The 114,752-nt window shown below is 70.5% G+C and carries 100 protein-coding genes, 2 pseudogenes and 1 riboswitch (1 of these 103 cut by a window edge); of the genes and pseudogenes, 28 read left to right on the forward strand and 74 right to left on the reverse strand.

The window, feature by feature from the left end; translation table 11 throughout:
• Together ACZ7M3_RS08455 and ACZ7M3_RS08460 are read left to right on the forward strand one after the other, a co-directional pair.
• Positions 1-375, forward strand: the end of a protein-coding gene (locus tag ACZ7M3_RS08455; RefSeq protein ID WP_355302748.1) for an esterase/lipase family protein. It extends 498 nt beyond the left edge of the window; the window shows 375 of its 873 coding nt (coding positions 499-873); its start codon lies beyond the left edge, outside the window; the stop codon is at positions 373-375.
• A gap of 84 nt (positions 376-459) precedes the next feature.
• Positions 460-2,127, forward strand: coding sequence for a M23 family metallopeptidase (locus ACZ7M3_RS08460; RefSeq protein WP_472061750.1), 1,668 nt, complete (start codon positions 460-462; stop codon positions 2,125-2,127).
• A 127-nt stretch (positions 2,128-2,254) separates the two neighbouring features.
• Here ACZ7M3_RS08460 and pcrA read toward each other — a convergent pair whose 3' ends face one another.
• A complete protein-coding gene (gene pcrA / locus ACZ7M3_RS08465) occupies positions 2,255-4,807 on the reverse strand; it encodes a DNA helicase PcrA (RefSeq protein WP_472061752.1) in 2,553 nt (850 codons plus the stop codon).
• Positions 4,808-5,122: 315 nt separating this feature from the next.
• Positions 5,123-5,295, forward strand: a riboswitch (cyclic di-AMP (ydaO/yuaA leader).
• 7 nt (positions 5,296-5,302) lie between these two features.
• On the opposite strand from pcrA, the gene ACZ7M3_RS08470 reads away from it, so the two are divergent.
• Both ACZ7M3_RS08470 and ACZ7M3_RS08475 read left to right on the forward strand, forming a co-directional pair.
• The gene (locus tag ACZ7M3_RS08470) at positions 5,303-6,508 is read left to right on the forward strand and encodes a C40 family peptidase (protein ID WP_472061754.1); all 1,206 of its coding nucleotides are present in this window, start codon (positions 5,303-5,305) and stop codon (positions 6,506-6,508) included.
• A gap of 93 nt (positions 6,509-6,601) precedes the next feature.
• Complete coding sequence (locus ACZ7M3_RS08475) at positions 6,602-7,576, forward strand: tellurite resistance/C4-dicarboxylate transporter family protein (RefSeq protein ID WP_472061756.1); 975 nt, start codon at positions 6,602-6,604, stop codon at positions 7,574-7,576.
• 117 nt (positions 7,577-7,693) lie between these two features.
• On the opposite strand, the gene ACZ7M3_RS08480 is transcribed toward ACZ7M3_RS08475, so the two are convergent.
• Positions 7,694-8,047 carry a hypothetical protein gene (locus ACZ7M3_RS08480; protein ID WP_382114982.1) on the reverse strand — a complete coding sequence of 118 codons (354 nt, stop codon included), beginning with the start codon at positions 8,045-8,047 and terminating at the stop codon, positions 7,694-7,696.
• A 411-nt stretch (positions 8,048-8,458) separates the two neighbouring features.
• On the opposite strand from ACZ7M3_RS08480, the gene ACZ7M3_RS08485 reads away from it, so the two are divergent.
• Together ACZ7M3_RS08485 and ACZ7M3_RS08490 are read left to right on the forward strand one after the other, a co-directional pair.
• Entirely contained in the window at positions 8,459-9,532 is a 1,074-nt protein-coding gene (locus ACZ7M3_RS08485; RefSeq protein ID WP_472061758.1) for a C40 family peptidase, read from the forward strand.
• A 137-nt stretch (positions 9,533-9,669) separates the two neighbouring features.
• Positions 9,670-10,302 carry a hypothetical protein gene (locus tag ACZ7M3_RS08490; RefSeq protein WP_472061760.1) on the forward strand — a complete coding sequence of 211 codons (633 nt, stop codon included), beginning with the start codon at positions 9,670-9,672 and terminating at the stop codon, positions 10,300-10,302.
• Between the two features lie 22 nt (positions 10,303-10,324).
• Here ACZ7M3_RS08490 and ACZ7M3_RS08495 read toward each other — a convergent pair whose 3' ends face one another.
• A complete protein-coding gene (locus tag ACZ7M3_RS08495) occupies positions 10,325-11,182 on the reverse strand; it encodes a LuxR C-terminal-related transcriptional regulator (RefSeq protein WP_472061762.1) in 858 nt (285 codons plus the stop codon).
• Positions 11,179-12,468, reverse strand: a complete 1,290-nt coding sequence (locus ACZ7M3_RS08500; protein ID WP_225900432.1) for an ATP-binding protein — start codon at positions 12,466-12,468, stop codon at positions 11,179-11,181. Before ACZ7M3_RS08500 ends, ACZ7M3_RS08495 begins: the two co-directional genes overlap by 4 nt.
• Before the next feature lie 178 nt (positions 12,469-12,646).
• Here ACZ7M3_RS08500 and ACZ7M3_RS08505 point away from each other — a divergent pair, with 178 nt between their 5' ends.
• Both ACZ7M3_RS08505 and ACZ7M3_RS08510 read left to right on the forward strand, forming a co-directional pair.
• Positions 12,647-14,113: a PspC domain-containing protein gene (locus ACZ7M3_RS08505; protein WP_472061764.1), complete on the forward strand. Its 1,467-nt coding sequence runs from the start codon at positions 12,647-12,649 to the stop codon at positions 14,111-14,113.
• Entirely contained in the window at positions 14,100-14,324 is a 225-nt protein-coding gene (locus ACZ7M3_RS08510; protein WP_095853042.1) for a hypothetical protein, read from the forward strand. Before ACZ7M3_RS08505 ends, ACZ7M3_RS08510 begins: the two co-directional genes overlap by 14 nt.
• 134 nt (positions 14,325-14,458) lie before the next feature.
• Here ACZ7M3_RS08510 and ACZ7M3_RS08515 read toward each other — a convergent pair whose 3' ends face one another.
• Positions 14,459-14,995, reverse strand: a complete 537-nt coding sequence (locus ACZ7M3_RS08515; protein WP_355621233.1) for a DoxX family protein — start codon at positions 14,993-14,995, stop codon at positions 14,459-14,461.
• 237 nt (positions 14,996-15,232) lie between these two features.
• Positions 15,233-16,537, reverse strand: coding sequence for a hypothetical protein (locus ACZ7M3_RS08520; RefSeq protein WP_472061767.1), 1,305 nt, complete (start codon positions 16,535-16,537; stop codon positions 15,233-15,235).
• A 164-nt stretch (positions 16,538-16,701) separates the two neighbouring features.
• Here ACZ7M3_RS08520 and ACZ7M3_RS08525 point away from each other — a divergent pair, with 164 nt between their 5' ends.
• Complete coding sequence (locus ACZ7M3_RS08525; RefSeq protein WP_472061769.1) at positions 16,702-17,607, forward strand: DUF4429 domain-containing protein; 906 nt, start codon at positions 16,702-16,704, stop codon at positions 17,605-17,607.
• A 17-nt stretch (positions 17,608-17,624) separates the two neighbouring features.
• On the opposite strand, the gene ACZ7M3_RS08530 is transcribed toward ACZ7M3_RS08525, so the two are convergent.
• Entirely contained in the window at positions 17,625-18,419 is a 795-nt protein-coding gene (locus ACZ7M3_RS08530) for a class II aldolase/adducin family protein (RefSeq protein WP_472061770.1), read from the reverse strand.
• Positions 18,420-18,609: 190 nt separating this feature from the next.
• Here ACZ7M3_RS08530 and ACZ7M3_RS08535 point away from each other — a divergent pair, with 190 nt between their 5' ends.
• Positions 18,610-19,128, forward strand: coding sequence for a pyridoxamine 5'-phosphate oxidase family protein (locus tag ACZ7M3_RS08535; RefSeq protein ID WP_472061772.1), 519 nt, complete (start codon positions 18,610-18,612; stop codon positions 19,126-19,128).
• 9 nt (positions 19,129-19,137) lie between these two features.
• Here ACZ7M3_RS08535 and guaA read toward each other — a convergent pair whose 3' ends face one another.
• The gene (gene guaA, locus ACZ7M3_RS08540) at positions 19,138-20,718 is read right to left on the reverse strand and encodes a glutamine-hydrolyzing GMP synthase (RefSeq protein WP_351314769.1); all 1,581 of its coding nucleotides are present in this window, start codon (positions 20,716-20,718) and stop codon (positions 19,138-19,140) included.
• A 510-nt stretch (positions 20,719-21,228) separates the two neighbouring features.
• Here guaA and ACZ7M3_RS08545 point away from each other — a divergent pair.
• Positions 21,229-21,552 (forward strand): chorismate mutase, encoded by a 324-nt coding sequence (locus tag ACZ7M3_RS08545; protein ID WP_282459373.1) that lies wholly within the window; start codon positions 21,229-21,231, stop codon positions 21,550-21,552.
• 471 nt (positions 21,553-22,023) lie between these two features.
• Here the strand turns inward: ACZ7M3_RS08545 and ACZ7M3_RS08550 are convergent, their stop codons facing one another.
• Positions 22,024-23,253 carry a hypothetical protein gene (locus ACZ7M3_RS08550; protein WP_472061774.1) on the reverse strand — a complete coding sequence of 410 codons (1,230 nt, stop codon included), beginning with the start codon at positions 23,251-23,253 and terminating at the stop codon, positions 22,024-22,026.
• Positions 23,254-23,476: 223 nt separating this feature from the next.
• Between ACZ7M3_RS08550 and ACZ7M3_RS08555 the strand changes: the two genes are divergently transcribed.
• Entirely contained in the window at positions 23,477-24,451 is a 975-nt protein-coding gene (locus tag ACZ7M3_RS08555) for an LAETG motif-containing sortase-dependent surface protein (protein ID WP_472061776.1), read from the forward strand.
• 97 nt (positions 24,452-24,548) lie between these two features.
• On the opposite strand, the gene ACZ7M3_RS08560 is transcribed toward ACZ7M3_RS08555, so the two are convergent.
• From ACZ7M3_RS08560 to ACZ7M3_RS08595, 8 genes are all read right to left on the reverse strand, one after another.
• On the reverse strand, positions 24,549-26,354 hold the full coding sequence (locus ACZ7M3_RS08560) for a GMC family oxidoreductase N-terminal domain-containing protein (RefSeq protein ID WP_472061778.1): 1,806 nt from the start codon (positions 26,352-26,354) through the stop codon (positions 24,549-24,551).
• 69 nt (positions 26,355-26,423) lie between these two features.
• Complete coding sequence (locus ACZ7M3_RS08565; protein WP_358731655.1) at positions 26,424-28,061, reverse strand: succinic semialdehyde dehydrogenase; 1,638 nt, start codon at positions 28,059-28,061, stop codon at positions 26,424-26,426.
• A gap of 154 nt (positions 28,062-28,215) precedes the next feature.
• A complete protein-coding gene (locus ACZ7M3_RS08570) occupies positions 28,216-28,812 on the reverse strand; it encodes a Uma2 family endonuclease (protein WP_472062196.1) in 597 nt (198 codons plus the stop codon).
• Positions 28,813-29,087: 275 nt separating this feature from the next.
• Positions 29,088-30,731, reverse strand: a complete 1,644-nt coding sequence (locus tag ACZ7M3_RS08575) for a serine/threonine-protein kinase (RefSeq protein WP_472061780.1) — start codon at positions 30,729-30,731, stop codon at positions 29,088-29,090.
• A gap of 103 nt (positions 30,732-30,834) precedes the next feature.
• The gene (locus tag ACZ7M3_RS08580) at positions 30,835-32,514 is read right to left on the reverse strand and encodes a serine/threonine-protein kinase (protein ID WP_472061782.1); all 1,680 of its coding nucleotides are present in this window, start codon (positions 32,512-32,514) and stop codon (positions 30,835-30,837) included.
• Between the two features lie 110 nt (positions 32,515-32,624).
• Positions 32,625-34,373, reverse strand: coding sequence for a serine/threonine-protein kinase (locus tag ACZ7M3_RS08585; RefSeq protein WP_472062198.1), 1,749 nt, complete (start codon positions 34,371-34,373; stop codon positions 32,625-32,627).
• Positions 34,374-34,537: 164 nt separating this feature from the next.
• A complete protein-coding gene (locus ACZ7M3_RS08590; RefSeq protein WP_472061784.1) occupies positions 34,538-37,390 on the reverse strand; it encodes a protein kinase domain-containing protein in 2,853 nt (950 codons plus the stop codon).
• A gap of 225 nt (positions 37,391-37,615) precedes the next feature.
• Positions 37,616-39,895: a serine/threonine-protein kinase gene (locus ACZ7M3_RS08595; RefSeq protein WP_472061786.1), complete on the reverse strand. Its 2,280-nt coding sequence runs from the start codon at positions 39,893-39,895 to the stop codon at positions 37,616-37,618.
• A 184-nt stretch (positions 39,896-40,079) separates the two neighbouring features.
• Here ACZ7M3_RS08595 and ACZ7M3_RS08600 point away from each other — a divergent pair, with 184 nt between their 5' ends.
• Complete coding sequence (locus ACZ7M3_RS08600; RefSeq protein WP_472061788.1) at positions 40,080-41,240, forward strand: serine hydrolase domain-containing protein; 1,161 nt, start codon at positions 40,080-40,082, stop codon at positions 41,238-41,240.
• A 112-nt stretch (positions 41,241-41,352) separates the two neighbouring features.
• On the opposite strand, the gene ACZ7M3_RS08605 is transcribed toward ACZ7M3_RS08600, so the two are convergent.
• Positions 41,353-43,059: a glycerol-3-phosphate dehydrogenase/oxidase gene (locus ACZ7M3_RS08605; RefSeq protein WP_095853057.1), complete on the reverse strand. Its 1,707-nt coding sequence runs from the start codon at positions 43,057-43,059 to the stop codon at positions 41,353-41,355.
• Positions 43,060-43,320: 261 nt separating this feature from the next.
• Between ACZ7M3_RS08605 and ACZ7M3_RS08610 the strand changes: the two genes are divergently transcribed.
• Positions 43,321-44,529, forward strand: coding sequence for a nucleotide sugar dehydrogenase (locus ACZ7M3_RS08610; protein ID WP_472061790.1), 1,209 nt, complete (start codon positions 43,321-43,323; stop codon positions 44,527-44,529).
• A gap of 123 nt (positions 44,530-44,652) precedes the next feature.
• On the forward strand, positions 44,653-45,255 hold the full coding sequence (locus ACZ7M3_RS08615) for a hypothetical protein (RefSeq protein WP_472061792.1): 603 nt from the start codon (positions 44,653-44,655) through the stop codon (positions 45,253-45,255).
• An 82-nt stretch (positions 45,256-45,337) separates the two neighbouring features.
• Here the strand turns inward: ACZ7M3_RS08615 and ACZ7M3_RS08620 are convergent, their stop codons facing one another.
• From ACZ7M3_RS08620 to ACZ7M3_RS08635, 4 genes are all read right to left on the reverse strand, one after another.
• Positions 45,338-46,462 carry a GuaB3 family IMP dehydrogenase-related protein gene (locus ACZ7M3_RS08620; RefSeq protein ID WP_067366955.1) on the reverse strand — a complete coding sequence of 375 codons (1,125 nt, stop codon included), beginning with the start codon at positions 46,460-46,462 and terminating at the stop codon, positions 45,338-45,340.
• 127 nt (positions 46,463-46,589) lie between these two features.
• Positions 46,590-48,095: an IMP dehydrogenase gene (gene guaB / locus ACZ7M3_RS08625; protein ID WP_060901470.1), complete on the reverse strand. Its 1,506-nt coding sequence runs from the start codon at positions 48,093-48,095 to the stop codon at positions 46,590-46,592.
• A 276-nt stretch (positions 48,096-48,371) separates the two neighbouring features.
• Positions 48,372-48,947: a sigma-70 family RNA polymerase sigma factor gene (locus tag ACZ7M3_RS08630; RefSeq protein WP_028805397.1), complete on the reverse strand. Its 576-nt coding sequence runs from the start codon at positions 48,945-48,947 to the stop codon at positions 48,372-48,374.
• 256 nt (positions 48,948-49,203) lie between these two features.
• Positions 49,204-49,815 carry a response regulator transcription factor gene (locus ACZ7M3_RS08635; protein WP_003948568.1) on the reverse strand — a complete coding sequence of 204 codons (612 nt, stop codon included), beginning with the start codon at positions 49,813-49,815 and terminating at the stop codon, positions 49,204-49,206.
• Between the two features lie 390 nt (positions 49,816-50,205).
• Here ACZ7M3_RS08635 and ACZ7M3_RS08640 point away from each other — a divergent pair, with 390 nt between their 5' ends.
• Positions 50,206-50,538, forward strand: coding sequence for a WhiB family transcriptional regulator (locus ACZ7M3_RS08640; RefSeq protein WP_060901471.1), 333 nt, complete (start codon positions 50,206-50,208; stop codon positions 50,536-50,538).
• Between the two features lie 107 nt (positions 50,539-50,645).
• Here ACZ7M3_RS08640 and ACZ7M3_RS08645 read toward each other — a convergent pair whose 3' ends face one another.
• The gene (locus tag ACZ7M3_RS08645) at positions 50,646-51,542 is read right to left on the reverse strand and encodes a LysR family transcriptional regulator (protein ID WP_452973869.1); all 897 of its coding nucleotides are present in this window, start codon (positions 51,540-51,542) and stop codon (positions 50,646-50,648) included.
• A 79-nt stretch (positions 51,543-51,621) separates the two neighbouring features.
• Here ACZ7M3_RS08645 and ACZ7M3_RS08650 point away from each other — a divergent pair, with 79 nt between their 5' ends.
• The 3 genes from ACZ7M3_RS08650 to ACZ7M3_RS08660 all read left to right on the forward strand — a co-directional run bounded on the left by ACZ7M3_RS08650 (position 51,622) and on the right by ACZ7M3_RS08660 (position 53,986).
• Positions 51,622-52,290, forward strand: a complete 669-nt coding sequence (locus ACZ7M3_RS08650; protein ID WP_472061796.1) for an MOSC domain-containing protein — start codon at positions 51,622-51,624, stop codon at positions 52,288-52,290.
• Positions 52,291-52,420: 130 nt separating this feature from the next.
• Positions 52,421-53,194 (forward strand): SDR family NAD(P)-dependent oxidoreductase, encoded by a 774-nt coding sequence (locus tag ACZ7M3_RS08655; protein ID WP_351302704.1) that lies wholly within the window; start codon positions 52,421-52,423, stop codon positions 53,192-53,194.
• 84 nt (positions 53,195-53,278) lie between these two features.
• Positions 53,279-53,986 carry an ester cyclase gene (locus ACZ7M3_RS08660; protein ID WP_393020738.1) on the forward strand — a complete coding sequence of 236 codons (708 nt, stop codon included), beginning with the start codon at positions 53,279-53,281 and terminating at the stop codon, positions 53,984-53,986.
• A 99-nt stretch (positions 53,987-54,085) separates the two neighbouring features.
• On the opposite strand, the gene groL is transcribed toward ACZ7M3_RS08660, so the two are convergent.
• From groL to ACZ7M3_RS08680, 4 genes are all read right to left on the reverse strand, one after another.
• The gene (gene groL, locus ACZ7M3_RS08665) at positions 54,086-55,714 is read right to left on the reverse strand and encodes a chaperonin GroEL (RefSeq protein ID WP_355302813.1); all 1,629 of its coding nucleotides are present in this window, start codon (positions 55,712-55,714) and stop codon (positions 54,086-54,088) included.
• 129 nt (positions 55,715-55,843) lie between these two features.
• On the reverse strand, positions 55,844-56,152 hold the full coding sequence (gene groES / locus ACZ7M3_RS08670) for a co-chaperone GroES (RefSeq protein WP_060901476.1): 309 nt from the start codon (positions 56,150-56,152) through the stop codon (positions 55,844-55,846).
• A gap of 237 nt (positions 56,153-56,389) precedes the next feature.
• The gene (locus ACZ7M3_RS08675) at positions 56,390-57,166 is read right to left on the reverse strand and encodes a polysaccharide deacetylase family protein (RefSeq protein WP_472061799.1); all 777 of its coding nucleotides are present in this window, start codon (positions 57,164-57,166) and stop codon (positions 56,390-56,392) included.
• On the reverse strand, positions 57,163-58,089 hold the full coding sequence (locus tag ACZ7M3_RS08680; RefSeq protein ID WP_472061801.1) for a polysaccharide deacetylase family protein: 927 nt from the start codon (positions 58,087-58,089) through the stop codon (positions 57,163-57,165). The genes ACZ7M3_RS08675 and ACZ7M3_RS08680 overlap by 4 nt, the downstream gene beginning before the upstream one ends.
• Before the next feature lie 110 nt (positions 58,090-58,199).
• Here ACZ7M3_RS08680 and ACZ7M3_RS08685 point away from each other — a divergent pair, with 110 nt between their 5' ends.
• Positions 58,200-59,387, forward strand: a complete 1,188-nt coding sequence (locus tag ACZ7M3_RS08685; RefSeq protein WP_355487701.1) for a class I SAM-dependent methyltransferase — start codon at positions 58,200-58,202, stop codon at positions 59,385-59,387.
• Here the strand turns inward: ACZ7M3_RS08685 and ACZ7M3_RS08690 are convergent.
• The 4 genes from ACZ7M3_RS08690 to ACZ7M3_RS08705 form a co-directional block, all read right to left on the reverse strand.
• Entirely contained in the window at positions 59,384-60,700 is a 1,317-nt protein-coding gene (locus ACZ7M3_RS08690; protein ID WP_472061803.1) for an RNA polymerase sigma factor, read from the reverse strand. The genes ACZ7M3_RS08685 and ACZ7M3_RS08690 overlap by 4 nt on opposite strands.
• A 260-nt stretch (positions 60,701-60,960) precedes the next feature.
• Positions 60,961-61,317, reverse strand: coding sequence for a YciI family protein (locus ACZ7M3_RS08695; protein WP_060901481.1), 357 nt, complete (start codon positions 61,315-61,317; stop codon positions 60,961-60,963).
• Between the two features lie 142 nt (positions 61,318-61,459).
• Positions 61,460-62,038: a Uma2 family endonuclease gene (locus ACZ7M3_RS08700; protein ID WP_472061805.1), complete on the reverse strand. Its 579-nt coding sequence runs from the start codon at positions 62,036-62,038 to the stop codon at positions 61,460-61,462.
• A gap of 59 nt (positions 62,039-62,097) precedes the next feature.
• Positions 62,098-62,973 (reverse strand): hypothetical protein, encoded by an 876-nt coding sequence (locus tag ACZ7M3_RS08705; RefSeq protein ID WP_472061807.1) that lies wholly within the window; start codon positions 62,971-62,973, stop codon positions 62,098-62,100.
• A gap of 327 nt (positions 62,974-63,300) precedes the next feature.
• Between ACZ7M3_RS08705 and ACZ7M3_RS08710 the strand changes: the two genes are divergently transcribed.
• The gene (locus ACZ7M3_RS08710) at positions 63,301-63,906 is read left to right on the forward strand and encodes a class I SAM-dependent methyltransferase (RefSeq protein ID WP_472061809.1); all 606 of its coding nucleotides are present in this window, start codon (positions 63,301-63,303) and stop codon (positions 63,904-63,906) included.
• Here ACZ7M3_RS08710 and ACZ7M3_RS08715 read toward each other — a convergent pair.
• The 12 genes from ACZ7M3_RS08715 to tsaB all read right to left on the reverse strand — a co-directional run bounded on the left by ACZ7M3_RS08715 (position 63,899) and on the right by tsaB (position 77,182).
• A complete protein-coding gene (locus tag ACZ7M3_RS08715; RefSeq protein WP_472062199.1) occupies positions 63,899-64,894 on the reverse strand; it encodes an LCP family protein in 996 nt (331 codons plus the stop codon). The genes ACZ7M3_RS08710 and ACZ7M3_RS08715 overlap by 8 nt on opposite strands.
• Before the next feature lie 205 nt (positions 64,895-65,099).
• Positions 65,100-66,455 (reverse strand): glycoside hydrolase family 10 protein, encoded by a 1,356-nt coding sequence (locus ACZ7M3_RS08720; protein ID WP_472061811.1) that lies wholly within the window; start codon positions 66,453-66,455, stop codon positions 65,100-65,102.
• Positions 66,456-66,542: 87 nt separating this feature from the next.
• A complete protein-coding gene (locus ACZ7M3_RS08725) occupies positions 66,543-67,604 on the reverse strand; it encodes a LacI family DNA-binding transcriptional regulator (RefSeq protein WP_472061812.1) in 1,062 nt (353 codons plus the stop codon).
• 112 nt (positions 67,605-67,716) lie between these two features.
• Complete coding sequence (locus tag ACZ7M3_RS08730; protein WP_472061814.1) at positions 67,717-69,942, reverse strand: beta-xylosidase/alpha-l-arabinosidase; 2,226 nt, start codon at positions 69,940-69,942, stop codon at positions 67,717-67,719.
• A 43-nt stretch (positions 69,943-69,985) separates the two neighbouring features.
• Positions 69,986-70,750: a carbohydrate ABC transporter permease gene (locus tag ACZ7M3_RS08735; RefSeq protein WP_388533033.1), complete on the reverse strand. Its 765-nt coding sequence runs from the start codon at positions 70,748-70,750 to the stop codon at positions 69,986-69,988.
• 113 nt (positions 70,751-70,863) lie between these two features.
• The gene (locus ACZ7M3_RS08740; protein WP_472061816.1) at positions 70,864-71,880 is read right to left on the reverse strand and encodes a carbohydrate ABC transporter permease; all 1,017 of its coding nucleotides are present in this window, start codon (positions 71,878-71,880) and stop codon (positions 70,864-70,866) included.
• Positions 71,881-71,889: 9 nt separating this feature from the next.
• Complete coding sequence (locus ACZ7M3_RS08745) at positions 71,890-73,200, reverse strand: extracellular solute-binding protein (protein WP_472061818.1); 1,311 nt, start codon at positions 73,198-73,200, stop codon at positions 71,890-71,892.
• Positions 73,201-73,486: 286 nt separating this feature from the next.
• Positions 73,487-74,527, reverse strand: coding sequence for a LacI family DNA-binding transcriptional regulator (locus ACZ7M3_RS08750; protein ID WP_438948400.1), 1,041 nt, complete (start codon positions 74,525-74,527; stop codon positions 73,487-73,489).
• A gap of 100 nt (positions 74,528-74,627) precedes the next feature.
• On the reverse strand, positions 74,628-74,879 hold the full coding sequence (locus ACZ7M3_RS08755; RefSeq protein WP_472061820.1) for a hypothetical protein: 252 nt from the start codon (positions 74,877-74,879) through the stop codon (positions 74,628-74,630).
• Entirely contained in the window at positions 74,876-76,003 is a 1,128-nt protein-coding gene (gene tsaD, locus ACZ7M3_RS08760) for a tRNA (adenosine(37)-N6)-threonylcarbamoyltransferase complex transferase subunit TsaD (RefSeq protein ID WP_351302658.1), read from the reverse strand. Before tsaD ends, ACZ7M3_RS08755 begins: the two co-directional genes overlap by 4 nt.
• The gene (rimI, locus tag ACZ7M3_RS08765) at positions 75,996-76,502 is read right to left on the reverse strand and encodes a ribosomal protein S18-alanine N-acetyltransferase (protein WP_095857849.1); all 507 of its coding nucleotides are present in this window, start codon (positions 76,500-76,502) and stop codon (positions 75,996-75,998) included. Before rimI ends, tsaD begins: the two co-directional genes overlap by 8 nt.
• Positions 76,503-76,519: 17 nt before the next feature.
• Entirely contained in the window at positions 76,520-77,182 is a 663-nt protein-coding gene (tsaB, locus tag ACZ7M3_RS08770; RefSeq protein WP_351527718.1) for a tRNA (adenosine(37)-N6)-threonylcarbamoyltransferase complex dimerization subunit type 1 TsaB, read from the reverse strand.
• 122 nt (positions 77,183-77,304) lie between these two features.
• On the opposite strand from tsaB, the gene ACZ7M3_RS08775 reads away from it, so the two are divergent.
• Complete coding sequence (locus tag ACZ7M3_RS08775; RefSeq protein ID WP_472061822.1) at positions 77,305-77,856, forward strand: hypothetical protein; 552 nt, start codon at positions 77,305-77,307, stop codon at positions 77,854-77,856.
• A gap of 401 nt (positions 77,857-78,257) precedes the next feature.
• Here ACZ7M3_RS08775 and tsaE read toward each other — a convergent pair whose 3' ends face one another.
• The 13 genes from tsaE to ACZ7M3_RS08840 all read right to left on the reverse strand — a co-directional run bounded on the left by tsaE (position 78,258) and on the right by ACZ7M3_RS08840 (position 89,503).
• On the reverse strand, positions 78,258-78,791 hold the full coding sequence (gene tsaE, locus ACZ7M3_RS08780) for a tRNA (adenosine(37)-N6)-threonylcarbamoyltransferase complex ATPase subunit type 1 TsaE (protein WP_095853078.1): 534 nt from the start codon (positions 78,789-78,791) through the stop codon (positions 78,258-78,260).
• Positions 78,757-79,995, reverse strand: coding sequence for an alpha/beta fold hydrolase (locus tag ACZ7M3_RS08785; RefSeq protein WP_388532987.1), 1,239 nt, complete (start codon positions 79,993-79,995; stop codon positions 78,757-78,759). The genes tsaE and ACZ7M3_RS08785 overlap by 35 nt, the downstream gene beginning before the upstream one ends.
• A gap of 158 nt (positions 79,996-80,153) precedes the next feature.
• Positions 80,154-81,308, reverse strand: a complete 1,155-nt coding sequence (gene alr / locus ACZ7M3_RS08790) for an alanine racemase (RefSeq protein ID WP_472061824.1) — start codon at positions 81,306-81,308, stop codon at positions 80,154-80,156.
• 46 nt (positions 81,309-81,354) lie between these two features.
• On the reverse strand, positions 81,355-82,230 hold the full coding sequence (locus ACZ7M3_RS08795) for a L,D-transpeptidase family protein (protein ID WP_472061826.1): 876 nt from the start codon (positions 82,228-82,230) through the stop codon (positions 81,355-81,357).
• A gap of 273 nt (positions 82,231-82,503) precedes the next feature.
• Complete coding sequence (locus ACZ7M3_RS08800; RefSeq protein ID WP_472061828.1) at positions 82,504-83,943, reverse strand: NAD(P)H-hydrate dehydratase; 1,440 nt, start codon at positions 83,941-83,943, stop codon at positions 82,504-82,506.
• Between the two features lie 61 nt (positions 83,944-84,004).
• The gene (locus ACZ7M3_RS08805; RefSeq protein ID WP_388118558.1) at positions 84,005-84,376 is read right to left on the reverse strand and encodes a holo-ACP synthase; all 372 of its coding nucleotides are present in this window, start codon (positions 84,374-84,376) and stop codon (positions 84,005-84,007) included.
• 64 nt (positions 84,377-84,440) lie between these two features.
• Complete coding sequence (locus ACZ7M3_RS08810) at positions 84,441-85,694, reverse strand: CU044_5270 family protein (RefSeq protein ID WP_472061830.1); 1,254 nt, start codon at positions 85,692-85,694, stop codon at positions 84,441-84,443.
• Positions 85,691-86,305, reverse strand: a complete 615-nt coding sequence (locus ACZ7M3_RS08815; RefSeq protein WP_472061832.1) for an RNA polymerase sigma factor — start codon at positions 86,303-86,305, stop codon at positions 85,691-85,693. Before ACZ7M3_RS08815 ends, ACZ7M3_RS08810 begins: the two co-directional genes overlap by 4 nt.
• Positions 86,306-86,510: 205 nt before the next feature.
• Positions 86,511-87,002, reverse strand: coding sequence for a peptidylprolyl isomerase (locus ACZ7M3_RS08820; RefSeq protein WP_355314568.1), 492 nt, complete (start codon positions 87,000-87,002; stop codon positions 86,511-86,513).
• Positions 87,003-87,134: 132 nt separating this feature from the next.
• The gene (locus ACZ7M3_RS08825) at positions 87,135-87,332 is read right to left on the reverse strand and encodes a hypothetical protein (RefSeq protein WP_472061834.1); all 198 of its coding nucleotides are present in this window, start codon (positions 87,330-87,332) and stop codon (positions 87,135-87,137) included.
• Between the two features lie 80 nt (positions 87,333-87,412).
• Entirely contained in the window at positions 87,413-88,132 is a 720-nt protein-coding gene (locus ACZ7M3_RS08830) for a DUF4232 domain-containing protein (protein WP_472061836.1), read from the reverse strand.
• Positions 88,133-88,569: 437 nt separating this feature from the next.
• Positions 88,570-88,899 carry a hypothetical protein gene (locus ACZ7M3_RS08835; RefSeq protein WP_472061838.1) on the reverse strand — a complete coding sequence of 110 codons (330 nt, stop codon included), beginning with the start codon at positions 88,897-88,899 and terminating at the stop codon, positions 88,570-88,572.
• A gap of 190 nt (positions 88,900-89,089) precedes the next feature.
• Positions 89,090-89,503 (reverse strand): ATP-binding protein, encoded by a 414-nt coding sequence (locus tag ACZ7M3_RS08840; protein WP_472061839.1) that lies wholly within the window; start codon positions 89,501-89,503, stop codon positions 89,090-89,092.
• Between the two features lie 210 nt (positions 89,504-89,713).
• On the opposite strand from ACZ7M3_RS08840, the gene ACZ7M3_RS08845 reads away from it, so the two are divergent.
• The gene (locus ACZ7M3_RS08845) at positions 89,714-90,565 is read left to right on the forward strand and encodes a helix-turn-helix domain-containing protein (protein ID WP_472061841.1); all 852 of its coding nucleotides are present in this window, start codon (positions 89,714-89,716) and stop codon (positions 90,563-90,565) included.
• A gap of 3 nt (positions 90,566-90,568) precedes the next feature.
• Positions 90,569-90,790 carry a DUF397 domain-containing protein gene (locus ACZ7M3_RS08850; RefSeq protein ID WP_472061842.1) on the forward strand — a complete coding sequence of 74 codons (222 nt, stop codon included), beginning with the start codon at positions 90,569-90,571 and terminating at the stop codon, positions 90,788-90,790.
• Here ACZ7M3_RS08850 and glmS read toward each other — a convergent pair.
• A complete protein-coding gene (gene glmS / locus ACZ7M3_RS08855; RefSeq protein ID WP_267062607.1) occupies positions 90,751-92,598 on the reverse strand; it encodes a glutamine--fructose-6-phosphate transaminase (isomerizing) in 1,848 nt (615 codons plus the stop codon). The two genes, ACZ7M3_RS08850 and glmS, sit on opposite strands and share 40 nt — an antisense overlap.
• A gap of 198 nt (positions 92,599-92,796) precedes the next feature.
• On the opposite strand from glmS, the gene coaA reads away from it, so the two are divergent.
• Together coaA and ACZ7M3_RS08865 are read left to right on the forward strand one after the other, a co-directional pair.
• Positions 92,797-93,765 (forward strand): type I pantothenate kinase, encoded by a 969-nt coding sequence (gene coaA / locus ACZ7M3_RS08860; protein ID WP_355302866.1) that lies wholly within the window; start codon positions 92,797-92,799, stop codon positions 93,763-93,765.
• A 28-nt stretch (positions 93,766-93,793) separates the two neighbouring features.
• Positions 93,794-93,990 (forward strand): annotated as a pseudogene (locus tag ACZ7M3_RS08865) (DUF389 domain-containing protein); the annotation flags it as partial.
• A 106-nt stretch (positions 93,991-94,096) separates the two neighbouring features.
• Here the strand turns inward: ACZ7M3_RS08865 and glmM are convergent.
• The 3 genes from glmM to rplM all read right to left on the reverse strand — a co-directional run bounded on the left by glmM (position 94,097) and on the right by rplM (position 96,629).
• On the reverse strand, positions 94,097-95,455 hold the full coding sequence (gene glmM, locus ACZ7M3_RS08870; protein WP_355302868.1) for a phosphoglucosamine mutase: 1,359 nt from the start codon (positions 95,453-95,455) through the stop codon (positions 94,097-94,099).
• A 163-nt stretch (positions 95,456-95,618) separates the two neighbouring features.
• Entirely contained in the window at positions 95,619-96,140 is a 522-nt protein-coding gene (gene rpsI / locus ACZ7M3_RS08875; protein ID WP_060895271.1) for a 30S ribosomal protein S9, read from the reverse strand.
• A 45-nt stretch (positions 96,141-96,185) separates the two neighbouring features.
• Positions 96,186-96,629: a 50S ribosomal protein L13 gene (gene rplM, locus ACZ7M3_RS08880; protein ID WP_060895272.1), complete on the reverse strand. Its 444-nt coding sequence runs from the start codon at positions 96,627-96,629 to the stop codon at positions 96,186-96,188.
• A 472-nt stretch (positions 96,630-97,101) separates the two neighbouring features.
• On the opposite strand from rplM, the gene ACZ7M3_RS08885 reads away from it, so the two are divergent.
• A complete protein-coding gene (locus ACZ7M3_RS08885) occupies positions 97,102-97,983 on the forward strand; it encodes a hypothetical protein (RefSeq protein WP_472061845.1) in 882 nt (293 codons plus the stop codon).
• A 67-nt stretch (positions 97,984-98,050) separates the two neighbouring features.
• Here ACZ7M3_RS08885 and ACZ7M3_RS08890 read toward each other — a convergent pair whose 3' ends face one another.
• From ACZ7M3_RS08890 to ACZ7M3_RS08910, 5 genes are all read right to left on the reverse strand, one after another.
• Positions 98,051-98,803: a polyprenol monophosphomannose synthase gene (locus ACZ7M3_RS08890; RefSeq protein WP_355302872.1), complete on the reverse strand. Its 753-nt coding sequence runs from the start codon at positions 98,801-98,803 to the stop codon at positions 98,051-98,053.
• A gap of 88 nt (positions 98,804-98,891) precedes the next feature.
• Positions 98,892-100,535, reverse strand: a complete 1,644-nt coding sequence (locus ACZ7M3_RS08895) for a glycosyltransferase family 39 protein (RefSeq protein ID WP_472061847.1) — start codon at positions 100,533-100,535, stop codon at positions 98,892-98,894.
• Positions 100,532-102,298 (reverse strand): ArnT family glycosyltransferase, encoded by a 1,767-nt coding sequence (locus tag ACZ7M3_RS08900; protein WP_472061849.1) that lies wholly within the window; start codon positions 102,296-102,298, stop codon positions 100,532-100,534. Before ACZ7M3_RS08900 ends, ACZ7M3_RS08895 begins: the two co-directional genes overlap by 4 nt.
• Positions 102,295-103,320 (reverse strand): glycoside hydrolase family 26 protein, encoded by a 1,026-nt coding sequence (locus tag ACZ7M3_RS08905; protein ID WP_472061851.1) that lies wholly within the window; start codon positions 103,318-103,320, stop codon positions 102,295-102,297. Before ACZ7M3_RS08905 ends, ACZ7M3_RS08900 begins: the two co-directional genes overlap by 4 nt.
• Positions 103,320-104,906 (reverse strand): glycosyltransferase family 2 protein, encoded by a 1,587-nt coding sequence (locus tag ACZ7M3_RS08910; RefSeq protein WP_097225067.1) that lies wholly within the window; start codon positions 104,904-104,906, stop codon positions 103,320-103,322. Before ACZ7M3_RS08910 ends, ACZ7M3_RS08905 begins: the two co-directional genes overlap by 1 nt.
• Positions 104,907-105,203: 297 nt before the next feature.
• Between ACZ7M3_RS08910 and ACZ7M3_RS08915 the strand changes: the two genes are divergently transcribed.
• Positions 105,204-109,628, forward strand: a complete 4,425-nt coding sequence (locus tag ACZ7M3_RS08915; RefSeq protein WP_472061853.1) for an Ig-like domain-containing protein — start codon at positions 105,204-105,206, stop codon at positions 109,626-109,628.
• Positions 109,629-109,823: 195 nt separating this feature from the next.
• Here the strand turns inward: ACZ7M3_RS08915 and truA are convergent, their stop codons facing one another.
• The 9 genes and pseudogenes from truA to ACZ7M3_RS08960 form a co-directional block, all read right to left on the reverse strand.
• A complete protein-coding gene (gene truA, locus ACZ7M3_RS08920; protein WP_472061855.1) occupies positions 109,824-110,678 on the reverse strand; it encodes a tRNA pseudouridine(38-40) synthase TruA in 855 nt (284 codons plus the stop codon).
• A gap of 92 nt (positions 110,679-110,770) precedes the next feature.
• The gene (gene rplQ / locus ACZ7M3_RS08925; RefSeq protein ID WP_355302882.1) at positions 110,771-111,280 is read right to left on the reverse strand and encodes a 50S ribosomal protein L17; all 510 of its coding nucleotides are present in this window, start codon (positions 111,278-111,280) and stop codon (positions 110,771-110,773) included.
• Between the two features lie 178 nt (positions 111,281-111,458).
• Positions 111,459-112,481, reverse strand: coding sequence for a DNA-directed RNA polymerase subunit alpha (locus tag ACZ7M3_RS08930; RefSeq protein ID WP_003966937.1), 1,023 nt, complete (start codon positions 112,479-112,481; stop codon positions 111,459-111,461).
• 115 nt (positions 112,482-112,596) lie between these two features.
• Positions 112,597-113,001 (reverse strand): 30S ribosomal protein S11, encoded by a 405-nt coding sequence (gene rpsK / locus ACZ7M3_RS08935; protein ID WP_006376016.1) that lies wholly within the window; start codon positions 112,999-113,001, stop codon positions 112,597-112,599.
• Between the two features lie 64 nt (positions 113,002-113,065).
• Positions 113,066-113,446 carry a 30S ribosomal protein S13 gene (gene rpsM / locus ACZ7M3_RS08940; RefSeq protein ID WP_037626962.1) on the reverse strand — a complete coding sequence of 127 codons (381 nt, stop codon included), beginning with the start codon at positions 113,444-113,446 and terminating at the stop codon, positions 113,066-113,068.
• A gap of 211 nt (positions 113,447-113,657) precedes the next feature.
• Positions 113,658-113,771, reverse strand: coding sequence for a 50S ribosomal protein L36 (rpmJ, locus tag ACZ7M3_RS08945; protein WP_003998809.1), 114 nt, complete (start codon positions 113,769-113,771; stop codon positions 113,658-113,660).
• A 69-nt stretch (positions 113,772-113,840) separates the two neighbouring features.
• On the reverse strand, positions 113,841-114,062 hold the full coding sequence (gene infA, locus ACZ7M3_RS08950) for a translation initiation factor IF-1 (RefSeq protein ID WP_003948620.1): 222 nt from the start codon (positions 114,060-114,062) through the stop codon (positions 113,841-113,843).
• Between the two features lie 338 nt (positions 114,063-114,400).
• Complete coding sequence (locus ACZ7M3_RS08955) at positions 114,401-114,565, reverse strand: hypothetical protein (protein WP_472061858.1); 165 nt, start codon at positions 114,563-114,565, stop codon at positions 114,401-114,403.
• A 97-nt stretch (positions 114,566-114,662) separates the two neighbouring features.
• A pseudogene (locus ACZ7M3_RS08960) lies at positions 114,663-114,752 on the reverse strand (type I methionyl aminopeptidase); the annotation flags it as partial.

The following is a 114,752-nucleotide window of genomic DNA, read 5'->3' on the forward strand; positions in this document are numbered from 1 at the left end:
ACCCTGGTCACGCTCGGCACGCCGCACGCGGGCACGAAGGTCATTCCGCTGATGAACGCGCACCCGATCGTCCGTCAGATGCGTCCGGGTTCCGAAGTGATCGAGGAGCTGCGCAAGCCCGCGCCCGACTGCCGTACGCAGTTCGTGAGCTTCTGGAGCGACCTCGACCATCTGATGGACCCGCTGGAGACCGCCTCCATCGACCACCCGGACCTGCTCGCACAGAGCGTCCAAGTGAGCGGAATCGGACATCTCGCCCTGCCGGTCCACCCCGCGGTCGCCGCCGGGATACGACAGGCACTCGACTTCGAGGAGACACAGGCCCGCCCCGCCGCCGCGCCCGCCGCCGAAACCGGGGGTCTGACAGTGGCGTAACGCCCCCACAGAACACCCTCAACATCGAACGACAATCGAACGCCAGGCCAAAGCCGTGCCCGCCCTCCCCCGAAACACGGCCGAATGCCCGTTTCCCGAGTGGAGGAAACCTGCGGAAGATTGTCGCGCCCGCGTACCGCCGGGTACAGTCGCCGCACTGCTCTGCCAGCCCCTGTTGTCGAGGCGAAAGAGAAGTTGGTGAACGACCGTCACCCGTCGGGGACCGTAACGCCCCCGGCTCCGGCCTCCGATGCCGCCGCGGCGCCCTATGCGTCGTACGGTGGCCAGGAAGCCCAGTACGGCGACTTCACCTCGTACGACGGCTACGCCACCACCGGTACCTACGCGACCGGAAGCTTCGAGACCACGGGTTTCGAGACCTCGACCTTCGCGGCCGACCCTCTCTTCGGCGACATGTCGGGCGGCGACGGCACGGGTTCGTACGACGCCACGCAGTGGAGCACCGGCAGCCATCAGACGCCGCACTACGACCCGTACGCCGCACAGCACCAGGCCGCGTACGACACGGGTGCCTACGACACGACCGCCTGGGCGAGCGGATACCAGCAGCTCGCCGACATCCCCGCGCAGCACCCGGGCCCCGAAGGCACCGGCCAGTGGGACGCGGCCGCCTGGATCCAGGCCGAACAGACCGGCCAGACCCAGCAGTGGACCGCGCACACCCAGGAGACGGGCGCGTACGACGCCACGCAGTGGAACACCGCGGGCGAACACGACCCGTACGACGGCTACGAGCAGCACCAGCAGGCCGAGTCGTACGAGCAGCAGCTCGCCGCCGAGGCCTACGAGCATCAGCCGGTGTCCGAGTCCGACGTGGACGACCGGCCCTTCGACCAGCAGGCGACCGCGACCTTCGAGCAGGTGTCGTACGAGGAATCCGGCGCCGCGGAGGACGAGTTCGAGGACGCCGGTGACGCGCAGGACGCGCCGCTGCTGGAGGACATGGAAGAGGTCATTCCGGCCCCCCGTGCCGCGAACCGGTCCGCGTCCCGTTCCCGGCGGCGCAGCCCGGCGAAGCGTTCCGCCTTGCTGACCGTCGCGGTGCCCTCGGCCTGTGTGATGGGGGTCGCGGGGATCGCCGCCGCCTCCGTGGGCACCATCGGCGGGAACGACAGCAAGGACAACACGACCCTCAGCGCGTCCGACGGGACCGCGGTGAAGCCGTCGGCCGCCAACAACAAACTGGACACCCAGCTCCAGAGCCTCTCCGCGGGCGCGGACGACTTCGCCGACCGGGCCAGCCGGACGCAGGAACGTATCGACCTCAAGGCTCAGCAGGCCGCCGAGAAGCAGAAGGCGGCGGCGGAAGCGGCCCGCAAGGAGCGGCTGCGGCCGAAGTTCGTGCTCCCGGTCACGCAGAAGGGCCTCAGCGCCTACTTCGGCCAGGCCGGCATCAACTGGATGTCCGTGCACACGGGCATCGACTTCCCGGTGTCGTACGGCACGCCGGTGATGGCCGCGACCGACGGCACCGTACGGACGCAGTGGAACAGCGCGTACGGGAACATGGCGATCGTCACCGCGATGGACGGCACGGAGACCTGGTACTGCCACCTCTCCAGCTACAAGGTGCCGTCGGGGACGGTCGTGAAGGCCGGAGACCAGATCGCGTTCTCGGGGAACTCCGGCAACTCGACCGGTCCGCACCTGCACTTCGAGGTCCGCCCCGCGGGCGGCTCGGCGATCGACCCGCTGCCGTGGCTGCGCAGTCACGGCCTGGACCCGACGTGACCCACCGGGCCTGAGGCCCGCCGCAACCCACGAAGCCTCGGGCCCGACGTAACCCACCGGCCCCTCGCCCGGCGACGTGACCGAACACGCCGTCGCCGGGTTCCGAGCTGCCGCCCCGTCGAACGAACTACAGCTTCTCCACCGGTGCGTACCGCAGCAGCAACCGCTTCGGCTTCGCCTCGCCGAAGTCGACCGTCGCCTCCGCGTTCGCACCCGTCCCCTTCACACCGACCACGGTGCCCAGGCCGAACTGGTCGTGAGTGACCCGGTCACCGACCGCGAGCGAGACCACCGGCTTCTCGGAGACCCCGCGGCGCGTCGCGAAGCCGGAGGCGCCGGACGCCGTGGACCGCGAGCGCGAGGACGACAGCGAGGAGGACAGCGACGCGGCCACACCGGAGACGGGCCCCGAGGGCATGGGAGCGGTCGCGCCGGTGCGCTTCCACTCCAGGTGCGTCTCCGGGATCTCCTCCAGGAAGCGGGACGGCGGGTTGTACGAGGGCTGGCCCCAGGCACTGCGCATGGACGAACGGGTGAGGTACAACCGCTCCCGCGCGCGCGTGATGCCGACGTACGCGAGGCGCCGCTCCTCCTCCAGCTCCTTGACCTGTCCCAGCGCGCGCATGTGCGGGAAGACGCCGTCCTCCATGCCGGTGAGGAAGACGACCGGGAACTCCAGGCCCTTGGCGGTGTGGAGGGTCATCAGCGTGATGACGCCGTTGCCGTCCTCCTCGTCCGGGATCTGGTCGGAGTCGGCGACGAGCGCGACACGCTCCAGGAACGCGGAGAGCCCACCGGACGCCGCACCAGCAACCGCCGCACCCGCAGCCGTGCCCGCCCCCGTGCCTTCGCCCTCGCCCTCGCCGGTCTCCTGCTCGAACTCCAGGGCCACGGCGGCGAGCTCCTGAAGGTTCTCGATCCGGGTCTCGTCCTGCGGGTCGGTCGAGGCCTGCAGCTCGGCGAGATAGCCGGTGCGCTCGAGGACCGCCTCCAGGACGGTCGCCGGGCCCGCGCCGGATTCGACGATCGTACGGAGGTCCTCCATGAGCGTGTTGAACCGCTTCACGGCGTTCGTCGACCGCGCCGCCATCCCGTACGCCTCGTCGACGCGGCGCAGCGCCTGCGGGAAGCTGATCTTCTCGCGCTGCGAGAGCGCGTCGATCATGGCCTCGGCGCGCTCGCCGATGCCGCGCTTGGGAACGTTCAGAATGCGGCGCAGCGGGACCGAGTCCTCGGGGTTGGCCAGGACCCTGAGGTACGCGAGGACGTCCCGGACCTCCTTGCGCTCGTAGAAGCGGACGCCGCCGACGACCTTGTAGGGCAGGCCGACGCGGATGAAGATCTCTTCGAAGACACGGGACTGTGCGTTCGTCCGGTAGAAGACGGCGACGTCACCCGCCCTCGCCTCGCCCGCGTCGGTGAGACGGTCTATCTCCTCGGCGACGAACTGGGCCTCGTCGTGCTCGGTGTCGGCGACATAGCCGGTGATGTTCGAACCGGCGCCCGCGTTGGTCCACAGGTTCTTGGGACGGCGGGACTCGTTGCGCTCGATGACCGCGTTCGCGGCGGTCAGGATCGTCTGGGTGGAGCGGTAGTTCTGCTCCAGCAGGATCGTCGTCGCGTCCGGGTAGTCCTCCTCGAACTGGAGGATGTTGCGGATGGTCGCCCCGCGGAAGGCGTAGATCGACTGGTCGGCGTCGCCCACGACGCACAGCTCGGCGGGCCCGAGCTCGCCCTCGGTGGGCGGCGCGTCCTCGGGCCGGTCACCGGCGGCCGGGCCGACGAGCTCCCTGACCAGGGCGTACTGCGCGTGGTTCGTGTCCTGGTACTCGTCGACCAGGACGTGGCGGAAGCGGCGCCGGTAGTGCTCGGCGACGTCCGGGAAGGCGCGCAGCAGGTTGACCGTGGTCATGATCAGGTCGTCGAAGTCGAGCGCGTTGGCCTCGCGCAGCCGCGACTGGTACATCGCGTAGGCCTGGGCGAGGGTCTTCTCGAAACCGTCGGCGGCCTGGGCGGCGAAGTCCTCCTCGTCGATCAGCTCGTTCTTCAGGTTCGAGATCTTGGCGCTGAAGGACTTGGGCGGGAAGCGCTTGGGATCGAGATCCAGATCACGACAGACGAGCGCCATCAGGCGCTTGCTGTCGGCGGCGTCGTAGATCGAGAACGAGGAGGTGAAGCCGAGCTTCTTGCTCTCGCGGCGCAGGATCCGCACACACGCGCTGTGGAAGGTCATCACCCACATCGCGTTCGCGCGCGGGCCGACGAGCTGCTCGACGCGCTCCTTCATCTCGCCCGCAGCCTTGTTCGTGAAGGTGATCGCGAGGATCTGGCCGGGGTGGACATGGCGCTCGCCCAGCAGATGGGCGATGCGGTGGGTGAGCACCCGGGTCTTGCCGGAGCCCGCGCCGGCCACGATGAGCAGCGGGGAGCCGGAGTGCACCACGGCCGCGCGCTGGTTCTCGTTCAGCCCGTCCAGCAGGGCCGCCGGGTCCACGGCGGGGCGGGGCGCGCCGTCGCGGTAGTAGGCGTCCCGGCTCGCGGGCGCGTCGAAGCGGCCGCCGAACAGGTCGTCCGGAAGCGGCTCCGGCGCCCCGTCCTCGGGAGGCGGCGGGGGCTCTTCCTCGTGGGCCCCGGAAGGCTGGAGGTCCGCCAGAAAGCTGTCATCAAAGAGGCTGCTCATCGCTCTCCGAGTCTAGGCGGCCCCACTGACAACCCGCGGCCACCCTGGAAACCCGACCGGTTTTTCCGCGAGCGCGCATGATCCCTGTCCGTGACCGCGCACGATCTCTTTCCGACTCTCTCTCCACCGTGGACGCCGTCACCGTTCAGGATCGTTTCATTACGGTCAGCCACAGTCGGTCCCGATCAATGGCCTTCAGGATCAAGGTCACGAAAATGTATCGGGCATATCGCACATCAAACTTCACAGAACACTTATGAGTTGGCTAGCGTGCCGGGCAGGCCGCTCGACCCAACCGGCGAACACCGCCGGGCCGTGCGGCCTCCGCCGAGTCCGGTGCGCCCGCGTGGCAGCCGGAGCCGGGGACCCAACCGAACTTGGGGTGAATCGGTCCAACCGCCCAGTGGGGCAGGGACCGTAGGGCAAACCTTCCGGAAGCACCCGCCCGAACCCGACAGCTAACTCGGTAGGCGGATGACGGAAGGAGTCGCCACCTTGGCGTCGCATCGCAAGTGGAGTCCTACGGGTACGCGCATAGCGGGTATACGGACTCCCGCCCTCGCCACGGCGGCCCTCACCTCCGTGGCCCTGCTCTCCCAGACGGCGAACGCCGCGCCCTCGGCCGACTCCAAGCCGAGCATCGAAGAGGTGGAGAAGAAGGTCGACGACCTTTACCACCAGGCCGAGGCGGCGACCGAGAAGTACAACGCGACCAGGGAGAAGACCGCGCAGCAGCGCAAGCGCGTCGACTCCCTCCTCGACGACGTGGCCCAGCGCACCGAGAAGCTCAACACCGCGCGCGAGGAGCTGGGTTCGTTCGCCGCGGCGCAGTACCGCACCGGCGCCGCCGCCCCCGACACCGCGAGCCTCCTGCTGGCCGACAATCCGCAGGACTACTTCGATCAGACCCAGCTGATGAACCGTCTGACCACCCGCCAGAAGGCGGCCGTCGACGACTACGTCACCGAGCAGGCCGCCACCACCAAGAAGCGCGCGGAGGCCTCCGAGAGCCTGCAGACGCTCACCACGGCGCAGAGCGCGCTGAAGACGTCCAAGGCCGACGTGCAGCGCAAGCTCGCCGCGGCGCGCGACCTGCTCTCGAAACTGACCGCCGAGGAGAAGGCGCGGCTCGCGGCGATCGAGAAGAAGAAGCAAGAAGCGGCCGACCGCAAGGCGGCGGAGCTGGCCCAGCAGCAGGCCGCGGCGGAGAAGAAGGCCCAGGAGGCGGCCGCCCAGCAGCAGACGGGTTCCGGCACCTCCGGGACCTCCGGCACCTCCGGCGCCTCCGGGACCACTGGCTCCGCCGGCACCTCCGGGAGTTCGGCCACCGACTCCTCGTACACCGCCAAGGCCGACAAGGCCCTCGCCTTCGCCCGCACCCAGATCGGCAAGCCGTACGTCTGGGGCGCGACCGGGCCCGGCTCCTACGACTGCTCCGGCCTCACCCAGGCCTCCTGGAAGGCCGCCGGCGTCGAGCTCCCGCGTACCACCTGGGACCAGGTCAACGTGGGCACGACGGTCCCGCTCTCCGACATCAAGCCCGGTGACCTCGTCTTCTTCTACGACGACATCAGCCACGTCGGCCTCTACGTCGGCAACGGCATGATGATCCACGCCCCCAAGCCAGGCGCGTACGTCCGCGAGGAGTCGATCTTCTACGGCGGCGAGTCGATCATCCACAGCGTGGTGCGTCCGGCCTAATGCCTCGGCGCCCGGCACGCGCGTGGGGCTCATCGAGCTCCACGCGCGCGTGGCCCGCCGCCAACCCGCTCGAAGGTCCTTAGCATCGGGCCCATGTCAGCCATCTCCCCGCCCGGCACCCGGTGGACCGGCCTGCGCAGCTGGTGGGCGCAGAGTCCGCCGGGCGCCGGAGCCGCGATCCTGGCCACCGGCATCATCTCGATCGGGCTGGAGCAGACCGGCTACGAGATCCTGTCCCGGATCGCGCTGGCCCTGGCGGCCGTCGGCTGGCTCGGGCTCGCCGCGGCCTTCGTCGTACGGCTGCTGCGGGAGCGGGAGCGGTGGCTGACGGAGGCCGGTACACCGAGCGCGCTCACCGCGGTCGCGGCGACCACCGTGCTCGGCACGCGGCTGGTCACACTGGGGTGGGAGGTGCCGGCCGAGGCCCTGCTCGCCCTGGCGGCGGCGCTCTGGCCGGGGCTGCTCCTCCTGGTCGTACGGCAATGGCGGCCCCGTATGCCCGGAGCGGTGTTCCTCGGCTGTGTGGCCACGCAGGGGCTCGCGGTGCTGGGCGCGACGCTCGCCCCCGCGACGCACACGGACTGGCTCGCGCACACCGCGCTCGTGCTGTTCTGGCTGGGGCTCGTGCTCTACGCGGCGGCGCTGTTCTACTTCGACTACCGCGAGGTCGCCACGGGCGCCGGGGACCAGTGGGTCGCGGGCGGCGCGCTCGCCATCTCGGCGCTGGCGGGGTCGAAGCTGATCCTCGCGTACCAGGCGAACATCCACCTGTGGAACAACGACGACAACGGCGTGCTGCGCTGGGTGACCGAGGCGCTGCTCGTGCTCGTCCTCGGTTCGTACTGCGTGCTGGCCGTGGCGGAGGCCCTGTGGCCCCGGCCGCGCTACGACGTGCTGCGCTGGGCGACCGTGTTCCCGCTGGGGATGACGGCGGTGGCGGCGCTGTCGATCGCGGCCGCCATCGGCGTCGGTCGGCTCAAGGGGCTCGGGCAGGTGCTGCTGTGGATCTCGGTCGCGGCGTGGCTGGCGGTGGTGGCCGTAGCGGTCAGACGTCCACAGGAGCCGTAGCGGTCGGGGGTCCGCAGGAGCCGTAGCGGTCAGGGGTCCGCAGGAGCCGTAGCGGTCGGGCATCTGTAGCGCTGCCCGGAAGCGCCGTAGCCGTCCGTGGGGGCCTTCGGGGGGCCGTCAGGTCCAGAGCACCGCGATGAAGATGTTCGCGGTCGTGAGCAGCCCTACGAGCCCGAACAGGCCCTTGTCCACCTTCTCGTCGTCCCGCTTCACATAGACGAGTCCGAGGATCACGATCAGCAGGGCGAGCTTCACGCCGATCTTGATGGTGTTGACCGAGTGGTCGTCGGCCTGGTTGAGGCCGACGAGGACGACGCCCGTGACCAGCATGGTCAGCGCGCCGTGCAGCATGGCGGGGACGAACCGGGCGGTGCCCTGGCCCATCGCCTTCATCTGGGTGAGGAAACCGCCGAGGAGCGAGGCGATGCCGATGATGTGCAGGCCGACGAAGAGATGGATGAGTACGTCCATGGAGCCGGAGCCTAATCGGCGGCCCTGATCCCTCTTGTCACCGGCCCACCCCCTGTGGACCCGTACCACCTGGGAACCACCGATTGCCCAGGAACCGCCCCTTCGGTCATCACACCGCGTGAAGTCGACTGCGCCGGGCCGGGATCACGGTCAGATACGGTCGCCCCGCGATCCAGTGGCGCCACTTCCGTACTTGACGTCACCGGGACATCACTCTCAGGTTTAGCGTCCTCCACCAGGTGCCCGGCTCCCCACCGCCGCCCGGGCCAGGGGCGGCAGCCGGACACCACCGCCGAGAAAGGTCCGGCGGCGGCTCGCTCCCCCTGTGTGGGCCGCCGCCGGACGTGTCCCCGCTGACCGCGCTCGTCCCCGGCGGTCGTAGGCAAGTCCCCGGGAAGGATGTGGGCCCTCGTGGCAGCGCACCGAAAGCCCAGACAGCGCTCGCTCGGTGGAAACACGGCCCGCACAGCCGCGACCATCGCCCTCGCGGGCGCGGCCACGGCGACGGGCTTCGACGGGACGGGGCACGCGGACCCGCAGCTGTCGCCGGCACAGGTGAAGGCCAAGGTGGACAAGTTGTACGAGGAGGCGGAGGTCGCCACCCAGAAGTACGACGGCGCGAAGGACAAGGCCGACAAGGCCGAGCAGCGGCTGAACGCGCTGCGCGACGAGGCCGCGCGCAAGGAGGACCGGCTCAACACGGCGCGGGACGCGCTGGGTTCGATCGCCGCCGCGCAGTACCGCAGCGGAGGCCTGGACCCCGCGCTGCAACTCGCGCTCTCCGACGACCCCGACCGGTATCTGGAAGGGGCCGCGTTCGCCGAGCGGGCCGGCAGCCGGCAGGCGGAGGCCGTGGCCCGGGTGCGCAAGCAGCTGCGGGAGATCGAGCAGCTGCGCGGGGCCGCGCATGTCGAGCTGGCCTCGCTCAAGTCGCGCCAGGCGGAGCTGAAACGGGCGAAGAAGACGATCACCGGGAAGCTGGACACGGCGCGGCAGCTGCTGTCACGGCTCACCGACGAGCAGCGCGCGCAGCTCGGGGACCTGGGAGCGGCCGGAGGCGCCGGGCAGCGCGCCTCGCGCTCCGCCGCGCGGGACCTCGGCCCGATGCCGTCGCCCGGCTCCGTCGCGGCACCCAACTCGCGTGCGGCGGAGGCCATCGCGTACGCCTACGGGAAGCTCGGCAGCCCCTACGTCTGGGGCGCCACCGGGCCCGACGCCTTCGACTGCTCGGGCCTGGCCCAGGCCGCGTACCGCGCCGCGGGCATCTCGCTGCCGCGCACGACGTACGCGCAGATCAACGCGGGGAGCCGGGTCTCGCGGTCCGAACTCCGCCCCGGCGACCTGGTGTTCTTCTACTCGGGAATCAGCCATGTGGGCATCTACGTGGGAAACGGCCAGATGATCCACGCCCCGAACCCGTCGGCGCCCGTGCGGCTGGCGCCGGTCGACGAGATGCCGTTCGCGGGAGCCACCCGAGTGGCGTGAAAGACGCGGGGGCGACCGCGGTGTGGTGCGGACGGAGAAGTGGATCACGGTAGCGTCGGCGCGGACTCTGTTTCCGTCGTCATCGCTCCGTCGTCCTGTCGTCGCTCCGTCGTCGCTCCGTCGTCCGAGAGGTTCTGATGCCCGGCTCCCTGCTGCCGCCTCCGCCGCCGCCCGCGCACATCAGGACCTGGCCGGACCGCGCCGCGTTGCTGGCCGACCGGGGGCGGGCGCTGGAGGAGCTGCGCAGGCGCAGCCTCGGGGTGCACCGGGTGCTGCTGCTCTGGCTGCTGGCGCTCGCGGCGATCGTCGGCTGGGCGCTGCTGGTACTGCCGCTGCGACAACTCGAGCAGCGCGACCCCACCGGTTTCGTCCTGGGCCCGCTCTTCGCCCTGCTGGGCCTGGCCGCGCTCGCCCCGACCGTCGTCGCCGTCGCCCTCTCCGTCCGCCGGGACCATCACATACACCGACTGCTCGACGCCTGGTCCCAGTTGGACCGGCACCCCGCGACCGACTCCCGGCTGCGCTCCCCCGGCCTCAGCCTCTTCTGGCTGCTCTCCTCGCTCGGCGTCTGCGCGATCGGTGCCTGGACGTCCTTCACGGCGGCCGCGCGGGCCGAGCCCGGCCACCCCCTGTACAGCGATGTCGTCCAGGGCATGGGCATCGGCCTGATCCTGTGGCTGACCGGCCTCATCGGCATCGTGAAGGCCGTCCGTCACTACCGCTGGGCGCTACGGATACTGGGCCCTGCGCCCGACGCGGACCACCCGTAGGCAACCCTCTCGACGCGATCGGCTAGACCAGCCGACGCGCGGTGGCCCACCTGGTCAGCTCGTGCCGGTTCGACAGCTGGAGCTTCCTGAGGACCGCCGAGACGTGCGACTCGACCGTCTTCACCGAGATGAACAGCTGCTTGGCGATCTCCTTGTAGGCGTAGCCGCGGGCGATGAGACGCAGGACCTCGCGCTCGCGCTGGGTGAGACGGTCGAGGTCCTCGTCGACGGGCGGGGCGTCGGTGGAGGCGAACGCGTCCAGGACGAATCCGGCCAGGCGGGGCGAGAAGACCGCGTCGCCTTCCTGGACGCGGAAGACGGAGTTCACCAGGTCCGTGCCGGTGATGGTCTTGGTGACGTACCCACGGGCGCCGCCGCGGATCACTCCGATGACGTCCTCCGCGGCGTCCGACACGGAGAGCGCGAGGAAACGGACCGGCTGCCGGGCGTCGGCCATCAACGGGGCGCAGCGGCGCAGCACTTCGACACCGCCGCCGCCCGGCAGATGGACGTCGAGCAGGACGACCTCGGGCCGGGTGGCCGTGATGACCGTGACCGCCTGGTCGACGTCCGCGGCCTCGCCGACGACCTCGACGCCGGTCCGCTCGGTCTCTCCGATCTCGGCCTGTACTCCCGTACGGAACATGCGGTGGTCGTCGACGAGCACGACCCGCACACGGCGTCCGGCCTCGGCAGCAGTCGTCCGGGGGCCGACGGCGGTCGAGCCCGTGGGCGCGCCCGCACCGGCGACGGACTCGGCGGCCGACCCGGTGGCCGATCCGGTCGCGGCCCCGGCCCCCGGCCCGGCCGTATCCACGGCGGCATCCTCCGGCCCGTTCGATGCCGGGGTCTGCCCGGTCGGTCCGTTCACGTCGCTCATGACGTCTTCTCCGCCCTTTCCATCTCCAGCTCGACCTCCGTGCCGCCGTCCGGCACCGCGCGCAGTCGCGCCGTGCCGCCGTTGCGCTCCATGCGGCCGATGATCGATTCTCTGACGCCCATGCGGTCGGCGGGTATCCCGTCGAGGTCGAAGCCGGGACCGCGGTCGCGGACGGACACGAAGACCGTCCTGCCCTCGACTTCGGCGTAGACCTGTACGGCGCCGCCCTCGCCACCGTACTTGGCGGCGTTCACCATTGCTTCCCGCGCGGCCTGCATCTGTGCGGTCAGGCCCTCGTCGAGCGGGCAGTCGCCCACGACGACGACCTCGATGGGGACGCCGTGCTTGTCCTCGACCTCGGCCGCGTTGCGACGGACCGCCTCGGCCAGGGTCGTCGGCTCGTCGGCCTCGTCCTTGCCGGTGCCCTCCGGTTTGTAGAGCCAGGCGCGCAGGTCGCGCTCCTGCGCGCGGGCGAGCCGTCGCACCTCGTTCGCGTTCTCCGCGTTGCGCTGGATCAAGGTCAGGGTGTGCAGCACCGAGTCGTGGACGTGGGCGGCGACCTCGGCCCGCTCCTGGGCGCGGATGCGCATCAGGCGCTCCTCGGAGAGGTCCTGGGTCATGCGCACGAGATAGGGGCCGGCGAGGAGCGCCGTGCCGACCAGGACCGCGAGTGCCGCCTGGAGGACCGACCCGAGGTGGGCCGCCGAGCCCTGGAGCACGAATATTCCGGAGACGCCCGCGGTGACGAGCAGGACACCGGCCGCGGAGCGCAGCAGCGTGAGCGTACGACGACGACGGCCGACCTCGACCCAGCGGGCGCGCCGCGCGTTGTCCGCCTGGCGCCAGACCAGGGCGACGCCCGCACCGACGAGAACGGTCGGCCAGAGATAGGCCCTTGCGCCACCGCCGAGATTCACATTGCCGACGAAGACCATGGCCACGACGACCATGAGGAGCAGGGCGACCATCTGGCCCCGGTCCGGCTTGCGGGCCACGAGTCTGCGGCGGCCGTCGGGGGCGGTCTCGGTGGTGAAGGCCGGGGTGCGCCCGGAGTCGACGCCGCCGACGCCGAGCGGCACGAAGAACCAGAACGCGGCATAGAGCAGCGCCCCGAGACCGTCCGCCATGAACAGGCCGACGAACACCAGCCGCACCCAGATCACGGGCAGCCCGAGATGCCCTGCGAGCCCTCGCGCCACGCCCCCGAGCCAGCGTCCGTCGCTGCTGCGGTAGAGCTTGCGCGGGGGCCGCGGGTCGTCGAGGGGCACTGCTGCGGCTTCCGGCATGCCATCGATGTTCACACGGGCGGAGGACAGGAGCATCAGGGTCGACCCCGGATACTCCCCTGATCTTCGAGAGACCGGTGCTCGAACGGTTCCCTCCGCCCCCGTCAGGGCCGATATCAGGGTTCGGCCAGGGTCGTCCCGACTGCCGCCGGGCCTTCCCGCCCGTCACCATGGACACATGACAGATCAGCAGCACGCGGCAGCGGAGCCGGATCCCGGCCCCGGCCCGGGCGCCCCACCGTCGGGCGCCGGGCCGCGGGACGCCGTGCCGCGCTCCGCGGGCACCGCCACGGGCGCCGGAGGAGCCGCGGAGGGTGCGGGAGTACCGGGCGCGACAGGTGAGGAACCGCGCGCGCACGGGGAGCCGCCCGCGCCCGAGGGCCCGCGCAGGTTCCGGCGCGACCGGCGGCAGAAGATGCTGGGCGGTGTGTGCGCCGGGCTGGGGCGGCAGTGCGACATGGACCCGGTGATCTTCCGGATCGTGCTCGCCGTGCTCTCCGCCACGGGCGGCATCGGTCTCATCTTCTACGGCTTCGTCTGGCTGTTCGTTCCCTACGACGACGAGGAGGAGAACGAGGTTCGCAAACTCCTCACCGGCCGCGTCGACGGCCACGCGCTGGCGGCCGTGCTCTTCGCGCTGGTCGGCTGCGGGGTGTTCCTGTCGATGTTGAGCAACGGCAGCGTGCTGACGTTCGCCGTCGTCCTGTCCCTGCTTCTCGCGGGCGCGGGGTACTGGTCGCAGCAGCGCGGCGCCCCCGACCCCGACCCGCTCGCCGCCCAGGCGGTGGCGGACGCCCCTCCGGAGGCGCAGGCCCCGCCCGTCCCCGTCTCCTACCCCTCCTGGTGGCGCGACCCGATCGTCAAGGACGGCTCGCACGTGGGTGGCACCGGCTATCTGTGGGGCCCGCCGGACGCCCGGGACCGGGATGTCGCGGCGGCGCTCAACATCGCCCGCGGCACGCCCCGCCCGGACATACGGGACCTCCGCGCGGCCCGTGAGCCACAGCCGCGCGGCCCGCGCTGGATCGGCGGCTGGGTCTTCCTGCTCGCGCTGGTCGCGGGCGGCCTCGGCACGGGCCTGACGTGGGACGACCATCCGCTCGCCACCAGCCTGCAGACCGGTCTGTCCTGCGCGCTCGTCGTGTTCGGACTGGGCATCGCACTCAGCGCGTTCGTGGGGCGTACGGGCGCGGGGTCGATCTTCCTCGCAGTGATCACGGCGGCGCTGCTGGCCGGCTCCGTGGCCATGCCGAAGGACATCAGTACCCACTGGATGCGGGTCGAGTGGTCTCCCGGGACCGCTGCCGCGGTGCCGGAGCGTTTCGACCTCGGCACGGGTGTGGGCACCCTCGATCTCACCCATCTCGGCCTCACCGAGGGCCAGACGGTGACGACGACCGCGCAGGTGGGCGCGGGCCAGTTGAAGGTGATCGTCCCCAAGGACGCGACCGTGAAGCTGAACATCGACGTGGGCGTCGGGGACATCCAGCTGCCGGGCGACGGCAAGAAGGACGTGGACGTGGAACCGGGCAAGCACAAGCAGGTGACCCTGCCGGCCCCGACCGGCGGCAAGAACGGCGGCACGCTCGACCTGGACCTCCAGGTCGGCGTGGGACAGGCGGAGGTGATCCGTGCCACGTCATGAGTTCCAGCCGGGAAAGCTGGTCGCCGGCCTCTTCCTCACCGCCGGGGGCCTCACCTACGCGGGCGACGCGGGCGGTTGGTGGGACACACCCTGGTTCGCGATCATCCCCGTCGTCACGGGTGGGCTCTGCCTGGCGGGCGCGGTGGCGTTCCTGACCCATGGCATACGTCGGCGACGGTTGCGGCGACGGGGGGCGGGGGTGTCCGGGTAGCGGGGGCGTGAACGGAGCGCTGGTAGGTGCAGGGCGATCTCCTGCTCCCCGCACCTACCAGCCTGCGATGCCGTGCTGTCCACCCTGCGATGCCGTGCGCATGCTCTGCGCTGAACTGCCCTGACCCGCGTTGCTCAGTAGCGGAGGTTCCCGGACCGTTGGCCGCGCCTCGCGCGCAAGGCCGCGTCGACGGAGAAGACCGACGCGCCCGCGAGGACCAAGGGCAGCCAGGCCATCAGGTAGGCCAGGTCGTTGCCGTAGTAGTACGGGTCGGAGGCCCAGCTCACCGTCAGCCACAGGCTGAGGGAGATGAGCGCGCCGCCGAGGGCCGCGAGGCGGGCCAGCAGACCGATCAGGGTGCCGATGCCGACGGCCAGTTCACCGAAGGCGATGGCGTAGCCGAAGCCGACGGGGCTCTTCAGGGCGAGGTCGACGAGGGCCGGGATCGCGGAGGAGTCGCGCACATTGCGCATCAGGTCGCCGACCGAGCCGGAGCCGGAGGCGGAGAGGAAGGCGCTGTCGGTGAGTTTGTCGAGGCCGGCGTAGATGAAGGTGACGCCGAGGAAGACGCGCAGGGGCAACAGGGCGTAGCGGGTGGCGGTGTCCCGCCAGTTTCGTCCGCCGCCGTCGAGATGGGGAGTTTGGGTGTCCGACCGCATACCGTGAGTCATCGCTCTCCGCCGCCTCTCGCCACGTGCCGTTGACCCCTCAACAGACCATACGTACGAGAACGGGTATCCGCTCAACGCTCGGGGCCAGTTTTTTTTCGATGGCGCGGGCGCGCCCCCAAGGGCGCGGAAAACCGCGCGAACGGCCCCCACCGGCCCGCAGTCGAACGACTCCGGGAGCCCACCCGCCCGCTCTCGAACTTACTCCGGTGAGGCCCCCGCACGCAGCCGCGGGGTGGTTCAGTCCGTCACCTCGATCAGGCAGCGGTTCGTTTCCACTCCGGCCGCCGTCACCACCTGGACCTCCACCCGGCCGGGTTCCACGTCGACCGGGACCGGCACGGTCAGGACCGCGTCCGTGGGGTTGCTGAAGCCGCCGGGGACCGGCACCAGGGGGACATGGACGTGCACCGCGCCGATGCGGACGACCATGCGGGACAGACGGTCCGCGCTCTGGGCGCCGGGCGGGACGAAACCGGCGCCGCGGATCTCGATGTCGTCGCCGGTGCGGATCGGCGCGTCGAGGTCACCGGCTTCACGGGAGCGGACGACGGAGAGGATGACGGGGCGGCCGCCCTCGGCGTACTTCCCGGCGAGGTAGGTGGCCGCCGAGACGAGGACCAGAAGCGCCAGGCCCCAGGGGAGGTCGGGCAGTTGCTCCGGGCGCCTGGCGAGCCGTACCGCCGCGAAGACCAGGGTGACGGCACCGATGACGACGTACTGGATGTCGGCGAAGCTGCCCCGGCCGGAGTCGTCCGTGAGGAGGTCGGCGGCGCGCGGCCGGTCCGCGCGGACCTTCTGCAGGCGTTGCCCGAGGACCCGTAGGCCCACGACCCGGCGTACCAGCACCGCGATCGCGCAGACGACGGCGACGACGGTCACCACACCGGCACCGCGGGCGAGTTCGAGGCCGGCGATCAGGTCGTCGCGCTTGCCGTGGGCGGAGGCCGCCGCCAGTTGGCCCACGAGCACGAGTACGGCGTAGACGACGAACAGGACCCAGCCGGCGGCCATCGCCCGTGAGGTGGACAGGCGGTTGTCCTCGCCGACGACCGGGGCGAGGGCCCCGCCCCGCGCCCGGTGCAGATAGCCCGCGCCCGTCAGCCCGGCGGCCACCACCAGAGCGGCCAGCAGGCCCGCCGTGCGCGCCGCCGTCCAGCCCGCGCCGATCGCCGTGAGGGCCTGGACGACGAGCAGGGTCAGGACGGCCCCCCACACCGCGTACGCCGTGCGTCGCCACAGGCGTCCCAGCCATGCCTCGCCGTCGACGCGTCCGCGCTCGGCGACCAGGTCGGCGGACTGGGTGAGTTCGTCGGAGACCCACTGCCGGGACGCGGACGCCGAGTGCGCGACGGCGGCGGGCAGTCCCTGTCCCGACGCCAGTTCGTCGCGCTTGGCGAGGAACGCGGCAACGGCGCGCCGGTGCCCCTCGCGCGCGCCATGCGGACAGTCCCCGCAGGTGCAGCCGCCCGTGTGCGCCACCCCCCGTCCCGCACCGAGCCCGCCACCGCGCTCCGAGCCGTGTCTCGCCTCCTGCACCGCCACGCCCGCTGCCGCCTTCCCCGCGCCGAGAGCCGCCTCGCAAGTCTTGCAACTGCCTTGCGATGACAGGGCATTGTGTCGCACGGAACAGTGCTCGCGTCGGGCAGGTCCGGTCAGCGCGAGTGAAGCACCGGACCCCGTGTTGACCCGGCTGCGAGAATTTCCCCATGGCCGAGATCATCCAGCGCGACGGGACCTGGGCCTTCGACGGCAGCACGGTCAGGATCACGCCGGGACTCCATCGCTCCGTGCCGTTGTTCCGGCAGACGTACGGAGAGATCGCCGTTCCCCTGGAGGCGGTTTCGGGCATCGTCTACGAACCCGAACGCAAGCGCGGCAGACTGCGCCTCAGACTCCGTGAGGGTGCCGATCCGCTGCTCCAGGCGACCGGCGGGCGGCTGCCCGACGCGGCGGACCCGTACCGGCTGACGGTCGACATCGACCGTACCGGGGTCGCCGAGTACGTCGCCGAGGAGATCCGGCACGCCCTGCTCCTGGACCAGATCCCCAAGGAGCCGGCGAAGACCTTCCTCCTCGCGGGTCCGCCCGTGCCCGTGTCCGTCCGGTCCAGCGACGGCATCGTCTCCTTCGACGGCGCGCAGGTGCGGATCGACTGGGCGGACACCTCGGACCGGGTCAAGCGGGCCACGGGGCCGCGGATCATCTCCGTCGGGGACCTGGTGCAGGTGGAGTGGCTGCCCAATTCCGGGTACGAGGACGGGTTTCTGCGGTTCGTGACGCGCGAGACGGTGTTCTCCAAGCTGCCGCCGGAGAAGGATCCGTTCGCCCTCGACCTGTGGGGCAGCGCCCGCCGCGACCTGCTCACGGCGCTCGTCGCCGCCGCGGTGACCGCCCGGCTGCCGCATCCGTCCCTCCGGGCGGGCGAGCACGTCGACCGGCCGCCGCAACTCACCACCGCGTCGGGACCGGGACCGGCATCGGTACCGGCCCAGGCCGACCATCACGACGTACTGCTGCGCCGGCTGCGGGAGCTGGGCGAGCTGCACCGCGACGGTGTGCTCACGGACGAGGAGTTCGCGGCGACCAAGGCGGCCGTACTGCGGGGGTTCTAGCCGGTGCGCACCGGCATTCAGCTGAGGAGGTCCGGTGCGCTGCGGCTGATGTCCTGCCACAGCGGCTGGTAGTTGATCCACGCCACCAGGTCGCCGCCGAGCTGCTCCCGGGTCGCGACCGCCTGTTTGTGGTCGATGAGGATCGGGCGGCCCGCGGCCCGTGCGGTCAGCTGGACCTGGCTGGAGCGCTCCATCGACAGGAACCACCAGGCCGCCGCGTCCACCGAGTCGCCCACGGTCAGCAGCCCGTGGTTGCGCAGCACGAGCGCCTTGCGGGTGCCGAGCGCGGAGGCGATCCGGCGGCCCTCCTCGGTGTCCACGGCGACACCGGTGTACGAGTCGTACAGCGCGTGGTCCTCGTAGAAGGCGCAGCTCTCCTGGCTGATCGGGTCGAGCAGGTCACCGAGGGCGGACAGGGCGCGGCCGTGCACGGAGTGGCAGTGCGCGACGGCGACGACGTCGGGGCGGGCGGCGTGGACCTGGGCGTGCACGGTGAACGCCGCCTGGTTCACGTGGTAGCGGCCCTCGATCACCTGCCCGTCCTGGTTGGCCATGACCAGGTCGCTCACGGTGACGTGCTTGAAGGGCATCCCGAAGGGGTTCACCCAGAAGCAGTCGCTGTACTCCGGGTCGCGCGCGGTGATGTGACCGGAGACCCCGTCCTCGAAGCCGAGCTGCCCGAAGATCCGCAGCGCCCCGGCCAACCGCTCCTTGCGATGGCGTCGCTCGTCGTCCAACGAGTCGTACATCGGCGGCATGGCGAACTGCAGCTGGTCGGTGGGCAGGGGCACGGGCGGCGTGGGCCCTTGCATAGGTCCTCCAGCACTGGCGTGTCCGATACGGAGCGGAAGTTACCTCTGGTCGGTGCAGGAGAACAGAGCCGTTCGGTGAAGAGAGTGCGCAACCGTTACGAGAGGGCCGGGGGCCGCGGCCCGAGAGCTCCTGCCGAGCGCTCGCCCATAACCGACAGTAGGTGTCGGGTATGGGCGCCACACTCACCGTATGAGCGCTACCAACGGTCCTACCGAGAGCCCTGCCGCACATGCGAACCCCGCGCGCTGGGGCACCTTCGTCGCCGCCGAACCCTCACTCGCCCAGGCGGTCGAAGAGCGTTTCGGGGCCTTCACGCACCACGTCCTCGCGACCCTCCGCAAGGACGGTTCGCCCCGGACCACCGGCCTTGAGGTGCGTTTCCTGCGCGGCGAGCTGTGGCTCGGCATGATGCCGGACTCGCTCAAGGCACTCGACCTGCGCCGCGACCCGCGCTTCGCGCTCCAGGCGAACCCGGGGCCGGGCACGGCGATGGGGGGCGGGGACGTCCGGATCAGTGGACGGGCCGTCGAGGTCGACGACGGGGCGGTCAAGGCCGCGTACGTGAAAGAGGTGGAACCGCCGGAGCCGTTCCACCTCTTCCGCACCGAGCTGACGGAGGTCGCACGGACCTACGTCGAGGACGACACCTATCTGGTCGTCCAGGTCTGGACGCCCGGAGAGCCGGTGCGGACTCTCAGGCGGACCTGACGGGTGGGACTACTCCCACTCGATCGTGCCCGGGGGCTTGCTCGTGACGTCGAGAACGACTCGGTTGACGTCCGCGACCTCGTTGGTGATGCGGGTCGAGATCTTGGCGAGGACCTCGTACGGGAGGCGGGACCAGTCGGCGGTCATCGCGTCCTCGGAGGAGACGGGGCGCAGCACGATCGGGTGGCCGTACGTGCGGCCGTCGCCCTGGACGCCCACGCTGCGGACGTCCGCGAGCAGGACCACCGGGCACTGCCAGATGTCACGGTCCAGGCCGGCCGCCGTGAGCTCCTCGCGGGCGATGGCGTCCGCCTCGCGGAGCAGGTCGAGCCGCTCCTTCGTCACCTCGCCGACGATCCGGATGCCGAGGCCCGGGCCCGGGAAGGGCTGGCGCTGGACGATCTCGTCGGGGAGACCGAGCTCCTGCCCGACCATCCGGACCTCGTCCTTGAACAGCTTGCGCAGCGGCTCGACGAGCTCGAACTCGAGGTCCTCGGGGAGGCCGCCCACGTTGTGGTGGGACTTGATGTTGGCCGTGCCGGTGCCGCCACCGGACTCGACCACGTCCGGGTAGAGCGTGCCCTGGACCAGGAAGGCGACGTCCTCGCCCTCCGCGGCCTCGGCGATGATCTCCGCCTGGGCCTGCTCGAAGACCCGGATGAACTCCCGGCCGATGATCTTCCGCTTCTCCTCGGGGTCCGAGACGCCCTTGAGCGCGCCGAGGAACCGCTCCTGCGCGTCCACGACCTTCAGCTGTACGCCGGTCGCGGCCACGAAGTCCTTCTCGACCTGCTCGGTCTCGCCCTTGCGCATCAGGCCGTGGTCGACGTACACGCAGGTCAGCTGGGAGCCGATGGCCTTCTGTACGAGGGCGGCGGCGACGGCGGAGTCCACGCCGCCGGAGAGGCCGCAGATGGCGCGCTTGTCGCCGACCTGCTCGCGGATGAGGGCGACCTGCTCGTCGATGACGTTGCCGGTCGTCCAGTTCGGCGTGAGGCCCGCGCCGCGGTACAGGAAGTGCTCGAGCACCTGCTGGCCGTGCGTGGAGTGCATGACCTCAGGGTGGTGCTGGACGCCGTACAGCTTCTTCTCGTCGTTCTCGAAGGCCGCGACCGGGACGACGTCCGTGGACGCCGTGACGGTGAAGCCCTCGGGGGCGGCGCTGCACGCGTCGCCGTGCGACATCCACACCGACTGCTCGTCCGGGGTGCCTTCGAAGAGGGTCGATCCGGACTTGGAGACGTGCAGGGGCGTACGGCCGTACTCGCGGGCGCCGGTGTTGTCGACCGTGCCGCCGAGGGTCGTCGCCATCAGCTGGAAGCCGTAGCACATGCCGAAGACGGGGACGCCGGACTCGAAGATCGCTCGGTCGAGGCGGGGGGCGCTCTCGGCGTACACCGACGAGGGGCCTCCGGAGAGGATGATCGCCGCCGGGTTCTTGGCGAGCATCTCCTGGACCGGCATGGTGCTCGGCACGATCTCGCTGTAGACCCGGGCCTCGCGGACACGGCGGGCGATGAGCTGGGCGTACTGCGCACCGAAGTCGACGACCAGGACGGTGTCGGGGGCGGCGGGGGACGCTTCTGGCACGGTTTGCCTTCCGGCGGTGAGCAGGGGGTGTGGGGTATCGAGTCTACCGGGGGTCCACGCGAGCATGCCTGCACCGGGTTCTCCGCCCCCGCCGCCCCTACCCGACCCATCCCGACTCGGGGGCTCCGCCCCCAAACCCCCGATCGGCCTGAACGGCCTCGTCCTCAAACGCCGGACGGGCTGAAAGATGCACGCCAGCGCCCTCAAGGGGCGCGGGGAACTGCGCGACCAGCCCCCACCGGGCCCGCAGGGCAAACCAACCAGGCGGGCGGGGGACGCGGGGCGAAGCCCCGTCCGCCCGTGGTCGGGTCCGAGTCTCAGTATCCGAACCCGCTTGGACGTGGCACGGCCCTGTGGGCATACTGCTTGCATGCTCACGCAGGCGACCTTCCTGTTTACCTATGGCAACCGGCCCACCGGCTGCCATGGTCGTGCTGCTTGAGCAACTGACGAGCGACTTCCCAGGCGCCCCGGGCCGACAAGGCCCGGGGCGCCTGTCGTTTCCGGGTCCTGCCGATCCGGGGCACCTCATCCCAAGAGGAGCCCACCATGGCCGACGTACTCGACAAGACCGGCGCCCGTACCGACGAGGCCGCAGACGTGATCACCGGCGCCCGCGAACGCATCGACGCCCTCGACGACCGGATCATCGGCCTCGTCCAGGAACGGATGGCCGTGTCGAAGGTGATCCAGGAGGCCCGGATCGAGTCCGGTGGCCGCCGGGTGAACCTCTCGCGCGAGATGGAGATCCTCGCCCACTTCAGGGACGCGCTCGGCAAGCCCGGCACCTCACTCGCCATGACGCTGCTGGAACTGTGCCGCGGCCGCGTCTGACCCCGTACGCGACGTACGCACGTACGCATGCCCTCTCACCCGTACGGCGCGTGACCGGGGCGCCGCGGACTTCGTTGGTCCCGGTGTCCGTGCCAGCCAGGGGCGGGCCCGAAAGAACCACGCGTGGCTCCACTGGGGCGATGAGACGTACGGATCATGCCGTACGTCGTGGGACCTCGTCCCAGGGGTGTGACCGGACGGCAGGGGACAGCAGCCCGGTCACTCAAGAGAACGGTCGGCTCCGGGGACGCCCGGGGCCGTCCGGCGGAATCTGTTCCACGGTCCCAAGTCCCGTACACCGTGTCCGTACTCCCCGTACCCCCGTGTCCGTACCAAGACCCGCGGCGCACCCCCCCCGGCGCCGCTCCCCAAGCACCGGCGCTGCCCTGACGTCGGTGCTGGCGAAGAAGGGCCCCGCGGTCTCCGTCCCGCGGGGCCCTTCGCACGCCCGTCAGCTCCCATCGGGTCCCGTCAGGTGCGGGACACCGTGCCGCACGACTCCGTGCCGGAGTGCGCGATGTCCCGGCTGCGGTCGTACGGGTCGGTCGTGGGCCCCGTCGGAGGCGCGCCCGTGGGGGCGGCCGAGTCGAACTGGGGGTGCAGGAAACCGTCGTAGACGTCGCAGGCGGTGTTGCCGAGGTCCTGGTCGTACCGGGTGATCGACAGCTTGCCGGGAGTGGCCTGGTACTTCCTCGGGTCGAGGAGTTCGAGGTCGAGGACGCGGCGCACGATGGTGCGGGCCACCTCGGTCGAGCCCCCGCCTGACGCCTCGGTCGGCGCCCCCGACGTCTCCGTGGCCCCCGTCGCCTTCGATGCCTGGTCCGCCTGGATCAGGGGGTAGACGAACGTGTAGTCCATGTGGATGGCGACGGACGCGTGTGCGCCCGCCTTGAACGTCATCCGGCCACGGACCTTGACCACATCCCCGGCCGGCCGCACCTCGGCCGGGTCGAACCGGCTGAAGAGCATCAGCGGATCGTGCTTCTTGCCCGGCGCGCGCAGCCAGCTGTTCACGTCGTCGAGCATGCGGGGCTGCTTCGGGTCGAGGAGCGCGAGCACGCTCTCGGGGCGCTCGCCACGCAGGGTCCCCGGGTTCAGGTTCGCGCCGACGAGCAGGGCCTTCGCCTGCTTCAGGGCCGCGGCCACCTGCGCACTCGTGAACGTACCGACCGGCTTCGCCTTCGGTACGACGATGGCGGCGGCGCCATCGGCCCAGCGCTCGGCGGGCGAGCCGGCGAACGGCCTGTCGAGGGTGGGCGTGTCGGGCGCGGCGCTGGAGGGAGCGGCGGTCGGAGGCGCGGTCTCGGCGGGCAGCGCGGCGGCGGACGCACCCCCGGACGGCGTACCGGACGACGTGCCGAAGGGGTCGCCGGGCAGCAGCGAGGGCTTGACCGCCACCAGCGCCACGGCGATCGCGACGGGCACGCCGAGGATCGCCCACAGCCGGCGCCGACGGGACGCCCGCCCGTCCATCTCCCGCCAGGCCGGACCCGTTCGCCACCCCTCCGGCTGGGCGCCCTTGGCGTCCTTCTGCCGGAGCCGTTCGGTCACCATGCGCGCCCGGGCGGACGGCTCCTTCGGCGCCGAACTGCGGATGTCACGTTCGGTGTCGCGGGCGAACCGCTCCCACACGTCGTCGGGGACGGAGGGTTGCTCGAACTCCCCGGACTCCCCCGCCCCTTCGGGCTGCTTGTCAGACACGAGGATCAGTTCTAAGTGGATCGAAAGCCTGTACACAAGGCAGATCCGTGCAGATCCGTGTGTGACACAGCCCACATAAGAATTCCGTGAGTGAAGGTACAACCGTTCACAGGTTTCGCGGGTCACACCTGCAGAACCAACGGCCACACCCGCGCCCCACACGCGGAGGCCTCATCCCATACGAGTACCGTGACGACGCGGTACCGGACTTTCCGAGGTCTTCATGAAGCTTCGCCGTGCCATGGCCCTGGCGGCCGCAACGGCAGCAATAGCCCCTCTGGCGCTGCTTTCGGCGCCGGCCGCGTTCGCGGAGGAGACCCCCTCCCCCACCGCGACGGTGTCCGAGACCGCGAGCGAGCCCGCGTCGGCGACCCCGACCGAGACCACTCCCGCGCCCTCCGAGACCCCGTCCGCGTCGGCGACCGAGACCACTCCGACGCCGAGCGCCACCGCCACCACCTCGACCTCCGCGACCCCCGCGCCGAGCACCACGTCGCCGGAGCCGTCCGACACGCCGGAGCCCGAGCCGTCCGAGTGCCAGGACTCCAAGGTCGACGTCTCCATCTCCGGCCTGCCCGGCAAGATCGCGGCGGGCAGTGGTTGGCACAAGTTCTCCCTGAACGTGCTCAACAACTCCAAGTCCACTCTGAACGAGCTCGGCTTCTTCGCCGGCGCGTCCTCCGACAAGGCGGGCGACGACCTCTTCCAGAGCAAGAAGGTCCAGCTCCAGGCGTACAACGAGGACACCAAGGCCTGGGAGGACGTCGACTCCGAGGGTTACGCGGTCGGTTTCGTCGGCTACACCGACGAGCTGAAGCCCGACTACGAGGTCGACATCCCGCTCCGTATCAACGTGAAGTCCAGCGCCCCGGTCGGCGCCGGCTTCTCGCTCGGCGCCAGCATCTACGGCGACGCGGACGGCCAGTGCACCGGCTTCGGCGAGGTCGCGTACAAGTTCCAGATCGTCTCCTCGGGTACCGACACCGATGGCACCAAGCCGCAGGAAGGCGGCAAGGTTCCGGTCTCGGACAAGCCGGCCGACAAGGGCAACACGCCTGAGGTCAACGGCAGCCTCGCCGAGACCGGCTCCAGCTCCGCCCTGCCGATGATCGCGCTTGCCGGTGGCATCGCCGTCGTCGCCGGTGCGGGTGCGGTGTTCGTGGTGCGTCGCCGCAAGTCGGGCGACGCCACCGCGTAAGCAGCCAGTGGGCCAGTAGGTACGGATAGAGCTACAGCTACGAGAAGGACCCGCACTCGGAGGGGGGTGCGGGTCCTTCTCGTATCCGGAGACGGAGTTACGGTTTCGGCGGCACCGTAGGCATCCCCAGGAACGGCAGTCGCAGCGCGCCGAAGGCGTCCGCGGGCACCGCCGGGTCGCGGGGCTCGACCGGCTTCAGACGCTCGTACGCCGCTCCCGGCGCCGGACGCGGGTCCGCCTCGCCCTTGTTGGGCCAGTACGACATCGCGCGTTCGGCCTGGGCGGTGATGGTGAGCGACGGATTCACCCCGAGGTTCGCGGAGACCGCGGCGCCGTCGACCACGGAGATGCCCGGGTGGCCGTACAGCCGGTGGTACGGGTCGATCACGCCGGTCTCCCGGGAGTCGCCGATCGGGCAGCCGCCCAGGAAGTGCGCGGTCAGCGGCGTCCCCATCAGCTCGCCCACGTTGCTGCCCGCGAACCCGTTGATCTCCGCCGCGACGGCGGACGCGGCCTCGGACGCGGCCCTGATCTGCTTGGGGTTGGGCGCGCCGTGACCCTGCCGGGCCGTCAGCAGACCCTTCCCCGCGCCCTTCGGCTTCAGGTAGGTCGTCAGGGAGTTGTCCAGCGACTGCATCACCAGACCGATGATGGTCCGCTCCGACCAGCGGCGGTTGGAGAGCGAGCGGAGCACGAGGAGCGGGTGCTTCGCCGCGTTCACCAGCCATCCCGCCACCCTCGACGAGCCCTCCGCGTACGGGACCTGGAGGATGGACAGGCCGCCCATGGCGTTCGAGCCCTTGCCGTAGCGGACGGGCTCGATGTGAGTGTTCGCGTCCGGGTGGATCGAGGAGGTGATGGCGACACCCTGGGTGAAGTCGGCCTTGGGCGTGCCGTGCGCCTTGCGGTAGCGGCGGTTGTCGGTCTGCGCGCCCACCAGCGCCTCCGAGTTGGTGCGGGTCAGCTCGCCCAGCCTCGGGGAGAGGTACGGCAGTTGGCCGCCCGCCTTCATCCGGTGCAGCAGTGTCTGCGTGCCGTAGGTACCCGCGGCGATGACGACCCTGCGCGCCTTGAGCGTCCGCCCTGCGCCCTTGCGTTTCTCGTCCGTGGGCAGGGTGGCGACGGCGTATCCGCCCCGCGAGTCGTCGGTGACGGACACGACGGTGGTCATCGGGTGCACGACCGCGCCCGCCTTCTCCGCCAGGTACAGGTAGTTCTCGTTGAGGGTGTTCTTCGCGCCGTGCCGGCAGCCGGTCATGCACTCGCCGCACTCGGTGCACGCCTTGCGGGCGGGTCCGGCGCCCCCGAAGTAGGGGTCCTCCACCTCACCGCCGGGCCCGGCCTTCGCCGCGCCGTCCGCGTCCTGCCCGTCGCCGAAGAAGACGCCGACCGGCGCCATGTGGAAGGTGTCACCGACGCCCATCCGCTGCGCGGCCGCCTTGAGATGGACGTCGGAGGGGGTCATCGTCGGGTTGAGCCGCACGCCGAGCATGCGGCGGGCCTGGTCGTAGTACGGCTTCAGCTCCGCCTGCCAGTCGGTGATGTCCTTCCACTGCGGGTCGTCGAAGAAGGCCTTCGGCGGTACGTAGAGGGTGTTGGCGTAGTTCAGGGAGCCGCCGCCGACTCCGGCGCCCGCCAGCACCATGACGTTGCCCAGCAGATGGATGCGCTGGATGCCGTACATGCCGAGCGCCGGCGCCCACAGGTAGTTCTTGATGTCCCAGGAGTTCTTGGGCAGCGCGTCACGGGTGAAGCGACGGCCCGCTTCCAACACGCCTACGCGGTAGCCCTTTTCGGTGAGCCTGAGGGCCGTGACCGAGCCGCCGAAGCCGGAGCCGACGACGATGACGTCGTAGTCGTAAGCGGTGTCGTCCGGGTTGTGGACGGAGTTCTCCTGTGACACGTGCTGCTCTCCTCATTGAGAACGTGGTGCGGCCTGACGGAGCCCTTGGCGGAGCCCACGGCGGGGCCCTTATCGCAGCCGGAGCGCCTTCATCACCCTCAGGCTGCGGCTCATGAACTGCGCGTACTTCTCGTCGTCCATGCCGAGCGAGGGCGCCATCGGCAGCAGCCGCTGCTGGGCGACGGTCTGTGCCTCGGTGTACTTGAGGATGCCCTCGGAGCCGTGCCGGCGGCCGAGGCCGGAGTCCTTCATGCCGCCCATCGGCGACTGGACACTGCCGTATGCGGGCGCGTATCCCTCGTTGACGTTGACCGTGCCGGTGCGCAGCCGCGCCGCGACCGCGCGTCCGCGCCGCCCGTCCTTCGTCCAGACGGAGGAGTTGAGGCCGTACGACGTGGAGTTGGCGAGCTCGACGACCTCGTCGTCCGTCTTGAAGCGGTAGAGGGAGACGACGGGCCCGAAGGTCTCCTCGTTGCAGACGGCCATGGGGGCTTCCACGCCGTCGAGGATGGTGGGCTCGAAGAAGTAGGGGCCGATGTCGGGGCGGGCGACGCCACCGGCGACGACCTTCGCGCCCTTCGCGACCGCCTCCTCCACATGCCGGGTCACGGTCTCCAGCTGCCGCTCCCCCACCAGCGAGCCCATGTCGGCGCCGTAGGCGAGGGAGGTGCCGAGCCGCATGGCCTTGGTCCGGGCGGCGAAGCGCTCCGCGAACGCGTCGGCGACGGACTCGTGGACGTACAACCGCTCGATGGAGATGCAGAGCTGGCCTGCGGAGGAGAAGCAGGCGCGGACGGCGCCCGCGGCGGCCTTGTCGATGTCGGCGTCCTCCAGGACCACCATCGCGTTCTTGCCGCCGAGTTCGAGGGAGACGCCGACGAGCCGGGCGGCGGCACCCTGGGCGACCTCGCGGCCGGTCCGGGTGGACCCGGTGAAGGAGACGTAGTCGGCGTGCTTGACGACCTCCGGCCCGACGACCGGACCGTCCCCGATGACGACCTGGAAGACCTCGGCGGGCAGCCCGGCCTCGACGAGCAGGTCGCGCGCCCACAGGGCGGTGAGGCAGGTCTCGGTGTCCGGCTTCATCACGACCGCGTTGCCCGCGACGAAGGCCGGGAGCGCGTCGCCGACGGAGAGTTCGAGGGGGTAGTTCCAGGGCGCGATCTGGCCCACGACACCGCGCGGGTGGCGCAGTTCGGTGACCTTGGTGAGGGTGGGCATGGCCCCGGCGTGCCGCTTGGGGCGGAGGTAGGCGGGAGCCTTCCTGCCGTAGTGGCGGGCGGCCACAACGACGGCCTGCACCTCTTCGTGCGCGTGCAGCCGGGCCTTGCCGGTCTCCAGCTGGATGAGGTCGAGCACCTCGGCCTGGCGGGCGAGCACCAGGTCGTGGAAGCGGAGCAGGACGGCGGCGCGCTGCCGTACGGGCGTGGCACCCCAGGCGACCTGCGCCTTACGGGCCCGCTCGAAGGCCTCCTGTACGTCCTCGGGGGTGGACTCGGGCAGGTCGGCCAGCTTCTCGCCGGTGAACGGGGTGTGGTTGGCGGTCCGCCCGGAGCCGACGACACCCTTGGTGAGCTGCGCGACCAGCTCGGGCGTGACCACGTCGGCGGCGGTGCGGGCGCCCACGGGGGCGGGGGCGAGGGGGTTGGTGCCGGTCTTTTCCGACTTGACCGTGCCGGTGATTTCCGAGGCCTGCGAGTCCGTCATGAGGCGCAGCGTATGACGGAGCGGGGGCTTTGGGTACCCGTTGGTAACCCGCTTTCACCGACTGCACACACCGCGCCAGTGGGCACTGGCAGGGAACGCCCTGATCAGGGCGTTGTTCAAGCAGCCGGTCTCGATTCGGGGCCGATCAGGTTGGTCACTTCTCCGCGTCCGCGCCACCCGCGAACTCCGAGGTGTCGAGCTCGAAGTCGAAAGGCGGGGGAACATGCAGGGACGCACCGAAGGTGACCGTCGTCCGCGACCGATAGCCCTTCGGGGAGGGGTCCCAGAACGCGGTGATCTCCCCGACCTGCATGTCCAGCACCAGATACACGGGGACGACGCGCCCGTACGTGTCCAGCTTGTCGAGCCAGTCGGCGTCCTTGGTGGAAGCGGAGGTCAGCTCCGCGACGAGGGAGAGCGCGGCACCGTCGGCGTGCCGGCCTTCGGCTTCGAAGGCGGTTTCGTCGGCTACGTGGAGGTCGGGACCGAGCCCGCGCTCGGAACCGGGGAACGTGAAGAGAAACGGCGCCACATCCACGTCGTGCCCCTCCGGCGCATGCGGCTCGAGCTGGAGGCGCAGCGACTTCATCACCTTCTTGTAGCGCAGCTTCGACCACGGCGACACGACGATCTTCCCCCGGATGAGTTCGGCCTTGTAACCCTCAGGCGTGTCCAGCTCCTCGACGGTCCGAAGCATGTCCCCAAAGACTCCGGCCGAAGGAGCGTCTATGGCCGCCGGACGCTCGCTCATGATGGTCACCGCGGTCCTCCACCGATTACAGGGCGTGTCGCCCCTCTACGGTAGCGCCGCGCGGACTACGCCGCTCGTAACCGTGGGCCTTCACGCCGCAGAGGTCGTCGCCGAGCGGGTAGCCACCCCAAGCTTCCACGTAATGGCATACGAGGAACAGTCCGCGCCCGCCGTCCGCCTCGGCGGGAACGGTGCGGAGCGGACCGGAAGACGGCATCCCCGCCGAGCTCATCAAGGCCCAGGCCGGCAAGCACGCCTGACCCCTCGTCGCCCCTCTACAACTGGTCGATGTCCAGGTTCGCGATCGCCGTCCTGGCGACTTCACGGCCGCGTGTCGTGAAGTCGCCCTTGCCCGGATAGCTGATCGTGAACTTGTACATGTCGCCCTTGGACGTCTTGTAGTAGAAGATCTTCACCTCGCGCGGGCGCGGGTTCTGGCTGTCGGTGGTCGTGTAGGCGACGGTGTTCTCGGCGGACTGCCTGCCGTGGTACTTCGATTCCTCCGGGTCCGTCCGCGGGGACTCGGGCATGCTCAGCTGGTACGCGCCGCTGCCCTTGAAGTCGTCGTTGTCGGCGTACATCTCGGCGGCCGAGGAGTCCTTGATCCGGTGGCTCGTGTCCTCGGACTTCTTGATCAGGGTCAGGCCGATCCAGATGCTGCCGCTCCAGTCGGTGTACGTGACCCAGTGCCCCTTGTCCGACGTCCGGTCCGGCGTCGATCTCTGGTAGCCCGCGGGTACCGCCAGTGTCGCGGCGACGTCCGTGTCGTGGTGCTTCTTCCAACCGTCGGACAGTGGCCCCGCGAACGGGTTCGCGAACACCAGGTACGCCGCCACCGCCGCCGCGACGACCACCGCGCCGAGGCCGATGAACAGGGGCGTGCGGCGCACGCGCAGACCCTTGCCGCCCGGACCCGCGATCTGCACCACCTGCGTCGGCTCCGGGGCGGGTGGCTCCGCGGCCTGCTCCAGCATCCGTCGGACCCGGTCCGCGCCGGGGCGGCGGGAGGGGTCCTTGTCCAGGAGCCCGTTGATGGCCTCCGCCAGCGGACCCCGCGCCGACGCGGGCGGCGCCGGGGTGGAGTTGAGGACCGACTGGAGCGTCGCGGGCGTGTTGCTGCGGCGGAAGGGCGACACGCCCTCCGTGGCCGCGTACAGGACGACACCGAGCGACCAGAGGTCGCAGGCCGGGCCCGGACGCTGGCCGAGCACCCGTTCCGGCGCGATGTACTCGGGCGACCCGACGAAACCGCCCGTGGCCGTCAGATTCGTCTCCCCCTCGATCTGCGCGATGCCGAAGTCGGTGAGGACGACCCGGCCGTGCGGGCCGAGCAGCACGTTGTCGGGCTTGACGTCCCGGTGCAGGATGCCCGCCTCGTGCGCCGCCTCCAGCGCGCCGAGCACCTCAAGACCGATCCGCGCCGCCTCACGCACCCTGAGCGTGCCCTCCTGGAGGGCGGCGCCCAGCGAACGGCCCCGCACCAGCTCCATGACGATCCAGGGCTGTCCGTCCACGACCGCGACGTCGTGGACGTTCACCACCGCCGGGTGGTCGAGCCGGGCCGCGGCGCGCGCCTCGCGACGCATCCGCTCGAAGACATTGGCGCGTTCACGCTCGGGAAGGTGGTCCGGGACGCGGGGTTCCTTGACGGCGACCTCACGGTCCACCGTCTCGTCCTTGGCCCGCCAGACCGTCCCCATCCCACCGTGCCCGAGCTTGCCGAGCAGCCGGTAGCGGCCCGCGATGAGCCGCCCGGTGCCGGGGTCGCGATCGGGATCGGGCGCGGGGTTGGGCGCGGACGTGGGCACTGGACCGGGCGCGGGCTCGGCCGTCGGCTCCGGGGTGACCCGGGTCGGCGGTTGCAGAACGAAACTCGTCGGCTCGTCGGCCCCGTAAGGGACTCCCCCGTTGTTCCTCATGGGTCCATCCCTATCGCGGCACGCTCTCCGGCATCCAGACCCGTCGCGCACCGGTCACAGACCCGTGACGCGGGCCGTCCCTTATCTCCCGTATATCTCCCGTCTACGGGGCCACGAAGGTGTCCAACGCCACGTCGAAGTACTCCTTCGCCTGCGTCACCTTGCCGACCGGCGCCGACACCCACACGTCGTACATCCGGCCGCCTTCCTCCCAGCAGAGGTCGTACGTGTGCCGCGCGCCCTCCGCCTTGGTGAAGCCGTTCCAGGTGAACTCCCAGAGCGCGGCGGGCTGTCCGTCGTGCGTGGTCGAGGTGACGGTGCCGTCGTGGTAGCCCGGGTTCGTGGACGCCCCGTCGGCGTCGGCGCGCCGCATCACCGCGAGCGGGCCGCCCGCCTCGGGGTCGGTCGCCTTGATGCCGAGGCGGAAGGTCTGGCCCGGCGAGAGGTAGAAGATCCGCTCGCCCTCCGGATCGCGGGTGAAGCCGTCCGGCACGGCGAGCGAGAACCCGTCCGGGTCATGGACCGTCCGGTAGCCCGAGGGCGCCGGACCGGAGGCGGCGGTCGGCTTCTGCTGCCGGGTGACGGTGACCGTGGGGGCGGCGCTCGGTGAGGCCGAAGACCCCGGCGCCCCAGGCACGCTCGGGGAGTGCGACGCGCTCACGGACGTGCCCGGCGCCGAACTGGCGGACGGCGTCGACGTACCGCCTCCGCCGCCGCCCCCGCCGTGGTTCACCAGCAGCACCGCCGACACGCCCGCCCCGGCCGCGGCGGCGACCAGCACCGCGACGACGAGCATGGTCCGCGCCGACCGCTTCGGAGCACGGTCGGGCGCGACGGCAGGCGGAGGAACAGGTGGTGGGGAACGGTGCGCGGCCTGCTGGACGGGTGACTTCCGCTTCGGTACGTCCCGTTGCGTGGGCGTGTAGCCGGCCGACACGGCCCGCGGCGTACGGCCCGTCTCCAGGAACGCCCTGAGCAGCCGCTCCGCCTCCACCGCGTCGAGTCGCCGCTCCGGATCGCGCTCCAGCAGCCCCCGTACGACGGGCAGCAGGGGCGCGGCCTGCGCGGGCGGGCGGATCTCGTCCATGACGACGGCGTGCAGGATGCCGCCCAACGAGTCACGGCGGAAGGGCGATTCACCGCTCAGGACCGTGCAGAGCAGCGCCCCGAGCGACCACAGATCGGACTCGGGGCCGGTCCTGACCCCGGACATCCGCTCGGGCGCGGTGTACTCGGGCGAGCCGACGAACGACCCGCTCTCGGTGAGTGTCGTGGCGCCCGCGACCTGGGCGATGCCGAAGTCGGTGAGCACGACACGGTCGGTACCCGCCTCCATCAGGACGTTGGCGGGCTTGAGGTCACGATGCAGGACACCCGCCTCGTGCGCGCGGCGCAGCGCGCCGAGCAGGGCGAGGCCGATCCGGGCGGCCTCGGGCGCGTCGACAGGACCGTCGGCGGAGATCTTCTCGGCGAGCGAGCCGCCGTCGATCAGCTCCATCACGATGTACGGCCGTTCGTCCTCCTCGACCACGTCGTGCACGACGATGATGTGCGGGTGGTGCAGCTGGGCGACCGCGCGGGCCTCACGCAGGGTGCGGTCGCGCTGCGTCCGGGCCTCGTCGTCGGAGAGCGAGTCGTCGAGGGCGAGTTCCTTCACCGCGACCTGCCGGGCGAGCAGCTGGTCGGTGGCGCGCCAGACGACGCCCATGCCGCCCCGGCCGATCCTGGCCTCCAGCCGGTAACGGCCGCCGATCACACGGACGTTCTCCCCCTCGGTCCCCATACGCCCCATCATGCCGCACCGGACGGATGCGCTCCGGGCCCCGGACCGCGCGATGGCTGTTATCCGGCCTCGTCAGACCGGTTGCGACCAGTTCGTGTCCGTCCGGCCCGTCAGGTCTTGGGGAGCCAGCTGCGGAGAATCACGTCGAACTGCCGGCGCGCCGTGTCCCAGTCCGCCGCGGGCGAGGACATGTAGATCGCGTACTCGACACCCTCGCGGCTGAGGTACGTCTGCTCGATCGCCCGCCGCTTGCCGGGGAACGGCGTCTGCTTCTGCAGCGCGGTCCAGGTGAAGTCCCACAGGGAGCCCGGGCAGTCGCGGAACGTGTTGGACTGCAGAAGCACCTGGTGGTAGTCGGCCAGCTTGGTCAACTGCTGTCCCAGGTCCTGCTGGTGTGCGTACGGGGTGGGGAAGTCCGGGGAGTCGTCGATGGCGATGCGGACGAAGTGCTTGCCGCCGTCGGGCGTGTAGTCGACCTGGTTGCCGTTGGCCTGCCGCTGCCAGGTCTTGTCGGGCAGGGAGATGGTGAAGCCCTCGACGTCGTCCCGCTGCACCCAGGTGTCGGGCACGGCGCCGGACGGCTCCTGGGTGCCCGAAGTCGCGGTCGGGGTGCTCCCGGGCTTGGTGGTGCCGGAATTCGCGCTGCCGGACGAGGCACTGTTGCGGGTGTCGTTCGTCCGTGCGCCGTTCACATAGTGCATGGCCACGGCGCTGCCACCGCCGATCAGGGCGGCGAGTACGACGACGAGGGCGATCGTACGACCGCGGCGCCGTCTCCCGGACGCGCCCCCGGTGCCGGTGCCGTCGCCCAGGGGCCCGGGCACCGGCGCGTGAAGCGTCGGTGTCGCCCCGTGCGCGCCCGATCCGTGCGCCACGGACCCGTGCGACGCCGTCTCGTGCGCCCCCGGTCCGTGGGGCGCGGCGCCGTGCGATCCCGTCCCATGGGGCGCCGTCCCGTAGGGCGCCACCCGCTGCGCGCCCATCCCCATGGTGCCCGTGTCCACGTGCTGCTGCGTCGGCACATACGCCTGCGCCGTACTCGGCCTGCGCCCCTCCGCGGCCTCGGCGAGCATCTGCTCGGCCTCCTCCGCACCGGGCCGCACGGCCGGGTCCTTGTTCAGCAGCGCGGTGATGACGGGCCCGAGCGGACCGGCGTGCTGCGGCGGCGCGGGCTCCTCGTCGACCACGGCCTGCATGGTGGTCAGCGGCGAGGTCCGCCGGAACGGCGACCGCCCCTCCACCGCCGTGTACAGCGTCGCGCCGAGCGCCCACAGGTCGGCGGACGGGCCGGGGTCGTGCCCGCGCACCCGCTCGGGCGCCAGGTAGTCGACCGAGCCGACGATCTCGCCGGTACGCGTGATGGTCGTGTCGCCCTCGACCTGCGCGATCCCGAAGTCGGTGAGCAGCACCCGTCGGTCGGAGGACAGCAGTACGTTCCCGGGCTTCACGTCACGGTGCAGCACGCCGGCGGAGTGCGCGGCGCGCAGGGCGCGCAGCACCCACATCCCGATCCGCGCCGCCTCGGTCGGTTCGACGCGCCCCTTCTCCTTGACCTCGTCGGCCAGTGAGTTGCCCTCGACCAGCTCCATGACGATCCAGGGCCGGTTGTCGTGATCCAGGACATCGTGCACGGTGACGACGGCCGAGTGGTTGATCCGGGCGGCGGCCCGCGCCTCGGCGTGGGTGCGCGCCAACAGCACGGCCCGGTCACTCTCCGTCACATACAGCGCGGCCGTCAGCTCCTTGACCGCGACGGCACGGTGCAGCACCTCGTCGTGCGCACGCCACACGCGGCCCATGCCACCGCTGCCGATGGATTCGACAAGTCGGTAGCGGCCCGAGAGGAGCAGGCCCTGCATCTGATTCACGTTTCCCCGCAATGGTATTGACAGGGTCAGACTAAAGAGCGGTCCCCGCGCAGGGAACCGGCGGGGTCGTACGGAGACCGCACTGTGACGGTTCTCCCTTCCGTGTACGGGAGGGAACCATTCGGCGTTCAGCGATTCATGACTACGGGAATTACTCAGCCGGTGACTTGGTAGGTCGCCGACGCCTGCTCGTACAGCCTGGTGACCTCGTCCCGTTCGGCCTCCGGGCCACGCACCTGCAGCACGTGGTAGTGGCCGCCGACGATGATCGCGAGATTGCGGACGTACAGCGACTGCCCTGCGGAGTTCTGCCAGGTGAACTGCCCCTCGGCCATGGTCCGTCCGCCCACGTCGATCCGCCGCATCCCGCTGGACGTGGCCCACGTCGAGTCGCGGAACGGCTGCAACTCACTCTCGGTCTCCCGCTGGTACGTCAGCGGATCGCCGCCGTACTTGCTGGTGCTGTCCCGTCCGGGTACGACGATGAGCTCGAAGTCGCCCTGGGAGTAGACCACCTGGCCGCGGCCGTTCTTGGGCGTGCGGTTCCAGCCGTTGGCCACGGCGACCTGGAAGCCCTCGGAGTCCTTGCGCAGGGTGAAGCCCTGGCCGACCGCGGGGTCGTTGGACTGCGAGGTCGTCGAACTGGCGCCGCCCGAAGGCTTCGTGTCGGTGCCGCGAGAGGTCTGGTCGGGGCGCGGCCGGCTGCCGGCGCTGCCGTCCGCGCCCGCGGTGTTCCCGGGTGCCGGGCTCACCTGGCCCGCGGAGCCGGTCCGTTCGCCGTTCGCGTCACTGTTCGGGTCGGTCTTCTTCGGCATGAAGACCATCGCGTACGCGACCGCCGCGACCAGCAGGAGCAGGACCAGCAGGAGCAGGTTCCGGCCCAGCTTGCGGGGCTTGGCCGTCTCCGCCGACCTGGCCGGCCTCGCCTGCCGGTCGGGCTTCGCGCGCTTGTGGCGGGCGTGCGCGCTGGTCGCGGGCAGCCTGGCCCGGCGCCTGCGGACGAGCTCGCCCCTGCGCCGCACGATCGGCAGCCGGCTGGGGTCGACGGGCGGCGCCGCGACCACGTGCGCGCCCGCCTCGGGCTCCGGCGCGGACCGCACCAGCGAGCGCAGCCAGCCGCTCAGCTCCTCGAAATCCAGCCGCTCGGTGGGGTCCTGCCGCAGCAACGACTCCACGACGGGCCGCAGTGGCCCGCACTCCTCGGCGAACGCGGGCGGCTCCGCGCACACCAGCTGCACCAGCTCCGCGGTGTTGTCCTCCGGGTAGGGCGCGTGCCCCTGCACGGCCCGGAAGAGCAGCGCGCCCAGCGCCCACAGATCGGTCTGGGGGCCGATCGGCGCCGCCAACTGCCAGTTCTCGTGCACCGGCCCGGCCTGCTCCGGCGCCCAGCGCTCGGTCACCGGACCGACGACGGCCATCCGCGCCTGCCGGGCCCGCTCCGCGGCGAGCGCGGTGGCGGGACCGCGCCGCGGGGGCGCACCGGCGACCAGCTCGTCCCAACGGCCGTTGGGCGTCGGGACGGGGGTGGACTGCTGTCCGGGCACGAGGGCGGGGGCGCCGTGGTTCTGGATGCCGTGGCTCTGAGCGCCGTGGGGGCCCTGGGTTCCTGGGGGAACCGGGGTGCCGCTGTGGCCATATCCATGACCGGCCGCGGGGCCGGGGAGCGCCGGGCGCCCCTGATCGCCATTGCCGCCGGGGCCAGTGAATCCCGGACCATCAAATCCGGGGCCGTTGACGCCAGGGCCGGTACCGGTGCCGCTTCCGGGGCGGGGCTGCGCGCCGGGCCACGCGCCCGCGCGTCCGACACCGACGCCGTACGGGTCGGCGATCTGACCGGGGGGCGGGGTCTCCGGCCGCTGCTCCACACCCGGCCCGGAACCCGGGGTCCCCGGCACGGAGCCGTCGGCCGGCGGAGCGGGACGGGGCGCGGGCAGTGCCGCCGGACCGCCCCGCTGCTGCTCGTGCACGCGGGCCGCGGCCCGGGCTCCGGCCCGGTACGCGGCGATGGCTCCGGCCCGGGCCGCCCGAGCGTCGCCTCCGGCCTCCAGCGCCCTGCGCGCCAGGGCCGCCCCGCCCTCGACGGGCGGCTCTCCTACGGGAGTGGTGTTCTCGGCCCGCGCCTCGATCGCGGCCCGCCGCGCGGCCTCGGCATCGGCCCCCTGCGCACTGGCGACCACCGCGCCGAACGAGGCACCGGGACCCCCGCCGGAGGCACCACCGGCTCCCCCGCCCGGCAGTCCTCCGGTCACTCCACCAGGCACGGCACCGCGCGTACGGGCCGCACCACGCGGAACACCGGCACCCGTGCCCGTACCCGCTCGCGCATCCGCACCGGGACCCGCATGGGGTGAACCGGCGCCGACGCCTCCCTCACTCCCGGGACCCTCGAAGTCCTGTACCGGCACCGGGTCGTACCCGCACAGTGCCTCCTCCGCGGCGCCGGCGGCCAGGCCGGTCAGCATCACCCGGCCGTCGTCACAGACGAGCACCGTGCGCACGGTGATGTTGCGGTGGACCCATCCGTGCGCGTGCAGCACCCGCAGCGCGGTGACGACGTCGGCGGCGACCTCGGCCGCCCGATAGGGGCTCAGCGGCTTCTCGGCGAGCAGTGCGGCCAGCGACCGCGCGGGCACCAGCTCACTCACTATCCACAACGACCCGCCTTCGGCGAACACGTCGAAGACCTGGTCCAGCCGGGGATGGTCGGGAATCTGCGCGGCGGCCTGCGCCGCCTCGATCGCCCGTCGTACGGCGGGTTCGGTGGGCCTGCGCGTGGTCCGCGCGGAGGCGCCCCGCGCCCCGCCGTCCCGCGCCACGAACCCCTCGGGCAGCCCGTCCGCGTCGAGCATCTCCGCCTCGACGACCTCCGGCAACGGCACCTGCCGGACGAGGACTTCCTGACCGCTGTAGGTGTCGAAGGCCCGGCTCTCGGCGAATTCGTACTCGTCGGAGGGCGGCAGCGGCAGGCGGTAACGGTCGGCGAGTACCCGACCCGCATAGTCGTCCACGATGCCTCCCCCGGCCGCCCGGTGGTCAATTCCGTTCGCCTCGCGTCCCGTTACGGCTTCGTACGGTCCGCAACCACTCACGATACGTGCCGGAGGCAACCCGCAATGTCGGGATGCGAGATGTCACCGGCCCGTGACCGACCCCTACAACAGACACCCCGGGCGAACCGGCCCGAACCTCACGGCATGGGCGCGCGCCTCACGACGTGGGTTCGGGCTCAAGGCTCACGACTTCGGCTGGAACGTCGCCGTCAGCGTCTTCCACGTGTCCTTGCGCAGCTCGCTGTCCCAGTCGGATGCCTTCGCCGTGTACATCAGCCCGTACCCGAGATGATCATTCACGACGAACCCGCGGTCGATCGACCGGTACTTCGTGCCACCGTCCTGATAGGTGAACTCCCAGTCGGCCGTGTTCCAACCGCGGTAGTCCACCTCCTCTATGCGCACCCGCTTGTACTGCGAGCGCACCATGTACCCCTCTTGGTTCTTCCAGTCCGCCACGGGGTCGCTCTTGGGCGTGGTCGTCCAGCCGACGAGGAGCTTCTGCCCGTCGGGGCCGGTGAAGCGGGCTCCCGCGTCATCCGTCGACTGGTACTTCCATCCCTTGGGCAGCCCGATCTTGAATCCCTGGCTGCCCTTGTACGTCGACACGGCGGTGGAGCCCGAGGAGCCCGACTCCTTGCCGTCACCGCTCGTCCCGCTCGTGGCGGCGGCGCTGCCCGACGCGTCGGTGTTCGGCGTGCTGCCCGAACTCCCGTCCCCGGCCGACCCGGTGGCACCGTCCGTCTTGTCGCCGGTGTCGGTGTGCGAGCCGCTGGTCGCGTCCTTGCCACCGCTGCCCGCGGTCACCCCGCTGGACGCGGCCGCCTTGGTGTCACCGCTCTTGCCGCTCTTCGCCCCGCTGTCGTCACCGCCACCGAGGGTCAGGGCCAGCACGGTGCCGATCACGGCGAGCGCCACGACCACCGCGATGATCATCAGGGTCCGTCGCGGCACCACATCGGTGAGCGGTGCCCGCGGCACGGGCCGCGGCGGCCGCTCGGGCGCCACGGGCCACCCGGAGGCCGGCCTGACCTCGCCGGCCGAATCGGTGGAGCCGGCACCCCCCGAACCCGCCGAGCCGAGAGCCCCCTTCGAGGCGACCGAACCGGAGGCCGGGCCCACTGGCGCGCCGTCACGCACGCCCGGCTTCGGGGAGCCCTCCGCCGTCCTGCCACCCTGGCCGGACGTGACCGTCCCGGACTTCCCCGCAGCCGCGGCGGGCTTCGACACGTCCACGCGCGGCGGAGCCGGGGGAGCCGCCGGAGCCTTCGGAGCCGCCCCCTCCACGCCCACCGAACCGGAAGCCGCGGTACCACCGGCACCACCCGCACTGCCCGTGCTGCTCGCGCTGCCCGTCCCGCCCTCAGCACCGGACTTCGCACGGGCCGTCGCCGCGGCGGTCGCCGCCGCCGTGGCCGCACCGGCGACCGAGGCGGCCTTCCGCACGGAACGCAGCGCTCCGCGCAGCCGCTCCCCGGCCTCCTCACCGCGCTTGGCCCCGGAACCGCCCGAGCCGCCCGAACTCTTCTTGCCCCGGCCCTCGTCCGGCACCGGCGGCAGCGCCACGACCTTCGTCGCGTCCGCCGGCTCCGGCACGGTCTCCTTGGGCTCGGGGGCGTAGACCACCTCGCTGAGCATCGCCCGGGCGCGCTCGTTGTCGAGCCGCTGCGCGGGGTCCTTCACGAGCAGCCCGTAGATCACGTTCTCCAGCGGGCCCGCGTTCTTCGGCTGCTCCACCGGCTCGGTCATCACCGCGGTGAGCGTCGCGATCGCGGAACCCTTGTCGTACGGCGGCACGCCCTCCACCGACGCGTACAACAGCCCGCCCAGCGACCACAGGTCGGCCGCGGGGCCGGGCTTGTGCCCGCGCGCCCGCTCCGGCGAGATGTACGAGGGCGCGCCCACGAGCATGCCGGTCGAGGTGATGGACGGGTCGCCCTCGACCTGCGCGATACCGAAGTCGGTCAGCACGACCCGGCCGTCGTCGGAGATCAGCACGTTCGACGGCTTCACGTCGCGGTGCAGAATGCCCTCGCGGTGCGCGGAACGCAGCACGTCGAGTATCGCGAGCCCCACCTCGGCGGCACGCTTCGGCGTGAGCAGGCCGTCCTCGCGGATGACCTCGGCGAGCGACTTGCCCTCGACGAGCTCCATCACGATCCACGGCCGGTTGTCCTCGTCGACCACGTCGAAGACCGTCACCGCGCCGTTGTTGCGAATCCGCGCGATCGCCTTGGCCTCACGCAGGGTGCGCGTGATCAGCCGCCGCTTCTCGTCGTCGTCGATGCTCGACGGGAACCGCAGCTCCTTGACGGCGACCGTGCGGCCCAGCGTTTCGTCCTGGGCCCGCCACACCGTGCCCATGCCGCCGCGGCCGAGAACATCTCCCAGCCGGTAGCGCCCGGCGAGGAGACGTTCGCTCTTGTCCTGACGGGATGCTCCCGCCCGCTCCGCCTCCGACATGCGTCCCCTCATGCAACCCGCCCTGACAGAGCCTTCATTGTCCCTCACCCGACAAGCGCTCAGCGCCCAGGGGGCCCTTCGGCCGACAAGCCCCCGGCGACCGGCACGCCCCTCACCTGCGGACCACCCGCTCGTACGCACAGGTCCGTCCCCCATGATGTGCCGCAACAAGGGAGGAACGCCGATGCCTGCGCCCCGGACACCTCGGACACTCCTGGTCATACCCTTGGCTCTGGCCGTCCTGTCCCTGGCCCCGATCGGCCTGCCGCGCCTGCTGACGACCGCCGGTGCTTCCCACTCCACCACACCCTCGGCCGCCCGTCACACCCCCGGGTCCGCGGCCCCGACGGGCTCGCGCTCCCCCGCCGCCCCGGCCACGGGCGCCACCCGTGCCCTCCGCCGTCTACTCCCCCTTCTCGTCACCCGCGGCAAGGTTCCCGCCGCCGCGCTGCTCGCCGGCGACGCCTCCGGCGCACGCTTCGCCCGCGCCGGCGAGGGCATCGCCCGCGGCGACCACTTCCGTGCGGGCAGCATCACCAAGACGTTCATCGCGACCGTGGTGCTGCAACTCGCCGCCGAGCACCGGCTGTCCCTGTCCGACCCCCTGGACACTCACCTTCCGGGTCTGGTGCGCGGCGCGGGCAACGACGGCCGGCGTCTGACACTGCGCTCCCTGCTCACCCACACCAGTGGCCTGTACAACTTCACCGACGTCACCAAGGGCGCCGTCCCCCTCACCCCGCTCCAGGCCGTCCGCATCGCACTCACCCACCCCCCGGCCGCCCGCGGCCGCTTCTCCTACTCGAACACCAACTACGTCCTGCTCGGCATGGTCATCCGCCAGGTCACCGGCCACTCGTACGCCACCGAGGCCGAGCGCCGCATCATCAACCCCCTTCGTCTGACAGGCACCTCGTTCCCCGGCGCCCGCACCTCGCTGCCCTCCCCGCACGGCCGCGCCTACTCCGCCGACGGCACCGACGTGACCGCCCTCGACCCGCGCGTGGCCGGCGCGGCGGGTGAGCTGGTCACCACGCTCGCCGACCTGAACCGCTTCTACGCGGCCCTGCTCGCGGGCGACCTGCTCCCGTCCCGCCAACTGCGCGAGATGCTCGACACCCGCACCGCACACGGTCTGTACGGCATGGGCCTGTATCCGGTGAAGCTGTCGTGCGGCACCACGGTGTGGGGGCACGACGGCCATATCTCCGGCAGCTACGTGCGCACCGCGGCCACCGTCGACGGCCGTCGTGTCCTCACCTTCCGGGTGAACACGGACGGGATCGAGGACCCGGACCTCGAACCCGAGCTGCTCGCCGCCGAGTTCTGCCCCCGCACCCAGTAGAACGACCGGGTTTCGAGCAAAGATCCCAGCTCACGACACCCGTTCGAGTGACATGCACGGGAACTCCCGGGCAGGCCCTCGTGGGCAGCGGGACCCGATCAGCGCGGCCCGGTCAGCGCGGCACGATGTCCGGCGCCCCCAGCCGCGCCGCGTCCGCCGTCTGGTCGTCCGGCTGGCGCTGGGACTCCCGCTCGGCCTCGACCCGCTTCTCGTAGTGCTCCACCTCGCGCTCGATCTGGTCCTTGTCCCAGCCGAGGACCGGCGCCATCAGCTCGGCGGCCTCGCGGGCGCTGCGCGTACCGCGGTCGAAGGTCTCGATGGAGATACGGGTGCGCCGGGTCAGCACGTCGTCCAGGTGCAGCGCGCCCTCGTGCGAGGCGGCGTACACGATCTCGGCCTTGAGGTAGTCCTCGGCGGCCGGAAGGGGTTCGCCCAGCGCGGGGTGGGCCGCGATGAGCTCGAGGATCTCCTCGGCCAGCACACCGAACCGGTTCAGCAGATGCTCCACGCGGACCACATGGAGTCCGGTGCGCTGCGCGATGCGCGCCCGCGCGTTCCACAGCGCCCGGTACCCCTCGGCCCCGAGCAGGGGGATGTCCTCGGTGACGCATTCGGCGACCCGCTGGTCGAGGCCGTGCACCGCCTCGTCGACCGCGTCCTTGGCCATCACCCGGTAGGTCGTGTACTTGCCGCCCGCCACGACCACCAGTCCCGGCACCGGATGGGCCACGGTGTGCTCGCGCGAGAGCTTGCTGGTGGCGTCCGACTCGCCCGCGAGCAGCGGCCGCAGTCCCGCGTACACGCCCTCCACGTCGTCGCGGGTCAGGGGCACCGAGAGCACCGAGTTCACATGCTCCAGCAGATAGTCGATGTCGGCGCTGGAGGCCGCGGGGTGGGCCTTGTCGAGGTTCCAGTCGGTGTCCGTGGTGCCGATGATCCAGTGCCGCCCCCAGGGGATCACGAAGAGGACGGACTTCTCGGTGCGCAGGATCAGACCCGTCGCGGCGTTGATCCGGTCCTTCGGCACGACCAGGTGGATGCCCTTGGAGGCCCGTACGTGGAACTGGCCTCTCTCGCCCACCATGGCCTGGGTGTCGTCGGTCCACACACCCGTGGCGTTGACGATCTGCTTGGCGTGGATCTCGTACTCCCCGCCGCCCTCGACGTCCTGCACCCTGGCGCCGACCACGCGCTCGCCCTCGCGCAGGAATCCGGTCACGCGAGCACGGTTGGCGACCTTCGCGCCGTACGCCGTCGCCGTGCGCACCAACGTGGCCACATAGCGGGCGTCGTCCACCTGCGCGTCGTAGTACTGCAACGCGCCGACCAGCGCGTCCTTCTTCAAGGCGGGTGCTATGCGCAGGGCGTGGCTGCGCGTCAGGTGACGGTGGGCGGGCAGTCCGCGTCCGTGTCCGCTCGTCATCGACATCGCGTCGTACAGCGCGACGCCCGATCCCGCGTACAGCCGCTCCCAGCCCTTGTGCTGGAGCGGGTAGAGGAAGGGCACCGGCTTCACCAGGTGCGGTGCGAGGCGCTCCAGAAGGAGTCCACGCTCCTTCAGTGCCTCGCGCACGAGGGCGAAGTCGAGCATCTCGAGATAGCGCAGGCCGCCGTGGATCAGCTTGCTGGACCTGCTGGAGGTGCCCGACGCCCAGTCGCGCGCCTCGACCAGGCCCGTGGACAGGCCGCGCGTCACGGCGTCGAGCGCCGTCCCCGCGCCGACCACGCCCGCGCCCACCACCAGCACATCCAGCTCACGCTCGGCCATTCCCGCCAGGGACTCGGCGCGCTCCGCCGGCCCCAGTTTCGCTGTCCTCACCGCTGCCTCCCGCTGTCTGTCGCGCTGGCCGCACCTGTCCGGCGACGCCCGGCTCACATCCCCCTGCCCCAAAGTCTGACCGCGATGTGCGTCATCGGCCACCACGCGCCCCCAGCCTGTGGACAACACTCCCGGAAACTCGCCCACCCAATACCGTAAATCGGTCATATTTACTCCTAGTCTGACATTGCGCTCGCCCGTTCTGTCCACAGGGCTTGCGCACCTGTCCCGCTTCGGTTACTGGGAAGGACGGCCCACGCCATGCCCGCAGATCTCGCCGTCATCGGACTCGGACATCTCGGCCTGCCCCTGGCCCAGGCCGCCGTCGCCGCCGGCATCCCCACGCTCGGCTACAAGACCGGGCCGGAGGGCGGCTCACTCACCCCGGCCGAACTGCGCCGGATGCTCTCGGGGGGCTTCCGGCCGACCACCAACCCCGCCGAACTCGGCCGCGTCCGCACCGCCGTCATCTGCGCCCCGACCCCACCCTGCCCGGACGGCACCCCCGACCTGGGCCAAGTGGCCTCGGCCGCCCGCACCCTGGCCGGACGGCTGCGCCCGCACACCACCGTCATCCTGGAGTCGCCGGTCCACCCCGGCACCACCGAGGACTTCCTGCGCCCGCTCCTCGAAGAGGGCTCGGGCCTGCGCGCGGGGCGCGACTTCCATCTCGCCTACTCGCCCAGCCGCGTCGATCCCGGCAACCGCGACTTCACCCCCGCCAACACCCCCAAGGTCATCGGCGGCCTCACCCCCGCCTGCACCGAGTCGGCCGCCGCCTTCTACGGGCGCCTCACCGACAAGGTCGTCCGCGCGCGTGGCCCTCGCGAGGCGGAGACCGTGCAGCTGCTGGAGACCAACTACCGGCACGTCAACATCGCCCTGGTCAACGAGATGGCCGTGCTCTGCCACGACCTGGGCGTCGATGTGTGGGACGTCATCCGCTGCGCCGAGACCAAGCCGTTCGGATTCCGGGCGTTCCGGCCAGGGCCAGGTGTCGGCGGCCACGGCATCGCCCAGGACCTGGCGGGCCACTCGGGCCGCACCCTCCGCATGGTCGAACTGGCCCAGCAGGTCAACAGCCACATGCCGCGGTACGTCATCCAACGCGCCGCCACGCTCCTGAACGAACACGGGAAATCGGCCCGTGCCGCGCGCGTGCTCCTCCTCGGCGTCACCTACAAGCCCGACCTCGCCGACCAACAGGCCACGCCCGCCCACGAGATCGCCCTACGTCTGATGGAGCTCGGCGCGACCGTCAGCTACCACGACCCGCACGTCCCGGCCTGGAACGTCCTCGGCCGCCCCGTCCCGCGCGCCGACTCCCTCTACGAGGCCGCCGCCGACGCCGACCTCACGATCCTGCTCCAACAGCACCGCACGTACGACCTGCAGGGTCTCTCCGTGAAGGCCCAGCTCCTCCTGGACACCCGGGGAGCGACCCCGACCGGAGCCGCACACCGACTCTGACCCCTGTGAAATCCCTGTACAGGATGTCACTGCCGACTGCTACTGTGCGTCAGCTCTCGCACACCAGTGCGCCCGCGTCCCGGGCGCTCGCCGGTGTGCGCTCACATCCCTGGGGGGAACCACATGAGTCAGTCGTCTCCGCCGCCGTCCGGTCCACCGGTCGACAACCCGTACGCGGGGCAGAACCCGTACGCCGACCAGCCGGGCCAACCGCCCGCGCCGCCGCAGGACGCCGCCCAGCCCGGGTTCCCGCAGCAGGGTGCCCCGCAGGGCGCACCCCAGCAGGGCTTCCCGATGGCCCCCGTCGCCCCGGCCGCTCCGGTGCGCGACAAGCTCGGGCTCGGCCTCGCGGCCGCCGTCGGTGCCGCCCTGGTCGCGGCGGGCGTCTACGGAGTCATCATCGGCCTCACCAAGCACGAGATCGGCTGGGCAGCCGTCGGCGTCGGCTTCCTGATCGGCCTCGCCGCGGGCCGCGTCGGCGGACGCAACCCGATCCTGCCGATCGCCAGCCTGATCCTGTCGGTGGCCTCGGTCTACCTCGGCCAGCTGGTCGGCGAGGCCATGATCGGCGCCAAGGAGGTCGGCGTCGGCTTCAACGAGGTCTTCTTCCACCACTTCGGCGTGGTCCAGGAAGCCTGGAAGGCCGAGGCCGACCCGCTGACGTTCCTCTTCTTCGCCATCGCCGCGTACGCGGCCTTCTCCGGCGCCAAGAAGGCCGGTCAGTAACCCAGCCCCGCATGGGCGAGGGCCCGTCCACCTCAAGGTGGACGGGCCCTTCGGCGTCGTACGAACCGCCGTACCGCTACCGCTACCGCTTGTGCTGCGAGTCCGCGACCGTCACCTCGACGCGCTGGAACTCCTTGAGTTCGCTGTAGCCGGTGGTGGCCATGGCGCGGCGGAGGGCGCCGAAGATGTTCATGGAGCCGTCGGGGATGTGCGAGGGCCCGGTGAGGATCTCCTCGATGGTGCCGACGGTGCCGAGGTCGACCTTCTTGCCGCGCGGCAGCTCCTCGTTGACCGCTTCCATGCCCCAGTGGTGGCCCCTGCCGGGGGCGTCCGTGGCGCGGGCCAGCGGGGAGCCCATCATCACCGAGTCGGCACCGCAGGCGATCGCCTTGGGGAGGTCGCCGGACCAGCCGACACCGCCGTCCGCGATCACGTGCACATAGCGGCCGCCGGACTCGTCCATGTAGTCGCGGCGGGCCGCGGCCACGTCGGCGACGGCGGTCGCCATCGGGACCTGGATGCCCAGCACATTGCGCGTGGTGTGCGCGGCGCCGCCGCCGAAGCCGACCAGGACACCGGCCGCGCCCGTGCGCATCAGGTGCAGCGCCGCCGTGTACGTCGCACAGCCGCCGACGATCACGGGGACGTCGAGCTCGTAGATGAACTGCTTCAGGTTCAGCGGTTCGGCGGCACCGGAGACGTGCTCCGCGGAGACCGTCGTACCGCGGATGACGAAGATGTCCACCCCCGCGTCGACGACGGCCTTGGAGAACTGGGCCGTGCGCTGCGGCGACAGGGCGGCCGCGGTGACGACGCCCGAGTCGCGCACCTCCTTGATGCGCTGCCCGATCAGCTCCTCCTTGATGGGAGCGGCGTAGATCTCCTGGAGGCGGCGGGTCGCGGTGTCCGCGTCCAGCTCGGCGATCTCGTCGAGCAGCGGCTGCGGGTCCTCGTACCGCGTCCACAGGCCTTCGAGGTTCAGTACGCCCAGGCCGCCCAGCTCGCCGATGCGGATCGCGGTGGCCGGGGAGACGACCGAGTCCATCGGGGCGGCCAGGAACGGCAGCTCGAAGCGGTAGGCGTCGATCTGCCAGGCGATCGAGACCTCCTTCGGGTCTCGCGTACGGCGGCTCGGGACGACGGCGATGTCGTCGAAGGCGTACGCCCGGCGGCCGCGCTTGCCGCGCCCGATCTCGATCTCAGTCACGTGTGTGGCCTTTCCCTCTTCGGTTCTGCGCCTCCCAGTATCCCCGACGCCTACGACAAGGGCGGCCCCGGAACCTCCGGGACCGCCCTCACGTATCTGTACGGCTGGTCGTCAGTCCATGTAACGGCTAGTCGTTACGGCTGTAGTTCGGCGCCTCGACCGTCATCTGGATGTCGTGCGGGTGGCTCTCCTTGAGACCCGCCGAGGTGATCCGGACGAACCGGCCCTTGGACTCCATCTCGTCGATGGTGGCGGCGCCCACGTACCCCATGGTCTGGCGCAGACCGCCGACGAGCTGGTGCAGCACGTTGGCCAGCGGGCCGCGGTAGGGCACCTGTCCCTCGATGCCCTCGGGCACGAGCTTGTCGTCAGAGGCCACGTCCGCCTGGAAGTAGCGGTCCTTCGAGTACGACCTGCCCTGGCCCCGGGACTGCATGGCGCCGAGGGAGCCCATGCCGCGGTACGACTTGAACTGCTTGCCGTTGATGAAGAGCAGCTCGCCGGGCGACTCCTCGCAGCCCGCCAGGAGGCTGCCGAGCATCACCGTGTCGGCACCGGCGGCCAGCGCCTTGCCGATGTCGCCGGAGTACTGCAGACCGCCGTCGCCGATCACCGGGACACCCGCGGCACGGGCCGCGAGGGCCGCTTCGTAGATGGCGGTGACCTGCGGGACGCCGATGCCGGCGACCACACGGGTGGTGCAGATCGAGCCGGGGCCCACGCCCACCTTGACGCCGTCGACACCGGCGTCGATCAGGGCCTGGGCACCGTCACGGGTGGCGACGTTGCCGCCGATCACGTCGACGTGCACGCTCGACTTGATCTTCGCCATCCAGTTGAGCGCGTTGCTGTTGTGCCCGTGCGAGGTGTCGACGATCAGGAAGTCCACCCCGGCCTCGGCCAGCGCCTGAGCGCGCTCCAGTGCCTCGGGGCTGGCGCCGACGGCGGCACCCACCAGCAGCCGGCCCTCGGCGTCCTTCGCGGCGTTCGGGTACTTCTCGGCCTTCACGAAGTCCTTGACCGTGATGAGGCCCTTGAGGACGCCCGCATCGTCGACCAGCGGAAGCTTCTCGATCTTGTGGCGGCGCAGCAGCTCCATGGCGTCGGTGCCGGAGATGCCGACCTTGCCGGTGACCAGGGGCATCGGCGTCATGACCTCGCGCACCTGGCGCGAACGGTCGGTCTCGAAGGCCATGTCACGGTTGGTGACGATGCCCAACAGCTTGCCGCCGCCGTCGGTGACGGGGACACCGCTGATGCGGAACTTGGCACACAGCGCGTCGGCCTCGGCCAGCGTCGCGTCCGGGTGCACCGTGATCGGGTCGGTGACCATGCCGGACTCGGAGCGCTTCACCAGGTCGACCTGGTTGACCTGGTCCTCGATGGAGAGGTTGCGGTGCAGTACACCGACGCCTCCCTGTCGGGCCATGGCGATCGCCATGCGCGACTCGGTCACCTTGTCCATCGCCGCGGAGAGCAGCGGGATGTTCACACGTACGTTGCGGGAGATACGCGACGAGGTGTCGACCGCGTTGGGCAGCACCTCGGAGGCGCCCGGCAGCAGCAGCACGTCGTCGTAGGTCAGCCCGAGTGTCGCGAATTTGGCGGGCACTCCGTCGACGTTGGCAGTCATGACACCTTCCCCAAATGGCCTTGATCGGTGCGGATGTCCATGCTAACGGGAAGCAAGGGTCTCCCATTCCACGGTTCGGCTCGCCCTCGGGCTTCGTAGGTTCGTACGGGCGGGGTGGCGGTGCCGTTCAGTTGTGGGCCGGGAACCGGTCCCCGCGGAAGAACGACGCGAACCCCACGACCGGGGAAGAACCGGTCCGCCCCTTGGGAGGGCGGACCCGTCACGCCGGCAAACGCGTCCCCAGAGGTCCCGCTGTCGCAGCCCCCTGAGACCCGTCTACTGCTCCGCCAGCGCCCGCAACCGGCTCAGTGCGCGGTGCTGCGCCACCCGAACGGCGCCCGGTGACATTCCCAACATCTGGCCCGTCTCCTCGGCCGTGAGGCCCACCGCGATGCGCAGCAGAAGCAGCTCGCGCTGGTTCTCGGGGAGGTTGGCCAGGAGTTTCTTGGCCCACTCGGCGTCGCTGCTGAGGAGAGCGCGCTCCTCCGGGCCGAGGGAGTCGTCGGGGCGCTCGGGCATCTCGTCCGAGGGAACCGCCGTCGACCCGGGGTGGCGCATCGCGGCGCGCTGCAGGTCGGCGACCTTGTGCGCGGCGATGGCGAAGACGAACGCCTCGAAGGGGCGCCCGGTGTCCTTGTAGCGCGGCAGTGCGAGGAGCACCGCTACGCAGACCTCCTGGGCCAGGTCCTCGACGAAGTGCCGCGCGTCGCCCGGAAGCCGGGAGAGGCGGGTGCGGCAGTAGCGCAACGCCAAGGGATGTACATGCGCGAGCAGGTCGTGCGTGGCCTGCTCGTCGCCGTCGACCGCGCGATGGACGAGCGCACCGATCACCGTCGTCTCGTCTTCGCGCATCGGTCCATGGTGCCTCGGCGTCGTCTTGTCCGTGGCACCGCGTCCGTAGTTGTGCACCGAAGCGTTATGAGCAGGTGCGCCGGAACTCATTTCCTGCGCCCTCCCCTTCCGCTCGACCGACTCGTCCCCGAGGAACTCCACACCTCAAGCATGCGGCATCCGCGGCGAAACGAGCAGCGGGCACTCGGCGGGCGCTGTTGTCGGCCCCGCCCACCATGAGGTAGGCGGGGTGCGTCGTACCCCCGCGACGGCTCACCTAACGAACCAGACCCCACCGGAAACCGAGCGCCACGGCGTGCGCGCGGTCCGAGGCGCCGAGTTTCTTGAAGAGCCGCCGGGCGTGCGTCTTCACGGTGTCCTCGGAGAGGAACAGCTCGCGGCCGATCTCGGCGTTGGAGCGGCCGTGACTCATGCCTTCCAGCACCTGGATCTCACGCGCCGTGAGCGTCGGCGCCGCGCCCATCTCGGCCGACCGCAGTCTGCGCGGGGCGAGCCGCCAGGTGGGGTCGGCGAGTGCCTGGGTCACGGTCGCGCGCAGCTCGGCGCGGGAGGCGTCCTTGTGCAGATAGCCGCGGGCCCCGGCGGCGACGGCGAGCGCCACACCGTCCAGGTCCTCGGCCACGGTGAGCATGATGATGCGCGCACCGGGGTCGGCGGACAGCAGCCGCCGGACGGTCTCGACGCCACCCAGTCCGGGCATGCGTACGTCCATCAGAATCAGGTCCGAGCGGTCGGCACCCCAGCGGCGGAGGACTTCCTCGCCGTTGGCTGCCGTCGTCACGCGCTCGACGCCGGGCACGGTCGCCACCGCTCGGCGGAGCGCCTCTCGGGCAAGCGGGGAGTCGTCGCAGACGAGGACGGATGTCATGGCCGCCCTCCGCAGCTGATGCGCGTCACCTTGAGCCTCCAGGCTGGTACGAATCGTCATCTGTGCGGTCGACACTCGCCGACGGAACTGCCGTCTGCCCGAGCGCTTGTTCCTTCAACCGCCTCCGCACTCTCAACGATGGTCACTCGAAAGAGTTACGGGGCAGTCGGTCGCCTTCGGCACTCTACGTGAGGGCGCGGACACGAGGCAGACATGCGCAACGGACCCTCAACGTTTCATCACAACCTATGCCCCATTCAGCCTGTTTTCTTCCCCTTTGCTGGTGTCTGCGGCTAGATTCGCAATGAGTCATATTTTCATCTCCTTAGATCGTAGATGTACGGTCGGTGGGCACAGAGCGGCCCAGAACGGCAACAAGGGGACAAAGCAATGGCAGATTTCTCCCGCCTTCCCGGTCCGAACGCGGACCTCTGGGACTGGCAGCTCCTCGCGGCCTGCCGCGGGGTCGACAGCTCGCTCTTCTTCCACCCGGAGGGCGAGCGTGGTGCGGCACGGAGCGCTCGCGAGAACTCGGCCAAAGAGGTCTGCATGCGTTGCCCGGTTCGCGCCCAGTGCGCTGCGCACGCCCTGGCGGTGCGCGAACCGTACGGCGTATGGGGCGGCCTGACCGAGGACGAGCGCGAGGAACTCATGGGGCGGGCGCGCAACCGGCTGGTGGCGGCGTCGACCACCGGGAGCGGCGATCCCGCTTCGAACAACTGAAGGAACGTTTCTGCTTTTCCGTCCACCGTCGGGCACGCGCACGCGTGCCCATGCTTTTTGGCGGCATCAGCGGCTTTTGGGGCGGCGACAGCCGCTTTTGGGCGGCGTCAGCGGCTCGCGGCCCGCGCCAGTTGGTCGAGCGTCGCCGCCACCGCCGGCACCTGTGCCAGGTCCGGCAGGGTGAGTGCGACGATCTCGCGCCGCACCGGCGGCTCCACCGTCACGGTGCGTGCGCCCTTGGGGCGTACGGACTCGATCGCGAGCTCCGGCAGGACCGCGACCCCGAGGCCCGCGCCGACCAGCCCGACCACGGCCGGGTAGTCGTCGGTGGCGAAGTCGATGCGGGGCACGAAGCCCGCGGCGCGGCAGACCTCCACCAGCTGGCCGCGGCAGCGCGGGCAGCCCGCGATCCAGGGCTCCTCGGCGAGTTCGGCGATCGCGACCGACCCGGCCCGCGCGAGCCGGTGCCTCTCGGGTACCAGCCCGACGAGCCGGTCCCGCAGCAGGGGCCGTACGACCAGGTCGTCCCACTCCTCGGCACCCGCGGCTCCCTCGTAGCGGAACGCGAGGGCGATGTCGCAGTCCCCGGCCCGGAGCTTCTCGACGGACTCCGGCGGCTCGGCCTCCTCCAGGGAGACCCGGGTGCCGGGATGCGCGGCGCGCAGCGCGGCGAGGGCCGTGGGGACGAGCGTGGAACTGCCGCTGGGGAAGGAGACGAGCCGGACCCGGCCCGCGCGCAGGCCCGCGATCGCGGCGACTTCCTCCTCGGCCGCGGTCAGGCCCGCGATGATGCCCGCCGCGTGCCGGACCAGCGCCTCGCCCGCCTGGGTGAGGCGCATCTCGCGGCCGGTACGGACGAGCAGCGGGGTGCCGACGGACGATTCGAGCGCCTTCATCTGCTGGCTGACGGCGGGCTGGGTGCAGCCCAGTTCACGTCCCGCCGCCGAGAAGGAGCCGCTGGCGGCGACGGCGCGCAGGACACGGAGATGACGGGCCTCGATCACCTTGCGAGCATAAGTGAACCTTGGGCACGGCGGCGAATATCGCGTCGCCGCTTTGGCCCTCATCGCCTAGTTTGCTGTCATGAAGCTTCTGTCCTTGAACATCGGCCGCCCGCGGGCCGTCCCGTACACGGACCACCCCGAGGGCGTGACCGGCATCGACAAGCGACCGGTGGACGGGCCGGTGCGGGTGACGGCACCCGGGCCCAAGGGGGTCGGCGCGAGCGGCCTCGCCGGGGACACGGTGTGCGACCTGCGCCATCACGGCGGGAACGACCAGGCGGTGTACGCGGTCGCCCGCGAGGACCTCGACGACTGGGGGCGCGAGCTCGGCCGGCCGCTGGTGAGCGGCGCGTTCGGCGAGAACCTGACGACCCAGGGGCTCGACGTGTCCGGCGCGCGGATCGGCGAGCGCTGGCGCGTCGGCTCCGAGGTGGTCCTCGAAGTCACCTGCGGGCGCATCCCCTGCCGTACGTTCCAGGGGCACGTCGGTGAGCAGCGCTGGGTGAAGCGGTTCACCCAGAAGGGCGCGCCCGGTGCCTATCTGCGGGTGATCGAGCCGGGCGAGATCCGGGCGGGCGACCCGATCGAGGTCGTGCACCGGCCCGACCACGAGGTGACGGTCGCCCTCGCCTTCCGCGCCGAGACGACCGAACGGGCTTTGCTGCCAGGGGTGTTGACCGCGGGCGACGCACTGCACCCGGAGCTGCTGAAGATGGCGGAGAAGTACGTGGCGCGGCACGCCGGCTAGCCGCTCGAAGCGGGGGCGCGGGGCGGGGCGCGGGATGGGGGCGTCCGGGGTGTGCGGGGAACTCGTGGAGCAAGGTGGGCGTTGGGTGGCGGGCGCGCGGCGGGCCTGGTCAGGTCACTAGCCTTGGGCCATGACAACGGCTCTGATTACGGGATCGACCGCGGGCATCGGCGCCGCCTTCGCGCGGCGGCTGGCGGCTGACGGGCACAACCTCGTGCTGGTGGCGCGCGACACCAAGCGGCTGGGCGAGCAGGCGACCGAACTGCACGACCGGCACGGCATCGAGGCGGAGGTGCTGACCGCCGACCTGGCGACGGACGAGGGCATCGAGGCGGTGGCCGCCCGCCTCTCCGACCGCAAGAACCCGGTCGACCTGCTGATCAACAACGCGGGCTTCGGCAACAAGGGCCACTATCTCGAGGTGTCGATGGCCGACGAGCTGACGATGCTCAAGGTGCACTGTGAGGCGGTGCTGCGGTTGACGTCGGCGGCGGCCGAGGCCATGCGTGAGCGCGGCCGGGGCGGAGTCGTCAACGTCGCGTCGGTGGCCGCGTTCGTGCCGCGGGGTACGTACGGGGCGTCCAAGGCGTGGGTCGTGCAGTTCACGCAGGGCGCGGCGCGGGATCTGGCGGGCAGCGGCGTACGGCTGATGGCGCTGGCCCCCGGCTTCGTCCGCACCGAGTTCCACCAGCGGGCCGGGATGGGCACGGACAACATCCCGAACTGGATGTGGCTGGATGCGGACAAGCTGGTCGCGGCGGCGCTCGCGGACCTGGCCCGCGGCAAGTCGCTGTCCGTCCCCGACCCCCGCTACAAGGCGCTGATGGGCCTGGTGAAGGTGGCGCCGCGCGGACTGCTGGGTGGGATCACGTCGAAGACGGGCCGGAAGTACGGCCCCCAGTAAGGGCCGCCGCTCAGTGGGTGGTGTCGTCCCTCCGGTGGGAAACTGAGGGTGTTCAACCGGACCCAGGGGGCCGGAGGCGACGCCATGACATTCGTACAGCTCATCGATTGCAGGACCAGCCGGTTCGACGAGATGAACCAGCTGATGGACACATGGGTCGAGAAGACCAGGGGCAAGCGGACCGCGACGCACAGTGTGATCGGCAAGGACCGCTCCGACGCGACCCACTTCATAGAGATCGTGGAGTTCCCCTCGTTCGAGGAGGCGATGCGGAACTCGAACCTCCCCGAGACCGACAGGATCTTCCAGGAGATGGTGGCGCTCTGCGACGGGCTGCCGACGTTCACCGACCTGGACGTGGTGCGGGACGAGCAGTTGTTCGCGGCCAACATCCGCAGGTTCTTCGAGACGTTGGCCGGCCCGGGTGAACTGCCGCCGCTCAACGGTCTGATGGTGGAGAGCTACCACGACCACGATCCCGCCAACGAGCAGGACACCATCGGCCTCGACGCGATGCGGCGCGAGATCGAGATGTGGCGCGGCGGTTTCGACTTCACGTTCACCGTCGAGGACCAGCTCACCCAGGGCGACCGGGTCTGCACCCGGTGGGCCTGGAACGGCACCCACAAGGGCGACTTCATGGGGATCCCGGCGACCGGGAAGCAGGTCACCATGACCGGCACGACCGTCTTCCGCTGCCGGGAGGACGGGAAGATCGCCGAGGGCTGGTGGCAGTACGACCGGCTGGGGCTGTTGGCTCAGCTGGGGGCGCTGGACTCGCTGGAGCAGTAGTGCGGTGGTCGGTGGCGCGGTGGTCGGTCGTCGGTGGTGCCGCGTACGGGAGAAGCCCCCGTTCCGTGCGGAACGGGGGCTTCTTCGGGAGTACGAGACTCAGTGGGAGTGCCCGTGGCCGTGGCCGTGACCGGCGTCGGCCTCCTCCTCGGCCGGCTTCTCGACGACCAGGGTCTCGGTCGTGAGGAGCAGGGAGGCGATGGAGGCGGCGTTCTCCAGGGCGGAGCGGGTGACCTTGACCGGGTCGATGACACCGGACTTGACCAGGTCGCCGTACTCGCCGGTGGCCGCGTTGAAGCCCTGGCCCTTGTCGAGCTCGGCGACCTTGGAGGTGATGACGTAACCCTCCAGGCCGGCGTTCTCGGCGATCCAGCGCAGCGGCTCGACGGCGGCCTTGCGGACGACCGCGACACCCGTGGCCTCGTCGCCGGTCTTGTCGAGGTTGCCCTCGAGGATCTTCACGGCGTGGACGAGCGCGGAGCCACCACCGGAGACGATGCCCTCCTCGACCGCGGCGCGGGTCGCGGAGATGGCGTCCTCCAGACGGTGCTTCTTCTCCTTGAGCTCGACCTCGGTGGCGGCGCCGACCTTGATCACGCACACGCCGCCGGCCAGCTTCGCGAGGCGCTCCTGGAGCTTCTCGCGGTCCCAGTCGGAGTCGGTGTTCTCGATCTCGGCCTTGATCTGGTTGACCCGGCCGACGACCTCCTCGGAGTTGCCGCCACCGTCGACGATGGTGGTGTCGTCCTTGGTGACGGTGACACGGCGGGCGCTGCCCAGCACGTCCAGACCGACCTGGTCGAGCTTGAGGCCGACCTCCTCGGCGATGACCTGACCACCGGTGAGGGTGGCGATGTCGCCGAGCATGGCCTTGCGGCGGTCACCGAAGCCGGGGGCCTTCACGGCGACGGCGTTGAACGTGCCGCGGATCTTGTTCACGACCAGGGTCGACAGGGCCTCGCCCTCGACGTCCTCGGCGATGATCAGCAGCGGCCGGGAGGCGTTGGACTGGATGACCTTCTCCAGCAGCGGCAGCAGGTCCTGGATGGAGCTGATCTTGCCCTGGTGGATGAGGATGTACGGGTCGTCGAGGACGGCCTCCATACGCTCCTGGTCGGACACCATGTACGGCGACAGGTAGCCCTTGTCGAAGGCCATGCCCTCGGTGAAGTCGAGCTCCAGGCCGAAGGTGTTGGACTCCTCGACGGTGATGACACCGTCCTTGCCGACCTTGTCCATCGCCTCGGCGATGAGCTCGCCGACCTGCGGGTCCTGGGCGGACAGCGCGGCGACGGCCGCGATGTCGGACTTCTCCTCGATCGGGCGCGCGGTGGCGAGGAGCTCGTCCGAGACCGCCTTGACGGCCGCGTCGATGCCCTTCTTCAGCAGCGCCGGGGAGGCACCCGCGGCGACGTTCTTCAGGCCCTCGCGGACGAGCGCCTGGGCCAGCACGGTGGCGGTGGTCGTACCGTCACCCGCGATGTCGTTGGTCTTGGTCGCCACCTCCTTCACCAGCTGGGCGCCGAGGTTCTCGTACGGGTCGTCGAGCTCGACCTCGCGGGCGATGGTGACACCGTCGTTGGTGATGGTGGGTGCGCCGAACTTCTTGTCGATGACGACGTTGCGGCCCTTGGGGCCGATCGTCACCTTGACCGTGTCGGCAAGCTTGTTGACGCCGCGCTCGAGGGCGCGACGGGCGTCCTCGTCGAACTTCAGGATCTTCGCCATGGGAGCGATTCAGCCCTCTCGGAAAACTGGGGTGAACGAACCGCGCCCCCGACGCCCGGCTGGTTATGGTCGCGGGGGCCAGGGGCGCAGTTCACTGCAAAACTGGGTGGAACGGTGAAGCTCGGTGAACTACTTCTCGATGATCGCGAGCACGTCGCGAGCCGAGAGGACGAGGTACTCCTCGCCGTTGTACTTCACCTCGGTGCCGCCGTACTTGCTGTACAGCACGATGTCGCCGGTGCTGACGTCGAGCGGCAGGCGCTCGCCGTTCTCGAAGCGGCCCGGGCCCACGGCGAGGACGACGCCCTCCTGGGGCTTCTCCTTCGCGGTGTCCGGGATGACCAGGCCGGAAGCCGTGGTCTGCTCGGCGTCCAGCGGCTGGACCACAACACGGTCCTCGAGCGGCTTGATGGCAACCTTGGAGCTGGTGGTCGTCACGATCCGACCTCCCCCTTCGGAGATCTCACGGGGTTAACTGTCTGAGGTGGCGACCAGGTGGATCCGTCGTCGCGGGTGCCGGACCTGCCCGTCGCTATTGGCACTCTCCAGGGGGGAGTGCCAGGGCCGAGACTATGACCGCGATTAGCACTCGGTCAAGCGGAGTGCCAAAGCCTCCGGCGTGGCGTGGGGTTTTGGGCACCCGGCGTGCGTGTCGGCGTACCCCTGGCCGCATGGTCAGAGGTAGTTCTCCAGGCGCGCCGGTGTGAAGCCCTCCGCCTGGATGCGTCGCAGGAGCCTGACCGTCGCCTCCGTGAGGTTGGGCTCCTCGAAGCCGGAGAGGATGTCACCCGGTCGCAGGCGGTGGGCGTCGGGCTCCCGGCCGAGGACCACGGCCGCGACCCCGCAGTCGGCGGCGGCGTGCAGCGTGGTGGTGTCGTAGGTGCCGTAGGGGGGACGGAAGAGCCGGGGGCGGACGCCGAAGCGGGCCTTGAGCTTCTCCTGCTGGCCGCAGATCTCGGCCCGCTGGCCCGCGTACGGCAGTCCACGCAGCGAGGCGTGGTGAAGGGTGTGGTTCTGCACGCTCGCGCCGACCGTCCGCAGCTGGGCGAAGTGCCCGTACCCCGGCCCGACGACACTGTCCGTGAGGAACATGCTGACCGGCAGCCGCAGTTCACGGACCATGTCGACGAACCGCGGATCGCGCTCGGCACCGTCGTCGTACGTCAGGAAGACCACCTTGTCGCGGGTGGGTACGCGGTCCACGACGGGGGCGAGCCCGGGCGCCGCGCCGTGGAGGGCGGGCCGGGCGGGCCGGCGCGGTGCGGCGGCGAGCGGGGTGGGCAGCCCCCAGTGCCGGTACGTCGCCGGGGTCGGCCCGTTCGGCCTGGACCTGCGTACCTCCGCGGCCTTCTTGCCCAGCCGTTCGATCGGGTCGACGGACTGGGCACAGCCGGTGCAGCCGGTCAGGAGGGCCGCGGTGAGCGCCCCCGCGACCAGCGCCCGCGTTCTCACAGGTAGTCCTCCAGCCGTGCCACCGCGTACCCCTTGTCGGTGACCAGCTTCAGGAAGCGGCGGATCATGTCGGGCATGGTGCCGTCCCAGTCCTCCCTGCCGCGGAAGTGGGTGAGGACGATGTCGCCGGGGTGCAGGTCGTGGTCCCAGTCGCGGTACTCCCAGTGGTCGACGAAGACCTCCTCGTCCCAGATGGGCGCGTACTTGATGCCACAGGACTTGGCGGCACGCAGGGTGTCCCGGTTGTAGTTGCCGTAGGGCGGCCTGAAGACCTTGGGGCGCTTGCCGAACTGCTTCTCCATGATGTCCTGCATGCCGCAGATCTCGTGCTGCTGCTCCTCGTACGACAGCCCCGGCAGATAGGGGTGGGTGAGGGTGTGGTTGTTGAGGGTGACACCCCGGTCGCGCATCTTCCGGAAGTACCCGTAGTCGTCCTTGACCAGGTAGTTGCTCAGGAAGGCGGTGTACGGGATCTTCAGGTCGCTCATCATCCTGAGGAACGCCGGGTCCTTCTCGGAGCCGTCGTCGATGGTGAGGAAGACGACCTTGTCCTTGGTGGGGACGGTCGTGAAGACCGGCGGCAGGCCGAGCTCTTCCTGATCGGTGACCTCGAAGCCGTCGCGGGGTCCGATGACCGGCTTCCTCGCGGGGGCCGGCGGCGCGGCCAACGGGACCTTCGTGAGCCCCCAGTGCTTGGCCGCGACGGCCCGGGCGGCCTGCTGCGCGCGGAGCCTGGCGGCGTAGGAGTCGAGGGCGCGGGCCGGGGGCGCGTGCAGCGCCTCGGGTCCCCCGGCCACGCGGGCGCCGTTGGTGTCGTCGTCGGCGCAACCGGACGCGAGGGCGGCGACGGCGAGGACGGCCACCCCGCTCCACACGCGCGCCCTCTTTGCGTTGTTTTTGTACTTTTGTCGTACTGATCGCATGGTGTCGGATCCTCGCAGGCCACCACCCGTCCACAGCTCCGACACCGCGACCCGGGGCGCACCGTCCACCGACTGGCCCACACCCACCCGCACTGACCGACAATGGGCCCGTGAACGACGTCTCCTTCGCCTCTCTCCTCACCCCCGAGGGCCACGCCCTGCTCGACGAGGTGCGCGGCACCGAACCGGCCCAGGAGCTGGCCGTCGCCACCCGGCTGCGCCGCGACCACCCGGCCGAACTGGTCTCGGCCGCGCTCGGGCAGGCGCGGCTGCGGCAGCGGGCGGCGGCGAAGTTCGGTGCCGAGGACGCGGAGCGGATGTACTTCACCCCGAACGGGGTCGAGCAGTCGACGCGCACCACGGTCGCCACCCATCGCGCGCGGCGGCTGCGGTCCCTGGGTGTGCGCTCGGTCGCCGACCTGTGCTCCGGCATCGGCGGCGACGCGATCGCGCTGGCCCGTGCCGGGATCCGCGTCCTCGCCGTCGACCGCGACCCGCTGACGGTGGCGGTGGCGCGCGCGAACGCCGAGGCGCTCGGGCTCGCCGACCTGATCGAGGTGCGCGAGGCCGATGTCACCGAGGTCGACACGCAGGCGTACGACGCGGTCTTCGTGGACCCGGCGCGGCGCGGCGGACGCGGCCGTATTTTCGATCCGGAGGCGTACTCGCCCCCGCTCTCCTGGGCGATCGCGACGGCTCTGAAGGCCCCGCTCGCCGCCCTGAAGATCGCCCCGGGCATCCCCCACGAGGCGGTCCCCGCCGAGGCCGAGGCCGAGTGGATCTCGGACGCCGGTGACGTGAAGGAGGCGGTGCTGTGGTTCGGCACCGAGCCGGGGCTGGTGCGGGCCACCCTGCTGCCCGGCCCGCGCGAGCTGCGCGGCCGCGGCCTGCCCGACCCCGCGGTGCGAGCGGTCGGGCGCTACCTGTACGAGCCCGACGGCGCCGTCATCCGCGCCCATCTGGTCGCCGAGGTCGCCGAGGAGGTCGACGGCGGCCTGGTCGACGAGACGATCGCGTACATCACGGCGGACGAACTGCGCCCGACGCCGTACGCCGCCGCCTACGAGATCACCGACCGACTTCCCTTCAACGTGAAGAAGTTGAAGGCGCTGCTGCGGGAGCGGGGGGTCGGGGTACTGACGGTGAAGAAGCGGGGGTCGGCGGTCGAGCCGGAGGAACTCCGCAAGAAGGCCCTGCCCAAGTCGCACGGCCCCCACTCGGCCACCGTCTTCCTGACCAGGGTCGCGGGGGCACCGACGATGCTGCTCGGCCACCCGGCCCAGCGGCACGCCTCCTAGCGGCAGTCCCGCGCCCTCGTCTCCAGCAGCTCGCGTTCCCGTTCGTTGCGGGCCAGGCCCGCGGCTCGTTCGAACTCCGCGCGGGCCTCCGTCGTACGGCCGAGGCGGGCCAGCAGGTCGCCTCGGACGCTGGGCAGCAGGTGGTAGTCGCGCAGAGCCGGTTCGCCGGCCAGCCGGTCGACGATCTCCAGCGCCGGGGCGGGGCCCTCGGCCATGGAGACGGCGACGGCGCGGTTCAACTCGACCACGGGAGACGGGGAACGGGCCGCCAGCAGCCCGTACAGGGTGGCGATCCGTCCCCAGTCCGTGTCCTCGTACGCGTACGCCTGGGCGTGACAGGCGGCGATGGCGGCCTGGAGGGCGTACGGGCCAGGGGGTCCGGTGGTGACGGCGCTCGCCCGGCCGAGGGCGGCGAAGCCGCGGCGGATCAGCAGACGGTTCCAGCGGCGCCGGCTCTGGTCCTTGAGGAGGACGGGCTCGCCCGAGGGGCCGGTGCGGGCGGCGGCGCGGGACTCCTGGAGTTCCAACAGGGACACCAGCCCGTGCACTTCGGGCTCCTTGGGCATCAACTCGGCCAGCACGCGGGCCAGTCGCAGCGCGTCCTCGCACAGCGCGGGGCGCAGCAGGTCGTCGCCCGCCGTGGCCGCGTATCCCTCGTTGAAGACCAGGTAGATGACCTCGAGCACGGACCCGAGGCGGGCCTCGCGGTCCGGGCCGTAGGGGACCTCGAAGGGGACGCCCTTCGTCGCCAGGGTGCGCTTGGCGCGCACGATGCGCTGGGCGACGGTCGCCTCCGGGGCGAGGAAGGCGCGGGCGATCTCGGGGGTGGTCAGACCGCCGACCAGGCGCAGGGTGAGGGCGATACGGGCCTCGGCGGAGAGGACGGGGTGGCAGGCGGTGAAGACGAGCCGCAGCAGGTCGTCGTCGATGTCGTCCGGGTCGGAGGGTTCGTCGAGGTGGTGCGGGGCGGTCACCGAGAGGTCCCGCCCCACCTCCGCCAGCTTGCGCGCGTACTGCTCCCGGCGGCGTACGAGATCGATCGCACGACGCTTGGCCGTGGTCGTCAGCCAGGCGCCCGGGTTGTCCGGGACGCCGTCCCGGGGCCACTGCTCCAGCGCCGCGACCAGGGCGTCCTGCGCGAGCTCCTCGGCGATGCCGACGTCGCGGACGATGCGGGAGACGCCCGCGATGACGCGGGGCGACTCGATCCGGAAGATCGTCTCGACGGCGTCGACCGCTTCGGCGGCACCTCGGGTGGCCCCGGACGCGACGGACTGCGTGACGGGCGTGACGGCGGGCTGCTGCTCTTCCACAACCCACCATCAGACACCCGCGACGGCCACAGGCCAAGGAACCGCTAGCGCCTGTCCGGCGGATCAGGTCGCAGGAAACGGGCGGTGCCTCATCGACGCCGGTGAGCGGGGTTTGGTGCGTGCAGCTGCAAGGCGGAGGAGGGAGTCATGGCGGAGCCATGGCGACCGACGACAACGCCGCTGGGGGCACCCCCTGCTCGAAGAGCTTGGGGGAGTGCGCACCAAACCCCGCGTCTGCGGCATGATCCGCCGGACAGGTCCTAGCCCTCGGCGATCTCCCGCACCTCGCAGGTCACCGTCCAGTGCTCCTCGTGCACCTTCAGGAAGCGCTTGGTCCACTCCAGGGCCTCGGCCATGTCCTTGCACTGCATGAGCGCGTAGCCGCCGACGACCTCCTTGGACTCGGTGAAGGGCCCGTCGGTGACGGACAGCTGCCCGCCCGACCAGTGCACCCGCTTGCCCTGGGCGGACGGCGTCAGCCCGGCGGTGTCGAGCATGACCCCCGCCTTGGTGATCTCCTCGATCAGCTCGCCCATCCGCTGCATCAGCTCCGGGCTCGGGCCCTCGGCGGGCGCCGTGCTCTCGTCGATCTGGACCAGCGACAGGTAACGCGGCATGGTGACTCCTCGTGTCCGTGGTGCCTCGGAGGCGGGGCTTCTCCCTGCCTCTCACCCGTGCGTCGAACGGGAGACACCGGTTTCGACACCGCCCCCGGATTTCTTTGGATTTTTTCTCGCGGCGGGGTGCGGCGGCTACGGCTCAGTCGGCGAAGTCCTTGAGCTTCTGCGTCTCCAGCGTGAACCCGACCGGATCCGGCAGCTCGATCACCGCTCCGAACGCCCGGGTGGTGAGGGAGCGGTAGACGCCGCCCTCGGGATCGCCGTGCACGGTCACGCTGTCCGTGTCCCGGTCGACGAGGAGGTAGACGGGGATGCCGGCGGCCGCGTATCCGTCGGGCTTCTCGATCCGGTCACGCCGGTCGGCGTCCCGGTCGTGCGAGGTGACCTCGACGACCATCAGGACGCCCGCGGGCTCGGCCCACTCGCCCATACCGGTGAAATACTCCTCGGGCGCCAAGACCCCGTCCGGCTTGGCTCGCCCCTTGCGGTAGGCCTCGACCTTCAGCCCTTGTTCCGGATAGAGGAACAGCTCAGGCCGGTGCTGCATGCACCGCTTGAGAAGCCAGGCGACGATCTCGCCGTGGTTGCCGTCCGGCATGGGCTTGACCCCGATCTTTCCGTTCAGGAATTCCAGCCGCGCCGACTCGGGCGCGTGACGGGCGAGCTCCTCGAATTCCTCGACGAGCATCTGGGGCCGGTCGGCAGTGCTGGGGGTCATGGCGTCGCCTCCTCCCCTCCATCCTGCCCCGGTCACGGGCGGACCGTGCTGCAAGGTCGTCACGTGCCTGCTCCTTTCTTCGTTCTGGTCCCCGTACGGGTCCCCGCGCGCAGTGCGGCGCGCAACTGTCCGACATGGGCGCGCACCTCATCGGCCGCGAGGGCGGGCCGCCCGCCCCAGCACCCCCCGCACAACCCGCCCCGCAGCTCGTCACCGTCACCGCCCGGCTCCCCGCACGCCGTGCACACCACCTCGTACCGGGGCGCCGGTGACTGTGGCCGCGGCTCGGGCGGCGGGGGCAGTTTGGCGAGGAGCCGGGCGCGTACGAAGGCGTACGCGTGCGCCACACGCTCCGGAAGCCCCGCCGTCAGCGCCTGGACGAGCTGTGCCTCACCCGCGCCCCGCGCGAACCACTCGGCGGCCTCCTCCTCCAGCGCCGCGCACTCCCCCGCCGACAGCGTGAGCCGGGCGTCGATGCGGCCGAGCCGGGCCAGCGCGCCGTACGCCGTCGAGCGCGCCGCCTGCGCCACGGGCCGGTCGGTCACCGGCGTCCGCCCGGCAAGGAAGGCGTTCCACCAGGCGTCGTCGTGCGCGGTGCGCGAGAAGAAGGTGTTCCAGACCCAGCGGGGGCAGCCGTCGACGGTGACGGGACGGCGCACTCGGCGCAGATGGCCCGCCGCCGAGAGGTTGTTGAGGGCGGTGGCCAGGGCGCACTGGCCGTACGGGAGGTGCTTGGCGAGGGTCTTGATGGAGAGGTCCGACTCGTCGGCGAGCCGGTCGATGTACGTCGCGATCGATGCCTCGCGGGCGGGCAGATGCGCGAAGTCGCGACCCGTACGGGGGGTTTGATCGGGCGCCGACCGTTTTCCGTAGCCCGGATTGGCCAGGGGATGGGCGGACGGGCGCGGGGCAGCACTAGGCTGGGCGGTAGCCATGGATCGACCTGTCTTTCGATCAAGTTGGTCAGACCCCCGCGTGGTGCTCCAACACCCACGGGGGTCGATGCTTTCCCGGCGCACGCTACACGTCCGCCACGCTCCGCCGCGACCCGATCACGAAAAGTCATCACCCCTGGCCGGGGCGGCACTTGGGCCGCCGGACAGGGAGGGTGGGTGGGTCAAGCCTCCCGCCCAATCCATACAAAAGCGTCTCGAATCCCGAGCCCCGAAGCTCAAGTCCCGGCGAACGGGGCGCAGAACGGGGCGCAGACGTGCTCGCCACAGCGCGGGGCTGACCCGGGGTCCGGGTGGGCAGGTTCCCGTATGCCCTTCGACCACAACGACCACTACCACCGGCTGCTGCTGCGGAAGTTGCCGAAGCACGGGCGTATCGCCCTCGACGTCGGCTGTGGCACCGGGGGGTTCGCGCGACGGATGGCGGCGCGGGGCTATGAGGTCGACGCCGTCGATCCGTCCGCCGAGGTGATCGCCGCGGCGCGGCGGATCGGGGGCGGCCCCCGGTTCCGGCGGACGGACGTGGCCTCCGCCGGGCTGCCGAAGGGGCACTACGACGTCATCACCTGTCTGGCGAGCCTGCATCACATGCCGTTCGGCACGGTGGCCAGGTTCCGGGAGGCGCTCGCGCCCGGCGGGGTGCTGCTGGTGCTGGGCTGCTACGCGGGCATCACCTGGTGGGACCTCGCCGCCGTGCCCGCCAACGCCGTGGCGCGGGCGGGGGTGGCGATGGGCGAGCGGCTGCGCGGAAGCGAAGCCGTGCCCCTGCGGGCGCCGGTGCGCGAGCCACGGATGTCGCTGGCGGACGTCCGGAGCGAGGCGGCCCGGCTGCTGCCCGGCTCTCGCGTCCGTCAACTCCTCTACTGGCGTTATCTGTTGACGTACCGGGTCGGCGGGGTCGACCGGGTCACTTGAGCGAGGCCCACAGGTCGCTCGCCTCCGGCTCGTCGGCCACCACCCGGTTGGGGTTCGACGGGGCCGTCACCACCGGCATGGTGATCGTCTTGACCTTGTCGGAGGAGAGGGACTTCAGGCTCTGGCCGAGCTTCATCAGTTCGCCCAGCGAGTCGAGCCCCGTGTCCGTCGTCAGACTGCCGGTGACGGCGTCGGCGACCTTGTAGAGCTTGGCGGGGTCGGTCAGCAGGGACGTCGACGCCATCTGTTCCAGCAGCGCCTTCACCAGCTTCTGCTGGAGGCCTATGCGGCCGAGGTCGCTGCCGTCGCCTATGCCGTGCCGGGTGCGGGCAAGGGCCAGGGCCTGGGTGCCGCCCAGGTGGTGCGTGCCCGCCTTCAGGTGCAGATGGCTCTTGTCGTCGTCGATGTCCTGGTCCGTCGTGACCGTGACGCCGCCGAGCGCGTCCACCAGCTTCGCGAAGCCGGAGAAGTCGATCTCGATGTAGTGGTCCATGCGGACGTCGGTGAGGGACTCGACGGTCTTCACCGCGCAGACCGGACCGCCCACCGAGTACGCGCTGTTGAACATCGCGTCGTACGCCACCGAGGTCGCCCCGCCGGACGAGGTCGGGCACGACGGGCGGGTCACCAGGGTGTCCCGGGGGATGCTCACCACCGTCGCCTCGGTGCGGCCCGCGTCGATGTGGACGACCATCGCCGTGTCGGAACGGGCGCCCGAGCTGTCACCGCCCCCGAGCGTGGCGTTCGCCGTCCCGCTGCGCGAGTCGGAGCCGAGGACCAGGATGTTCACGGCGCCGCTCGATAGCGGGGCGGCCGAGGCGGACGCGGACGCCGACGGGGCCGACACCGCCTTCGCCGGACGGTCGTCGCCCAGCGCGCTGTTGATGTCCACGCTCTTGATGTTGTCGTTCAGATGCCAGTAGACCCAGCCCGCCCCCGCCGCGGAGAGCACGAGGACGCCGGCGAGCGTGATGCCGGCGGCTTTCAGTAGACCTCTCCGCCGTCCGGCACGTCTCGCGGCGCCCTCGTTCCCGTCCTCGTTCTCGACCCCGTTCCCGTCCCCGCGCCCGGCCCCATGTCCGCCCCCGCGCTCCTCTTCTGCAGTCACGCGGAGGAACGTAAGTCCGAATTATTACGAGCAGGAACCTCTTCTGGGGTTTCCTTCGGAAAATCTCAGACTTCTCACGCCGCCCTCAGCCCAGCGTCACCGTGGGCACCGGATTGCTTCCGCTCCATGAGGCGTTGAACCCGAACGTCACTGATCCGCCGTTCGGTACCGTTCCGTTGTAAGAGGCGTTCGCGCACGTCACCGCCGCACCGGACTGGGTGCAGTCGGCGTTCCAGGCCTGAGTGATCCGCTGGCCCGCGCCGTACGTCCAGTTCACCTTCCACGACGACAGCGCGGCCCCGGAACAGGCGATCCTCACCTGCCCCGTGAACCCCGCGTTCCACTGGCTCTGGACGCCGTACGTCGCCGTGCAGGCACCCGTGGGCGGTGGTGTCGTGGTCCCGCCCAGCGAGCCCGCGATCGCGTGGTACGCCGGTTTCGGCACGTAGTTCTCGTCGTACGGGGTCGCCGCGCCGTAGCCGGAGAAGACGTCCGGGATCCAGGAGTCGGAGTCGGTGAAGCCCCAGACGGTGACGCCGTAGCACCGGAACACCGCCACGCACGCGTCGAACACGGCCTTGTAGTCGGCGGCCTGCTGCGCCAGCTTCGCGCTGTCGGACGGGAGTTGCATACGGATGTCGAGCTCCGTGATCGCCACGTCGACGCCGAGGTCGGCGAAGCGCTGGATGTTCTGCTGGAGCGTGGACGGCACCTGGCCGAGGATGAGGTGGGCCTGGAGGCCGACCCCGTCGATCGGGACGCCGCGCTCCTTCAGCGACTTGACCAGGTTGTAGAGGGCGGTGCTCTTGGCGCCCACGCCCTCGACGTTGTAGTCGTTGATGTAGAGCTTGGCGCTCGGGTCGGCCGCGCGCGCCCAGGTCAGGGCCTGGGCGATGTAGTCGGAGCCGAGGCCGTTGTACCAGAGGGTCGAGCGGTAGGTGCCGTCCTCGTTGAAGGGCTCGTTCACCACGTCCCAGGCGGCCAGCTTGCCCTTGTAGCGGGTGACCTCGGTGCTGATGTGGTCCTGGAGGAGGGCGCCGAGCTGGGCGGACGTCCAGGTGCCGTTCGTCAGCCAGCTCGGGTTCTGGCTGTGCCAGACCAATGTGTGGCCGCGCACCTGCTGGTTGTGGGCCTGCGCGAAGGCCACGATCTGGTCGGCCTCGGCCCAGTTGTAGGTGCCCCGGGTGGGCTCGACGGTCCCCCACTTCATGGCGTTGCCAGGAGTGAGCGAGTTGAACTGGGCCCCGGCGATGTCGCCGTACGTCCCCGTCAGCTTGGACCCGGTGACGGCGGTGCCGATGACCTTGCCCTTGGCGGCGGCGAGGTCGCGCAGCGGGGTGTCGGCCGCGTGGGCGGCGGGGGCCGCGACCAGCAGGGCGCCGAGGGCGGCGATGCCGGTGAGGACGGACCCCAGGGATAAGCCTGTTCTCAGAGATCTCATGCGGGTGCCTCCGAAAGTTTCGGTCTTGCAACCGATTGGCTTCGGAGGAGTGTGGGGCGGGATGCCCCACACGTCAATACGTCCACTTCACGCCAGTCCGACCGCCGGAGCCGCCCCCGTACTGCTGCGCACCACCAGACTCGTCGCCAGCTCCACCCTGGTCCCCGCCGCCGGCCGCTCCTCGCGCCCCAGCTCCAGCACCAGCTTGGCCGCCGCCTCCGCCATCTCCGTCAGCGGCTGCCGTACGGTCGTCAGCGGCGGCCCGACCCAGCGTGCCACCGGCAGATCGTCGAACCCCACGACGCTCAGGTCCTCCGGGATGCGCAGACCCAGCTCGCGGGCGGCCTCGTACAGGCCGAGCGCCTGGAGGTCGTTGCCGGTGAAGACGGCCGTCGGGCGGTCGGGGCGGCGCAGCAGGTCGAGGCCCAGCCGGTAGCCGTCCTCGTGGTGGAAATTCCCGGTTCTGATCAGCTCCGGGTCCACCGGCAGCCCCGCCGTCTCCAGCGCCGCCCGGTATCCGTCGACCCGGGCACGGCTGCACATCATCCGCGAAGGCCCGCTGATCGCGCCGATCCGCCGGTGCCCCAGGTCGACGAGATGGCGGGTCGCGGCCAGCCCGCCGTGCCAGTTGGTGGCGCCGATGGACGGCACGTCGTCGCCCGGGTCGCCCGCCGGGTCCATCACCACGAACGGGATGGACCTGCTGGTCAGCAGCGCGCGCTGGGACTCGTCCAGCCGGGACAGGACGAGGATCACGCCGTGCGGGCGGCGGGCGGCGACCTGGTCGGCCCAGGTCCGCCCGGGGGTCAGCCGTCCCGCGCTCTCCGAGAGGACGACGCTCAGCCCCTCGTCCCGCGCCACGTTCTCGACGCCCCGGATCACCTCCATCGCCCAGGCGCTCTCCAGCTCGTGGAAGACCACGTCGATGAGGGGCGAGCGGGTCGCCTCGGCCCGGCGGCGCCGGTAGCCGTACGCGCGCAGCAGCTCCTCGACCCGGGTGCGGGTGGCCGGGGCGACATCGGCCCGGCCGTTGAGCACCTTCGAAACAGTCGGAGCGGAGACGCCGGCCTCGCGGGCGATCTCGGCAAGGGTCGCGGTCCCCGAGGAACGGTCCGCCATCCGATTCTCCACGGGCTTCGCGGGATTCATGGGCGCGATCGTATCCCCGGGTGCACGCCGGGCGACCCCTCTCCGACCTCGGTAAGGTCCGTAACATTCAGAGACTGGCGAGAAACATTCGGCCGCCGCGAGAACCGACGGCTCACTTCACGCGCACCTCGCACCGCATCCGCCGCTCCCGGCCCACCACCCGCTCGGGCCCGGTCAGCGTCACCGGCACCGCGTACCGCACCCCGCCCTCGGCGCTGGACGCCCCCAACCGCAGCTCCAGCTCCCCCGGTTCGACGATCCGGTCGCCGTCCGGGCCGGTGTACGCGGCCAGGTCCGCCGGGACCGTGAAGTGGACCTCCGCCGACGCGCCCGCCTCCAGCGGCACCCGCGCGTAGCCCACCAGCCGGGCCACCGGCCGCGCCACCTTGCCGACCGGGTCGTGGAGATAGAGCTGCACGACCTCGGTACCGGCCCGCTCCCCCGTGTTGCGGACGGTCAGCCGCAGGGTCGTCTCGCCGTCCGTCGGGAACGCGGTGTCGTCGACCGATGGCGCCTGCCAGTCGTACGTCGTGTACGACAGCCCGTGTCCGAAGGGGAACAGCGGCGTCGGGTCGAGGTTGCTGGCCTCGCCGCGCTGTCCGAGCGGCGGGGCGAGATACGTCCACGGCTGCCCGGCCCGCTCGCGCGGCACGCTCACCGGGAGCCGCCCCGACGGGTTCACCCGCCCGGACAGCACCCCGGCCACCGCGGGACCCCCCTCCTGTCCCGCGAAGAACGCCTGCACCACCGCCGCGCACCGGTCCGCCCAGCGCCCGAGCGCGTACGGCCGCCCCGACAGCAGCACCAGCACGACCGGTGTCCCGGAGGCCAGCGTCTTGTCGACCAGCTCCCCCTGTCCCTCGGGCAGTTCGAGATCGGCCACGTCGCACCCCTCGCCCGAGGTGCCCCGCCCGAACAGCCCCGAGCGGTCGCCGACCGCGACCACACACACGTCGGCGGCCACCGGATCGTCGGTGAACTCCACGTCCGGCAGCTCGGCGCGCAGCGCCTCCAGCAGCGTCGGCACGTCCACCCCCCTCTCGACCTCGGGGTGGTCGAGGAGGACATGGCGGGGGAAGGTGTAGCAGCCGAGCATGGCCGCCGGGTCGTCGGCCAGCGGACCGAGAACCGCGATCCTCCGCACCCCGGACGCCAGCGGCAACGTACCCCCGTTGGCCAGCAGGACGACCGACTCCTCCGCCAGCTGCCGGGCCAACGCCCGCATGTGCGGCGGATCGAGATCGACGGAAGCGGAGTCGGCGGGCGGTGCCCAGTCGGGGTCCAGCAGCCCCAGTTCGCACTTCTGCGTCAGCACCCGCAGCGCGGCCCGGTCCACGAACTCCTCGTCGAGGGGCCCGGCGCCGTAGCAGCGCACGGCGGGCAGCTCGACGTCCACGCCCGCCGCGAGCGCGAGCCCGGCTGCCCCGGCGGGCGAGTCGGTGAGTCCGTGCGCGGTCTCCAGGAAGGACACCCCGAAGTAGTCGGCCACGACCGTGCCGGTGAACTGCCATTCCTCCCGCAGGAGTTCGGTGAGCAGTCGGCGGTGCGCGTGGGCGGGCAGCCCGTCGAGGTCGTTGTACGAGGCCATCACCGACCGCGCGCCGCCCTCCCGTACGGCCATTTCGAACGGCGGCAGGATGACGTCCGCCAGTTCGCGCGGGCCGAGCGAGGCGGGCGCGTGGTTGCGGGCGCCACGGGAGGCCGAGTAGCCGGCGAAGTGCTTGAGGGTGGCGACGACACCCGCCGACTCCAGGCCCTGGACATAGGCGGTGCCGACGGTCGCCACGAGGTAGGGGTCCTCGCCGATCGACTCTTCCGTACGGCCCCAGCGGGGATCGCGTACGACATCGAGGACCGGGGCGAGGCCCTGGTGGACGCCGACCGAGCGCATCGAGGCGCCGATCGTCGCCGCCATCTCCTTCACCAGGGCCGGGTCGAAGCTGGCGCCCCAGGCGAGCGGGGTCGGGAAGACGGTCGCCCGCCAGGCCGTGAACCCGGTGAGGCACTCCTCGTGGGCGAGCGCCGGCAGCCGGAAGCGGTTCGCGGAGCGGATGCGTTCCTGGAGGGAGGCGAGGCGGGCGGCGCCCTCGGCCGGGTCGACCGGCGCGGTGCCGAAGGGGCGGGTCAGCTGGCCGAGCCCGTGCGGGAGCAGCCGGGCCAGGTCGATGTCCTCGGACAGGGCGTGCTGCAGCGGCGCCATGTCCCCGCCCGGGGTCTGGTTCGAGCCGGGCCACACGCTGTAGAGCTGGGCGACCTTCTCTTCCGTGGTCATACGGGCGAGCAGGTCGGCGGCGCGGACGCCTGCGGGCAGAGCGGTGTCCTGCCAGGGGTCGGTCATGTAACTCCTCACATCCACAGAGGCATCTGGAGGGGGCTGGTGTTCAGCCCTTGGTCGCGCCGAGCGTGATGCCGCCGATCAGCTGTCGTTCGGCGACCGCGTAGAAGGCCAGGGCGGGCGCCATGGCGAGGACCAGATACGCGAAGATGCGGGCCAGGTCGGAGGCGTACTGGCCCTGGAACTGCTGGATGCCGACGGGGACCGTCCACCAGGTGGGTTCGCTGAAGACGAGCAGGGGGAGCAGGAAGTTGTTCCAGCTGCCCACGATGGCGAGGACGGAGACGGTGCCGAGCGCCGGGCGGGCCAGCGGCAGCAGGATGCGCCAGAAGAAACCGAACGGGGAGCAGCCGTCGAGGGTGGCGGCCTCCTCCAGTTCGCCGGGGATCTCCCGGAAGAAGCCGCGCAGGATGACGATCGTCATGGGCAGGCCGAACGCGGCCTGGGGCAGGATCACACCCCAGGGGTTGTCCAGCAGCCCGAAGGTGCGCAGCAGGATGAACAGCGGCAGGATCGCCACCGCGAAGGGGAACATCAGCCCCATCGTGAAGACGGTGAAGAGCACTTCCCTGCCCCGGAAGGCGAACCGGGCGAGCGCGTAGGCGGCGAGCGCCGACGCCCCCACGGTCAGCAGGGCGGTGGCGACCGCGATGAGGGTGCTGCTGCCGACGGACCGCCAGAACGGTCCCGAGCCGAGCAGCGAGGTGTAGTTCGAGGTCACCCAGGGGTGGGGAAGGCCGAAGGTGTTGTCGGAGAGCTGGTCGGTGGACTTGAAGCCGGAGACCAGGGCGTACAGCAGTGGGGTCACCATGACCGCGCCGACCAGCCACAGGGTCACGTACACGGGCAGCGTGCGCAGTCTGCGACGGCGTACGACACTCTTCGGGACCGTGTTCTTGGGGACGGTGCTCTTCACGACCGCGCTCATCGGCCTGCTCGCATGGTGGTGATGGCTCCTTCTGTGTCGCGGCGCAGCACGAAACGCTGGTAGGCGAGGGCGAAGACGAGGCTGATCAGGAACATCGCCACGCTGATCGCGCTGGCGTAGCCCATCTGGTAGCGCTTGAAGCCGTACTGGAACATGCTGATGACCATGGTCTCGGAGTGGTGGTCGGGACCGCCCGCGGAGATCACCCACACCAGGTCGAAGAGCTGGATGGCGCCGATCACGGACAGGAACACGCTGATCCGCAGGGTCGGCGCGAGCAGCGGGAGCGTGACGTGACGGAAGCGCTGCCAGCTGCCGGCGCCGTCGATGCGTGCCGCCTCGTGCAGCTCCGCCGGGATGCCCTGGAGGCCTGCCAGGTAGAGCATCATGTGGAAGCCGAAGTACTTCCAGGTCATGACCAGGAAGAGGGTGGGCAGGACGGTGTTCTGGCCCGCGAACCAGAGCCCGCCCAGGCCGTCGAGACCGACCGCGCCGAGGACCTTGTCGGCGAGTCCGTCGCCCGGCGCGAAGATCATGCTGAACAGCACGCCGGTGATGACCTCGGACAGGATGTACGGCGCGAAGAACAGCATCCGGTAGACGGCCCGGCCGCGCAGTCTCTGGTTGAGCAGCACGGCCATGGCGAGCGCGAACGGCAGCTGGAGGACGAGGGAGAAGGCGATGAGCAGGAAGCCGCGCCACAGGTCCCCGAGGAACACCGGGTCGTGGAGGAGCCGGGTGTAGTTGTCGAACCCCACGGAGTCGGTGGGCGAGCCGAATCCGCCCCAGTTGAAGAAGCTGACGTAGAAGGCGTAGCCCATCGGCAGGAGGACGAGCATCCCGAACAGGGCGAGCGCCGGGACGGTGAAGACGAAGGCCGCGAACCAGTCGCGCATGCGCCGCAGGGCGGGACGGCGGGGACCCCCGCCCGGTGAAACGGCCGTCGCGCCGGTCGGCTTGCCGAGATCGGGCACATACGTCGACGCGGTCGAGGTCGAGGTCGAGTGCGTCATCGCCGGCCGCTAGCTCTTCTCGCTCTTGGCGACCTGGGTCACCGAACGCGTGACCTGCTCGGGCGACTTGGAGCCGGCGATGAGCGCGGCGACGCTGTCGTTGATCTCCTGGCCGACGGCGGGGGCGTAGGCCTGGTCGAGGTAGAGCTGGAAGCCGGTGGCATTGTTCAGGGCGTCCGACACGGCGGTGAGGTTGGGGTCGGTCAGCGCGGGGCGCGCGTCCTTGGACACCGGTATCAGGCCGGTCTCCTTGACGAGGGTCTCGGCGAACTCCTTCTCCGCGAAGAACTTCAGGAACTCCACCGCCGCGTCCGGCGCCCCCTTGCGCACCGCGTGGCCGCCGCCCCCGCCGAACACCTCGGTGAGCGCGCCCTTTCCGCCCTCCACGGAGGGGAAGGAGAAGAAGCCGAGATCGGCGCCGAGGCCCTTGCCGGACGACTTCTCGACGCTCGGCGCCCACTGGCCCATCAGCTCCATGGCCGCCTTGCCGTTGCCCATGGTGGCGGCCTCGCCGTTGGGCTCGGAGTAGGCGGCGCCGAGGAACCCCTTCTGGAAGGGTTCGAGCGCGACGAGGTCCTTGAGGTGCTGGCCGGCCGTGACGAACCCCTCGCCGGTGAAGTCGGCGTCGGTGGCGGCCTTCTGCATCGCCTCCAGTCCGGCGACGCGCATCGACAGGTACGCCCAGAAGTACATGCCGGGCCACTTCTCCTTGCCGGCCAGCGCGATGGGCGTGATCCCGGCGCTCTTGAGGGCTCTGATGGTGTCGAGATAGCCGGACCAGGTGGTGGGCGGCGTGTCGATCTTGGCCTTCTTGAAGAGCGCCTTGTTGTACCAGAAGCCGACCATGCCGATGTCGAACGGGACCGCGTACGTCTTCTTGTCGAACTGGTAGGCCGCCAGCGAGGCGGGCACGTAGTCCTTCGTCCAGGAGACGGTCTTGTCGGTCAGGTCCTCGACCAGACCCGCGTCGATCTGCTGCTTGAGGACCCCGCCGCCCCAGGTGTGGAAGACGTCCGGCAGTTTCCCGGAGGTGGTCAGCGCGGTCATCTTGGACTTGTACGCCTCGTTCTCCAGCGTGACGATCTTGACCTTCACGTCCGGGTGCGCGGCCTCGAAGTCCTTGGCGCGCTGGGCCCACAGCTTCTTCGCCGGGTCGGTGGTGGTGATGTTCCACCACTCGATCGTGGTCTTGCCCGAACTGCTCCCGCTGTCGGAGGAACCGCACGCACTCAGGGCGGCCGCGCCCAGTCCGGTCGCCGCGGATGCCGCCAGGAACCTCCGGCGGGAGAAAGAGGTGTAGGTGTTGCCCAACGCTCGCATCGCACACCTTCCGGAAGAGGGCCGATAATTATCGGCCGAGTGCGCCGGAAGTTACGGGGGTACGACAGACGTGTCAACGCCCCTGACAAATATCGGAAGTTCTCGATGCGCGGGCCGGTGGGGGCTGGTCGCGCCCCGCGGCGGAGCCGCTGATGTACACAGCCCCGCTCCCCTTCGGGCGCGCCGGGATCAGCGCCCCTTCAGGGGCGCGGGGAACTGCGCGACCAGCCACGAATCACCCGCAGCCGCCGAACCGCCCTCGACCACCCCGCCCCTGAGGCGCCCCTCAACCCCGTCGCGCCGTACTCGCCCGCACGACCAGCTCAGTAGCCAACTCGACCCGAGGAGAGACCGGATCCTCGCCGAGCGCCAGCCGGAGCACCGTGCGCGTGGCCAACTTCCCCATGTCCGCGAGCGGCTGCCGCACCGTCGTGAGCGGCGGCGCCGACCACCGGACCTCCGGCAGGTCGTCGAACCCGACGACACTCATGTCCTCGGGCACCCGCAACCCCCGCCGCCGCAACGCCTCGATGGCCCCGAGCGCCATCTGGTCACTCGCCGCGAACACCGCGGTCGGCGGTTCCTCCAGGTCGAGCAGCGTGTTGCAGCCGTCGAAGCCGGCCTGATGGTAGAAGTCCCCCGGCACGATCAGCGCGTCGTCGACCGCGACCCCCGCGCCGTCCAGCGCCGCCCGGTACCCGTCGAGCCGCGCCCGCGAGCACAGCAACCGCACGGGCCCGGCGACAAAGCCGATCCGCCGGTGCCCGAGCCCGAGCAGATGCTCCGTCGCCGCCATCCCGCCCGCCCAGTTGGCGGCGCCGACGGTCGGCACGTCGAGGGTCGGGGACCCCGCCGGATCGATCACGACCAGCGGCACCCCGAGCCGCCGCAACTCCTCGTGCAGCCGGGGTTCGAGGACCGAGGTCACGAGGATCACGCCGTCCGAGGCGCGGGCGCGCAGATTGGTCATCCACTGCCGGGCCGAGCCCGACGCACCGTGGATGGCGGAGACGACCGTGCCCACCCCGGAGGCGTGCGCGACCTCCTCGACGCCGCGGATGATCTCCACGGCCCAGGGGCTGTCGAGGTCGTTGAAGACCAGGTCGATCAGGGCCGCCCGGTCGCCGGGCGCGGACGACTTGCGCTGGTAGCCGTGGCGCCGCAGCAGGTCCTCGATGCGGGCCCGGGTCTCCGGCGACACGTCGGAGCGGCCGTTGACGACGCGCGACACGGTGGGCACCGAGACGCCGGCCTGCCGGGCGATCTCGGTGATCGTCACCTTGTTCTTGATGCTCTCCCGGGCCACTGCGCCCACCTCCGTCGACACGTCGAACCGCCCCTCTACCGTTCCACACCCACACACGAAACTTTGCAGGAGTCTTCCGGAAAAGCGAGGTCGGCGTGAAGCCCGGCCGGGGACGAAAGCGTCAGGAGACCGACTCGAACCGCCACCGATGGACCGCCCGGGTCACCAACTCCCCTTCCGGCTCCGGGAGTTCGGGCAGATCGGCGTCGTAGGGCGCATCCCACCAGGTGATGACGAGCACCCGGTCCTGCGGCGCGCGCAGGACCTCCCGCCGCAGCGGCTCGCTCGCCAGCTCCTGCCTCCGCACCCAGGCGAGCAGTTCCTCGCCCCGCCCGGGGACGGCCCGCGCCTCCCACATCAGCGCGACGCTCACGAGTACAGGTTCTCCTTGGAGACCTCGTGCACGTGGTCATGAGCGTGTCCAGGGCCGTGGTCGTGGCCATGCTCATGTGAACGGCCGGGCACATGCGGGTCCGTCACCGGCAGTGAGGAGTCGGCCGACAGGTCCCAGTCGGAGGCGGCCCGGTTGCGGGAGACCATCTCCGCGCCCAGCGCGGCCACCATCGCCCCGTTGTCCGTGCACAGCTTCGGCCGCGGCACCCGCAGCCGGATCCCCGCGGCCTCGCAGCGCTCCTGCGCGAGCGCCCGCAGCCGTGAGTTCGCCGCCACGCCGCCACCGATCATGAGGTGGTCGACGCCCTGGTCCTTGCAGGCCCGTACGGCCTTGCGGGTCAGCACGTCGACTACCGCCTCCTGGAAGGAGGCCGACACGTCACGCACCGGCACCTCCTCGCCCGCCGCCCGCTTGGCCTCGATCCAGCGGGCCACGGACGTCTTCAGGCCGGAGAAGGAGAAGTCGTACGCCGGGTCGCGCGGCCCGGTGAGCCCGCGCGGAAAGGCGATCGCGGAGGGGTCGCCCTCCTTCGCGTACCGGTCGATGACCGGACCGCCGGGGAAGCCGAGGTTGAGCACGCGCGCGATCTTGTCGAAGGCCTCGCCCGCGGCGTCGTCGATGGTCGCGCCCATGGGCCGTACGTCGGAGGTGATGTCGGTCGAGAGCAGCAGGGACGAGTGACCGCCCGACACGAGCAGGGCCATCGTGGGCTCCGGCAGCGGGCCGTGTTCCAGCTGGTCCACGCAGATGTGGGAGGCGAGGTGGTTGACGCCGTACAGGGGCTTGCCCAGCGCGTAGGCGTACGCCTTCGCCGCCGAGACCCCGACGAGCAGCGCGCCGGCCAGCCCGGGCCCCGCGGTGACGGCGATGCCGTCCAGGTCCCTGGCGCTCACCCCCGCGTCCTTGAGCGCCCGGTCGATGGTCGGCACCATCGCCTCCAGGTGGGCGCGGGAGGCGACCTCGGGCACGACGCCGCCGAAGCGGGCGTGCTCGTCGACGCTGGAGGCGACGGCGTCTGCGAGCAGCGTGTTGCCGCGGACGATGCCGACGCCGGTCTCGTCGCAGGAGGTCTCGATACCCAGGACCAGCGGTTCGTCAGCCATTGCTCTCTGTTCCTTGTGCGCCGTTTACTGAGGGTGAACCCGGGGCGGAGCCGCTGTCGGACGCGGTCCGCATCCGCATGACCAGGGCGTCGACGTTGCCCGGCTGGTAGTAGCCGCGGCGGAAGCCGATGGGCTCGAAGCCGAAGCGCTCGTACAGCTTCTGCGCGCGGACGTTGTCCACACGGCACTCGAGCATGACCTCGGCGCACTCGAACGCGGTCGCGGCCCGCAGCAGCTCGGTCAGCAGCCGGGCTCCGAGGCCGGTGCCCCACTGATCACGTCGTACGGCGATGGTCTGTACGTCGCCCAGGTCGCCGGAGGCGGCGAGCCCGGCGTATCCGACGAGTCGGCCGCTCTCGGTCGCCACCACATACCGGCGCGTCGCCCCGGGCCCGCGGGCGTGGGCCAGCTCGGACCAGAACATCCCCCGCGACCAGGCGTCCTCGGGAAAGAGGTCCTTCTCCAGCTCCAGTACGGGATCGATGTCCCACCAGCGCATCTCGCGCAGCTCGGCGGTCACTTCGGGGTGACCACCTTGTAGTTCTTGGGCACCTGGGCGTCCGGGCGGCGCAGGTAGAGGGGCCGGGGCGCCTCGAGCTCCTCGCCCGCGGCGAGTTTCTCCGCCGCCAGGGACGCGAGCGCGCCCGCCGAGACATGCTCGGGAGCACGAGCGTCCGGGAAGGTGTCGGGATAGAGCAGCGCACCCGCACCCACGGCGGGCAGAGCGGCGACCCTCCCGGCGATGTCGGCGGGCCGGTCGACGGCGGGCTCGGAGACACGCGTACGGGGGTCGTCGTACAGCGCCCAGTACACCTCCTTGCGCCGGGCGTCCGTCGCGACGACGAACGGGCCCTCGACGCCGGTGCCGTCGGCGGCGTACGCGAGCCCGTCGAGGGTGCACAGGCCGTGCACGGGCACGCCGAGCACGAGGCCGAAGGTGTCGGCGGTCATGAGGCCGACGCGCAGCCCCGTGTACGGGCCGGGGCCCACGCCCACGACGATGCCGGTGACGGCGTCCAGCTTGAGGCCTGCCTCGGCGAGCACCCGGTCGACGGCCGGCAGCAGCAGCTCTCCGTGCCGGCGCGCGTCCACCTGGCTCGACGAGGCGATGACGGACGTGCCGTCGTGCAGGGCGACGGTCACGGCGGGGGTGGCGGTATCCAGAGCGAGCAAGAGCACGCAAACAGCCTACGGCGCCCGAGCGGGACGCACGGCCGTCCCGGTCTGCGGGGTGGCGGCTGCTACCGTCACCACAAAGGACGTATTGGACACGAACGCGGTACGAGAGGCGGGTACACAAGGTGGCTAGGAGCAGCTCGGGATTCGTGGCCGGGCTCACCGCGGCGGCTGTCACGGTGGTCGGCTTCCTCGCCTACCAGGCGTCCGCGAACGTGCCCGACACCCTGGGCAAGCCCCTCGCGGGCGCGTCCAAGGTCCCCACCACGAAGGCACCCCGGGACAAGAAGAACCCGGTGGCGCTGCCGACCGCCTCGGGCAGAGGTGAGCGGGTCGTCTACTCGGTCGACGACGACCGCGTGTGGCTGGTCGCCGCGAACAACAGGACCGAGCGCACCTTCAAGGTCACCCCCGGCACGGTGGACCCGGCGGTCGGCACCTACGCCGTCACCTCCCGCTCCAAGGCCGTCACCGGATCGGACGGCACTCAGGTCGAGCACGTGGTCCGCTTCAGCATCGTGGACGGCGTGGCGATCGGCTTCAGCTCCGCCATAGACGGCTCCACGGGTTCCCCCGACTCCACCAAGAAACTCGGCGGTATCCGGGAGACCCGCAAGAACGGCACCGCGATGTGGAACTTCGCAACGATCGGCGTGAAGGTAGTCGTCATCCGGTAACTGTCGGCGCCCCGAAGGGGCGCGGGGAACTGCGCGACCAGCCCCCACCGGGCCCGCACCCGAAAATCCACGCCCCCGCGGAGCGCTCACGCGGCTTTGCGCGGCCGCGCCTCCGCACGCGGCTCCTCCGGCATGGGCGCCCGAGGCGGCCTGGACACCGCGTCGGCCGCCGCACACGACGCCAAAAGGTCCCGCATCGACACCCCACCGCACGGCTGCTGCACCGGCACGTCACGTTCCGAAGCCGACATGGACGCCTCCTGGGGATTCGGGGGCAAGCGTGGTTAGGTAGACCTAACTACGGACTGAGGTCCATGTGACCACGGCCGGGAGGCCGAACGCAACATCTTGCCGACGACTTGTCGGAACCTTCACGCCCCCGGAACCCTCACCCAGGGTGATCAAGCCGCGAGCACGCTCAGATCGGTCGTCGCCCAGCGCTCCCCGAGCCCGGTGAGCGTGACGTGCCGTACCTCGTCCGTGGTGTCGCCGACGGCCCGGTGGATGACGACGTCGAGCCGGTCGTCGGTGAGCTCCTCGACCTTGCCCTCGCCCCACTCCACGACGATCACCGAGTCGGAGAGCGACACGTCGAGGTCGAGGTCCTCCATCTCGTCGAGCCCGCCGCCCAGCCGGTACGCGTCCACGTGCACGAGCGGCGGACCGTCACCGAGGGAGGGGTGCACACGGGCGATGACGAACGTCGGTGAGGTGACCGCGCCCCGCACGCCGAGCCCCTCGCCGAGCCCGCGGGTCAGTGTCGTCTTGCCCGCGCCGAGCTCCCCGTTCAGCATCACGAGATCGCCCGCGCGCAGCAGCTTGGCCAGGTGAAGGCCCAACTCCCGCATCTGTTCTGGCGAGTTGACGGTGATCCGGACGTTCACGCCCTCGGCGGCGGGCTCAGCCGGGTTGTGCGCTGCTGCTGGTGCTTCCATAGCCACCCACGGTAGCCCCTGCCGGAACGGCGCCCGCGCGCATCAGAAGGTCGGCGAGACGGTCTATGACCACCTCGGGGTGCTCCAGCATGACCAGGTGCCCGGCGTCCGGGACGAGCACCAGTTCGGCGTCCGGCAGCAGGTCCGCGATCGCCTCGCTGTGCTCACTCGGTGTCACCATGTCGCCGACCCCGGCCAGCACCAGCACCGGCAGTTCGGCGAAGTACGCGAGGGCCTCGGTCTTGTCGTGCTCGGTGAACGCCGGGTAGAACTCCGCGACCACGTCGATCGGGGTGCCCTCGATCATCCGTTCGGCGAACCGCACGATGGCCGGGTCGACGTCCCGGGACGCGAACGAGTACCGCTTGATGATCCCCGCGAACAGGTCGGCCGTGGCCCGCCGCCCGCGCTCCACCAGGGCGGCCTGCTGACCGAGCGCCTTCAGCACACCGGGGAGCACCCATCGCACCGCGTTGACGCCCGCGACGGGCAGCCCGAAGTTGACCTCGCCGAGCCGCCCCGACGACGTACCCACGAGCGCGACGGCGACGACCCGCTCGCGGATGAGCTCCGGGTACTGGTCGGCCAGCGCCATGACGGTCATGCCACCCATGGAGTGCCCCACCAGCACGATCGGCCCCTCGGGCACGGCCGCGTCGATGACGGTCTTCAGGTCCTGGCCGAGCTGGTCGATGGAGACGGGCGTGTCGTCCTTCGTCTGGCCGACCCCGCGCCCGGAGCGGCCGTGACTGCGCTGGTCCCAGTGCACCGTGCGCACCACCCCGCGCAGCGCGGCCCGCTGGAAGTGCCAGGAGTCCTGGTTGAGGCAGTATCCGTGGCTGAAGACGACGGTGACGGGGGCCGGGGCCTTGCGTCCGAAGAGCCGGCGCCGACGTGGGGTGAACGTCACATCCTGCTCGATGTCGTCCACCTCGTAGTACAGCTCGGTGCCGTCGTCGGCGTACGCCTTGCCGGGCGTGCCGCGCAGCGAGCCGTACGGGCCCGTCGAGTCGAGCGCGAGGCGGGCCTTGTTGCGCATGCCACGGCCCACCGTCAGCCGCTCTATGGCGACTCCGGCGGCGGCGCCCGCGGCGACCACGCCTATGGCGACGCCGGCGATACCGGCCTTGCGCCAGTTCCCGGCGGCGGAGGCGACGGCCGCCGCGGCGACGTCCGTGACGGCCTCCGCGCTGCTCTCGCTCACGTACCGCTCCTCTTCGCCGGGGTGTCGTTCACTTCAGTAGGTCGTGCTGGGGGTGGTGCCGGTCGTGCTGAGGGTGGTGCCGGAGGTACCGCTGATGGTGCAACTATGTCCTGTTGCCCTGTTGTCCTGCGCGGGGCACCCCCTGTACTCCTTGCGGGTTACCCGCCTTGTTCCCTATTCACGTATACGCGCGGCACTCGGGTTCCGATCCGGGTGACGATTTCGTACGCGATCGTCCCCGCCGCCCGCGCCCAGTCCTCGGCGGTCGGCTCGCCCCGGTCGCCCGGACCGAACAGGATCGCCTCCGCACCGGGCGCCGGCTCGTCCCCGCCCAGGTCGACCACGAACTGGTCCATCGCGACCCGCCCCGCCACCGTCCGCCACTTGCCGCCCACCAGCACCGGTCCGGTGCCGGAGGCGTGGCGCGGCACGCCGTCCGCGTAGCCGACGGGGACGAGGCCGAGGGTGGTGGCACCCGCGGTGACGTAGTGATGCCCGTAACTGACTCCGTGGCCCCCGGGTACGTGCTTCACCAGCGCGAGGGACGCGCTCAGTGTCATCACCGGGCGCAGCCCGAAGTCGGCCGGGGTGCCGATCTCGGGGCTGGGCGAGATGCCGTAGACCGCGATCCCCGTCCGTACGAGGTCGAAGTGGCTCTCGGGGAGGGTCAGCGTGGCCGGCGAGTTCGCGATGTGCCGCACCTCGGGGCGCACGCCCCGCTCCTCGGCGTACGTCACCATCTCGCGGAAACGGTCCAGTTGGGCACGGATGGAGGGGTGCCCGGGTTCGTCGGCGCAGGCGAAGTGCGACCACAGACCGGTGATGTCGATCAGCCCGCGTTCCTCGGCGCGCAGCGCCTCGCGCACGAGTTCGGGCCAGTCGGCGGGCTGGCAGCCGCCGCGCCCGAGCCCGGTGTCGGCCTTGAGCTGGACCCGGGCGGCCGTCCCGGCCGCCTCGGCGGCGGCGGTGACCTCCCGCAGGGCCCACATCCCACTCACCGACACGTCGAGGTCGGCCTCGATGGCCTCCCGCCACGGCCCGCCGGGCGTCCACAGCCAGCACATGATCCGGCTGTCGGTCAGGCCGGCCGCGCGCAGCGCGAGGGCCTCCTCGGGGGTGGCGGTGCCGAGCCAGGTGGCGCCCGCCTCCAGCGCCGCGCGGGCGCACGGGACCGCCCCGTGGCCGTACGCGTCGGACTTGACCACGGCCATCAAGGCCGCCGACGGCGCGTGGGCACGCAGGGTCCGCACGTTGGCGCGCAGGGCGGCCAGGTCGATCTCTGCGCGGGCGCGCAGGGGTGCTGTGTCGTTCATCGCGCCCCCAGTGTCTCAGAGGGGTCCGAGGGCCCCAGGAGGACGGTCAGGTGCCGGCCCTGCGGCCCCACACGTACACGTGGTCGTTCGTCTTGGTGACGTTCCACAGGGAGCGGGCGTCGGCCAGGCGCAGATTGACACAGCCATACGAGCCGTTCGGGTCGTAGATGCTGCCGTAGATGGCGTGGAAGGCCTCTCCGCCGCTGAAGAACTGGCTGTACGGCATCGGGGTGTTGTACAGCGTCGACCAGTGGCTCTTGTGCTTCCAGTAGACCTTGAACCAGCCGGTCCTGGTCCGGTACCCGGCCCGGCCGCTGCGCATCGGCACCGGTCCCCACAGCACCTTCTTCCCCTTCTGCACCCAGGTGAGCTGCCGGGTCAGGTCCACACACGCGACGCGGTACGACCGCACGGGACACTTCCCGGCCGCGTTCGGGTTCTTCTTCGCGGACAGCAGCTGCATCCGGGCCCAGGTGACGGGGCCGGCGAAGCCGGTGTTCGGCTTGATCTTCTCCTTCGTCTGGAACGCCCGGATGGCGGCGCAGTCGCCCGCCGACTGCTTCCCGTCGACCTTCCGCTTCAGCCACCGCTCGACCTGCCGCTGGTACGGCCCGGTCAGCTTGCTGCACGTCACGGACTTGCCCGCGAGGGCCTCGCTGAGCGGGATGTACTCGATGAGCGCGTCCGTCTCCGCGGGGGCGTCCCGCGGTTCGACGGCGTCCTCCTGCGCGCTCGGCCTGTACACCTTGGGCGGCAGCATCTGGTCCGGCGTGTCCACCTGCCACGGATGACGGGGCCCCGGCGGCACGCCGGGCACCAGCTCGCTTCCCGGCCCGGGCGCCGGGGGCCCGGCCGCCGCCGCGCCCTCCACCGGCATCACCACCAGCAGCGCGAGGAGCACCCCCGTGCTCCCGAGTCTCATTCGTCTGCTCATCATCATGCGACCAGCGATACGCAACCCCAAGGCGAGCGGGGGTGAGCCGCGCGGACGGGGTCCCCCGTAATGGGCAACGCAGCGCCCCCGTAAGGGGCGCGGGGAACTGCGCGACAAGCCCCCACCGCCCCGCAGCCAAAAATCCCACCCGGAGAAGGCTGGGGCGAAGCCCCGCCCCAGGGGCGCGGGGCTGTGTATATGTGCGGCTCCGCCGCGGGGCGCGCCCAGCCCCCACCCACCCGCGGACAAAGAACGGCGGGGTCAGCGGAGCGCGTCGCGGATGTCCCGCCAGGCCTCCGGAATCGTCGCCGCGACATCATGCGCCCCCAAGGGCGCCCCGTCCGCCGCGAGCCTCCCCGCGAGCCCATGCAGATACGCGCCCACACTCCCCGCGTCCAACGCCGACAACCCGGCCGCGAGCAACGACCCCGCAAGCCCCGACAGCACGTCCCCACTGCCGGCCGTGGCCAGCCACGCCGTCCCCGTCGGATTCACCCGCACCGCACCGCCCCCCGGATCGGCGACCAGAGTCGTCGATCCCTTCAGCAGCACGGTCGCCCCGTACCGAAGCGCCAACTCCCGCGCCGACGCCAGCCGAGCCGCCTCCACCGACTCCCGCGAGACCCCGAGCAACGCCGCCGCCTCCCCGGCATGCGGAGTCATCAGCGTGGGCGCGGTCCGGGCCCGTACGGCGGACCGGTCCGCGAGCCGCAGCCCGTCCGCGTCCACCAGCACCGGCACATCCGCCTCGAGCACCTGCGCCACCGCCGACGCGTCGTCCCCGACCCCGGGCCCCACCACCCACGCCTGGACCCGCCCGGCCCGCGCGGGCCCCTGGTCCGACACGAGCGTCTCGGGAAAGCGGGAGATCACGGCGTCCGCCGCGGGCCCGACGTACCGCACCGCCCCCGCCCCACCCCGCAGGGCCCCGGACACGGCGAGCACGGCGGCCCCGGGATACCGCGCGGACCCGGCCGCGATCCCGACGACCCCGCGCCGGTACTTGTCGCTCTCGGCCCCGGGCACCGGCAGCCGCACCGCCACGTCCGCGTGCTGAAGGGCCTCCAGTTCGGCCTCCTCGGGCAGTTCGAGCCCGATGTCGACGAGGCGTACCGAACCGGCGTACTCACGCCCCGGGTCGATGAGCAGCCCGGGCTTGTGCGTCCCGAAGGTCACCGTCAGATCGGCGCGGACGGCGGTGCCCAGGACCTCTCCCGTGTCGGCCTCGATCCCGCTCGGCAGGTCCACGGCGACCACGGCCGCCCGCGAGTCCGCCGCGTACTCGGCCAGCGGCACCGCATCGGGCCGCAGCCCGCCCTTGCCCCCGATACCGACGATCCCGTCCACGACGAGGTCGGCCCGCAGGATCAACTCCTCGGCGGCGCCGGACCCGGCCACCGTGCCCCCGGCCCGCCGCAGCGCGGCCAGGCCCGCGCCATGCGTCCGTTCGGGCGCGAGCAGTACGGCGGTGACCCCCGCCCCCCGCCGCGCCAGCCGGGCCCCGGCGTACAGGGCGTCGCCCCCGTTGTCCCCGCTGCCCACGAGCAGTACGACCCGGCTGCCGTACACCCGTCCCAGCAAGTCCGCGCAGGCAGCGGCCAGTCCGGCCGCGGCGCGCTGCATCAGCGCACCCTCCGCGAGCCGCGCCATCAGCTCACGCTCTGCCGCCCTGACCGTCTCCACGCTGTACGCAGTACGCATGGGTCGAGTCTCCCGTACACGGGCCCACCGCGCCGCCCCGGCCGCCGTACGACCGCCCTCCCTACCCCTCCGCCACCACGACGGCCGAGGCCACTCCCGCGTCATGGCTCAGCGACACATGCCACGAACGGACGCCCAGTTCGGCCGCGCGCGACGCCACCGTCCCCGTCACCCGCAGCCGCGGCCGGCCGCTGTCCTCGACGTAGACCTCCGCGTCCGTCCAGTGCATGCCCGCCGGGGCGCCCAGCGCCTTGGCGACCGCCTCCTTCGCGGCGAAGCGCGCGGCCAGAGAGGCGATGCCCCGGCGCTCCCCGTTCGGCAGGTGCAACTCCTGATCCAGGAAGAGCCGATGGGCCAGCCCCGGCGTACGCTCCAGCGCCGCCAGGAACCGGTCGATCTCGGCCACGTCGATACCGACCCCGATGATGCTCATGCCCAGCACCCTATGGGCCGGACGGCCGCCGACGCGCCCACCTCTCGGCGTTGCTCGCGCGAGCTCAGTGCTTGGCGTTCTTCGGCACGGTGATCTGGTGCTCGCCCCAGCTCATCCGCGTCGTCGCCTCGTAGTTCACCGTCGTACCCGCGTCGAGACCCGCCTCCCGGGCCCTGGCCGACGGTTCGACCAGCACGACCTGCTCGCAGAGCATCGCGCCGGTGGTCGGGTCCACGACCAGTTGCTGCTGCACGCTCCCCAGCGGGGTGCGCGCCGTGCCGGGGAACGCGACACCGACGCCCTCACGCCCCAGTGGGTCGGTGACACGCCCGAGCCCCCGGACACCGGGCAGGTCCGCGATCACCCGATACGCGGCCGCCCGTACGGCGGGCTTCACCGGCATCGTGATGAGGTCGGCCGCCTGGCGCAGCACATAGGCCGTACGGCCGGCGCCGGTCTCGGCATCGCTGCTGTCCGCCGCGTACAGCTTCTCCAGCTGACGGCGCAACTCTCCACTGTTGGAGGGGAGTTCGCGCAGATCCTGGTACGAGACGTTCCGCGGGCCGAGGGCGTAGATCTTGTCGTCGGCGTCCGTCCGCATGACCATCGGCCGCCCGGCTCCGATCCTGTACCCCAGCGTGCCCTGTCCGGCCGCTGTCGAGGCCTCGGCCTGCACGGTGGCCGGCGAGCCCGCGGCTCGCCAGCGTGCCTTGTCCGCCTCGGTGCGGGGCGCGGTCACGTCGTCCAGACCGGAGACCATCAGGCTCTGGGTTCCCGGACGCACACCCACCGACCACTCCCCCCTCGCCGTGGTGCGCACGGCGAAGAGCTGTCCCTTCGCACCGACGACGTTCACGTCCTGCGAGCGCGTGGTGGTCTGCCAGTACGTTCCCTCGGCGGCCGGTGTCTCCGCCTTCTTCGCCACACTGAGCAGTTCGAGGCGGCCGTCGACCTGGACGTCGGCACGGCCCTCCGACGCCGCCGAGGCCGACCCCGACGTGGCGGCCGAGGACTGCGGGTGGGCGCTCGCGCGCACCCCTGAAGGGTCCTGCCCGTCGAGCGTGCTCACGACCACCACGGACGCCGCGACGGCCGCGACGGCCACGACGGTCCCGAGCGGCCGGATCCCGGCCCAGAGGCGCCGTGGTTCCTGGGAGCGTGTCGCGCGACTGTCCGTCGCTCCGGCCAGGATGCGCGCCAGGTCGTCGTGCTGCCGCGGGGAGTCGGCCAGCCGGGCCGGGTCGAGTTCGTCGGGCCGCGCGTCCGCGAGCACCCTCAGGACGTCGGGCCGCCCGGACCGTACGTGGGTGTTCTTCATGTGAGTGCTCCTTTGCGATCGGTGCTGCGGTGCGGGGCCCGAGCCGACGGCACTTTCGCGGCCGGCGCTTGAGCGGGCGGTGCTTGCGCGGGGGCTACGGACGCCGTCTCCGCCGGGGACACCGCCTCGAGGGCTTTCTCCAGCCGACGGCGGGCCCGGTGCAGCCGGACGGTCAGCGTCGCGATGGTGCAGCCCAGGACCCGTGCCGCCTGCTTGGGGCTCAGTCCGTGCCAGGCGATCAGAGTCAGCAGTTCCCGGTCGGCGTCGGACAGACTCGCCAGGGCCTGCAACGCGGCTTCCCGGTCGGTCACGTCCGCCGCGACGTCACCGACGTCGTTCCGGGCACCGCTGCTGATGCGCTGCGCCTCCTCGGCGGCGAGGGCGTACTGGTGGCTGTCCCGGCGGCGCAGTTCGCGCACCAGGTTGCGGGCCACTCCCAGGAGCCAGGGCAGTGCGGGTTGCGGAATGTCCCGCACGCGCCGCCAGGCGACGGTGAACGTCTCGCTCGTGATGTCCTCGCCTACCTGTCGACCCACCAGACTCGTGGCATAGGCGAGGACGCGCGGATAGCACTCCTCGTAGACGTCCCTGAAGCGTTGGGCATGTGTCACACGCCATCCCCTCATATCGGCTCTCTCACCAAGCAATGCGCGTGAGCGCCCACTTCTTACAGGGAGAGCCGAAATTCCTGCGGTGTGGTCCGCGTCACGCCGGGGAGAGGCGAGGGGTGCCCGATACCGATCGAGCGGGAACGGCCGCAGCCGTTCCCGCTCGATCTCTGTGCTGTACGGCCGGACGAATCCCGGCCTGGATCTCTCAGACGGTGCCGGAGTCCGAGATGACGATCTTCTTGGACGTGGAGCCGGAACGGCTGCCGAGCTTCTCGACGGCCTTGACGACGTCCATGCCCTCGACGACCTCACCGAAGACGACGTGCTTGCCGTCGAGCCAGTCGGTGACGATCGTGGTGATGAAGAACTGCGAGCCGTTGGTGTTCCGACCGGCGTTGGCCATGCTCAGCAGACCCGGCTTGGTGTGCTTGAGCTTGAAGTTCTCGTCCGGGAACTTCGCACCGTAGATGCTCTTGCCGCCGGTGCCGTCCTCGTTGGTGAAGTCACCGCCCTGCAGCATGAAGTCCGGGATGACGCGGTGGAACGGCGAGCCCTTGTAGCCGAACCCGTTCTGACCGGTGGCCAGCTCACGGAAGTTGCGGGCCGTCTCCGGGACCACGTCGTCGTACAGCTTGAACTCGATCCGGCCGAGCGGCTCGCCGTCGGCGGACACCTCGAAGAAGACGTTCTGTCCCATGGCACTGCTCCTCTTGTATTCGAAAGGTCGTGTCCGAGAATAAGAGAGCAACGGCCCACGGGTCGCAGCGGGAACCCCCACAGCGGGACAAACGGCCTAACGCCACCGTCGGAACGAGCCTCCTCGCCGACCCTAGTCACCGTCTCCGCCGGACCGATTCACACTCCGCCGCCGGTTGCTCTTCGCGAAGGCGTGCACCAGCTCGCCCACGACGAGCGTCACCGCCGCCACGCCCCGGACCCAGCGGGGCCCGCCGCGCGACGCCCACACCACACACACGCTCCCACCGATAACAAGCACCAGGAGACCGGCCAGCACCAGAACGCCCATGTTCCCCACCCTGCATTCACATATCCGTACGGTGCGGTGATCCTCTCAGGAGAGAGCGCCCCCGCGGGATGTCACTGGGCTCACTTGCCGGAGCCGACGTGGTAGCCGATGGGGTCGACGTAGACGTCGGGAGCGTCGCCGCTGGGGGCGGCGATGGTGATGGCCAGGTCGTTGAGATTCACGATCTCCGAGACCTTCTCGTTGGGCGGGGTGACGGAGAGCCGGGTGTAGGTCTTGGCGGAGCCGCTGGTGCTCGGGATGTAGCGCAGCAGGAAGCGGGTTTCCTCGCCGGGCCCGATGCTGACGGTGGATCCCGAGGTGTCGGTGCGGGCGGCGTCGGGCCCGGTGTCGCCCAGGCCGTCGGGGCCCACGAGTTGGACGCCCGGGAAGCCGTGCATGCTGCACTTGCCGGAACCGGTGTTCTTCAGGTTGACGACTATCTGGTTCTTGACCCCCGTGGCGGAGGCGCTGAGAGCGAGATGATCGGTCTTGCACATGGAGCCCGACGTCGCGGACTGGGCGGTGAGCCCGCTGCCCTTGCTGGAGCCGGTGGAGGAGCCGGACGAGGAGGAACCGGACGTGGAGGAACCTGCGGTCGAGGTCGAGGCCTGGCCGCCGGTGGAGGAACCGGACGCGGAGGAACCTGAGGTCGAGTCCTGGGCGCCGGTGGAGCCGCTCCCGGCGGTGGACACGCTGGTGTTGGCGGAGGCGCTCGATCCGTCGCCGCTGCCGCACGCGGTCAGCGAGAGGCCGGCAGCGGCGACGATGAGGGCGAGGGCGGACATCTTCTTGACGCGCATCGGTACTCCTGGGAAGCGGTGTCGTCGCGCTCGCTCCGGCTGAGCGGGCGTTGCTGCTTCAAAGGAGGCCCGCCGCCGGACGGGCGTTGCGAAGGGAGCTGCATCAAGACGCCCCTGTGACAGTCGAGTCGACGCGCCGTTACGGGAGGTGAAGTCGACCGCGCAACTACTTGGCCTTTCACGGCCGGCTCCCTCGGCCGGCCTCGATGACCACCTGCGAGCATCCGCAACTGCCCACCCGCCACGGCAAACACCGTGCAACATCAGGCCGCCGCCAGCTCGCACCACACGCGCTTGCCGCGCTGCCCGTTCCTGGCCGGCGGCTACCATCTACGGCCACACCGGCTCCGCCGGTGCCGTTCCCGGATGTGGACGGGTCGGCGGAGTAGCTGTCTCGTGCAAGACGGGCTGGAGTGCGCTGGAGGCCTCCAGTCCTGCTATTCGGGCCGCACGTCCGTGAACAGGTCCTCTGCGTCGGCCACGTGGACCGCCCGTTCCGACCAGGCCTTGAGCTGATCCAGGTCGGAGCACGCCTGCACCCGCTGCCGGACGGAGTCAGGTACCTGGAGGCCTCGAAGCTCCAGGATCTTCAGGGTCATTTCGATGCGGTCTTCGACTCGCCCTTCGACTCGCCCCTCGACGCGCCCTTCGACGCGCCCTTCATCCCTCACCCGCTCCGCGGCCGGGTTCTTGAAGAAGTAGTTCACCGGAGCCATCAGGTCCCTCCAAATCTCCTTCGCCTGGGAATCCACCAGGCCGGACGTCACGAGCTGTACGAGCAGAGCCGCGCGGGTCCGTGTTGAGCACCGTGAAGCCGCACGGCTCCGGGAACGGCACATGGAACAGCTTCTGGAAGTTGCGGTTCAACCCGGCCGTGTCCTTCTGGCCGAAGTGGTGCAGCGCCTCATGCGACGAGCTGACCATCAGCCCTCCTTCCTGTACGACGTGATCAACGAGCTACGCGGCAGCCAGGTCACACCACACGTACTTGCCGCGCTGCCCGTTCCTGGCCAGCGGCTGCCAGCCCCACAGGTCGGCGCAGGCCCGCACGAGGGCAAGGCCGCGTCCCGCCTCCGCGTCGGCAACCTGGTCCCACGGCAGGGACGGCTCCGGGGGCTGCGGGTCCGCGTCCCAGGCGCCGATGCGCAGGACCCCGGCCCGCCACTGCACCCGTAGCGCCGCCTGCCCCTTCGTATGCCGTACGGCGTTGGAGACCAGCTCGGCCGCGACCAGCTCGGCGACGTCGGTGAGGCGGATCAGTCCGTGCAGGGTGAGGATCAGGCGGACGGTACGGCGACTGACGGTGACGGCACGGAGGTCGTGGGGGATGTACATCATGTACTCCCAGGGTTCGGCGACGGTTTCGGGCATGGGTGAACTCCGTTCGGCTGGTGGGGGGTTGGGGATACTCGGCGGTTCCGGGCGGTGGCATTGGCGCAGCCGTCACGGCAGAACGGAGCGGTGCGCTTCCGGTACCCCGGGGTGTCGCAGTGTGTGCGCCGCGTCACCCACCGTAGGGATAACCTGTCATCCCGAGCAAGCCGATCGCGTGATCTGCCCCCGAACGAGAAGGAGCAACTGATGGTCCTGAGGCGCGAACCAACGGCACGTCAGATGCGCCTGGGGATCGAGTTGCGCAGGCTCCGCGAGGCGGCAGGGCTCACCGCCGTCGAGGCGGCGGCGTTGCTCGGTACCGGTCGCGTCCAGATCAGCCACATCGAATCCGGACTCACGGGCGTGAGCGAACAGCGACTCCGCCGCCTGACATCCCACTACGCCTGTTCGGACGGGGAGTTCATCGGCGTCTTGATCGCGATCGCCTCTGACCGGACACGCGGTTGGTGGGAGGACTACCGGAGTCTGCTGCCAACGCCGTTCCTGGATCTGTCCGAGCTGGAGCACCACGCCAAGTACCGGTGGGACGTGGACTTCCTGCACGTCCCGGGCCTTCTGCAGACCGAGGACTACGCCCGGGCGCTCTTCTCGTACGTGAACCCGGAGTTCCCGGAGAGCGAGGTGGAGCGCTGGGTGGAACACCGGATGAAGCGCAAGGTCATCATCGAGCGCCCTGACCCGGTCCCATACGAGACCCTGATCCATGAGGCAGCTCTGCGTATCAGAGCCGGCGACCGCGCCACGGCACGCGCTCAGCTCGCCCGCATCCTGGAACTCGCCGAAGCCGACCACATCACCGTGCGCGTCATCCCCTTCGACCTGGATGGCTTCGGAGGAGCCGGGAGTTCCATGGTGTATGCGGGTGGCGCAGCCTCCAAGCTGGACACCGTCGTGCGCGACGGACCCAACGGCCCCGTGTTCATCGACGCCGAAGCCCAACTCAGCCGCTATCGAACGCTCTTCCGTAGGGTAGAGACGGTGTCACTCGAACCCGAACGCTCGCGTGACTTCATCCACCAGCTGGCGAAGGAGCTGTAGGAAATGACCACCCACGACGTCTGGCAGAAGTCATCCCTCTCCGGCGGCGGCCAAGGCGACGCCTGCGTGGAAATCGCCAAGCGCCGCACCCACATAGCCATCCGCGACTCCAAGACCCCGGCCAGGGCCACCCTCACCTTCCCGACCGGGGCCTTCGCCACCTTCATCGGCGCCCTAAAAACAACTCACTCCACCGTCACCGACTTCGCCAGGTTCCGAGGCTGATCCACCTCGTTGCCCCGCGCTGTCGCCAGTTCACACGCGAAGACCTGCAACGGCACCGTCGCGACCAGCGGCTGAAGCAACGTCGGCGTGGCCGGAATCCGGATCAGGTGGTCGGCGTAAGGCACCACCGCCTCGTCCCCCTCCTCGGCGATCACGATCGTGCGCGCACCCCTCGCCCGGATCTCCTGGATGTTGGACACGATCTTGTCGTACAGAACCGAGCGCCCGCGCGGCGACGGCACGACGACCACGACCGGCAGATCGTCCTCGATCAACGCGATCGGCCCGTGCTTCAACTCACCCGCCGCGAAGCCCTCGGCGTGCATGTAGGCGAGCTCCTTGAGCTTGAGGGCACCTTCCAGGGCGACCGGATATCCGACGTGCCGCCCCAGGAACAGCACGGTCTTCTTGTCGGCGAGCGATCGTGCGAGCTCCCGTACCGGCTCCATGGTCTCCAGGACGCGTTCCACCTCGCCGGAGATCTGGGACAGGTCCCGGATGACGGCCTGGATCTCGTCGCCCCACTTGGTCCCGCGGACCTGGCCCAGGTACAGCGCGACCAGATAACAGGCGACCAGCTGCGTCAGGAAGGCCTTGGTGGACGCGACGGCGACCTCAGGACCCGCGTGCGTGTACAGCACCGCGTCCGACTCGCGCGGGATCGTCGAACCGTTCGTGTTGCAGATCGCCAGCACCTTGGAGCCCTGCTCGCGGGCGTGCCGCAGCGCCATCAGCGTGTCCATGGTCTCGCCGGACTGGGAGATGGCGATCACCAGCGACCGCGTACCGAGAATCGGATCCCGGTACCGGAACTCGCTCGCGAGCTCCACCTCGCACGGGATCCGCGTCCAGTGCTCGATGGCGTACTTGGCGATCAGCCCGGCGTGGAAGGCGGTCCCGCAGGCCACGATGACGACCTTGTCGACCTCGCGCAGCTCGTGAACCGGGATCCGCACCTCGTCGAGGGTCAGTGAACCGGCCGCGTCGATCCGGCCCAGGAGCGTATCGGCGACCGCCTTGGGCTGCTCGGCGATCTCCTTGAGCATGAAGTAGTCATAGCCCCCCTTTTCCGCGGCCGAGGCGTCCCAGTCGATGTGGTACGAATGCACGTCCGCCGGACGGCCGTCGAAACCGGTCACCGTCACGCCGTCCCGGCGCAGCTCCACGACCTGGTCCTGACCCAGCTCGATCGCCGACCGCGTGTGGGCGATGAACGCGGCGACATCCGAGGCGAGAAAGGCCTCGCCCTCTCCAACGCCCACCACGAGCGGCGAGTTCCGCCGCGCCCCCACCACCACGTCCGGATCGTCCGCATGCACCGCCACCAGCGTGAACGCGCCCTCCAGGCGGCGGCACACCAGCCGCATCGCCTCCGCCAGGTCGTCGCACGCCGAGAACTCCTCGGCGATCAGGTGTGCGACCACCTCGGTGTCGGTCTCGGAGGCCAGCTCGTGCCCGCGCTCGGCCAACTCGGCACGCAGCAGCGCGAAGTTCTCGATGATCCCGTTGTGCACGACGGCGACGCGCCCGGCGTTGTCGAGATGCGGATGGGCGTTCGCGTCCGTGGGCCCCCCGTGCGTGGCCCAGCGCGTGTGCCCGATCCCCGTCGACCCGGTCGGCAGCGGCCGGCCGACCAGCTCCTTCTCCAGGTTGACCAGCTTCCCGGCCTTCTTCGCGGCGGCGAGCCCCCCGTCCGCCAACACCGCGACGCCCGCCGAGTCGTACCCCCGGTACTCCAGCCGCTTCAGCCCGGCCATCACCACATCGAGCGCCGACTGCGACCCCACGTATCCCACGATTCCGCACATGCGCCGCAGCCTAAGCGCCAACAGCCCCCCGAACCCGGCACTCCGTGCCCGAATTCGGAAATTCCAGCCACCTTTCGGGGGTCCCCGGCCCCCTGGACGCCCATGCGTAACCCCGTGTAGCCGACTACGTGACCGACCCCACCCCCCACCCCGTCCACACTCCCGTAACAATGGAGTGTGATCTCTCCGGTCTCCCCGATGCCCCGGAGCGCCCACCGGCACAGGCCGGAGGCGACTCCCTACGTCGACCTCACCCGAGCCGAGTGGAGCGTGCTGCGCGAAAAGACGCCGCTGCCACTGACCGCCGAGGAGGTCGAGAAGCTGCGCGGTCTGGGCGATGTCATCGACCTCGACGAGGTGCGGGACATCTATCTGCCGCTGTCCAGACTGCTCAATCTGTACGTCGGCGCCACGGACGGGCTCAGAGGGGCGTTGAACACGTTCCTCGGCGAGAAGGGCTCCCAGTCCGGCACCCCGTTCGTCATAGGGGTGGCCGGGTCGGTTGCCGTCGGCAAGTCCACCGTCGCGCGCCTGCTGCAGGCCCTGCTCTCACGTTGGCCCGAACACCCGCGTGTCGAACTGGTGACCACGGACGGTTTCCTGCTCCCCACCAAGGAGCTGGAGACACGCGGTCTGATGTCGAGGAAAGGTTTCCCCGAGTCGTACGACCGTCGGGCCCTCACCCGGTTCGTCGCCGACATCAAGGCGGGGAAGGACGAGGTCACGGCCCCCGTCTACTCCCACCTGATCTACGACATCGTCCCCGACCAGCGGCTGACCGTCCGCCGTCCGGACATCCTCATCGTCGAGGGCCTGAACGTCCTGCAGCCCGCCCTCCCCGGCAAGGACGGCCGCACCCGCGTCGGCCTCGCGGACTACTTCGACTTCAGCGTGTACGTCGACGCCCGCGCCGAGGACATCGAGCGCTGGTACCTCAACCGGTTCAAGAAGCTCCGCCAGACCGCCTTCCAGAAGTCCGACTCCTACTTCCGCAGGTACACGCAGGTCTCCGAGGAGGAGGCGCTCGACTACGCGCGCACGACCTGGCGCACCATCAACAAGCCCAACCTGCTGGAGAACGTGGCTCCCACCCGGGGCCGCGCCACGCTCGTCGTGCGCAAGGGCCCGGACCACAAGGTGCAGCGCCTGAGCCTGCGCAAGCTGTAGTCGCGAGACCCGTCGCCGGGCGAGGGCGCTGATCGTGGGCGCGATGGCGGTGGGTCCGGAGTCGGGCCGCCGGCGGGGGTGAGCACGGCCCTCGTGCGGCGGCATCCACGGCTCGCGGCGCGGTCGCTGATCGCGCCGCTGGTGGGCTTCGCCGTGGCGATGGCGACGACCGTGTTCTGCGGCATCTTCATGGACACCGTCGGCCAGTTGAGCCAGGCCGAGCTGCTGCTGAATCTGCTCGGCATCATCCTCGCCGTGGCACGCTCACGCTGCCGGCCCAGAAGTGGCTCTGGGCCCAGCACCGGGAACGTACCGCCAAGGCGGGGCGGTCTTAGCCCAGCGCCGACTTCACCGCGTCCGCGAGCCGTCCCGCCACCGACCGTGCGTGGTCGATGTCGGCGGCCTCGACCATGACCCGGACGAGCGGCTCGGTGCCGGAGGGGCGCAGCAGCACCCGGCCGGTGGAGCCGAGTTCCCGCTCGGCCTCGGTGACCGCGGCCGCCAGTTCGGCGGAGCTGTTCACCCGCGAGCGGTCGACGTCGGGAACGTTGATGAGGACCTGCGGCAGCCGCTCCATGACGGACGCGAGGTCCTGGAGCGTACGGCCGGTCTGGGCGATCCGGGCCGCCAGCAGCAGGCCGGTCAGCGTGCCGTCGCCGGTGGTGGCGTGGTCGAGGATGATCACGTGCCCGGACTGCTCGCCGCCGAGCGCGTAGTTGTGCTCCTTCATCTCCTCCAGGACGTAGCGGTCGCCGACCGCGGTCTGGATGAGGGAGACGCCCTCGCGCTCCATGGCCAGCTTGAAGCCCAGGTTGGACATGACCGTCGCGACGACCGTGTCAGAGCGCAGTGCGGAACGCTCCCGCATCGCCAGCGCGAGGACGGCCAGGATCTGGTCGCCGTCCACCTCGGCACCCGTGTGGTCGACGGCGAGGCAGCGGTCGGCGTCACCGTCGTGCGCGATGCCGAGGTCGGCCCCGTGCTCGACGACGGCGGCCTTCAGGAGGTCGAGGTGGGTGGAGCCGCAGCCGTCGTTGATGTTCAGGCCGTCGGGCGAGGCGCCGATCGTGATGATCTCGGCACCGGCCTGCGTGAAGGCCTCGGGAGACACTCGGGCGGCGGCGCCGTGCGCCTCGTCGAGGACGACCTTCAGGCCGTCGAGGCGGTTCGGGAGCACGCCGAGGAGGTGGGCGACGTACTTGTCGAGCCCCTCGTCGTAGGCGCGCACGCGCCCGACCCCGGCGCCGGTGGGCCGGTCCCAGGGCGCACCGGTGCGGTGCTCCTCGTAGACGCCCTCGATCCTGTCCTCCAGCTCGTCGGCGAGCTTGTGGCCGCCGCGGGCGAAGAACTTGATGCCGTTGTCGGGCATGGCGTTGTGGCTGGCCGAGAGCATCACGCCGAGGTCGGCGCCCAGCGCGCCGGTGAGGTACGCCACCGCGGGGGTGGGCAGCACACCGACGAGCAGGACGTCCACACCCGCGCTGGCCAGGCCTGCGACCACGGCTGCTTCCAAGAACTCCCCGGACGCGCGCGGGTCCCGCCCGACCACTGCCACCGGCCGGTGGCCCTCGAACGTACCCGCCTCGGCCAGCACATGTGCCGCCGCCACGGAGAGACCGAGCGCCAGCTCGGCCGTCAGATCCGCGTTGGCGACACCGCGCACGCCGTCCGTGCCGAAGAGTCGTCCCACTGGTGTCCTCCTGATGAAGCTCAGTTTTCGGAAGTCATCCGATCATGCAAGCCTTTGAGCGCCTTGTGCCGTTATACGCCCTGGGCTGTGATAAACGAACGCCCCGGCGGCACACAGCGTGCCGCCGGGGCGAACGGTCGTACCAATACGCAGCAGCCAGCGATTAACGCTTGCTGTACTGCGGAGCCTTACGGGCCTTCTTGAGACCGGCCTTCTTGCGCTCGACCGCACGGTCGTCGCGCTTGAGGAAGCCGGCCTTCTTCAGGGCCGGGCGGTTGTTGTCCACGTCCGCCTCGTTCAGCGCGCGGGCGACACCGAGACGGAGCGCACCGGCCTGACCGGAGACGCCGCCACCCGAGATGCGGGCGATGACGTCGTAGCGGTTGTCGAGCTCGAGCACCTTGAAGGGCTCGTTGACTTCCTGCTGGTGCACCTTGTTGGGGAAGTAGTCCTCAAGGGTGCGACCGTTGATCTTCCACTTGCCGGTGCCCGGGACGATCCGGACGCGGGCGATGGCGTTCTTGCGACGGCCCAGGCCGGCGGCCGGCTGCGGGTCGCCGAAGCGGCCCGCGAGCGACTCCGAGGTGTACTCGCCCTCGACGGGGACCTCGGACTCGGTGGTGTAGTTCTCGATGTCGACGAGCTCAGTCTCTTCGACCGGCTGCTCAACGGTGGTCTCGGCCACGATTCTCCTCAGATTCTTTTCTGTCTTAGGGGGTGGTGGCCGGAACTACTGCGCGACCTGGGTGATCTCGAACGGGACCGGCTGCTGAGCAGCGTGCGGGTGGTTCTCGCCCGCGTAGACCTTCAGCTTCGAGAGCACCTGACGGCCCAGGGTGTTCTTGGGGATCATGCCCTTGATGGCCTTCTCGATGGCCTTCTCGGGGTTCTTGGCCAGCAGCTCGTCGTAACGGACGGAGCGCAGACCACCCGGGTAGCCGGAGTGGCGGTACGCCAGCTTCTGGGTCTTCTTGTTGCCGGAGAGGTGCACCTTGTCGGCGTTGATGATGATGACGAAGTCACCAGCATCGACGTGCGGCGCAAAGATCGGCTTGTGCTTGCCCCGCAGGATGTTCGCGGCAGTGGTGGCCAGACGGCCCAGGACGACATCCTGGGCGTCGATGACATACCACTGGCGAGTGATGTCGCCGGGCTTGGGGCTGAACGTACGCACTTCGCAGCCTTCTTCTTCAGTGGATGGGTGCTGACACATGGCATCACTGAAGCGATCGTGCAGCTGGGGACGACAGTGCCGGGAACGATGCCCGTATGCCGCCCACTGGTAACTGCTCCAGGGAACCTACGTAGGGGCCTCTCGCGTGAGAACGACCAAGCCGATACGCATAACGAACTGTAAGAGTACCCGCGGTTGCCCGGACGGGTCAAAACGCGGGTTCGCGACCCGAGCACCTGGGCACTCAGGGCCACGCGAGCAGTCCCTGTAAACAGAGTAAGGCAGTCCTTTCCTCCGCAACGGTCCGACTACCCGGCGTCACCCGACGGCCCGCACCTGGAAGCCTGCCGAAGCGTGTCGCACCAACCACCCGGAGATGTCAGTTTTGCCCGTGCGCACTCAGGTCACGCTAGGGGCTCAAGTGCCCTCCGGTGCGGACCGGCACCCCCGGGACCCCGTCTAAGATGCGCGCATGAGTTATGGGCAGGGTGGGCAGGGGGAACCTCCGTGGGATCCCTGGAAGCCTGGTTCTCAGCAACCCGATTGGGGACGTCGGAACCAGACTCCGGACTGGGCGGCACTCGCCGACGCGTCCGAGGCACGCAACCGACGGCGCAGACTGCTGGTGATCGTCGGCTCGGCGGTCGCCACGATCGCGGTCGGCGCGGCCGTCGCCGTGGCCGTCGTCTCCTCGAACGGGGACAACCAGGCCGGGAACACGCCCAGCAAGCTGCCCGCCACCGCGAGCATCCCGAGCGACAGCACGGCGCCGGTACCGACGTTCGCGCCGACCTCGGCGCCGCCGCCGCTGGATCCGATGGACTTCATATCCAGCGTGCAGAAGGACACCGCGCCGCTCAGCCCGGACATCCTCTTCCCCGGTTCGCAGCTCACGATGGGTGACCGCGTCTACCGCAAGGGCCCCACCGCCTCGACGACGAACTGCGCGTCGGCCGTGCAGGGCACGCTGCCCGCGGTGCTCAACAAGAACGACTGCACCCGGATGATGCGCGTCACCTACACCAAGGACGGCGTCTCGGTGACCGTCGGCGTCGCGGTCTTCAACACCGCGGCCCAGGCGGTCAAGGCGAAGTCCGAGGCGGACAGCAAGAGCATCATCACCTCGCTGTCCGGCCAGGGCGTCGCCAACTTCTGCCGTACGGCGGTCTGCCGCTCGACCACCAACTCCTTCGGCCGTTACGCCTACTTCACGCTGGCCGGCTTCACCAACGGCAAGGACGTGACGACGAAGGACGCCAAGGTCTTCACGACCGGCAACGACCTGGCCGAGTTCGCCTTCCGCCAGATCCGCCGCCGCGGCGAGGCCCAGGCGTCGACGGCGGCCAACCAGTAACCGGCCGGCCGCCGCCGTACCCAGGTTCCGGAACCCGGAACCCGGGTCCCGGAACCTGGGACCCGGGTCAGTTCTTCTTCATGCGCAGCCGGATCGGCACCAACGCCGACTCCAGCTGCGTCTTCAGCGTCATCTTCGAGACCCCCTCGGTCCGCTCCTCGAAGCGGATCGGGATCTCGACGGCGCTGTGCCCCGCCCGTACGGCCTTGTACTTCAGCTCGACCTGGAAGCTGTATCCGGCGCTGTCCAGCGTGGCCAGGTCGATGTCGCGCAAGGCTTGGGCCGACCAGAGGTTGAACCCGGCCGTGATGTCCCGGATCCGGGTGCCGAGCACGGTACGGGCGTACCGGTTGGCGAAGCGAGAGAGCAGGACGCGGTGCGCGCCCCAGTCCTCGTCCAGCGAGCCGCCCTCGACGTACCGGCTGCCGATGACCAGCCCCACCCCGTTGGCCAGGGCCGTGCCGAGCATCCGGGGCACGGCCTCGACGGGGTGACTGCCGTCGGCGTCCATCTGGACGACGTACTCGGCGCCCTCGTCGAGCGCGAGGCTCATCCCGGCCGCGTAGGCGCGCCCGAGCCCGTCCTTCTCGGTGCGGTGCAGCACGCTCATCCGGCGCCGCCCCTTGGTGTTGTACTTCTCCGCCAGCTCGTCGGCGATCCTGCCGGTGCCGTCCGGGCTGGAGTCGTCCACGATCTTCAAGTGAAGCCCGTCGAGCGGCAGTTGAAGCACCGCTTCCGCCATTCTCGGCAGGTTGGCCGCCTCGTTGTAGGTCGGCATGACCACGGTGACGGCACTGCCCGCCCCCAGGTTGATCGTCATTCCCCTTCTCCTCCCCATATGTCATCGTAAATTTCCCCCCGGTGAGCGGCCATGTCCGGCACGGCACCCGGAAGGAAAGGTGCTGCGCTCAGCTGTAGATCTTGCGGTGGGCGACGTCTTCCTTCTCGTCCGTAGTCCCGCCCGTGGCCGCCTTGGCGGTCCGCTCGAGCAGAACGAGCGTGAGGCCCTCCAGCTCGCGGGTCTTCACTACGCGGAAGTTGCGCCGGACCGCGGTCGCCGTCGCCTTGGGCATACCGCTGAGCGGCTGTCCTTCGCGCATGGTCGACACCAGCCACAGCCGGTCCGCGTCCGCCAGGCATTTCGCGGGCTGCGGGCACTGCGTGGCGCCGAAGGAGCCCAGCTCCTGCGGGGTGCGGTACATGAGCACGTCCCGCGGGCGGCCCTTGTCGTCGCGCAGCTCGTAGGCCATGGCCCGGCGCTCCGACAGCTTCCCGCTGAACACGATCCCGTCGCCCTTGCGCTGCCCGGCCTCGACAAGGTGCGCGGCGCCGTGGAAGTCGGGCTCCCCGAGCGCGTTCTCACGGGTCTCACGGATGCCCGGCAGCGCCTGCCAGGCGAGCCCGGCGACCACCGCCACGGCGAGCACCCAGCCGAACCCGCGCCGGGCCGCCGCCCCCGTGCCCGTCTTCGCCCCGGCCACCGGCCCGGCGATCCGGCAGACCGCGACCGCCGCGAGCAGCACCCAGGCGGGCGCCGTGAACAGCAGATACCACGGCAGGAAGAGGTGCAGCTGGGACGCGGTGACATACGTCGCCAGCGGCGGCAGCACGATCCACACCGCCAGCGCAGGCGCCCACCGGCCCGCGAAGACCATGCCCAGCGCGCCGAGCGCCATCACCGGCCCGGCCACCGCCCACGACCCGAAGAGGTTCTTCGGGAAGTCGACCAGGTCCTTCAGGACCGGGTCGCCCCAGTCGATCTGCCCGCTCTGGCGCGACCCCTGAATGGCCATCGGAGCGACGAAGCACAAGCCAAGGGTGCCGGCCGCCGTGTACGCCCAGCCCACGATCCGGTCCCCCGAACGCCGGGCCCTCAGGACCATCGTGAGATGCGCACCGAGCACCGCGAGCGAGGCCAGCTGGCTCCAGCCGATCATCGGCACGGTGAAGGTGTAACCCACCCACACCTTGAAACTCGGCCGCTCCAGCGCCCTGCCGAGCAGCAGCGTCGACAGGAGCACGGCGGCCACGGCGAAGGCGTACGGCCTGATCTCCTGCCCGTAGCGCGTCACCGTGGGCACCACGGCGAACAGGAAGCCCGCGAGCAGCCCGGTCTGCATGGTGAACAGCCGCCGTCCGAGCAGGGCGAGCAGCCCGGCCGAGGAGGCCATGGCCACGGCCCCCGGGATGCGCATCGCGGTCGGTGAGTCCCCGGCGAGGGAGACCCAGAAGTGCATCAGCACGTAGTACGGCGCGAGCACCACGTCGCTGGAGCGGATCAGCCGGCTCAGGTCGTGGAGGGAGAGCGACGCCGCCCACCAGGTCGCGTGCTCGTCGCGCCACAGCTCCCGGTGGCCGATCCCACGCAGGATCAGCGCCAGCGCGGCGGCAGAGGGCAGCAGGAAGGCGAGGAGGGCGGCGAGTCGCCCGCCGCCGTCACGCGTCTGCTGCTCGGCCTCACGCCGGGCCCGCCGCCCACCGGAAGCGGCGGGCGCCTCGGAGACCGGCGTGTACCCGGCCGTCGCGCCACCGGCCGTCGTCGTGCCGCTCATCGCTTGACCCAGATCCGGTAGGCGTTCTCACCGTTGCTCGTCATGTACGGGAAAACGGCGGCCAGACGGTAGTGCGTATTGCCCTCGAGCCCCTTCTTGACCGCCTCGTACGTCGCCGGGGTCACCGCGCCGTGCATCACGATCACGTCGAAGCGCCCGTCGCGCACCGCCTGCTCGAAGGCGTCGGGGCCGGTGAGCTGCTTGCCGTCCTTGCCTTGGTAGTCCATGTAGTAGGTGCTCTGCCACTGGTTCCACCCGGTGACGTCCCGCAGGTAGTACGCGGGCACCTCCTGCTCCTCGGCCAGGTAGGAGCCCTTCTTGTCGACGTGGACCACCGTACGGAGATAGGACACCATCGGCGCGGCGTCCGGGAAGCTGTACACCCGCTGCGCCTGCACCATGCCGAACACCAGCGCGAGGACGTAGACCAAGATCCCGAGCTGCGGATGTCGAAAGTGCGGGCCGACGAGCCGGGCCATGCCGAGGCCCGCCATGGGCGCGGCGAAGAGCAGGCCGAAGCCGACGTGCTTGTGGAGTGAGACCCCAGTCTGCAGATGGATCTGGTATGCCGGTGCCAGCAGCGCGGTGCCGGTGAGCACCAGGCCGAGCGCGGCGCGCCGCACCCGCCCGGCGGTCGCCCCCTCGATCCACGGCATCTCGCCCATCCGCCCGCGCAGCGTGTACGCCACCGAGCCGAAGATCGCCGCGACGAAGACCAGGCCGCCCCACTCGGCGCTGCGCTCCAGCAGCGTCATGGCGGAGTCGGCGCCCTTGGCCCGGTTGGTGGTGGTGGAGCTGATGCCGCCGAGCGGCCCGGAGAGGACGTACCCGGCGGCGAGCAGCGCCCCGATGCCCGCTCCCAGGAACACACCGCGGCCCAGGGCCTTCACCCCGCGGTGCCGGTGCGCGGTGACCACCGCGAGCAGCACCAGCGTCGGCAGATACAGGCCGGAGGCGTACTTCACCCCGAAGGCCAGGGCGGCCGGGGGCGCGGCGAGCAGGACGGCCGCCGAGCGCATCCGGTCGGTGCGGACGACGGCGTACATCGACAGGGCGAGCAGGAAGATCGCGGCGGCGTCGTAGGTGGCGAAGTTGCCGAGCACCGTCGTCGACTGCAGGACGGAGAAGAGCGCGGCCGCGCCGATAGCCGCCCGCAGGTTGAACAGGCGCCGGGTCACCGCGTACAGCAGCCCGGTGGCGGCCAGCATGAACAGCAGGCTGACGACGCGAACGCCGGTGAGTCCGAAGTACGAGTCCACGGCGGCGGCGAGCACCGGGTACAGCTTCGGGTGGCCCGAGAAGTAGGCCGCGAAGTCGACCGGCAGCTTGGTGCCGTGCAGCAGGTTGTTCAGCTCGTAGTGGCCGGACGCGACGTAGAGCGCCTCGTCCTCGAAGGCCGTCCCGCGCAACCGCAGCGAGAGCCCGGCCTGCACCAGAAGCAGGCAGCCCAGCACTCCGCGTCCGAGCAGCTTGCCGCGCCGGTTGTCCACGGCCCAGGAGGACTCGGGGACGGCGGGCAGGGTGTAGCCGGGGTCGGCCTCGGGCTCGGGTGCGGGCTCCGGCTCGGGCGCGCGAACCGGCGTTTCCGGCGGGGCTTCCGCGTACGGGTCGTACGTCTCGTAGTACGGCGGATATGTCTGCTGCTGAGGCGGCCAGGCGTACGAGTCCTGCCCGTACGACTCCTGCTGGTATTCCTGGTACTGCTGCTGGTAGTCCCGATCGGCCCACGTGGGCTGCTGGGGCGGCGGCTGTCTGCTGCTCATGGTGTGGTCACGTCGAATCCGAAGCGGGGGTCGGCGGCCTGCTCGCGGAAGGTGCGGGCGGAGGCCGGACCGCTGGTGATGCGCCAGTCCGCTTCCTTGTCGATGTCGAACCAGACGAAGCCGATCACGTCGTTGTGCGCGGCCAGCCCCTGGAAGAGGTTGGTGATGTCGGCGGGTTTGCGCTCCCCGGCCTCGGCCGCCGTCTCCGCGATGATCATGGGCTTCTTGGTGAAGGCGCGGATCTGGCTGGCGGTGGGCCCGTAGAGGGTGCGGTAGGTGGAGGGGCCGTAGCGGGCGAAGTAGCCGATGACGCCGACCCAGTCGACGTACTCCTCGCCCGGCCAGTACGGCTTCAGGCGCACGTTCGGCGCCGGGTTGATCACGTTCGGGCTCCACACCCAGATGACCTGGGTGGCGCCCTCCTGGTCGAAGAGGTCGTGGACGTGCCGGTACGCGGCGACGAACTGCGCAGCGGTGGCCTTCTTCGTCCCCCACACGTACCAGAAGCCGTTCATCTCGTGCGCGAAGCTGATCGCCACCGGCAGATTGAGCTCCTTGACGGAGCGCGCGTAGTCACGGATGTACGCGTCCTGGGAGCCGGACGCGATCTGCTTGAGCGTCTTGTCGTAGGGCTCCCAGGCGATGAAGGGCAGCGCCTTGTAGTTCCAGGCGTTCCGCACTGCGGCCGTCTCGTACTGGTCGCCCCAGGCCGAGTAGAACTCCACCATGTTGGGCTTCTTGCCCGCGGCCTTCGCGAAGGCGTCGACGTTCTTCATACTGGCCGGCGCCCCGACGGCGGCGACACCTAGGTACTTCTTCGAGGGCTGCAGCAACGGGCGTACGTCATAAGGGAGGTCGGGCTTGGTCGCCTCGGCGGGCGCCTCGGTGACCCCCAGGCTGGGTTCCGCCGCCTTGCCCTGGGCCCGTCGGTACTCGTCCCGGCCCTGCTCGGAGAACGTGCTGCAGCCGGCGAGGAGTGCGCCGGCGAGCAGGACTGCCGCCAGCGCACGAAAACGACTCATCACGCGATCCGCTCCCGGGGCTGGACGAGCACGCGCCCGACGACCATGGCATAGAAGAGGCCGGCGGACAGCATCAGCGCGAAGTCCGGCGGATAGAGCGTGAGCATGCGCCAGGCGGCGACGCCGATCCACAGCACCGCGGTCCCGGCGCTCCACACGATCATTCCGGTCCAGTACCGGCGCATGCCGTTCTTCTTGGCGCCCTGCGAGCCGGTCGGCTTCCAACCCATCGGACGTCCGCGCAGCACGTCCCACACGGCGAAGACATGCGACCACCCGTACATCACGCGAACCGACCAGGCCTCCAGGCGGTACGGCGCCCGGTGCCACAGCGGCAGCACCAGCGTCACGTACGCCACGCTGGGCAGCACCCAGAGCGAGGCCTCGGCGCGCAGCAGATCGGGCCGCAGGATGAGCAGCCCGAGCGGGATCAGCGGGGCGAGAAAGGTCGCGAGGGCGGTCTGCAGGTAGTAGAGGAACCCGGAGACGTAGCACAGCCGCGTCTGGAACTTGAGGTCCATCTCCCAGAACCGCTTGCTGGTCAACAGCGACAACGAGCCCATGCACCAGCGGTACTGCTGATTGTGGAAGGCACCGGCGGTGTCCGGGCACACACCGGCCGACAGCGCGACGGGCACGTAGCGCAGCTTCCAGCCCAGCGCCCGCAGGTCGAAGCCGGTGTACATGTCCTCGGAGTGCTCGATCAGCGTGATGCCGCCGATCTGGGCGAGGGCCGCGCGCCGGTACACCGCGCACGAGCCCACACAGATCGATCCGTCCTTGTCCTCGCGGGAGGTCTGCACGGACCGGTAGAACTGCTCCTGCACCGCTCCCGCGCCGCGCTCGATCCAGTTCTGCCGGTCGGTGATCCGGAAGAACTGCGGCGACTGCACGATCCCGACCCGTTCGTCGGCGTCCATGTAGGGCAGCAGCTCGTCGAGCAGATCGGCACGCGGCGCGAAGTCGGCGTCGAGGATGAGAATGTGGTCCCCGCCGGTGATCCCGAAGGCGTGGTGCAGATTGCCCGCCTTCTTGAACCAGCCCCGGTTGGGCCGCACCACATACCTGAAGTCGAAGTCGTGCGCCATGGCCCCGACCTCGGTGTCCGCCGCGTCGTCGAGGACGTACACGTTCACGACGCCCCGGTAGGTGTCCGCAAGCCGGTTCACATGCACCCAGGTGTTGTGCAGCACCTCCAGGGGCTCACCGCACACCGGCAGGAAGACGTCCACACTCGGGTACGCGGCCGGCTGCCAGTGGCGCACCAGCAGCTTGTGCGCCTTGAGGTCGAAGTCCTTGCTCAGCCCGTCCAGATACAACGAGATCAGGTAGTCCGCGACCACGAAGGCGAGCAGCGGCATCGTCAGCCAGAACCACGGGCTGGACGCCGTGAAAAGGAACTGACTCACCGCCAGACACGCGAAGCTGACCAGCGAGCCGAACGTCAGCATCCACAGATGACGCCGCGCGTACGAGTACTTCTCCGCGTCGTCCGGCGGCTGTGGCAAGAGCCCGTGGCTCTCCGGTTTGTGTCTGCGCCTATGAGGACGCTCAGCGCGCGCCGCAGCACTCACTGCACCATTCATGAACCCCCCCAGGACCTGGAACGGACCTGTGAACCCACCCTGAGCCCGGCTGCCCCAAATTCGAACTTTCAGCCGGACTGCGAAAGCATAACCGGCTCTCCCCTTTATGACTCAACAACCTTGTTACGTGACGGTTTCATCACGGGTCACAGGGGTAGCAGTGGCGCCGCACAGCAGCGAAGCACGCCCCCGCGGTGCACAAAAAGGTCAACTGATGGTAAGAACAACCACTCAGTCTTCACGTTTGCGCCACACCTGCGATCATTCCGGGCGCGAACACTAGGGGGAGGTCCTGATTTGCCCGGGTTTTCCGTGCCCGCACGCGGTGGCCGCCATCGCAACCGGCGGCGCAGACAGCTGTTCGCCACAGTGGCCGTGGCCGCTGCGGCACTGATCGGCACGACGATCAGCCTGGTGGCATCCTCGGCCCAGGCCGACCAAACCACCCAGGGCATCGACAATTTGCGCACCAACTGGGACCAGAACGAGGCCGGGCTCTCCCCGGCAGTCGTCCAGTCGTCCGCCTTCGGCCGGCTCTTCGCCACGAAACTGGACGGGCAGATATACGCCCAGCCCCTGGTGCTGGGCGACCATGTGATCGCGGTCACCGAGAGCAACACCGTGTACGGCCTCGATCGCGCCACCGGTGCGATCGAGTGGAGCAAGAACTACGGACCGGCATGGCCGGCCTCGGCGATCGGCTGCGGGGACCTGACACCCAATGTGGGGGCGACCGCGACTCCCGTCTACGACCCGGCCACCAACGCCCTCTACTTCACCACCAAGGTCGACGACGGTACCTCCACGCACCGCCACCCGACGTGGCTGATGCACGCGGTGGACCCGGCCTCCGGAGCCGAGCGCCCGGGGTGGCCGGTCACCATCGCCGGAAGCCCCGTCAACGACCCGAGCGCCAAGTTCGACGCCTACTACGAACAGCAGCGCCCCGGCCTGCTGTTGATGGACGGCGTCGTCTACGCGGGCTTCGGCGGCCACTGTGACGCGTGGCCGTACCGCGGCTATGTGGTCGGGGTGAGCACCACCGGGCACAGCATCACCTCGATGTGGGCGGCGGTGACCGGTGCCGGCACCGGCGGCTCCGGCATCTGGCAGTCGGGCGGCGGACTGGTCTCGGACGGGTCCGGCCGGATCTTCTTCAGCACCGGGAACGGCATCAGCCCGGCTCCCGGGCCGGGCAAGACCGTTCAGGGAACCCTGGCCGAGTCCGTCGTACGCCTTCAGGTCGGCGCGGACAACACCCTCGGTACGGCCGACTTCTTCAGCCCGAGCGACGCCTCCACCCTGGACCTCAACGACCAGGACATCTCCTCGGGCGCCCCGATGGCGCTGCCGGACGGCTTCGGTACCAGCGAGCACCCGCACCTGCTGATCCAGCAGGGCAAGGACGGGCGGGTGTTCCTGCTCGACCGCGACAACCTCGGCGGCATGGGCCAGGGAGCCCAGGGCGGCGACGCCGCGGTGAGCGTGTCCGGCCCCTACCAGGGCATGTGGGGGCACCCCGCGTTCTGGGGCGGCGACGGCGGCTATGTCTACGTCGTCGGCAACCAGGGTCCGCTGCGCGCTCTCAAGTACGGCGTGCGCAACGGCGGTACGCCCACGCTCACCCTCACCGGCCAGAGCCAGGACACCTTCGGCTACACCAGCGGCTCTCCCCTGGTCACGTCCGACGGCACGGACGAGTCCAGTGCCCTGGTGTGGATGACCTCCGCGAGCAACGCCTCCGGGGCCGACGGCACCCTGCGCGCCTACAGCCCCACTCCCGACGGCAACGGCCTGCTCCAGCTGCTGTGGTCCGCGCCGATCGGCACCGCGACAAAGTTCAGCACGCCGACCGCCGAGGGCGGCAAGGTGTACGTCGGCACCCGGGACGGTGTGCTCTACGGCTTCGGCAGCCCGGCCAGGACGGCTCTGACCGCGGCCTCGCTGGACTTCGGTCAGGTCGGTGTGGGCGACAGCGGCTCCGCCGAGCTGAAACTGACGGCCACGCAGGACGTCAGCGTCACGGGGCTCAAGGCCTCCGGCGCGTTCTCGGTCGACCCGTCCTCCGTACCCACCCCCGAGCAGCCCACGGCGCTGGCGGCGGACGCCACCCTGGACGTACCGGTCACCTTCGCCCCCACCGCCACCGGCGGCATCAACGGCACGCTGACCGCGAACCTGTCGGACGGCCAGAAGCTGGTCTTCGCCCTCCACGGCGTCGGCACCAGGCCCGGTCTCGGGGCGGCACCCGCCGCCCTGGACTTCGGGGAAGTGCCCACCGGCAGCACTTCGACGCTGAATCTTCAGATCACCAACACCGGTACCGAACCGGAGACCATCGACTCGGTCGACTCGCCCGGCGGCGCCTTCTCCGCCTCGGGGCTGCCGAGCGCGGGGACGGTCGTACCGGCCGGTGGCTCGTTCGTGCTCTCGGTCACCTACACCCCGACCGGCGACCATGCCGACAGCGACGCGCTCGTGGTCAGCAGCAGCGGCGGCGGCGCCACACACACGCTGAGCGTGCCGGTCAGCGCGACGGCCATCACGGGGCAGGGACACCTGGAGTTCTCCACGAACTCGCTGGACTTCGGCCAGGTCCCGATCGGCAGCTCCAAGTCGCTGTCGTTCACCATCACCAACACCGGCAACATCCCGGTGACGGTGACCAAGGCCAAGGCGCCGACGGGTGACTTCAACAGCCCGGTACAGCTGTCGGAGGGTCTGATCATCGGTCCTGAGCAGACCGCGGTGCAGAGCGTGACGTTCACTCCGCGCTCGGCTGCGGATCTGAGCGCCTTCTACGAGGTCACCGGCACCGGGACCGACACGAACGGCAACAGTCAGGGCGCCATGTACGTGCCGATCAAGGGCACCGGTACCGGCACCGCCACGACCACCTCGGCCGACGACGGGAAGTGGCAGACCAACGGCTCGGCGGTACCGGCCGACGGCGGCGGGGTCCAGCTGACCCCGGCCACCGGCAATCAGGCGGGCACTGCGGTGTACACCGAGCCGTTGCGCACCGACGGTCTGCGGGCCACCTTCACCACGAAGTTCGGCCCCGGCAGCGGTGGGAAGGGCATGACGCTCACTCTGCTCGACCCGGCCCAGAACTCCGCCTCGGCACTGGGCGGGACCGGTGACAGCCTCGGCATCGCGGGGCGGCCGGGCACGGTGATCGCGCTCGCCACCGGCTGGAACGACACGCTCAAGGCACAGAACTTCGTGGGCGTCGGCCGCAGTGCGGCCGGCTCGTCGGCGATCGACTACCAGTCGGTGGCCACACTCGGCACCTCCCTGCGCCAGGGCACGCACCAGATCGACATCCAGGTGGCCGCCGGCCATCTGTACGTCTGGATCGACGGGGCGCAGGTGATGGACGCGACACCGACGCTGACGTCCACCGCGCTCCTCGCCTTCTCCGGTGCCACCGGCGACAGCTCCGACGTGCAGACGGTGAGCGGCCCGGTCGTCAGCGAGGCGGCGCCTCCGGCCCCGGAGCCGAAAGCGGCGACCTCGCTCCATCTCACCGCCCCGAGCACGGGTGTGCCGGGTCGGAAGTTGACCGTCGACGGCACGTTGACCTCGTCCGTGGCGCTTCCCGCAGGTCAGGTCGCGCACATCACGCGGAACGGAACAGCACTGCGCGATGTGACGACGGCGGCGGACGGCTCCTTCACCTTCAGCGACACCCCGTCGGCAGAGGGCACCTACACCTACGCCGCAAGCTACGCGGGGGACGCAACACACGAGGCGGCGAGCACGGCAAGCCTCGTCCAGGTGTCCAAGCCGGCCACCTCGGTCACTCTGGCGGCCCCGGCCACGGCCACCCGCACGCACAAGCTGACCGTGTCCGGCACGCTCTCCGGCTCGCCCTTCGCCACCGGTGGGGTCGTCACGGTGACGAAGACCGACCTCGCACACCCGTCCGGCGTCGCACTCGCCGACGCGAAGGTCGCCGCGGACGGTTCGTTCACGTTCGCGGACACCCCGCAGATCGGCGGCGCCAACACCTACAAGGTGGCCTACGGCGGCGACATCTCACACAAGCCGGGCAGCCGCAGCGCCACCGTCCAGGTGTCCCGAGTCTCGACGGGCCTGACCATCACCACCGACCACTCGACGTACGCATATGGCCAGTCCGCGAAGGTCACCGCTCACCTCGGTACGACCTACAACAAGCGTACGGTGGCGATCTACGCTCAACCGTTCGGCGGCACATCGGTCCTGGTGAAGTCGGGCACGGTGGACTCCCACGGCAATCTGACAGGGTCCTACAAGCTCGCCCGCAACACCACGTTCAGCGCGGTGTTCGCCGGCGACTACCGGTACGCCCCGAAGACCGTCGCCCGAAGTGCGCAGTCCCATGTGCGGATCTCGGAGAAACTGTCCGGTTACTACACGAGCACGCACTACGGCAGCACTCCCTACCTGGTGTACCACCACACCGCCAAGGAGCAACTCGACGCCACCGTCACACCCAACAAGGCCGGCCAGTGCCTCGTCTTCCACGTGCAGCGGTACTACAGCGGCGCCTGGCACACGCAGACCACCACCCCCTGCTCCTCCCTCGGCTCCACCAGCGCCGGCCGCCACCAGATGTCTCTCACCAAGTCCGTCAACAGCAGGTTCCGCATCGCCGCGGAGTACATCCACAGCAGTAAGGACAACACCAACCTCAGCACCTGGGGCGCCTGGCAGTACTTCACCGTCAGGCAGTAAGCACGACTGCGACCCGGCTGAACAGCCCCGCCCTCGGACAGCGGCCCAGGGCGGGGCTTCGCTTTCCGCGCGGCAGGTCCTCGTGGCCGACCTCCATGCCCCGACTGAGGCCACGACCGGGCGCGTCCATGGCCCGGCCGACGGCCCATGCAGTGGGGCGTGCCACCGCCTTCCGGTCCTCCGCCGGCAGCCGGTTCAGCAGCAGGCCCCCGGCAGCGACCGCCGGTTCCGCGCCTCCTTGTTGCGTGCGGCGAGCAGTTCGTCCGCGGGGTAGCCGACCTCCTCCAGGGTCAGCCCGTGCGGCCGTACGACATGGACGGCCGAGTCCCGTACGCCGGCCGCGAGCACCTTCCCGGCCCAGTCGGGCCCTCGGTGCCCGTCCCCCACGAACAGCAGCGCGCCGACGAGCGAGCGCACCATGTTGTGGCAGAAGGCGTCGGCACGGACCGTGGCGGTGATGACCCCGTCGTCCCCGCGCACCAGGCTCAGCTGCTGGAGCGTACGAATGGTCGTGGCGCCCTCGCGCTTCTTGCAGTACGCGGCGAAGTCGTGCTCGCCCACGAGCCGCTCGGCCGCCTCGTTCATGGCGTCGACGTCCAACGGCCAGTCGTGCCACAGGACGTGCCCCCGCAGCAGGGGGTCCACTCCCCCGGGGTTGTCGGTGACGCGGTAGGCGTACCGCCGCCAGATCGCGGAGAAGCGGGCGTTGAACCCGCTGGGGGCCTCCCTCAGGGACCACACCCGCACGTCCTTGGACAGCCGCCCGGCCAGCCGCTTGAGCAGCTTCTCCTCGTGCTCGGCCCACAGCTCGACGGGCAGATCGACGTGCGCCACCTGCCCGCGCGCGTGCACACCGGCGTCGGTGCGCCCGGCGACGGTCAGCTCGTACGTGGTGTCCCTGGACCGCGTGACGGTCCTGAGGGCGTCCTCGATCTCCCCCTGTACGGTCCGGCGCCCCGAGGCCTGCTTGGCCCACCCGGAGAACTCGGTCCCGTCGTACGACAGATCCAAACGCACCCGTACGAACCCGGGCTGTACTTCGTCACTCACACCTAGATCCTCTCAAGGCCGGCATCTGTGCCGGAAACGCGAAAGCGGGCCCGCCCCCGAAGGGACGGACCCGCTCACAGCCAGGCAGTGCCTCAGGCGTCCTTCGACTCCTCGGCGGGAGCCTCGGCGGCGTCCTCGACCTTGGCGTCCTCGACCTTGGCCGGAGCCTCGGTCTTGACCTCGGCGTCCTTGGCGGCACGCTTGGTGGCCGCCTCGGCCTCACCGGTGGCCTGCTGGGCCACGGTCAGGGCCTCCACCAGCTCGATGACGGCCATGGGCGCGTTGTCGCCACGGCGGTTACCGATCTTGGTGATACGGGTGTAGCCACCCGGGCGGTTCTCGTAGCGCGGGCCGATCTCGGTGAAGAGCGTGTGCACAATGCTCTTGTCCGTGATCACCGAGAGCACCTGACGGCGGTTGTGAAGGTCACCCTTCTTCGCCTTGGTGACCAGACGCTCCGCGTACGGGCGCAGGCGACGGGCCTTCGCCTCGGTGGTGGTGATACGGCCGTGCTCGAAGAGCGACTTCGCGAGGTTCGCGAGGAGCAGCTTCTCGTGCGCGGCGCTGCCGCCCAGACGGGCACCCTTGGCGGGCTTCGGCATGGTGTTTCTCCTAGGTGTCTGCCCCGGCCGTATCAGGTACCGGGGTCAGTGTCCGAGCGGGCGATTGCCCGTCGGAGATCCGGGGCAGCCCCGAAGGGGCGCCCCGGAAGGGGCGCGGGGAACTGCGCGTCAGGCACAGCGCACCCGCACCAGAAAACGGACCGTCTGGCCCGAGCTCTTAGTACTGCTCGGTCTCGACGAACCCGGCGTCCGCGTCGTCGTCGGCACCAAAGGCGTCGGCGGCGGCGGTCGGGTCGAATCCGGGCGGGCTGTCCTTGAGGGCCAGGCCCATGCCGGCCAGCTTCGCCTTGACCTCGTCGATGGACTTCGCACCGAAGTTGCGGATGTCCAGGAGGTCGGCCTCGGAGCGGGCGACGAGCTCACCCACGGAGTGGATGCCCTCACGCTTGAGGCAGTTGTACGAACGAACGGTGAGCTCGAGCTCCTCGATCGGCAGCGCGAGGTCCGCGGCGAGGGCGGCGTCCGTGGGGGACGGGCCCATGTCGATGCCCTCGGCGTCGATGTTGAGCTCGCGAGCCAGGCCGAACAGCTCGACCAGGGTCTTACCGGCCGACGCCATGGCGTCACGCGGACGCATGGCCTGCTTGGTCTCGACGTCGACGATCAGCTTGTCGAAGTCGGTGCGCTGCTCGACACGGGTCGCCTCGACCTTGTACGTGACCTTCAGCACCGGCGAGTAGATCGAGTCGACCGGGATGCGCCCGATCTCCTGACCGACCTGCTTGTTCTGAACGGCGGAGACGTAGCCGCGACCGCGCTCGACGGTCAGCTCCATCTCCAGCTTGCCCTTGCCGTTGAGCGTGGCGAGGACGAGGTCGGGGTTGTGCACCTCGACACCGGCCGGGGGCGCGATGTCGGCGGCGGTGACCAGACCCGGGCCCTGCTTGCGCAGGTACATCACGACGGGCTCGTCGTGCTCCGAGGAGACGACCAGCTGCTTGATGTTGAGGATCAGGTCGGTGACGTCCTCCTTGACGCCCGGCACGGTGGTGAACTCGTGCAGAACGCCGTCGATGCGGATGGACGTGACCGCCGCACCCGGGATCGAGGACAGGAGGGTCCGGCGCAGGGAGTTGCCGAGGGTGTAGCCGAAGCCCGGCTCCAGCGGCTCGATCACGAACCGGGAGCGGAATTCGTCGACGACCTCTTCGGTCAACGAGGGACGCTGAGCAATCAGCATGTTGCGATCCTTCAGTCATGGGCGCCCGCTATTTGACGCCCTGCTGCTACTGCAAGGGTACGGGCGGCACGCCTCCGAAGAGTCGTACCGCCCGGAACCTCAAGACAACCGAGCCTCAGACGCGGCGGCGCTTGGGCGGACGGCAGCCGTTGTGCGGGGTGGGGGTGACGTCCTGGATGGAGCCGACCTCGAGGCCAGTGGCCTGGAGGGAGCGGATCGCGGTCTCGCGACCGGAGCCCGGGCCCTTCACGAAGACGTCAACCTTGCGCATGCCGTGCTCCTGCGCGCGGCGGGCGGCCGACTCGGCGGCCATCTGCGCGGCGAAGGGGGTGGACTTGCGCGAGCCCTTGAAGCCGACGTGGCCGGCGGAGGCCCAGGAGATCACGTTGCCCGCGGGGTCCGTGATCGAGACGATGGTGTTGTTGAACGTGCTCTTGATGTGAGCGTGCCCGTGAGCGACGTTCTTCTTTTCCTTGCGGCGCACCTTCTTGGCAGCGCCCTGACGACCCTTGGGGGGCATCTATTACTCCTACGGGAGGTGGTCGGTCCTACAGCGAAGACCGCTGATAAGCGTCCGCTGAGGACTACTTCTTGCCCGGCTTCTTCTTGCCGGCGATGGCGCGACGCGGGCCCTTGCGGGTACGAGCGTTCGTGCTGGTGCGCTGACCGTGGACGGGCAGGCCACGGCGGTGGCGAATACCCTGGTAGCAGCCGATCTCGATCTTGCGGCGAATGTCGCCCTGGATCTCGCGACGGAGGTCACCCTCGGTCTTGATGTTGGCGTCCACGTACTCGCGGATCTTGACCAGCTCTTCTTCGGAGAGGTCACGAACGCGGGTGTTCGGGTTCACGCCGGTCTCGGCCAGCGTCTGCTGGGAAAGGGTCCGGCCGATGCCGAACACGTAGGTCAGGGCGACCTCCACACGCTTTTCGCGCGGGATGTCAACACCGGAAACGCGTGCCATTCAATGGCTCCAGTTGTCGTTCGGAGGTCTTCCGCAGAACCGGATCCCGCCCGCCGTCCTCTCCTCTTGTCGAAGATTCGGTACGAACCGGGTCCCCGGCCTCCGACCGGGGGTGTCAGGTCTGAAGAGACTCAGTCCTGGATTCTGCGTATGAACATGTACTGCTTGCGTCGCGCGAAGTATCTGCGGATGCAGAAGGTGCGGTCGTGCGTCAGCCCTGGCGCTGCTTGTGGCGCGGGTTTTCGCAGATGACCATGACCCGACCGTGACGGCGGATCACCCTGCACTTGTCGCAGATCTTCTTGACGCTCGGCTTGACCTTCATTGGTGAGGTTCTCCGGGTCAGTGCCACCCCCCGCGCCCCGGAACCGGGAACACGGAGCAAAGGCAAGATCTACTTGTAGCGGTAGACGATCCGGCCACGCGTCAGGTCGTACGGAGACAGCTCCACCACGACCCGGTCGTCAGGGAGGATGCGGATGTAGTGCATACGCATCTTGCCGCTGATGTGTGCCAGAACCTGGTGGCCGTTCTGGAGCTCAACCTTGAACATGGCGTTCGGAAGAGACTCGACGACAGTGCCCTCGATCTCGATGGCACCTTGCTTCTTGGCCACGCTTCGCCCTTCGAATCGACTACCTTGATCGGCTTCGCACGAGCGCATGCAGACATGCGGGTGCACGAGAGCCGACGAGTCAGTCTACGTCAGGCCTCTCGGAAAGACGAATCGAGAAAGAATGCCCCACTACGGAGATCGTTAAGCAACGGGGGTCGTCGACGCGTCGCCGCGAGCCCCTCCGGGTCGGCCCCACGCAGACGTACGGCGATCACACCACCACCCGCCGTAGCCGCCCGGCGCTTCCAGACCAACGGGTCGGGCGCCATCAGACCACGCGGGCCCAGCGCCATCAGACCAAAGGTCCGCCACCGTCAGACCACGCGGGCCCAGCGCCGTCAGGCCAGCGGGTCCGGTGCCGCTGTTATCCCGTGCTCCGCCAGCTTGGCCTTGCCGCCGTCCGGGGCCGTGAGGACCAACGGGCCCTCCTCCGTCAACGCCACCGAGTGCTCCCAGTGCGAGGACCACGTGCCGTCCGTCGTGATGACGGTCCAGTCGTCCAATTCCCCACGCCCCTCTCGCGGGCTCGGCGCCGAGGCGCCTCACAAGCTTCGAGCGGCTGCGCCGGCCTCCGACCGGCGGCCCTGGCGAAGGCCGCCGTCAGGCCAGCGGGTCCGGTGCCGCTGTTATCCCGTGCTCCGCCAGCTTGGCCTTGCCGCCGTCCGGGGCCGTGAGGACCAACGGGCCCTC

The sequence above is a fragment of the Streptomyces sp. NPDC111656 genome, from assembly GCF_055656965.1.

Coding starts and splice junctions, on each gene's coding strand:
- ACZ7M3_RS08460 (WP_472061750.1), top strand. CDS start 460: ATGCCCGTTTCCCGAGTGGAGGAAACCTGCGGAAGATTGTCGCGCCCG.
- pcrA (WP_472061752.1), bottom strand. CDS start 4,807: ATGAGCAGCCTCTTTGATGACAGCTTTCTGGCGGACCTCCAGCCTTCC.
- ACZ7M3_RS08475 (WP_472061756.1), top strand. CDS start 6,602: ATGTCAGCCATCTCCCCGCCCGGCACCCGGTGGACCGGCCTGCGCAGC.
- ACZ7M3_RS08480 (WP_382114982.1), bottom strand. CDS start 8,047: ATGGACGTACTCATCCATCTCTTCGTCGGCCTGCACATCATCGGCATC.
- ACZ7M3_RS08490 (WP_472061760.1), top strand. CDS start 9,670: ATGCCCGGCTCCCTGCTGCCGCCTCCGCCGCCGCCCGCGCACATCAGG.
- ACZ7M3_RS08495 (WP_472061762.1), bottom strand. CDS start 11,182: ATGAGCGACGTGAACGGACCGACCGGGCAGACCCCGGCATCGAACGGG.
- ACZ7M3_RS08500 (WP_225900432.1), bottom strand. CDS start 12,468: ATGCCGGAAGCCGCAGCAGTGCCCCTCGACGACCCGCGGCCCCCGCGC.
- ACZ7M3_RS08505 (WP_472061764.1), top strand. CDS start 12,647: ATGACAGATCAGCAGCACGCGGCAGCGGAGCCGGATCCCGGCCCCGGC.
- ACZ7M3_RS08515 (WP_355621233.1), bottom strand. CDS start 14,995: ATGACTCACGGTATGCGGTCGGACACCCAAACTCCCCATCTCGACGGC.
- ACZ7M3_RS08525 (WP_472061769.1), top strand. CDS start 16,702: ATGGCCGAGATCATCCAGCGCGACGGGACCTGGGCCTTCGACGGCAGC.
- ACZ7M3_RS08530 (WP_472061770.1), bottom strand. CDS start 18,419: ATGCAAGGGCCCACGCCGCCCGTGCCCCTGCCCACCGACCAGCTGCAG.
- ACZ7M3_RS08535 (WP_472061772.1), top strand. CDS start 18,610: ATGAGCGCTACCAACGGTCCTACCGAGAGCCCTGCCGCACATGCGAAC.
- ACZ7M3_RS08555 (WP_472061776.1), top strand. CDS start 23,477: ATGAAGCTTCGCCGTGCCATGGCCCTGGCGGCCGCAACGGCAGCAATA.
- ACZ7M3_RS08565 (WP_358731655.1), bottom strand. CDS start 28,061: ATGACGGACTCGCAGGCCTCGGAAATCACCGGCACGGTCAAGTCGGAA.
- ACZ7M3_RS08570 (WP_472062196.1), bottom strand. CDS start 28,812: ATGAGCGAGCGTCCGGCGGCCATAGACGCTCCTTCGGCCGGAGTCTTT.
- ACZ7M3_RS08575 (WP_472061780.1), bottom strand. CDS start 30,731: ATGAGGAACAACGGGGGAGTCCCTTACGGGGCCGACGAGCCGACGAGT.
- ACZ7M3_RS08580 (WP_472061782.1), bottom strand. CDS start 32,514: ATGGGGACCGAGGGGGAGAACGTCCGTGTGATCGGCGGCCGTTACCGG.
- ACZ7M3_RS08585 (WP_472062198.1), bottom strand. CDS start 34,373: ATGCAGGGCCTGCTCCTCTCGGGCCGCTACCGACTTGTCGAATCCATC.
- ACZ7M3_RS08595 (WP_472061786.1), bottom strand. CDS start 39,895: ATGTCGGAGGCGGAGCGGGCGGGAGCATCCCGTCAGGACAAGAGCGAA.
- ACZ7M3_RS08600 (WP_472061788.1), top strand. CDS start 40,080: ATGCCTGCGCCCCGGACACCTCGGACACTCCTGGTCATACCCTTGGCT.
- ACZ7M3_RS08610 (WP_472061790.1), top strand. CDS start 43,321: ATGCCCGCAGATCTCGCCGTCATCGGACTCGGACATCTCGGCCTGCCC.
- ACZ7M3_RS08615 (WP_472061792.1), top strand. CDS start 44,653: ATGAGTCAGTCGTCTCCGCCGCCGTCCGGTCCACCGGTCGACAACCCG.
- guaB (WP_060901470.1), bottom strand. CDS start 48,095: ATGACTGCCAACGTCGACGGAGTGCCCGCCAAATTCGCGACACTCGGG.
- ACZ7M3_RS08630 (WP_028805397.1), bottom strand. CDS start 48,947: ATGCGCGAAGACGAGACGACGGTGATCGGTGCGCTCGTCCATCGCGCG.
- ACZ7M3_RS08635 (WP_003948568.1), bottom strand. CDS start 49,815: ATGACATCCGTCCTCGTCTGCGACGACTCCCCGCTTGCCCGAGAGGCG.
- ACZ7M3_RS08640 (WP_060901471.1), top strand. CDS start 50,206: ATGGCAGATTTCTCCCGCCTTCCCGGTCCGAACGCGGACCTCTGGGAC.
- ACZ7M3_RS08650 (WP_472061796.1), top strand. CDS start 51,622: ATGAAGCTTCTGTCCTTGAACATCGGCCGCCCGCGGGCCGTCCCGTAC.
- ACZ7M3_RS08655 (WP_351302704.1), top strand. CDS start 52,421: ATGACAACGGCTCTGATTACGGGATCGACCGCGGGCATCGGCGCCGCC.
- ACZ7M3_RS08660 (WP_393020738.1), top strand. CDS start 53,279: ATGACATTCGTACAGCTCATCGATTGCAGGACCAGCCGGTTCGACGAG.
- groL (WP_355302813.1), bottom strand. CDS start 55,714: ATGGCGAAGATCCTGAAGTTCGACGAGGACGCCCGTCGCGCCCTCGAG.
- ACZ7M3_RS08680 (WP_472061801.1), bottom strand. CDS start 58,089: ATGCGATCAGTACGACAAAAGTACAAAAACAACGCAAAGAGGGCGCGC.
- ACZ7M3_RS08695 (WP_060901481.1), bottom strand. CDS start 61,317: ATGCCGCGTTACCTGTCGCTGGTCCAGATCGACGAGAGCACGGCGCCC.
- ACZ7M3_RS08700 (WP_472061805.1), bottom strand. CDS start 62,038: ATGACCCCCAGCACTGCCGACCGGCCCCAGATGCTCGTCGAGGAATTC.
- ACZ7M3_RS08705 (WP_472061807.1), bottom strand. CDS start 62,973: ATGGCTACCGCCCAGCCTAGTGCTGCCCCGCGCCCGTCCGCCCATCCC.
- ACZ7M3_RS08710 (WP_472061809.1), top strand. CDS start 63,301: ATGCCCTTCGACCACAACGACCACTACCACCGGCTGCTGCTGCGGAAG.
- ACZ7M3_RS08720 (WP_472061811.1), bottom strand. CDS start 66,455: ATGAGATCTCTGAGAACAGGCTTATCCCTGGGGTCCGTCCTCACCGGC.
- ACZ7M3_RS08725 (WP_472061812.1), bottom strand. CDS start 67,604: ATGAATCCCGCGAAGCCCGTGGAGAATCGGATGGCGGACCGTTCCTCG.
- ACZ7M3_RS08730 (WP_472061814.1), bottom strand. CDS start 69,942: ATGACCGACCCCTGGCAGGACACCGCTCTGCCCGCAGGCGTCCGCGCC.
- ACZ7M3_RS08735 (WP_388533033.1), bottom strand. CDS start 70,750: ATGGTGACCCCACTGCTGTACGCCCTGGTCTCCGGCTTCAAGTCCACC.
- ACZ7M3_RS08740 (WP_472061816.1), bottom strand. CDS start 71,880: ATGACGCACTCGACCTCGACCTCGACCGCGTCGACGTATGTGCCCGAT.
- ACZ7M3_RS08745 (WP_472061818.1), bottom strand. CDS start 73,200: ATGCGAGCGTTGGGCAACACCTACACCTCTTTCTCCCGCCGGAGGTTC.
- tsaD (WP_351302658.1), bottom strand. CDS start 76,003: ATGGCTGACGAACCGCTGGTCCTGGGTATCGAGACCTCCTGCGACGAG.
- rimI (WP_095857849.1), bottom strand. CDS start 76,502: ATGCGCTGGTGGGACATCGATCCCGTACTGGAGCTGGAGAAGGACCTC.
- tsaE (WP_095853078.1), bottom strand. CDS start 78,791: ATGGAAGCACCAGCAGCAGCGCACAACCCGGCTGAGCCCGCCGCCGAG.
- alr (WP_472061824.1), bottom strand. CDS start 81,308: ATGAACGACACAGCACCCCTGCGCGCCCGCGCAGAGATCGACCTGGCC.
- ACZ7M3_RS08795 (WP_472061826.1), bottom strand. CDS start 82,230: ATGAGACTCGGGAGCACGGGGGTGCTCCTCGCGCTGCTGGTGGTGATG.
- ACZ7M3_RS08800 (WP_472061828.1), bottom strand. CDS start 83,943: ATGCGTACTGCGTACAGCGTGGAGACGGTCAGGGCGGCAGAGCGTGAG.
- ACZ7M3_RS08805 (WP_388118558.1), bottom strand. CDS start 84,376: ATGAGCATCATCGGGGTCGGTATCGACGTGGCCGAGATCGACCGGTTC.
- ACZ7M3_RS08810 (WP_472061830.1), bottom strand. CDS start 85,694: ATGAAGAACACCCACGTACGGTCCGGGCGGCCCGACGTCCTGAGGGTG.
- ACZ7M3_RS08820 (WP_355314568.1), bottom strand. CDS start 87,002: ATGGGACAGAACGTCTTCTTCGAGGTGTCCGCCGACGGCGAGCCGCTC.
- ACZ7M3_RS08825 (WP_472061834.1), bottom strand. CDS start 87,332: ATGGGCGTTCTGGTGCTGGCCGGTCTCCTGGTGCTTGTTATCGGTGGG.
- ACZ7M3_RS08830 (WP_472061836.1), bottom strand. CDS start 88,132: ATGCGCGTCAAGAAGATGTCCGCCCTCGCCCTCATCGTCGCCGCTGCC.
- ACZ7M3_RS08840 (WP_472061839.1), bottom strand. CDS start 89,503: ATGCCCGAAACCGTCGCCGAACCCTGGGAGTACATGATGTACATCCCC.
- ACZ7M3_RS08845 (WP_472061841.1), top strand. CDS start 89,714: ATGGTCCTGAGGCGCGAACCAACGGCACGTCAGATGCGCCTGGGGATC.
- ACZ7M3_RS08850 (WP_472061842.1), top strand. CDS start 90,569: ATGACCACCCACGACGTCTGGCAGAAGTCATCCCTCTCCGGCGGCGGC.
- glmS (WP_267062607.1), bottom strand. CDS start 92,598: ATGTGCGGAATCGTGGGATACGTGGGGTCGCAGTCGGCGCTCGATGTG.
- coaA (WP_355302866.1), top strand. CDS start 92,797: ATGCCCCGGAGCGCCCACCGGCACAGGCCGGAGGCGACTCCCTACGTC.
- ACZ7M3_RS08885 (WP_472061845.1), top strand. CDS start 97,102: ATGAGTTATGGGCAGGGTGGGCAGGGGGAACCTCCGTGGGATCCCTGG.
- ACZ7M3_RS08890 (WP_355302872.1), bottom strand. CDS start 98,803: ATGACGATCAACCTGGGGGCGGGCAGTGCCGTCACCGTGGTCATGCCG.
- ACZ7M3_RS08895 (WP_472061847.1), bottom strand. CDS start 100,535: ATGAGCGGCACGACGACGGCCGGTGGCGCGACGGCCGGGTACACGCCG.
- ACZ7M3_RS08900 (WP_472061849.1), bottom strand. CDS start 102,298: ATGAGCAGCAGACAGCCGCCGCCCCAGCAGCCCACGTGGGCCGATCGG.
- ACZ7M3_RS08905 (WP_472061851.1), bottom strand. CDS start 103,320: ATGAGTCGTTTTCGTGCGCTGGCGGCAGTCCTGCTCGCCGGCGCACTC.
- ACZ7M3_RS08910 (WP_097225067.1), bottom strand. CDS start 104,906: ATGAATGGTGCAGTGAGTGCTGCGGCGCGCGCTGAGCGTCCTCATAGG.
- rplQ (WP_355302882.1), bottom strand. CDS start 111,280: ATGCCGAAGCCCGCCAAGGGTGCCCGTCTGGGCGGCAGCGCCGCGCAC.
- ACZ7M3_RS08930 (WP_003966937.1), bottom strand. CDS start 112,481: ATGCTGATTGCTCAGCGTCCCTCGTTGACCGAAGAGGTCGTCGACGAA.
- rpsK (WP_006376016.1), bottom strand. CDS start 113,001: ATGCCCCCCAAGGGTCGTCAGGGCGCTGCCAAGAAGGTGCGCCGCAAG.
- rpsM (WP_037626962.1), bottom strand. CDS start 113,446: ATGGCACGCGTTTCCGGTGTTGACATCCCGCGCGAAAAGCGTGTGGAG.
- rpmJ (WP_003998809.1), bottom strand. CDS start 113,771: ATGAAGGTCAAGCCGAGCGTCAAGAAGATCTGCGACAAGTGCAGGGTG.